Origin of the sequence: Rhodopseudomonas sp. (genome assembly GCF_013377015.1) — a bacterium.
In the GTDB taxonomy this organism is placed as follows: domain Bacteria; phylum Pseudomonadota; class Alphaproteobacteria; order Rhizobiales; family Xanthobacteraceae; genus JARJEH01.
This window is the reverse complement of the sequence record NZ_JACABA010000006.1, coordinates 1-112,855: the sequence shown is the minus strand read 5'-3', so window position 1 is coordinate 112,855 and position 112,855 is coordinate 1. Positions and strand designations below refer to the sequence as shown.

The window sequence follows — 112,855 nt, the reverse complement described above, 5'->3', positions numbered from 1 at the left end:
TCGCCTCGTCCATTCCATGGTCGTTAGTAGCAAGTTTGCGTCCTCAACCGGCCAGTCCGAAGGACATTCGCGCCGGCAGCAGCTCGGTTTACGCCGGCTGCGGTGCGGCGGCCTGCTTGAACAGGCCGACTTTCAGATCCTTGGCGCGATAGATAATGGTGTCGTCGGCGGAAAGCCACCCGTCGGCAATGCCCAATACCAGCTTCGAGCGCATCACCCGCTTGATGTCGATATTATAGACGATCTTGCGGATGCTCGGCAGCACTTGGCCGGATAACTTTAGTTCGCCAAGCCCGAGCGCGCGGCCCGGCCCTTCGCCGCCGGTCCAGCCGAGGAAGAACCCGACCATCTGCCACAGCGCGTCGAGACCGAGACAACCCGGCATTACCGGATCGCCCTTGAAGTGACAGGCAAAGAACCACAGGTCCGGATTGACGTCGAGCTCGGCGCGAATCACGCCCTTGCCGTGTTCGCCGCCGCTCTCGGAAATCTCCGTGATGCGATCGAACATCAACATCGGCGGCAGCGGCAGCTGGGCGTTGCCCGGGCCGAACAATTCGCCGCGGCCGCACGCCAGCAGGTCTTCGTAGTCGTAACTGGAGCGACGGTCCTGCATGCTGCGTTGCCTCTTATCTCAATGCGGTCAATGCTTCAGCAGGACCAGTTTCGCTTCGCCGAATGCAAGAAGCGGTCGCGCGCTCTCTATCATAGCCATGTGACCCCCGCAAAGCGGCTCCGTCACACGTCTGCTAGGCATATTGGACAACAGCGCCAGTTGCGAAAAGCTTGCATGTGGGGCGAATGCTTCCTATAGTCACTTGGTGCACTGCAAATTGGGGTGGTCCTGACGTGGACATCGGTGAGCGTACGACCTATTCGAGCGATGAGGCCGTCATGGCCGTAACTCAGAGCTCCGGATCTCAGCTGCAGCTGACCGGTTGTCCGTGGCATGACGTCAATGAAATGCTGCAATCGGTCGGTCTACGCCCGACCCGGCAGCGGATGGCGCTGGGCTGGTTGCTGTTCGGCAAGGGCGCCCGGCATCTCACCGCCGAAATGCTGTACGAGGAAGCCAGCCAGGCCAAGGTGCCGGTGTCGCTGGCGACGGTTTACAACACGCTGAACCAGCTCACCGATGCCGGCCTGTTGCGCCAGGTCAGCGTCGACGGCACCAAGACCTATTTCGACACCAACGTCACCGCGCACCAGCATTTCTATCTCGAAAGCAACCACGAGCTGATCGACATTCCCGATTCGCATGTGGCGCTGCGCTCGATCCCGGACGTCCCGGAAGGCTACGAAATCGCTCGGATCGACATGGTGGTCCGGCTGCGCAAGAAGGTCTGAGCCTTCCTGACGGGCGTGACGTCATCTCGCAAGAGCTAGGTCCGCACACAACGCCGTGGCTGTTTCCGTGGATGCCCGGGACAAGCCCGGGCAAGACACATTGATCTCGACGCGCCGCTGGGCGGCTCAATTCACCTTCTCGTCGAGATAGACCCCCCACAGCCGCTGCTGCTGGATCCAGCCGTCGAAGCCGCTGCCGCTGATCCGGCACCAGCCCGAGGCGCAGCGCTTGACCTGCGCCACCACGCCGGCTTCGAGCCGCGCCGCGACCGAACTATTCGCGTCCGCGCTGTCATACAGCGTTGCCAGATCGTCCTTCGATTTCATCGTGATCACTGCGGTGCGGCGGCCCGACAGCAGTGAATGATAGACCCAGCCCTCGGCGCCCTCGGAATCGCGCACCCGTCGCCAGTTCTCGAACTCCGCGGTGATTTCCACCGGCAGGCCGGAGCGGGTGTAGACCCAGGCGACGTCGTTGTCCTTGGTCGGACCGGCGCGGACATTCACATGATCGGATTTCAAACTGACATAGCGCGGCACCGGCAGCCCGCTGGCCGAGGTGATCACGTCCTTGGACGCGAAAGCCGGGTCACCGGCCGCGCCTACCATCGCACCTGCGAACAACGCGACGCCAAACAGATTTCTTGTCGTCATCAACACGCCTCTTCATCGCGCATTCTGCGCGCCGTCGGTTTTCCGGTGAATCCCAGGGTTCTTGTCTTGGCGCGGTCTTCTGCTAGAGAAGTCCGGAAGGCATCCGGGTAACCACAAGGAAACGAAGAGACCCGAGAAAAACCCATTGGTCGCACTGCAGCGGCAGTGTCGAACAGCCGGGTTAACGAGGACTGAACAACCTCGTCACGCTACCTTGAGAGTATTTTTATGTCGGTTAAGAAAAAGCCTCTGGTCGTCGTCACCCGCAAGCTTCCGGACTCGATCGAGACCCGGATGCGCGAACTGTTCGACGCCCGGCTTAATCTCGACGATCTGCCGTTGAGCCCCGACCAGCTCGCCGCCGCGGTCTGCACCGCCGACGTGCTGGTGCCGACCGTCACCGATGCGGTCACCGAAGAGATCCTCAAGCAGCCAGACTGCAGGCTGAAACTGATCGCCAATTTCGGCAACGGCATCGACAATATCGACGTCGCCGCGGCCCATGCCCGCGGCATCACCGTCACCAATACGCCGAAAGTCTTGACCGAAGACACCGCCGACATGACCATGGCGCTGATCCTGGCAGTGCCGCGGCGGCTGATCGAAGGCGCCATGATCCTGACCAATGGCGGCGACTGGCCCGGCTGGTCGCCGACCTGGATGCTGGGCCGGCGGCTCGGCGGCAAGCGGCTTGGCATCATCGGGATGGGCCGGATCGGCCAGGCGGTGGCGCGCCGCGCCCGCGCCTTCGGGCTGCAAATCCACTATCACAACCGCAAGCCGGTGGCGCCACGGATCGCCGACGAACTCGGCGCGACCTATTGGGACTCGCTCGACCAGATGCTGGCGCGGATGGATATCATCTCGGTGAACTGTCCGCATACGCCAGCGACGTTCCATCTGTTGTCAGCCCGGCGACTGAAACTCATTCGCAGGGATGCCTATGTGGTCAATACCGCGCGCGGCGAGGTGATCGACGAGGAGACCCTGACCAAGCTGATCGAAAGCGGCGACATCGCCGGCGCCGGGCTCGACGTGTTCGAGAACGAACCAGCGGTCAATCCGAAGCTGGTGCGGCTGGCGAAAGCCGGCAAGGTGGTGCTGCTGCCGCATATGGGCTCGGCCACCATCGAGGGCCGAGTCGAGATGGGCGAAAAGGTGATCATCAACATCCGCACCTTCCTCGACAATCACAAGCCGCCGGATCGCGTGCTGCCCGGGATGCTGTGAAGCGGCGCTTTCACGCCCTATCTGATCGCATCGCGCTTACCGACCCTCCCCTGGAGGGGAGAGTGAAGCGCCGCGCCTCGGCAATTCCCATTCACTGGTGCGAACTCAGATCCGAGATCGTCGCTGCATCGCCATTGAGCGGATTGGCCGGATCGCGGGCGTAACGCAGCGTCTCGAACCGCATCGCGCGGGCGTCGACCATCAGCAACCGCCCGACCAGCCCCTCGCCGAAGCCGACGATCTCGCGGATCGCTTCCAGCGCCATCATCGATCCCAGCACGCCGGCCAGCGCCCCCATCACCCCGGCCTCGGCGCAGGCCGGCACCGTGCCGGGCGGCGGCGCTTGCGGAAACAGGCAGCGATAGGTCGGGTTGAATTCGCCGGCCGCGTTTTTCTCGTGCGCGCGGATCGTGGTCAGCGAACCGTCGAACTGGCCGAGCGCCGCGGTGATCAGTGGCTTGCGCGCGATGAAGCAGGCATCGGAGACCAGGTAGCGGGTGGCGAAATTGTCGGAGCCGTCGAGCACCAGGTCGCAATCGCCGAGCAGTGCCATCGCGTTGGCGGCGGTCAGCCGCGTCGCATGCGGGACGAAGCGCACATGCGGATTGAGCGCGTGAATCCGCGCTGCGGCGCTGTCGACCTTGAGCTGGCCGATATCCGGCGTGGCGTGGATCACCTGACGCTGCAGATTCGACAGCGACACATGATCGTCATCGACCACCGCCAGGGTGCCGACCCCGGCCGCCGCCAGATACATCAGCACCGGCGCGCCGAGCCCGCCGGCGCCGACCACCAGCACTCGCGAGCTTTGCAGCGCCGCCTGGCCGGGGCCGCCGACCTCGCGCAGCACGATATGGCGGGCGTAGCGTTCGAGTTCGTCGGCGCTCAGCATGATGCGATAACGTCCTGCAATCTCATGGTCCTATCTCCCACGCCGCGCGCACCGGTGCTCATGACGACTGATTTCCTCTCCGCGTCATGGCCGGGCTCGTCCCGGCCATCCACGTTCACAGGCGATGCCTGTCGTCGCTTCCGTGGATGCCCGGGACAATCCCGGGCATGACAGAAATATGCCTTGCCCGATTCCGACGCTTAGCAATTTCACACTCTCAGCATGGCGAGGCGTCCCTGAACCGCCGCGCCGCTGTTGCCGACCAAGCATTTGTGGTTAGTTTCGCGAGATGCAACGCAAGGCGGGAATTGTCATGAGATCGATGCTGGCCGCAACCCTGATGATGGCGACCGCGACCGGTTTCGCCAGCGCACAGACCGCCGCGCCGGCATCGGCTGCAACCAAGCCGAAGCCGGCGGCTACCGCTCCGGCCCGGCCGGCGCTGCAGACCCCGGCCGATACCGCCAAGGCGATGGCGCTGGCGGAGCGCCAAGCGATCCAGTCCGATCTGGCCTGGACCGGCCATTACAACGGCGTCATCAACGGCGAGGTCTCCGACCGCATGGTCGCGGCGATCAAGTCGTTTCAGAAAGACCGCGGCGCCAAGCAGACCGGCGTGCTCAATCCGCAGGAACGCGAGCAACTGGCCGACGCGGCGAAGAAGTTGCAGGCCAATGTCGGCTGGAAAATGGTCACCGAAGCGGTCACCGGCGCAAGGCTCGGCCTGCCGACCAAGCTGGTGCCTAAATATGCCGGCGATCCCAACGGCGCGAAATGGAGTTCGTCGACCGGCACGATCCAGATCGAGCTGGCGCGGCGCAAGGAAGCCACCCCCTCGACCGCGAAACTCGCCGATCAGGAGAAGAAACTGCCCGACCGCAAGGTCGAATACAGTGCGGTGAAACCGGATTTCTTCGTGCTGTCGGGCACCCAGGGGCTGAAGAAATTCTACGTCCGCGGCCAGTTCAAGGATAGCGAGGTCCGCATTCTGACCATTCTGTACGATCAGGCCACCGAAGGCACCATGGAGCCGGTGGTGATCGCGATGTCGAGCGCGTTCAATCCGTTTCCGGCCGGCGCGCAGGCCGGCCCACCGCCGCGCAAAAGCGTCGAATACGCCACCGGCATCGTGGTCGACGAGGCCGGCGCGATCGTCACTGACCGAGACGCCGTCGATGGCTGCGTCAGCATCGTCGTCGCCGGCTTCGGCAATGCCGACCGCGTCGCCGAGGACAAGGACCATGGTCTGGCGCTGCTGCGCATCTACGGCGCGCGCGGGTTGAAGCCGCTCGGCATTGCCGGCGCCGCCGCGAAATCCGCGGTCGACGTGATCGGCATCGCCGATCCGCAGAATCAGGGCGGCGGCGCCGCCGCGAGCAGCGTCAAATCGACGGTCACGCCGGTCGGCAGCAACGGCGAATTGGCGCTGAACCCGGTTCCCAGCCTCGGCTTCACCGGCGCCGCGGCGCTCGACGCCGACGGCAGGTTCGCGGGCGTCGCGCAGCTTAAATCCGTCGTGGTCGCCGGGCCGCCGAACGGCGCCGCCACCACCCAGGCGATGCTGGTCGGCGCCGATAGCGTGCGCGAGTTTCTGAAGCGGAACAACGTCACACTGGCCGGAAGCCGCGCCGCCAGTGACGCGAAAGCGTCGGTGGTACGCGTGATCTGCGTGCGGAAGTAGTTCGGAACGCCCGACAGACGAGGTCGCCCGCGGCGACCCTGATCCCACGGAAGAGCGAGCGACGGTCGACTACCGCTGATACTCGAGTGCTACCTGTCAACTAATCGTAGGATTAGTTCTATCTCCAAGTAATCATACCAACTAGCCATCCACCATTCGACCGGCCATCGTTGTTGCAGTACTGATTCGGATGGCGGCGATCCTGCGTTGGGTGCGGATCGGGCCGGTACGTCCTGAGCGAGAATAGCTCGGCATCGCTGACGCGATGCCAACCTCAGTCGAAGTACCCGCAAACTCGCAACCAACGCACCGAAGGATTTCATCATGCAGACGATCGTACTGGCCACCCAAAAGGGCGGCAGCGGCAAGAGCACCCTGGCCATCGGCCTCGCGCTGGCCGCCATCCATGCCGGGCACTCGGTCCGGCTGATCGAGACCGACGCGCTCGGCACACTGTCGAACTGGCAGCGCCGCCGGATCTATGCCGAACCGCAGGTCGAGCCGGTCTACACCGCCGCAGAGATCGAGCCGCGGCTGCGGGCGCTGGCTGACGAAGGCGTGACGCTGACCATCATCGACACCGCCGGCGGCGTCTCGGCCGCCACCACCGCGGCGATCCGCCATTGCGACCTCTGTTTGATCCCGGCGCGCCCCAGCGTCGCCGACATCGAATCCACCGTCGCCACGCTGGACATCGTCCGCGCCTGGGAGAAGCCGTTCGCCTTCGTCCTCAACCAGACCCCGATCCGCGGCCAGCGCCTCAGCAACGCGGCGACCGCGCTCGGCGACGAGGCCGCGCTCGACGCTGCCGGCGTGCTGGCGCTGCCCTATATCGTGATGCGCAACGACCACCAGGACGCGCTCGGCAAGGGCCTCGCGGTCAGCGAATTCGCCCCCAGCGGCAAATCCGCCGACGAGATTCGCGATCTTTGGCAGTGGATCGAACTAAAATTGAACGGGGGCGTTGCCGTCGAGAACCCGGTCGCGCTGGACGAATATCCCGCCGCGCCCGAACTGGTGCCGGCGATGTACCTGCCAACCGTGACGGAACCCGCGCTGGTTTCCTGATCCGACCTTCACTTCCTCCCAAACTTGGCGGCCGGGCACGATGTGCCCGGCCGCTTTTTTTGCGGCAACCTCATTGCGACCCCAGCGCGTCGCTCTGCGGAAGCGAATGATCGTCCATGGCGGCTGAACGCAGCAGTGGCGGGCACTGACTTCACCTCTCCCCGCTTGCGGGGAGAGCTCGACCGGCGGAGCGCAGCGAAGCCGGGCGGGTGAGGGGGCCCCTCACCGAGTCATGCCTCGCGGCGGCGCCCCCTCACCCCGACCCTCTCCCCGCAAGCTGGGAGAGGGAGACGCGACAACAAGCGCGCTCCCCACCATGAGGCTGTTCAGTCCCGACGCGACTACACCCGATGATTCACCTCTGGCACTTCGGGCACCAGAACGTCGATCGTCCGTTCTGCACGAAGCGCTTCACGGTGCCGGTGCAGCCCTTGGTTTGGCACGGCTCGCCTTCGCGGTCGTAGACCGCGAACGAATGCTGGAAGTAGCCGAGTTCGCCCGAGGTCTGGCGGTGGTCGCGCAGCGATGAGCCGCCGGCCTTAATCGCGGCGCGCAACACGTCATGGATCGCATCGACCAGGCGCACCGCGCGATCGGTTGGCAAGCCGCTCCGGGTCGCCAGCGTCGAAGCCTGCCGCTTTGGGGAGAGATGCGCGCGAAACAGCGCTTCGCAGACATAGATGTTGCCGAGCCCCGCGACCACGCGCTGGTCGAGCAGCGCCGCCTTCAGGCTGGTCTTCTTGCCGGCGCAGGCGGTTGCCAGCATCGCGGCGTCGAAGGCGTTGCCGAGCGGTTCCGGCCCGAGCCCCTTCAGGAACGGCTCGTCGTCGATCGCGGCGCGCGGAAAGATCTTCATGAATCCGAACCGGCGCGGATCGTTGAATACGATGGTGGCGCCCGACGACATCTCGAACACCACATGGTCGTGGGTGCCGTGCTCGCCGCGCGGATGATGGAACGCCCCCGGCGTGTTCGCCTTGCCGTCCGACAGCACCCGGAACGAGCCCGACATCCCGAGATGCATCAGCAGCACGTCGCCACTCGACAGGTCGGCCAACAGATATTTCGCCCGCCGCCCGAGCCCGGTGACGGTCTGGCCGGTGAGCCGGGCGACGAAGTCGCTCTGCAGCGGAAACCGCAGGTTTTCCCGCCGCGCCAGCGCGCTTTCGATGCGGAATCCCTCCATGACCGGCTGCAGGCCGAGGCGCACGGTTTCGACTTCGGGCAGTTCAGGCATGCGTGGTCATTTCACCATAGGCCGCAGTGGTGATAGCGCCATCGGCGGCGGCGCGCTATATGGTCCGGCGAAACAGGTTGAGAGGCGGATTTCGGCGCAGCGCGCCGGTTTAGGGCCGCCCGCAGGAGATCGAAGGCATGAACCAGCCGGGCGAGACCACGCATTTCGGCTTCCGGGATGTTGCGCTGGAGGAAAAGCAGACCCTGGTCAACGACGTGTTCCACAGCGTGGCGCAGCGCTACGACCTGATGAACGACCTGATGTCGGGCGGCATGCACCGGCTGTGGAAGAGCGCGATGATCAACGCGCTGAACCCGCCGCGCGACGATTCGCCGTTCGCGCTGCTCGACGTCGCCGGCGGCACCGGCGACATTTCGTTCCGCGCGGCGAAGGCCTCAGGCCACGGCTTTCACGCCACCGTCTGCGACATCAATTCCGACATGCTGGAGGTCGGCCGGCAGCGCGCAGCGCAGCGCCATCTCGACCACCAGGTCGATTTTGTCGAAGGCAACGCCGAGACGCTGCCGTTCGCCGACCGCAGCTACGACGCCTACACCATCGCCTTCGGAATCCGCAACGTGCCGCGGATCGATCTGGCGCTGAAGGAAGCCTATCGGGTGCTGAGGCCGGGCAGCCGCTTTCTCTGTCTGGAGTTTTCCCATGTCGACGTGCCGGGGCTGGACAAGATCTACGACCTGTTCTCGTTCAACGTGATCCCGCAGATCGGCCGCGTCGTCACCGGCGACGCCGAGTCCTATCAATATCTGGTCGAATCGATCCGCAAGTTTCCCAAGCCGAACGATTTCGCCGAGATGATCCGCGCCGCCGGCTTTGCGCGGGTCAGCTACCAGTCGCTGTCCGGCGGCATCGTGGCGCTGCATTCGGGCTGGCGTTTGTGATCTCAGCACTCACTCATGCGGCGCGGCTGGCTCGCGCCGGCTACGTATTCGCGCGCGAGGGCGTGTTCGGCGTAGTCGATCCGTCGCTGGTGCCGCCGCCGGGCCAACTGGCGCTGCGGCTGGCGCGGCTGATCGAGCGTCCTGGCGTCAAATCCGGCCCCCGCGTCTCGCGGGCGCTGACCCGGCTCGGCCCGGCCTATCTCAAGCTCGGACAATTCCTGGCGACGCGGCCCGACGTGGTCGGCGTGGCGATGGCGCGCGATCTCGAAAGCCTGCAGGACCGGCTGCCGCCATTCTCGCGGGAAGAAGCCGAAGCGGTGATCGTGGCGTCGCTGGAACGCCCGGTGGCCCAGGTGTTTGTCAGCCTCGGCCCGCCGGTGGCGGCGGCCTCGATCGCCCAAGTGCATCGCGGCGAGGTCGATCGCGACGGCGTCCGCAGCCAGGTCGCCGTCAAGGTGCTGCGGCCCAACGTGGCGGCACGCTTCAACCGCGACCTCGGCGATTTCTTCTTCGTCGCCGAGAAGGCCGAGAACTACTCCGCCGAAGCGCGGCGGCTGCGGCTGGTCGAGATCATCAACACCATGTCGCGCTCGGTGGCGATGGAGATGGATCTGCGGCTGGAGGCCGCGGCACTCTCCGAAATGGCCGAGAACACGGCCAACGATCCGGATTTCCGCGTCCCCACCGTCGACTGGGACCGCACCACCCACAATGTGCTGACGATGGAGTGGATCGACGGCATCGCGCTGAACGATCACAAGCGGCTGGCCGAGGCCAATGTCGACGTCGCCGAACTCGGCCGCAAAGTGATCCAGAGTTTCCTGCGCCACGCGCTGCGCGACGGCTTCTTCCACGCCGATATGCATCCCGGCAATCTGTTCCTCGATCCGTCGGGCCGGCTGGTCGCGGTCGACTTCGGCATCATGGGGCGGCTGAGCCCGAAGGAGCGCCGCTTCCTCGCCGAGATCCTGCTCGGCTTCATCACCCGCAATTATCGCCGCGTCGCCGAGGTGCATTTCGAGGCCGGCTACGTCCCGGCGCATCATTCGGTGGAGAATTTCGCGCAGGCGATCCGCGCCATCGGCGAGCCGATCCACAACCGCACCGCCGAAGACATCTCGATGGCGAAGCTGCTGACGCTGCTGCTCGAGGTCACCGGCCTGTTCGACATGCGGACCCGGCCCGAACTGATCCTGTTGCAGAAGACCATGGTGGTGGTCGAAGGAGTCGCGCGCAGCTTCGATCCGAAACTCGACATCTGGAAAGTCGCCGATCCGGTGGTGCGCGAATGGATCGAACGCAACCTCGGCCCGATCGGCCGCATCGAAGGCGCGCTGTCCGGTGCCGGCGAACTCGGCCACATCTTCTCCGGCCTGCCGTCGATCGTGTCGCGCTCGGTGTTGGTGCTGCAGCAGCTCGAAGCGATGACCAAGGACGGCCTGGTATTGTCGCCGGAGACCATCGCGGCGATCGGCCGCTCCGAGCGGCGCAAGAATCGCGGCCGCACCATCGCGCTGTGGATCATCGCCGCGACCTTCATCGGCGTGCTGATGACGATGTCCCGGCTCTGATGATTTGATTGCAACGCAATCATTTCTTGCAGTCATTGATCGCACCGGCTAGGCTTTCCGTCCATGGCAAGCCTCACCATCCGCAAACTCGACGACGCGCTGAAGGCCGAGCTGCGACAGCGCGCGGCGAGGAACGGCCGGTCGATGGAAGACGAGGTCCGGGTCATGCTGCGCGAGGCGACGCACCGTCGCCCCGAGATTGCTGCCGGATTATCGCAAGGAATTCCTCAATCTTTTCAATCCACACCCGCCGAGGATAGCGGTCAATCCGACGCCGCCTGGATCACCCTGATCGTCGGCGGCGGCATCGCCGCCTACAAGGCGATGGACCTGATCCGGCGGCTGATGGAGCGCGGCGCCACCGTCCGCGTGGTGCTGACCCGCGCAGCCCAGCAGTTTGTGACTCCGCTGACCGCCAGCGCGCTGTCGCATCAGCGCTGCTACACCGACCTGTTCGATCCCAACAGCGAATTCGACGCCGGCCATATTCGGCTGGCCCGCGACTGCGACCTGGTGGTGGTCGCACCGGCCACCGCCGACCTGATGGCCAAGATGGCGAACGGCCACGCCGACGATCTCGCCAGCGCGATCCTGCTCGCGACCAATCGCCAGATCCTGCTGGCGCCGGCGATGAATCCGCTGATGTGGGACAACGCCGCCACCCGCCGCAACGTCGCGCAATTGCAGCGCGACGGCGTCGCGCTGATCGGCCCCAATGCCGGCGAGATGGCCGAGCGCAATGAGGCCGGCACCGGCCGGATGGCCGAGCCGATTGAAATTGCCACTGCCGCAGAGGCGTTTCTGCGCCCCCCGCAACCGCGCCCGCTGGCCGGAAAACGCGTGCTGATCACCGCCGGCCCGACTCATGAGCCGATCGATCCGGTGCGATACATCGCCAACCGCTCCTCCGGCAAGCAGGGCTACGCGATCGCCGCGGCGGCCGCGGCCGCCGGCGCCGACGTGATCCTGATTTCCGGTCCGGTCGAACTACGCGCCCCGGCCGGCGTGGCGCTGACCCGTGTGGAGTCGGCGCGCGAGATGCTGGCCGCGGTCGAGGTGGCGCTGCCGGTCGACATCGCGATCTTCGCCGCCGCGGTCGCCGACTGGCGCGTCGTCGGCGCCGGTGAACAGAAACTGAAGAAGGGCGCCGGCGGCCCGCCGCCGCTGCAACTCACCGAGAACCCGGATATTCTGGCGACGGTTTCGAAGTTGAAAGCCAATCGCCCGGCTCTGGTGATCGGCTTCGCCGCCGAGACCGAGCATCTGCTCGACAACGCCACCGCCAAGCTCGCCCGCAAGGGCTGCGACTGGATCGTCGCCAACGATGTCTCGCCCGCCACCGGGGTCATGGGCGGCGACCGTAACACCGTGCATCTCTTGATGAAAACCGACGGCGCCGCGACCATCGAAGCGTGGCCGGCGATGACCAAGGACGACGTCGCCACCGCGCTGGTGGCGCGGATCGCGCAAGCCGCAGGATCACAAATCGCATGAGCTCATCGATCGTCGTCAGCATCCAGCAACTGCCGCATGGCGAGGGCCTGGCGCTGCCGGCCTATCAGTCTGCGCATGCCGCCGGGCTCGATCTGCTCGCGGCGGTAGCGGACTCCGCGCCGATGATTCTCGCGCCCGGGTGCCATGCGCTGATTCCGACTGGGCTGACGATCGCTCTGCCTGAAGGTTTCGAGGCGCAGGTGCGGCCGCGCTCCGGTTTGGCCGCCAAGCACGGCGTCACGGTGCTGAACGCGCCCGGCACCATCGACGCCGATTATCGCGGCGAGATCGGCGTGCTGCTGATCAATCACGGCGCCGAGCCGTTCCCGATCCGGCGCGGCGAACGCGTCGCCCAGCTGGTAATCGCACCGGTGGCGCGCGCGCAGCTCGTCGCCGTCGCGGCGCTGCCGTCGACCGATCGCGGTGATGGCGGCTTCGGCTCCACCGGCCGCTAGATTTTGTGTCAAGCGAGCGCTTGAATCTTAAGACGAAATTTACTTCGCCCATTTCTCCGCTATCAACGATGCGTTCACGGTCTGGACTCTTACAGGCCGAGTCCCGATGAGGATAATGTCGCTCGATTCGGAAACGGCGCTGACCTTGGGTCGTTGCGTTGTGCGGTTTGGGGCAATCCATGTCAGGCGTGATCGCAACGATGCGTCGGACCTTGCTATCGTGTAGCGCGATGGTCCGCGTCTGTGCGGGCGTTGCCGTGCTCGCGGCGGGATCGCCGGCCTACGCCGCCAATCCGTCGCTGGTTGGTCTTGCCTCCACGTTGCGGATCGATTTCGACCGCCACGAGATGGTCGCACTGACCATCGCGCTGGCGGTGCTGAGTTTTTCCGTGGTCGCCGCGATCCTGCTGATGCGAACGCGGCTGCGCGCCGCAGCTTCCGAGGCACGGCTGCACGCCGATATCCAGGGCTTGCAGGTCGAGGCCGACCGGTTTCGCGCGCTGCTGTTCGCCGAGCCGCAGGTGCTGATCTCCTGGGCCGCTGGCGATACCAGGCCGCAGATCAGTGGCGACGCCGCGCTGGTGATGCCGCAGGATGCGCAGAATCCGCAGCCGCAGCGTATTCTTGCGTTCGGCACCTGGCTGCCGCCTGAGCCCGCGCTGCAGCTCGACCACGCGGTCGATGCGCTGCTCGAAAAGGGCGAAGGCTTCCTGCTGCATCTGGTGACATCGACCGGGCGCTCGATCGAGGCGATGGGCCGCGCCATCGGCGGACAGGCGATCGTGCGGATTCGCGAACTCAGCGGCCTGCGCCGGGAACTCGCCGAGATGACGACGCGGTTCAAGGGGCTGCAGGACGAAACCGAGGCGCTACGCGGCTTCGCCGCCGCGGCGCCGTGGCCGATCTGGATACGACGCGCCAACGGCGAACTCGGCTTCGTCAACGCCGCTTACGCGCAAGCGACCGAAGCCGGCAGCGTCGCCGACGCCGTCGGCCGCAATATGGAACTGCTCGACAGCACCGACCGCAATAATCTCACCCGCGCGCTCAACGACAATTCCGCCTTCGCGGCGCGATTGCCGATCGTGGTCCACGGCGAGCGCCGGATCTACGACGTCCATGCGCTCAAGGTCAGCGGCGGCAGCGCCGGCATGGCGATCGACGCCAGCGAAGCCGCGGCGCTCGGCGCGGCGCTGGTGCGGATGGCGGAGGCGCATCGCCGCACGCTCGACCAACTGTCCTCCGGCGTCGCGGTATTCGACGGTCAGCGCAGGCTCGCCTTCTACAACGATTCCTATCGCCGACTGTGGGATCTGGATCGCACCTTTCTCGACAGCAATCCCGACGATTCCAGCGTGCTCGATCGGCTCCGCGCCGCGCGCAAGCTGCCGGAGCAGCCGGACTTCCGCGCCTGGAAGGCCAAGCTGCACGAGGCCTATCGCGCCGTCGATCCGGAAAAGGACGTCTGGTATCTGCCCGACGGCCGCGCGCTCAGCATCGTCACCACGCCGAATCCCGAGGGCGGCGTCACCTATCTGTTCGACGACGTCACCGAAAGTCTCGAACTGGCGCGGCGGTTTGACGGCCTGATCAATGTTCAGCGCGAAACCCTGGACAACCTGGCCGAAGCGGTCGCGGTGTTCGGCAGCAATGGCTGCGCGCAATTGTTCAACCCGCCATTCGCGCGGATGTGGAACCTGTCCCCGGACGCATTGCAGCAGCAGCCGCATATCGAGACCGTCGAGGCGTGGTGCCGGCCACTGTTCGACGACGCCGCCACCTGGCAGACCTTGCGTGGCGCGATCACCGGCATCGACGACCGCAGCCCGGTGCCGCTGAAGCTCGAGCGCAAAGACGGCAGCGTGCTGGATTGCAAGACCATGCCGCTGCCCGACGGCGCCACCATGCTGACGTTCCAGGACATCACCGACACCGAGAATGTCGAGCGCGCGCTGCGCGAGCGCAACGAGGCGCTCGAGACCGCCGACCAGATGAAGATCGATTTCGTCCACCACGTCAGTTACGAATTGCGCTCGCCGCTGACCACCATCATCGGCTTCGCGCATTTCCTCAGCGATCCATCGACCGGCCCGCTGACCGAGAAGCAGGCCGAATATCTCAACTACATCACCACCTCGACCAACGCGCTGCTCGCCATCATCAACAACATCCTGGATCTGGCCACTATCGACGCCGGCGCGATGACGCTGAATCTCGGGCCGGTCGACATCCGCAAGGCGATCGATGCCGCAGCCGAAGGCATCCAGGACCGGCTCGCCCGCGATCACATGACGCTGAATATCGATGTCGGCGCCGACATCGGCGAATTCATCGGCGACGAGCGCCGGGTGATTCAGGTGCTGTACAATCTGTTGGCCAATGCGGTGGGGTTCTCGCCGCAGCACGCCACAGTGTCGCTGAGCGCCCGGCGTAGCGACCGCAACGTGACCTTCACCGTGACTGACGCCGGCCCCGGCATCCCCCCGGACGTCAAGGACAAGGTGTTCGACTGGTTTGAAAGCCACTCCAACGGATCGCGGCACCGCGGCGCCGGACTCGGCCTGTCGCTGGTGCGCTCCTTCGTTGAATTGCATGGCGGCAAGGTGAAGGTCGATTCCGTCGTCGGCACCGGCACCACGGTGACCTGCGACTTCCCGATCGACCAGGCCATCCAGCGCAACGCCGCGGAATGACCGGACGCGCGACATTCTCGGTTGCGCTCGCCGACGAGACCGCGACGGCGCGGCTGATGGCCGACCTCGCACTGCTGACCGGCCCCGGCGATGTCATCACGCTGTCGGGCGATCTCGGCGCCGGCAAGACCGCCGCGGCGCGGGCGATGATCCGCTATCTCGCGGGCGATGATGCGCTCGAAGTGCCGAGCCCGACCTTCACTCTGGTCCAGGGCTATGATCTGCCGTCGTTTCCGCTGCTGCATGCCGATTTGTACCGGGTCGAGGATCCGTCGGAACTGGAGGAGATCGGCCTGTCGCCGCTGCCCGACGGCGCGGTGGTGCTGATCGAGTGGCCGGAACGCGCGCCCGGCGCGCTGCCCGCCGACCGCGTCGACATCGCCTTCAGCCAGCGCCCGGCGCAGGGAGCTAATGCGCGCGCCGCCGAGATCACCGGCCACGGCAAATCGGCGGCGCAGGTGGCGCGGCTCGCCGCGCTGCGCGGCTTCATCGAATTGTCGGGCTACGCCGAGGCCACCCGCCGCCATATGCCGGGCGATGCCTCGACCCGGTCCTATGCGCGGCTGGAGGGCGTCGGCGACACCGTGATCCTGATGAATTCGCCGCGGCGGCCCGACGGCCCGGCGATCTATCGCGGCAAGAGCTACAGCGCGGCAGTGCATCTGGCCGAGGACGTCCGGCCGTTCGTCGCGATCGCCAACGGCCTGCGCGAGCGCGGCTTTTCGGCACCGGCCATCCATCACGCCGATCTCGAAGCCGGCTTCCTGATCACCGAGGATTTCGGCAGCGCCGGCGTCATCACCGGCGCGCCGCCGCAGCCGATTCCGGAGCGCTATCAGGCCGCGACCGACGTTCTGGCGGCGCTGCACCAGCAGACGCTGCCGGAGACGTTGCCGCTGACGCCGCAGGCGAGCTACGCGATTCCGCTCTTCGACACCGAAGCTCTGCTGATCGAAGTCGGGTTGATGCCGGAATGGTACCTGCCGGATCGCGGCACCGCGCCCGCCGCCGGCTTGCGCGAGGAATTCCTGGCGATGTGGCGCGAACTGCTCGAGCGCCACGCCGCAGAGCCGTGGACCTGGGTGCTGCGCGACTTTCATTCGCCGAATCTGATCTGGCTCGAGCAGCGCGCCGACATCGCCAAAGTCGGCATCCTCGATTTTCAAGATACCGTCCTCGGGCCTGCCGCCTACGATCTGGTGTCGCTGTTGCAGGACGCGCGCATCGACGTGCCGGAACCGCTCGAACTGGCGCTGCTCGGGCGTTACATCAAGGCGCGGCGCGCGGCCGATCCAGCGTTCGATCCGGCGGCCTTCGCCGAGCGCTACGCCTTGATGTCGGCGCAGCGCAATACAAGGCTGCTCGGCACCTTCGCCCGACTGAACCGGCGCGACGGCAAGCCGCAATATCTGCGCCATCAGCCGCGAATCTGGACCTACCTCACCCGCTCGCTGGCACATCCGGCGTTGTCCGGATTACGGACCTGGTATGACGCCCATGTTCCGCCGCCGGCGCGCTGAAATCGGTCGGCGCTTTTACCTGTTGTTAGTCGAGAGCTCGTTAATCTACCGGCACTCTCGCGTTGCACAATCGCGGGATTTGATGAGCATTTTCGGGATAATTCCATGGTGGCAGAACGCAACAAGGACGGCCGCGTCACCTTCGAGCGGGGCGTCCGCGCCCACATGATGGCGATCGACGGCACCTGGCGCCGCGCCTGCCTGATGGAGGATGTTTCCGAGGTCGGCGCAAAACTGTCCGTGGAAGGATCGGTCGAGGGCCTGCATCTCAAGGAATTCTTTCTGCTGCTGTCGTCGACCGGGCTGGCCTATCGCCGCTGCGAACTCAGCTGGGTCAATGGCGACCAAATCGGCGTCACCTTCCTGAAGCAGGACAAGAAGAAAAAGGCCGCACGCACCACTCCGCAGGCGCAGGACGCCTGAGCCTCACGACATCGCCGGCCCGCCGCGCAATGGCGGGGTTCCCGGTAAGACCGGAAGCGGCGTGTCGTATCGGCGTCACGTTCGATGATTACCCAAACCCATCGATAGACCGACCAAGGCCGCGTGATACACTCAGCCGTCGCGAATCCTGGATCCACTCCGAGCACCGTCCCAGCTATGCCCGTCAAGCCTGCCAGAGCCATGGTCCTCGCCGCCGGCCTTGGCGTTCGCATGCGTCCGCTCACCGACCATATGCCGAAGCCGCTGGTCCCTGTCGCCGGCCGGCCATTGCTCGACCACGTGCTTGACCGCCTCGCCGAGGCCGGCGTCGCCGAGGCCGTGGTCAATGTGCACTACCTGCCCGACCAGATCATCGACCACGTCGCCTCGCGCACACATCCGCGGGTGATCATTTCCGACGAACGCGACTGCGTGCTCGGCACCGGCGGCGCCGTGGTCAAGGCGCTGCCGCTACTGGGTGACGCGCCGTTCTTCCATCTCAACGCCGACACTATGTGGATCGACGGCGTGCGGTCGAATCTGGCGCGGCTGGCCGATGCGTTCGATCCGGCGCGGATGGACATTCTGCTGTTGATGGCGCCGACCGCGAGCAGCATCGGCTATCATGGCAGCGGCGACTACGCGATGGCGCCGGACGGCAGCCTGCGGCGGCGCAAGGAAAACGAAGTCGTGCCGTTCGTCTATGCTGGCGCCGCGATCATCTCGCCCGCGATCTTCGCGGATGCGCCGCGCGGCGAATTCTCGCTGACCAAAATGTTCGACCGCGCCAGCGAACAACAGCGATTGTTCGGACTGCGGCTGGAAGGCGTCTGGATGCATGTCGGAACGCCGGAGGCGGTGCACGCGGCGGAAGACGCCTATCTGGCCAGCGTCGCCTGACCTCGCACCGCTACCTCCCGTCGCACCACCGCCCATGCCATGATGCGCCCTGATCACGCGAATCAGGAAGCCCATGCGCGTTTTTAGCGTTCCGTCCTCCGCGCCGTTGCTGCGCACGACGATTGCCGCGCTGGTCGATGGCCGGCTGGTCGCCGGATTCGAGGCGAGGACGCGACCCGAACGGCTGGCCGAGGCAACGCTGTATTTGCCGACTCGCCGCGCCGGACGATTGGCGCGCGAGATCTTCCTCGACGTGCTCGGCACCGACGCCGTGCTGCTGCCGCGGATCGTGGCGCTCGGCGATATCGACGAGGACGAATTGGCGTTCGCGCAGGCGGCCTCGGGCGCTGCCGAACTAGAGACGCCGCCGGCACTGGACGGGCTGCCGCGCCGGCTGTTGCTGGCGCAGCTGATCGCCGCATGGGCGAAGAGAATCGCCCCCGAGGACAAGACTCAGTCGCCGCTGGTGGTCGGCGGCCCGGCCTCGACGCTGGCGCTGGCCGACGATCTGGCGCGGCTGATGGACGACATGGTGACCCGCGGCGTCGACTGGACCGCGCTCGACGGGTTGGTGCCGGACGCGCTCGACACCTACTGGCAGCTGACGCTGCGGTTCCTCAACATCGCCAAGGAAGTTTGGCCGCCGCTGCTCGCAGCCCATGGCCGGATCGAGCCGGCGGCGCGGCGCGATCTGCTGATCGAGGCCGAGGCCAATCGGCTGAGTGTGCATCACAACGGACCGGTGATCGCCGCCGGTTCGACCGGCTCGATGCCGGCGACCGCGAAATTCCTCGCCATCATCGCCAACCTGCCGCAAGGCGCGGTGGTACTGCCCGGGCTCGATTTGACCCTCGACGACGAAGCCTGGCAATCGATCGGCGGGCTGGGCGACGCGCCCGGCAAGTTCTCGTCGCCGCCGTCGCCGAACCATCCGCAATTCGCGATGCACGCGCTGCTGACGAATCATTTCGGCATCCAGCGTTGCGACGTCGAGTTGCTCGGCGAGCCGGCGCTGCACGGCCGCGAGACGCTGGCCTCCGAAGCGATGCGACCATCCGGCGCCACCGCGCGGTGGTATCGGCGATTGGCCGAGCCGGAGGTGGCGCAAAGGATCTCCGCCGGCATGACCGATCTCGCGGTGATCGAGGCGCCGAATTCCGAGATGGAAGCGCTGGCGATCGCGGTGGCAATGCGGCAGGCGCGCGAACTTGGCAAGACCGCCGCGCTGGTGACGCCCGACCGCGCGCTGGCGCGCCGGGTGATGGCGGCGCTGGGGCGCTGGGACTTGCAGTGCGACGACTCCGGCGGCGATCCGCTGACCGAAACGTCGGCCGGGATTTTCGCGAGACTCACCGCCGAGGCGGCATTGCGGGGCCTCGAACCGGCGACCTTGCTGGCGCTGCTCAAGCATCCGCTGCTGCGGCTCGGCCGCGCGCCGAATGGCTGGCGCGGCGCGATCGAGACGCTGGAGCTGGCGCTGCTGCGCGGGACAAGGCCGCAAGCCGGCAGTGCCGGGTTGCTCAAGGACTTTCTGCTGTTTCGCCAGGAGCTGGCCAAGCTCAGGCGCGGCGAGCCGGCGGCGCTGCATCCGTCCGAGCCGCGCGCGCGGCTCGACGACGAAAGCCTCGATCAGGCGCAATCGCTGATCACTGCGCTGCAGGCCGCGCTGGCGCCGCTGGAAGACCTCGTCGCGAAGTCGCTGGATTTTGCCGAGTTCGCGCAACGCCACCGCGCGACGCTGATCGCGCTGTCGCAAGATGAGAGCGGCGTGGCGCAGGCGTTCGAAAGCCGCGGATCGGCGCTGGCTTTGGCGTTCGATGATCTGCTCGGCCCCGGATCGCCCAGCGGATTGATGGTCGCGCCGCGCGACTACGCCGAAGTGTTCCAGACCGCGTTTGGCGATCGCATGGTGCGGCGGCCAGAACTCGCCGGCGCGACGCTGCGGATCTACGGCCCGCTGGAAGCGCGGCTGACGGAGTCCGACCGGGTGATCCTCGGCGGGCTGGTCGAAGGGGTGTGGCCGCCGGCGCCGCGGATCGATCCGTGGCTGAGCCGGCCGATGCGGCACCAATTGGGACTCGATCTGCCGGAGCGGCGAATCGGGCTGTCGGCGCATGACTTCGCGCAACTGCTCGGCGCCGACGAGGTGATGCTGAGCCACGCCGCCAAGGTCGGCGGCGCGCCCGCGGTGGCGTCGCGCTTCCTGCACCGACTCGAGGCGGTGGCCGGCGCGGAGCGCTGGAACGCGGCCAAGGTGCGCGGCCGGATTTTTCTCGACTACGCCGAGGAACTGGATCGCCCCGCCGAGGTCACGCCGATCGCGCAGCCGGCGCCGAAGCCGCCGCGCGAGGCGCGGCCCACAAGGCTTTCGGTTACCGCGATCGAGGATTGGCTGCGCGATCCCTACACGATCTATGCGAAATACATCCTCAAGCTGTCGCCGCTCGATCCGGTCGACATGCCGCTGTCGGCAGCTGACCGCGGCTCGGCGATCCACGAGGCGCTCGGTGAATTCACCCAGACCTATGCGACCGCGCTGCCGGACAATCCAGCGCAAGCCTTGCGGGACATCGGCGAGAGGCATTTTGCGCCGCTGATGGAACACCCGGAAGCACGCGCGCTGTGGTGGCCGCGCTTTGCCCGCATCGCGACCTGGTTCGCGAACTGGGAGACCGAGCGGCGGCTCAATGTCCTGCGCGTCGTCGCCGAGACTCAAGGCCAGATCGCGATCCCGCTCGACGGTGGTCGCCAGTTCATCCTCTCGGCTCGCGCCGACCGGATCGAACATCGCCGCGACCGCACCTTCGCGATCCTCGACTACAAGACCGGACAGCCGCCGACCGGCAAGCAGGTGCGGATGGGGCTGTCGCCGCAACTGACGCTGGAAGCCGCGATCCTGCGCGAGGGCGGCTTCAACGATATCGCGTCCGGCGGCTCGGTCAGCGAACTGACTTACGTCAAGCTCAGCGGCAACAACCCGCCCGGCAAGGAAAATGTTCTTGAACTGCGGCGCGACCGCAGCGAGGAGGCGCAATTCCCCGACGACGCCGCGATCGAGGCGCGCGCCAAGCTGGAGGCGCTGATCCGCAAATTCGACGACGAGGCCACCGCCTACACCTCGCTCAATCTGTCGACGTGGTCGAACCGTTACGGCCGCTACGACGACCTCGCCCGGATCAAGGAATGGTCGGCGGCCGGCGGCCTCGGAGACGACACATGAGCGCGCCGCGCAGCATTCCGCCGGAGGCCGTGGCGCGGCAAATTCTGGCCTCCGACCCCGCGGCCTCGGTGTTCGTGTCGGCCAATGCCGGCTCCGGCAAGACCCACGTGCTGGTGCAGCGGGTAATCCGGCTGCTGCTCGACGGCGTGCCGCCGGAAAAGATCCTCTGCATCACCTTCACCAAGGCGGCCGCCGCCAACATGGCCGAGCGGGTGTTTTCCACGCTCGGCCATTGGGTGTCGCTGGACGATGCGGCGCTGAGCGCAGCGGTGCGGGCGACTGGCGTGAAGAACGTCGTCCCCGCAACGCTGATGCAAGCGCGAAAGCTGTTCGCCTGCGCGCTGGAGACGCCGGGCGGGCTGAAGGTGCAGACCATCCACGCGCTGTGCACGCGGCTGCTGCAGCAATTTCCGTTCGAGGCCAACGTCCCGGCTCGCTTCACCGTGCTCGACGAGCGCGACCAGGCCGAGATGATGGAGCGCGCCAGCTTGGCGGTGCTGCTGCGGGCCGCGGCGCAACCCGACAGCGCCGAAGGCCGCGCACTGGCGATGGCGATGACCAGCGCCGCCGACGTGACGTTTCGCGACGTGGTGCGGGAAGCCTGCATGAGCCGCCACCAGTTCAAGGCCTGGACCGACCAGAGCGGCGGCGTCGACGGCGCGATGGCGCAGTTGTCGGCCGCGCTCAGTGTCGCGCCCGACGACAGCCACGAAACCGTCGACCGCGAGATCGTCGACGGGCCGAATCTGCCGCAACGCCGCTGGAACGAGGTCGCCGCAATTCTGGAAGGCGGCAGCAAGACCGATGGCGAGCAGGCCGGGCGGCTGCGCGAGGCGCTGGCGTTGACCGGAACCGCGCAGCTCGAGAAGTACCTGCAGGTGTTTCTGACCAAGGAGATGACGCCGCGCAAAAGCGTGGCGACGAAGAGGATCGCCGACGCCAGACCCGAACTCGCCGGCGCCCTGGCGCGCGAGAGTGACCGAGTTGCCGATTTGCTGCAACGCCGCCGCGCGCTGCTGATGCGCGACCGCACTTGGTCGCTGCTGGTGATCGCGACCGCGGTGGCGGCGAACATTCGCCGCGAAAAATCCGAGCGCGGTCTGCTCGACTATGACGATCTGATCGACAAGACTCTCGATATGCTGGATCGGGTGTCCTCCGGTTGGGTGCATTTCAAGCTTGACCGCGGCGTCGATCATCTCTTGATCGACGAGGCGCAGGACACCAGCCCGCGGCAATGGGACATCGTCGGCCACCTGATCGCCGAATTCACCACCGGCGCGGGCGCTCGCGACGGCGTCCGGCGCACCGTGTTCGCGGTCGGCGACGAGAAGCAATCGATCTTCTCGTTCCAGGGCGCGGTGCCGCGCGAATTCGCCGACCGCCGCGAGCTGTTCCGCCGCCGCTTCAAGGATGCCGAGCTGAAATTCGAGGCGGTCAATTTCAACTACTCGTTCCGTTCCGGCGCCGCGATCCTGCAATCGGTCGACTGGGTGTTCCGCGATCCGGCGATCTATCGCAGCATTCATGCCGACAGCGCCTACCCGATCCATCAGTCGCTGGCGGATGCCGGCCCGAGTCTGATCGATTTGTGGCCGCTTGAACTGCCCGACGAACGCCAGAATATCGAAGGCTGGCGCGCGCCGTTCGACGCCGTTTCGGAGACCAGCCCCGAGGTCCGGCTGGCGCAGCGGGTGCAGGCGGAGATCGCGTCGCTGATCGGCGGCCGCACGCTGACCGGACCGATCGGCCAGCGCCGCGCGCTGCGCTATGGCGACGTGCTGGTACTGGTGCGCCGCCGCGGCAAGGCGTTCGACGCCATTATCCAGGCGCTGAAGCGCGGCGGCATTCCGGTCGCCGGCGCCGACCGGCTGAAGCTGACCGAGCACATCGCCATCATCGACCTGTTGCATCTGGCCGACTCGCTGCTGCTGCCGCAGGACGATCTGGCGCTGGCGGTCGCGCTGAAGAGCCCGCTGTTCGGCCTCGACGACGACGATCTGTTCCGGCTGGCATGGCGGCGTAAGGGCGCGCTACGCGACGCGCTCGGCGCGCAGGCCGCGACCGATAGCAAGTTCGAAGCGGCGTTGCGTCGACTCACCGCTTGCGAAGTCCGCGCCAATGCCGAGACGCCGTTCGCATTCTATGTCTGGCTGCTCGGCGGCGACGGTGGGCGCGCCCGGATGCTGCGCCGGCTCGGGCCGGAGGCCAATGACGCGCTCGACGAATTTCTGCAGCTGGCGCTGAGCTATGAGCAGAAGGCGCCGGCCTCGCTGCAGGGCTTCGTGGCCTGGCTGCGCGCCGCCGATACCGAGGTAAAGCGCGACATGGAAATCTCGCGCGACGAAGTCCGGGTCATGACCGTGCACGGCGCCAAGGGACTCGAAGCGCCGGTGGTGTTCCTGGTCGACACCACCTCGTCGCCCGCCGACACCCAGCGGCTCAACCTGGTGCATTTGCCGCGCGGCAATGCGGCGCCGGCCGCGCCGGGCGTCGTGGTGTGGGCCGGCCGCAAGACCGACGATCCGCCCGCGGTCGCCGACGCACGCGCCGCGATGGTCGCGCAGACCGAGGACGAATACCGCCGACTGCTCTATGTCGCCATGACCCGCGCTGCCGACCGGTTGATCGTCGGCGGCGTGATGCCGGGCAACCGCAACGAGGTGCGGGCACTGTCGTGGTACGATTTGATCGCTACCGGGCTGGAGAATTCCGGGCTGCGGATGCAGGCGGTGCCGCCGCCCGACGGCAGCGTGAAGCGCTATTGCCGCGACGACGACGCCACGCCGGAGCCCGGCATCACCGAGATCGCCCCGGCAATGCCGGCGGTGATCGTTCCGCAATGGCTGCGCACGCGCGCCCCGGCCGAGCGGAGGCCGGACGAATTGCTGCGGCCATCCGATCCCGCCGATGGCAAAGGCCGCCGCATCCGCGGCGGCGAGTCCGAGGAGGCCCGCGCACGTGCCTTGCTGCGCGGCGCGCTGGTGCATCGGCTGCTGCAATCTCTGCCGGACTTGCCGGCCGAACGCCGCCCTGACGCGGCGACGCGCTATCTCATCCGCAACGCCGCGAACTGGACCGACGCCGACCGCGAAGCGGTCGCGGCCGGCGTGCTGGCGTTGATCGGCGACGCCCGGTTCGCCGCGCTGTTCGGACCCGGCAGCCGCGCCGAGGTCCCGATCGTGGGACGGATCGGCACGCCCGAACGTATCGTCTCCGGGCAGATCGACCGGCTGGTGGTGACGGCCAGCGAAGTGCTGGTCGTCGACTACAAGACCAACCACGCCCCGCCGCGAAATCCGTCGGAAACGCCGCCAACCTATCTGCGGCAGCTGGCACTGTACCGCGCCGTGCTCGCCAGTTTGTACCCCGACCGGCCGGTCCGCGCCTCTTTGGTTTGGACAGAAACCATTGAATTGATGGAGATTTCAGCCTCTGCGCTGGACGCGGAGCTGACTCCCTTCAGGTTCCCGTGACCGCGCTTGACCCGGCCCCCCCGCGTTCATAGGTTCAATCCATCATCCTGGCGCGATTCCCCCGCCGCGCCCTTCATTCGTTCAAACGAGGTACCCCATGGCCGTTGGCAAGGTTTCAGACGCCGATTTCGACACCGAAGTACTGCAGGCGACGGGGCCGGTCGTGGTGGATTTCTGGGCCGAATGGTGCGGCCCCTGCCGCATGATCGCGCCGGCGCTGGACGAGATTTCCGGCGCGATGGGCGACAAGGTCAAGATCGTCAAGCTCAATGTCGACGAGAGCCCGAAGACAGCTTCGAAATATGGCGTGATGTCGATCCCGACGCTGATGATCTTCAAGGGCGGCGAGATGGCCTCGCGCCAGGTCGGCGCCGCACCGAAGCAGAAGCTGCAGCAGTGGATCACCGCCGCGGTGTGATCTCGCGCAATTGAATCGATTACGACGGCCGGCGAGGTTTTCGCCGGCCGTTTTGTTTGGCGTTATCGCAGCCAGCCGGTCGCCAGCACACTCGCCCATTCCAGCCTACCGTTCTGCCGCGCCAGCGCGGCCATCGCCGCGTGGTCGTAGGGCACCTGACGGAACGTCACCTGCCAGCGGTTGGCGCGCTCCTCCAGGATCGCGTAGCTGGCGTCCGGCGTGCCGGTTTCCATGATGTGCGGATAGGGCACGACGTCGCGATAGCCCGGACAGCCAACGCTGCCCGGATTGACGATCATGCGGCCGTCGCGCAACCGGACCGCGCGGGGAATGTGGGTGTGGGCGCACAGGATCAGCGACTGCGCGATGCCTTGCGCCCTTTCCTCGATCTGTTCGATCGCCGCCATCTGGACGCCGCCCTCCGGCGTCACCGTTTCCAGCCAGTAAGTGTTGTCGTCGTCCGGCGTGGCGTGACAGAGATAGACGCTGTCGCGATAGACCGCGCTGAACGGCAGCGCCCGCAGCCAGTCGAGATACTTCGGCGTCAGTTGCCCGTGCGCCAAGCGGTCGGACGGATACATGTCGTCGAGCTTGAAGTCGGTGAGATAGCGGTCGTGATTGCCGCGGACGCAGGTGGCGTCGAGGCCCATCATGATCTCGACGGTGCGGCCGGCGTCGAGCGGGCCGCTCGCCATGTCGCCGAGATTGACGATGTCGTCGATGCGCTGGGCGCGAATGTCCGCCAGCACGGCCTCCAGCGCCAGGTAATTGCCGTGAACGTCGGCGATCGCCGCAAAACGCATGCCGTACTCCGGACAGTTCAGGTTGGCGGCGTGCCGTTGGCGGCCAGCACATCGCCGGCGAGATACAGCGATCCGGTGATCAGGATCCGTGGCGGGACCTCGTAAGCGAGCGCGGCGAGCTTGGCCAGCGCGACGTCGACGCAGGAAGCGAGTTCGACCCGCATGCCGAGCGCCCGCGCGGCGTCGGCGAGCTGCTCCGGCGGCATCGCATCGGCGCGGCCCGGGATCGGCACCGCGATGATGTGGCGGGTCAGGCCGGCGAAATTGCCCAAAAATCCCGCGGCGTCCTTGTTGCCGAGCATGCCGACGATCACCACCAACGGCCGCGACACCCGCTCCTCGAGATCGCCCAGCGCCGCCGCGGCGACCCGGCCGCCATCGGCATTGTGGCCGCCGTCGAGCCAGATCTCGCTGCCTGCAGGCGCCTGCGCGATCAGTCGGCCTGAGGACAGCCGCTGCATCCGCGCCGGCCATTCGGCCCCGACCACGCCGGCCTCATAGGCGGCATGGTCGATCCTGAAGCCGTCGAGCGCCCGCAGCGTCGCGATCGCCAACCCGGCATTGTCGAACTGGTGACGCCCGAACAATTTGGGCGCGGCCAGATCCATCAGCCCGCGCTCGTCCTGATAGACTAGCCGGCCGCGTTCGACGCCGACATGCCATTGCTGGCCGCTGGCATGCAGCGGCGCCCGCAGCCGCCGCGCCTGCTGCTCAATCACCGCCATCGCCTCGGCGGGCTGCTCGGCGCAGATCACCGGCGCGTCGCGCTTGATGATGCCGGCCTTCTCGGCGGCGATGGCGGCCAGCGTTGCCCCGAGAAATTCGGTGTGGTCGATGCCGATTGGCGCCAACACGCAGGCGGCGGGCCGCTCGATCACATTGGTGGCGTCGAGCCGGCCGCCGAGCCCGACCTCGAGCAGCACCAGATCGGCCGGATGTTGCGCGAACAGCCAGAACGCCGCCACTGTCTGAATCTCGAACAGCGTGATCGGCGCACCGGCATTAACCCGCTCGCAATGCGCCAGCGCGGCGATCAGTTCATCGTCGCTGGCCAGAACACCGCCGCCCGGCCGGCCGATCCGATAGCACTCGTTGAGCCGGACCAGATGCGGGGAGGTGTAGGCGTGAACCCGCAGCCCTGCAGCTTCCAGGATCGCGCGCAGATAGGCGAGCGTCGAGCCCTTGCCATTGGTGCCGGCGACGTGGATCACGCCGGGCAGCTTGCGTTCGGGATGGTCGAGCTGGGCCAGCAGCCGCTCAACCCGACCCAGCGTCAAGTCGATGCGGTTCGGATGTAGCCTCGCCAGTCGCGCCAGCAATGCGGCAAGCGGCGTCAGCGGCGGAGCGGCTCCTTCGCTCACGCCTGCGGCGCGGCGGGCGCCACCACGGTCTCGGGGGTGGGCGGGATGACCTCGACCGGCTCGACCACCGGCTCGGGAGCGGGTTCGGCCGGAGCAGCGGCAATGATCTCGGCAGCGGGCGCCTTGGTCAGAATCCGGCACAGCCGCGCCAGCGTCGCGCGAAGATCGTGGCGGTGCACCACCATGTCGATCATGCCGTGGTCTTTGAGATATTCGGCGCGCTGAAACCCTTCCGGCAATTTCTCGCGAATGGTCTGCTCGATCACGCGGGCGCCGGCGAAGCCGATCAGCGCGCCGGGTTCGGCGATCTGCACGTCGCCGAGCATCGCGTAGGAGGCGGTGACGCCGCCGGTGGTCGGATTGGTCAGTACCACGATATAGGGCTGCTTGGCCTCGCGCAGCATCTGCACGCCGACCGTAGTACGCGGCATCTGCATCAGCGACAGAATGCCCTCCTGCATCCGGGCGCCGCCGGAGGCCGCGAACATGATGAAGGGCGATTGCTTCTCCACGGCCAGTTCCAGGCCGCGGACGATCGCCTCGCCGGCCGCCATGCCGAGAGAGCCGCCCATGAAGTCGAAATCCTGCACCGCGGCGACGACGCCCGCGCCTTCGAGCTTGCCGTAGCCGACCCTGATGGCGTCATGGGCGCCGGTCTTGGTGCGGGCATCCTTGATCCGGTCGACGTAGCGGCGCTCGTCGCGGAATTTCAGCGGGTCGGCGGTGACCTCGGGCAGCGCGACATCGAACCAGGTCTCATGGTCGAACAGCGATTTCAGCCGCGCGGTCGCTCCCATCCGCATGTGATAGTTCGAGCCGGGGATCACGAACTGATTTTGCTCGACGTCCTTGTAGAACACCAATTGCCCGGTATCCGGGCATTTGATCCACAGATTCTCCGGCGTATCGCGGCGCAGGATGTTGCGGATCTTCGGCCGTACGACGTTGGTCAACCAGTTCATGACGTGCTCCGCGCCGCTGCCGAAGCGGCATTGCCGTTCAGCCGGCTCACTGTCTACCTATATGGCGGCCGGGCCGCGACCCGGCAACCGCCGCTTTCGGTCAATATCGACCCGATTTCGGGTTATTCCGCGGCCTGCTTTGCACCACGAATCCCGGCGGCCAGCGAGGCCACCAGATCGGCGACCGCGGCGACCGTTCCGGCCGTGGCGCGGTTGTCGGCGTCAAGGGATTTTTGCAGCGCATCGATCAAGGCCGAGCCGACCACCGCGCCATTGGCCTGGCCGGCGATGGCGCGCGCCGCCTCCGGGGTGCGAATGCCGAAGCCGACGCAGACCGGCAGATCGGTATGGCGCTTGATCCGGGCGACCGCGGCGCCGACCGCGGCGGCGTCGGCGCTGCCGGAGCCGGTGATGCCGGTGATCGAGACGTAATAGACAAAGCCCGAGGTGTTGGCGAGCACCGCCGGCAGCCGCTTGTCGTCGGTGGTCGGCGTCGCCAAGCGAATGAAGTTCAACCCGGCCTTCATGGCGGGGAGGCACAATTCGGTGTCTTCCTCCGGCGGCAGGTCGACGATGATCAGGCCATCGACGCCGGCGGCCTTGGCGTCGACCAGGAATCTGTCGACGCCGTAGATGTAGATCGGATTGTAGTAGCCCATCAGCACGATCGGCGTCGTGTTGTCGTCGTTGCGGAAGGTCGCGACCAGCGCCAGCGTCTTCTTCAGCGTGGTTCCGGCCTTGAGCGCGCGCAGGCCGGCGGCCTGGATCGCCGGCCCGTCCGCCATTGGATCGGTGAACGGCATGCCGATCTCGATCACGTCGGCGCCGGCCGCGGGCAGCGCCTTGATGATTTCGAGCGACGTTTTCAGGTCGGGATCGCCCGCCATCACGAAGGTGACAAAGGCGGCGCGGCCTTGCTTCTGCAACTCGGCGAAGCGGGTATCGATGCGGGTGGTCATAGCGTGCCTGTGGGGCTGCGGCAACGGGACGAGGCGCCCACGTCTAGCAGCTCGCCGTCATACGGCAAGCATCCTGTTGCGCTATTGAGTTCCAGTAGTAAATTCGATCAATTCGAATGGCCGGGGCTGCAATGGACATTGAAAAGTCGAACGAGCCGGACGCTTATCTCGCCTTCGAGCGCGAAGGTTGGGCCGCCGTGATGGCGGGCTACAAAGACGGCTTCGCGTCGGTCACGCAGCAGACCATCGCGCCGCTGCTCGACGCCGCCAATGTGCAGGCCGGGATGCGCGTCGCCGACATTTGCTGCGGGCCGGGTCTGCTCGCCGCCGCGGCGGTCGCGCGCGGCGCCAGCGCCATCGGCATCGACTTTCCCGGCGTGGTCGCGTTCGCCCGTTCGGTCGTGCCGGAAGCCGAGTTCCGGGCCGGCGACGCCACCGATCTGCCGTTTGCCGACTCCTCGTTCGACGCCATCCTGTGCGGCTACGGCATTCTCCACGTTCCCGATCCGGAGAAGACCCTGCAGGAGATGCTGCGCGTGCTGAAGCCCGGCGGGCGGGCGGCAGTCAGCGTCTGGGACAGCGAGACACCCAATAACGGTCTCGGCCTGATCTTCCGCGGTGTTCACGACCACGGCAGCCTGAACGTCACGCTGCCGCACGGCCCCAATCTGTTTCAATTCAGCACCCCCGACAAGCTGCGCGCCGCCTTGACCGGGACCGGCTTCGCATCGGTCGAGGTCAGCCTGGTGCCGCAGAACTGGCCGCTCGAATCGGGGAAGGCCCTGATCGATGCGGCGATCACCGGCACGGTCCGCGCCCGCACCATCCTGGCGGCCCAGACCCCTGAGGCGATCGACAACATCGCCGCCTTCATCGACAAAGCCGTCCCCGACGAGCGCGGCGGCGGCATCAAGGTGCCGATGCCGGCACTGGTCGGGAGTGGCGTCAAGCCGTGAGATGGCAGACGCCGGCCGGCCGCCTCTTGATCAGAACCTGCCGCCGAGAATCTCCGCCACCTGCGGGATGTCCTTGTCGCCGCGGCCGGACATGTTCACCACCATCAGGTGATCCTTTGGCAGTGAGGGTGCCAGTTCCATCACCTTGGCGATGGCATGAGCGGGCTCCAGCGCCGGGATGATGCCTTCGAGTTTCGACAGCAGTTGGAACGCCGCCAGCGCCTCGTCGTCGGTGGCGGACTGATAGGTCACGCGGCCGGTTTCGTGCAGCCAGGAATGCTCCGGTCCGATGCCGGGATAGTCCAGCCCGGCCGAGATCGAATGGCCTTCCAGGATCTGGCCGTCGTCGTCCATCAGCAGATAGGTCCGGTTGCCGTGCAGCACGCCGGGGCGGCCGCCGGCGATCGAGGCGGCGTGGAGTTGGGTCAGGCCGTGGCCCGCGGCCTCGACGCCGAAAATCTTCACCGTGGGGTCGTCGAGGAAGGGGTGAAACAATCCCATCGCGTTGGAGCCGCCGCCGATGCAGGCGATCAGCGAATCCGGCAGCCGGCCTTCGGCTTCTAGCATCTGCGCCCTGGTCTCGGTGCCGATGATCGACTGGAAGTCGCGCACCATCATCGGATAGGGGTGCGGGCCGGCGACGGTGCCGATGCAATAGAAGGTATCGCTGACATTGGTGACCCAGTCGCGCATCGCCTCGTTCATGGCGTCTTTCAGGGTGCGCGCGCCGGCCTGCACCGGCACCACCCTGGCGCCGAGCATCTCCATCCGGATCACATTAGGCTGCTGCCGCTCGACATCGACCGCGCCCATGAACACGATGCATTCGAGCCCGAACCGCGCGCACAGCGTCGCGGTGGCGACGCCGTGCTGGCCAGCGCCGGTTTCGGCGATGATGCGCTTCTTGCCCATCCGTCGCGCCACCATGATCTGGCCGAGCACGTTGTTGACCTTGTGCGAGCCGGTGTGATTGAGCTCCTCGCGCTTGAAGTAAATCTTGGCGCCGCCGAGATGCTCGGTCAGGCGTTGCGCAAAATACAGCGGCGAAGGCCGGCCGACGTAGTCCTTGAGATAGCCGTCCATCTCGGCCTGGAACGCCGGGTCGGCCTTGGCATCGGCGTAAGCCTTCTCCAGGTCGAGGATCAGCGGCATCAACGTTTCGGCGACGAAGCGGCCGCCGAAGATGCCGAAATGCCCGCGTTCGTCGGGGCCGGATCGAAACGAATTTGGCAAGACTGGATTCATCAAATCATCAATTCTTGGCTGGCGCGCGCGGCGCGGATGAAGGCGCGGATCAATTCCGGATCTTTCACCCCCGGCGCGCTTTCGACGCCAGAGGACACATCGACGCCGCCGGCGCGCGTCACCCGCAGCGCCTCGGCCACATTGCCGGCAGTGACGCCGCCCGACACCATGAACGGCAGTTGCAGATCGAGGTCGCGCAACAGCTGCCAGTCGAACACGGCGCCGAGCCCGCCCGGCCGAGTGGCGCCCTTCGGCGGCCGCGCATCGAACAGGATGCGGTCGGCGACCGCGGCATAGAGGGGCAATCCGGCGAGATCGGCCGATGTCGCCACCGCGACCGCCTTCATCACCGGCAATTGGAATTTCTGCCTGATGTCGCGGACCCGCTCGGGGCTCTCGCTGCCGTGCAATTGCAGCAGGTCGGGCTGCAGCGCCTCGATGATCTCGGCGAGCAGCGCGTCGTCGGGATCGACGGCCAACGCCACTTTGCCGGCGCGGCCGCGCGCCTGCTGGCCCAACGCCCGGGCGACCTCAAGGCCGACATGTCGCGGCGAGGCCGGGAAGAACACGAAACCCGCCATATCGGCGCCGGCCTGCAACGCCGCCTCGAGCGTGTCGCGGGTCGAGAGGCCGCATATTTTGACAACAACGGACATCGGCAACGGACACCGGCTCGCAGGACGGGGCAGCCGACGAGGCGCCGGCAAGAGGGCGGTTCTACAACGTCGCGCCGGCCTTGTCGCGCTCGCTTGCCGCGGAAGCCCGCCCCAACAGCTTCGGCAACTGCTGCGGCTCGCTCGGAGCCGGCGTGGCGATGCTGGCGCGCAGATCCGCCAGTTGCGCCCGCGCCTCCAGCGCGTCAGCCTGATGCCGCCGCGCAGCGCGGCGCCAATGCCGCTGCCTGATCCAGGTGGCGATCCCGCCCGCGAGCACGCCGACGATCGCCACCGCGATCACCAGGGCGAACAGCGGCAACGTCACGCTCCCGGAAGTGTCACCGACATTGAGCGGATCGAATGCCACGGTGACCAGATGACGGTTGGCGACCGCGAACACGATCAGGATCAATCCGAGCGGCACCAGCACCAAGGCCATGAAAAATTTATACATGTCGTTCTCGCCTTACCCAGCAAACGGGTCCCGCGCTATGCGCCAGCGTCAGAAGCGCCCTGCTCGCGGTTCAGCCGTTCGCGCATTTCCTTGCCGGTCTTGAAGAACGGCACGCTCTTCTGATCGACCGGCACATGAGCGCCGGTGCGCGGATTGCGGCCGGCGCGCGCGGGCCGGTGCTTCACCGAGAACGCTCCGAAGCCGCGAAGCTCGACCCGGTCGCCCCGCGCCAGCGCCGCGACGATCTCGTCGAGAATCGCGTTGACGATATTCTCGACGTCCCGCTGATACAGGTGCGGGTTGTGCTCGGCGATGCGCTGAACAAGTTCTGATTTGATCATCGAGTGATAAGCCCGTGCGTGCGGACCGCCATTTCCGTGAAAATGCTGTGATCTGTCAAGACGCTAAATGAATTGAGGTGCGCGGGAAATGAGCTGACAGGCGCGCCGAGGTCAGGTTGCGCTGCGGCCTCCGGCACCACGAGCGACGTCCGATAGCGCACCTTGCGGTATCAATTGGAGGCTTCGGGCCGCCACAGCGCGAGCATACCGTCCAGACCGAGCCGTTCGACCGATTGTACGGCGCCGGCCTGCTCGATCTGCCGCGCGGCCGCACTCAGACCGAGCGCGTCGAATGCGATCGACGCGGCGGCGCGCAGGAACGTCAGGTCGCCGAAACGCGGCGTCAGCTTGAAATCGCGCACCGGCAGATCGCTTTTGACCTTCTTCTCCGCGACCAGCCACGCCACCGCAGTCTTCTCGTCGCCAAGCTGATCGATCAGCTTCAGAGCGAGCGCCTGGCGACCGGTAAACACCCTTCCGTCGGCGACAACGTTGAGCTGCGCGTCGTCCATGCCGCGGCGGTCCTGCACCAGGCCGCGGAACCAAGCGTAGGAATCTTTCACCAGCGATTCCAGCGCGGCACGGGCCTCGGGACTGGTCGGTTCGAAACCGTTGGGAGCAGCTTTCAGCGGCGATGACTTCACTTCCTCGACCTTAACGCCGACGGTTTTCATCAGCTCAGAGAAATTCGGAAACTGAAACAGCACACCGATCGAGCCGACCAGCGAGCTCTGTTGCGCAACAATATAATCGGACGCCAGCGCCGCGATATAGCCGCCCGACGCCGCCAGCCCCTCGACCACGACCACCAACGGCTTCTTCGCCTTCAGCCGAACCAGAGCGTCATAGAGCTGCTCGGAGCCCGCGGTGGTGCCGCCGGGCGAGTTGATGTGCACGATCACCGCCGCCGCCGAGGATTTTTCCAGCCGCTCCAGCGCCTCCACTCGATCGGCATCGCTGCGAATCAATCCGTCGATGTGAATCCGCGCGATCGAGCCGGAGGTGGTGAGCGCGCTGCGTCCCGCCGGGGACAACGCCGCGCCGATCGCGACCAAGGCGGCGATCGCGACCAGCACCGCGGTGACGCGCCAGAACGTCAGCTTGCGGCGCATCCGGCGACGGTCGACGATCACATCGGAATCAAACGACATTGGAATTCTCCCGGGCAGTCCTGATCGGTCGCACGGTTTTGCAGCAACAGCGTTGCGACCGAGTTTCCCACTTACATCAATTGCGAAGCAAAATGAAGAAAACAAGGTGCGGGTCCGTCGTCGCCCCTCCGAGGCGCCGCGGCAAACGAAAAGAGCCCCGGTTTCCCGGGGCCCCAATTCGTCGTAACAGCAACCTTCAGGCTTACTTGTCGCGCTGCTTCAGCGCGGTGCCGAGAATGTCGCCCAAGGTCGCCCCCGAATCGGAGGAGCCGTATTGCGCGATGGCTTCCTTCTCTTCAGCGACTTCGAGCGCCTTGATCGACACCTGGACCTTGCGGGCCTTCTTGTCGAACTGGATCACCCGCGCATCGACCTTTTCGCCGACGGCGAAACGCTCGGCGCGCTGGTCGGAACGCTCGCGCGCCAGTTCGGATCGCTTGATGAAGGTCGAGAAGTCGGTGCCGACGATCTGCACGTCGATTCCGCTTTCCTTCACGTCCATCACTTCGCAGGTCACGATCGCGCCCTTCTTGACGTCGCCCGGCTCGGCGAAGGGGTCGCCTTCGAGCTGCTTGACGCCAAGCGAAATGCGCTCCTTCTCGACATCAACGTCGAGGACGATGGCCTTGACCATGTCGCCCTTCTTGAAGTTGTCGATTACCTGCTCGCCCGGAAGCTTCCAGTCGAGATCGGACAGATGCACCATGCCGTCGACATCGCCCTCGAGCCCGAGGAACAGACCGAACTCGGTCTTGTTCTTGACCTCGCCCTCGACAGTGGAGCCGACCGGGAACTTCTCGACGAACACTTCCCACGGATTGCGCATAGTCTGCTTGAGACCAAGTGAAATCCGGCGCTTGACGCTGTCGACTTCCAACACCTGCACTTCGACTTCCTGCGAGGTCGAGACGATCTTGCCGGGGTGCATGTTCTTCTTGGTCCACGACATCTCCGAGACGTGGATCAGGCCTTCGATGCCCGGCTCCAGTTCGACGAAAGCGCCGTAGTCGGTGATGTTGGTGACGCGGCCGGTGAAGCGCGAGTTCAGCGGATACTTCGCCTCGATGCCCTGCCACGGATCGTCCAGCAACTGCTTCATGCCGAGCGAAATGCGGTGGGTCTCGTGGTTGATCTTGATGATCTTGACCTTGACGGTCTGGCCGATGGTCAGCACCTCGGTCGGGTGATTGACCCGGCGCCAGGCGATATCGGTGACGTGCAGCAGGCCATCGATGCCGCCGAGGTCGACGAACGCACCGTAATCGGTGATGTTCTTGACCACGCCGTCGATGACCTGACCTTCTTCGAGGTTCTGCACCAGTTCCTGGCGCTGCTCGGCGCGGGTCTCTTCGAGAACCGTGCGGCGCGACACCACGATGTTGCCGCGGCGGCGATCCATCTTGAGAATCTGGAACGGCTGCGAATTGTTCATCAGCGGCGCAACGTCGCGGATCGGGCGGATATCGACCTGGGAGCGCGGCAGGAACGCCACCGCGCCGTCGAGATCGACGGTGAAGCCGCCCTTGACCTGGTTGAAGATGACGCCGTGGACCTTCTCGTTATTGTTGAAGGCCTTCTCGAGCTTGCCCCAGCTTTCCTCGCGGCGCGCCTTGTCGCGCGACAGCACGGCTTCGCCGAGCGCATTCTCGATCCGGTCGAGAAACACCTCGACCTCGTCGCCGACCTTGAGTTCGCTCTCGCGGCCGGGCCCTGCGAATTCGCGCAGCGCCACGCGGCCTTCGGTCTTCAGGCCGACGTCGATGACGGCCATGTCCTTTTCAATCGCAACAACAATGCCCTTGATGACAGAGCTTTCCTGCAGATTGCCGCCGGCGAAGGATTCGTCGAGCATCGCGGCGAAATCGTCGCGGGAAGGATTATAGGAAGCAGTCGAAGCCATTTGTTCTCCAGATGCGGGTATCGCCGGCCATTCGGGTTATTGGGCGTATCGCGCGCGCAGTGTCAGGGTTCCGCGAACCTGACGACCGGCCTGCAAATGATTGCAACACCGGGCCGGCAGCATGCCTGCACGATCGATACGGTTATTCGAGTAAGTTGTTATTCCAGCAGTTGTCCGGTTGCCTGAACGCGACGATCGGCCTCGAAAACCGGGGCCGGAGACCATCTTCGTTCATCACCATCTCTGCACAGACCTGGAGCGGGCTTTCCTCCAATGACGGCAGCGGTTTCGCTTGAGCGCACTCAAACCCGCTGCCGGCCCGCTCGAACAGCCTCGACAATGTCGATAGCGGCCCGGACGCCGCTCTCTATATCCAAATGCGAGTTGTCGAGCAAGTGCGCATCCGGCGCCGCTTTCAGCGGCGCCGCGGCGCGATTGCGGTCGCGTTCGTCGCGACGCAGGATGTCGGCCAGCACCTGGGCCTCGTCGGCATCTTCGCCGCGCGCCCGCGCCTCCAGCGTCCGGCGCCGGGCCCGAATCTGCGGATCGGCGACCACGAAGATCTTCACATCGGCGTCAGGGCAGATCACGGTTCCAATGTCGCGGCCGTCCAGCACCGCGCCCGGCGGATCGGCTGCGAATTGCCGCTGGAACGAGACCAGCACCTCCCGCACCCGCGGGATTGCCGAAATCACCGAGGCGGCATCGCCGACGGCCTGGGATTTCAGCGCTGGATGGCCGAATTTCTCCGGATCGAGCTCCATCGCTACACTCACCGCGCGGGCCTCGTCGGCCAGATCGGCGCCGAGATCCAGCATCGCCTTGGCGACCGCGCGATAAATCACGCCGGTATCAAGGTGACGATAGCCGTAATGAGCCGCGAGCCGCTTGCCGAGCGTGCCCTTGCCCGAGGCGGCCGGTCCGTCGATAGCGATGATCATGCTGTTCCTGCTTTGCCGCTGGCCCATGGTGCGCCACGACGATCCGGCGCGGTGACGGGGCGGCCCCCTTCAACACCGCCGATCGCAAATTTTCAAGCTGGCCGCTGGTTGCAAGCGCCCGGCCCGCTCTGTAAACCGCCCGGTTCCTAAGGTGCACGGGCAGCTGCGGCGTTGCTGCGCGCGCTCAGCTGCATTCGGCCTGGTGATCGTTCTCGATGGCTACACCCGCTTTCGTCAAAAGCGTCCTGCGCTCGGATGCGTTCCAGAAAATCGCCAGCATTCCGCTGGCGCTGTATTTTCAGATTGTGACCTGGACCGCGCGGATCGAGCGGCCCCAACCGCCGATTCCCGGGCCCTTCATCATGGCGATGTGGCATGGCCGGCTGATCATGCTGCCGATGTTGCGGGTGGCCGAGAAGCCACTGGTCGCGCTGATCAGCGGCCATCGCGACGGCCGTATCGTCAGCAAGGTCGCGGCGATCTTCGGGATCGAAACCGTCACCGGATCGAGCTCGCGCGGCGGCATGCGCGCGGTCCGCGAATTGATGCGGTTCGCCAGCGCCGGGCATTGCCTGTTCGTCACCCCGGACGGCCCGCGCGGACCGCGGATGCACATCAATGACGGCATCCTCGATCTCGCCCGGCTGACCGGGCTGCCTATCCTGCCGGTCAGCGTCAGCGCGCACCGCGCCGTCGTGTTCAACAGCTGGGACCGGCTGGTGCTGCCGTTGCCATTCTCGAAGGTGGTGATCCGCTGGGGCGAGCCGATCGAGATCGGGGCCGACGACGACCGCGCCGCAGCCAGCGCGAGGCTCGGGGCCGCGCTGTCGGCGGTGCAGCGCGACACCGACCTGCTGACCGGCAGAGTCCCGGTCGAACCAGTCTAACAGTCGACGAGCTCGGCGCCGAGTCGCCGCATCATCGGGATGAAATCCGGAAAGCTGGTGGCGATGAAGGCGGTGTCGTCGACTGTCACCGGCTGCTGCGACGCCAGACCCATCACCAGCGCCGACATTGCGATGCGATGATCCATGTGAGTGGCGACCAGGCCGCCGCCGGCGACATGCCCCTTGCCCTCGACGATCAGGTCGTCGCCGTCAATCTCGACCGCGACGCCATTGACCCGCAGCATCGCCGCGGTGGCCTCCAGCCGGTCGGATTCCTTGACCCGCAACTCCTTCAGCCCGCGCATCCGCGTGGTGCCTTCGGCGAAGGCGGCCGCGACCGCCAGCACCAGATATTCGTCGATCATCGACGGCGCACGCTCCGGCGGCACGTCGATGCCGCGCAGCTGCGAGGCTCGGACCCGAAACTGCGCCATCGGCTCGCCGGCGTCGCCGCGCAGCTCGCTCTCCTCGATCGAGGCACCCATCTCGCGGAGGGTCTTGAACAGGCCGGTGCGCAGCGGATTGGTCATCACCTCGGCCAACACGACGTCGGAGCCGGGCACGATTAGCGCCGCCACGATCGGAAACGCCGCCGAGGACGGGTCGGCCGGCACCACCACCGGCGCGCCGCGCAATTCCGGCTGGCCGGTCAGCGAGATCCTGCGGCCATGGGCGCCCTCCGGCTCGGACACCAGCTCGGCGCCGAAGTGGCGCAGCATCAGCTCGGTATGGTCGCGGCTGGCTTCGGTTTCGATCACCGTGGTGACGCCGGGCGCCGACAGTCCGGCCAGCAGCACCGCCGACTTGATCTGCGCCGAGGCCACCGGCGTCTGGTAGCGAATCGGCAACGGATCGCGCGCGCCCGCCAGCGTCAGCGGCAGCCGGCCGCCGTCGCGGCAGTCAACGACGCGGGCACCCATCAGCTCCAGCGGGTCGACAATGCGGCGCATCGGCCGGCCGCGCAGCGAAGCGTCGCCGTCGAATGTCGCCACAATCGGACAGCCCGCGACGGCGCCCATCACCAGTCGGCAGCCGGTGCCGGAATTGCCGAAATCCAGCGCCGCATCCGGCTGGGCGAAGCCGGCGACGCCGACGCCTGATACCTTCCAGGCGAACTCCCCCGTCCGCTCGACCTGCGCGCCCAGCGCCCGCATCGCCTTGGCGGTGTTGAGAACATCCTCGCCCTCGAGCAGCCCGGAGATCGAGGTTTCACCGACCGCCAGCGCGCCGAGGATCAACGCGCGGTGCGAAATCGACTTGTCGCCGGGAACACGGGCGCTGCCGCGGAGGGCCGCGCTCCGGCGCGCTTGCAGCGGCGTGGGGTGGTCTGAATGAGTCAAGATTGTGTTCCTGTGCGCGCTCGCGCGGGATCGCCAAGGGCCGCGCGCATCACGCTGCAGGCCGTCACGCGCAAAGCGCTATTGACAGCAGCGTGGCAACTAGCCAAGTGAAGCACCGTTTTTCTAGAATTCCCAGGATTACACAAGTGGCCAAATCGGATCTCGGAACCAAACGTATTTGCCCGACCACGGGCAAAAAATTCTATGATCTGAACAAAAACCCGGTGATCTCTCCCTATACTGGCGAAGTGGTGCCGATTGCGCCAATTCCGCCGCCGCGGACCCGCGCCGATGCCGCTTCGCGCGCAGCCGCGGCATCCGCGGCCGCAGCCGCCGAGACGCCGGAAGCCGCCGAAGCCGAGGAATTGGTGCCGTTGGAAGAGGCCGATGCCGAAGAGAATACCGGCAAGGTCAAGGCTGTCGTGCCTGAGTCGGAGGACGATATCGAGATCGACGAGACCATTGAGGACGATGACGACGACGATTCGACCTTCATTGCCGACGAGGAAGAGGGCGACGAGGACGTCACCGACATCATTGGTGACGTTTCCGGCGACGAGGAGACTTGAGATCGGCCCTGAACTGTGTTCAGGGTCTTGCCCGCGCGGCAAAGTGATTTGCCGACGCGCCTAGGTTACGGGGCCATAGCTCAGCTGGGAGAGCGCTTGCATGGCATGCAAGAGGTCGGCGGTTCGATCCCGCCTGGCTCCACCACGCTTCGCCTTCGGCTACGCGTGGCGCAGCCGCGCTAGCCGAAGGCGAAGCGTGGTGTCCGGCGTAGCCCGAAGGGCGAAGACGGACTGCCTAAGTCCAACCAACCCGCCGCATCCGCCGTCTGCCTGAAACGGCTGGGCTGTTTTCGATGTGGTACGTCTACATCATCCGCAGCATCCGATTTCCCAACCAGATTTACATCGGCGCCACGTCCGACCTGAAACGGCGGATGGTCGCCCACAACGCTGGCAAATCCTCGCATACCGCCAAGTTTACTCCTTGGGATTTGTGCTGGTATTGTGCCTTTCCAGACAAGTTCAGGGCCTTGGAGTTCGAGCGGTACCTGAAATCGCATTCCGGCAGAGCCTTTGCCAACAAGCGACTCTGCGCTGCCCCGCCGAAAACCAAGCTTCACCAAGAAAGCACCAATGACCTCTGAAAATCCTCCCGGCGCGATGGCCGGCCTTCGCGTCATCGATCTGACCCGCGTGCTCGGCGGCCCGTACTGCACCCAAATTCTCGCCGATCACGGTGCCGACGTCATCAAGGTCGAACCGCCGGCCGGCGACGAGGTGCGCGACTGGGGGCCTCCGTTCCACGGCGACGACGCGGCGTATTTCATCGGCATCAACCGCAACAAGCGCTCGATCGGGCTCGACCTCGCGTCGGAAGGCGGCCGAACCGTGCTGCTCAAGATGCTGGAGACCGCCGACGTCCTGATCGAGAATTTCAAACCCGGCACGCTCGACAAATGGGGCCTCGGCAACGACGTGGTGCGGGAGAAATTTCCCCGCCTGGTGCATTGCCGGATCTCCGGCTTCGGCGGCGACGGCCCGCGCGGCGGCAATCCCGGCTATGACGCCATCATCCAGGCGATGACCGGCATGATCGCAGCGACCGGCTCGCAGGACAGCGGCCCGACCCGAATCGGGGTGCCGCTGGTCGACATCACCACCGGACTCTACGCCGCGATCGGCATCCTGATGGCGCTGGCCGAACGGCAGAAATCCGGCAAGGGGCAGTTTCTCGAAACCACGCTTTACGAGACTGGCCTCGCCATTATGCACCCGCACGCGGCGAATTACTTCCTGCACGGCAAGCCGCCGGCGCTGACCGGAAACGAGCATCCCAATCTGGTGCCTTACGCGATCTTCCCGACCCGGACCGACAACATCTTCATCGGCGTCGGCAACGACGGCACCTTCCGCAAGCTGGCGAAGGAAATCGGCAAACCCGAACTCGGCACAGACCCGCGCTTCGCCCGCAACAAGGACCGCATCGCCAACCGCGAGGCGCTACGCGCCGAGCTCGCTGCGGTATTCAGCCAGCACGACGCCGAACCGCTGTGCGACCGGCTGCTCGCCGCCGGCCTGCCGGCCGGGCCGGTGCAGACGATCGATAAGGCGCTGACCAACGCCCACACGGTCTACCGCGGCGATGTGATCGAACAGGATCGGTACAAGGGCGTCGCCTCGCCGATCCGGTTCGAGCGCACCAAGGCGTCATTGCGCAGCCTGCCGCCAAAATTCAGCGAGCACGCCAGCACGGTGCTGGCGGAATTCGGCTATTCGGACACCGACATCGAGGCGCTGGTCGCCGAGGGCATCGTCAGCGGGCCGGAGCGGCAACGCTGACCGTCGATCGACGCGCGGCGGCGCTCTCCCCGGCAAATTTCTTTCGTCAAACGGCGGGCTGTGGCAGCTTGGCGATCCAATTTGACAGCCGTCAGGCGAGCCCATGCCGACTCTCTCACTGAACCGGATGATCGGCCCGATCGCCGCAGTCGCCGCCGGCCTGCTCCTGGCCTTGTTGGCGACCGCCGCAGTCGCCGACTCGGGAAACCGCGTGGCGCTGGTGTTCGGCAACTCCGCCTACAGCCAGGTGCCGCGACTGCCCAATCCCGCAACCGACGCCGCAGCCATCGCCGCGATGCTGAAGAAAGCCGGCTTCGATGTGATGGCCAAGCAGGATGCGTCCGCTTCCGAGATGCGAAAAATGCTGCGTGACTTCTCGGACAAGATGCGGAATGCGGACGTGGCGGTGGTGTTTTATGCCGGCCATGGCATCGAGGTCGACGGCACCAATTATGTCCTGCCGGTCGACGCCAAACTCGAACGCGATATCGACGTCGAGGACGAAGCCGTTTCGCTCGACCGTATCGTGAGGATTCTCGAGCCGGCGAAAAGGCTCCGCCTGGTGATTCTGGATGCCTGTCGCGACAACCCGTTTGCCAATACCATGAAGCGCAGCCTGTCACGCGGCGTCGAGCGCGGTCTTGCCAAGGTCGAGCCGACCAGCCCGAACACGTTGATCGCCTACGCCGCCAAGGCCGGCTCGACCGCTTCCGATGGTGACGGACCTGATAGCCCCTTTACCACCGCGCTGCTGAAGCAGCTGCCGGTGCCCGGACAGGACCTGCGCAAGTCGCTCGGCTATGTCCGCGATGAAGTGATGAAGACCACCGGCAACAAGCAAGAGCCTTATGTCTATGGCTCGCTCGGCGGTGACGACGTGGTCCTTGTCCCGGGCCATGCGACGCCGGCCGCCGTCCCGGCGACGATCACGGCTTTGGATCCGAATTCCCCGCTGCGACGAGACTACGAGCTCGCCGCCCAGATCAATACCAGGGCCGGTTGGGATGCGTTCCTCAAGACCTATTCAACCGGCTTCTATGCCGACCTGGCGCGCGCGGCGCGCGGCAAGCTCGATGCGGCGGCGCCGCAGCCGGTCGCCTCGGCGGCTCCCGCGGATTCGCGTAACCTGTCGGGCGCCGATGCGCACGACACGGCGACCGCGCCCGGCGCGGGCTTCGACAAATTCGTCGGGCGCTCTTTCAAACTGACTTTCGTTTTCGCTCAAGATGAGGTGTCGCCGCGGCCCGGGATCAAACGCGGCAATCGCGAGCTCGTCGTGTTCGTCAAATCGGCCAGCGAAATATCGACCCGGCTGACCTCGGTCTATGATGATTCCAGCAAGAACCAATCGCATTTCGGCTTCGGTGCGCTGGGCGAGGTGAAGAAGGGCATTCAGGTGACGTTTGCGGACCGAAAGCTGTGGCCGATCGTGACCATCAGCAATTTTCGCCTGAAATCGACCATCGCGCTGGACGGCAATACGTGTCGGGGCACTGTGGATTTCGAGCTCAGCCCTGGCAGCGATCACTTCGAATTGCACCGGCTCGGGACCGGCGAAACCATGAATGTCAGGGCGGTGACCGCGGAACGGCTGAGTTGCTGGGTCAGCAATGGCGACGCCGTCGGGCAGCCGCCCGCTACCACGGCGAAGCCGAAATAAGGCAGCCCGCACAGAGCCGCGTTCCTCCACCTTTTTTATCGCTTCCCACAGCCCGCGCTTCCCCGTTAGCATTGCGTCGCTTATACGGTCATTTGCATGTCATCCCGCGCTGCTAACGCGCGCCAAAGATGGTGACGGCCCAACCGGGAGGTTTTTGATGGCTCTTCGACATTTCGGCCTTGCTGCGACTCTGGCGACAACGCTGGCGCTCGCCTCCCCCGCGCATGCGGTGACCGAGCTGAACTGGTGGCACGCCATGACCGGCGGCAACAACGACATCGTCAATAAGCTGGCCGACGAATTCAACGCCTCGCAGAGCGAGTACAAGGTCGTCCCGTCGTTCAAGGGCGGCTATGCCGACACCATGAATGCCGGCATCGCGGCGTTCCGCGCCGGCAATGCGCCGCACATCATCCAGGTGTTCGAAGTCGGTACCGCGACCATGATGAGCGCCACCGGCGCGATCAAGCCGGTCTACAAGCTGATGGCGGACGCCGGCGAGAAGTTCGATCCGAAGGCCTATCTCCCGGCGATCACCGGCTATTATTCGACCTCGAAGGGAGAGATGCTGTCGTTTCCCTTCAACTCCTCGTCGATGGTGATGTGGATCAACAAGGACGAGTTGAAGAAGGCCGGGGTCACCGACATTCCGAAGACCTGGCCGGAGGTGTTCGACGCCGCCAAGAAGCTGAAGGCGGCGGGCCACGACACCTGCGGCTTCTCGAATGCCTGGGCCACCTGGGCGCATATCGAGCAGTTCTCGGCCTGGCACAACGTGGCGATCGGCACCAAGGGCAACGGCCTCGACGGCTTCGACACCGAGCTGAAGTTCAACTCGCCGCTGCACGTCAAGCATCTGCAGAACCTGATCGACCTGCAGAAGGACAAGACCTACGACTATGGCGGTCGCGCCAACGCGGGCGAAGCCCGCTTCGGCTCCGGCGAATGCGCGATCTTCCTGACCTCGTCGGGCTACTACGGCACCGCCAAGGGCACCGCGAAGTTCGATTTCACCTCGGCGCCGATGCCGTATTACCCGGACGTCGCCGGCGCTCCGCAGAACTCGATCATCGGCGGCGCTTCGCTGTGGGTGATGGGCGGCAAGAAGCCCGAGGAATACAAGGGCGTCGCCAAATTCTTCACCTTCCTGTCCGACACTAACCGGCAGGCCAAGCTGCACCAGGAATCCGGCTATCTGCCGATCACCAAGGCGGCGTACGAGAAAACCAAAGCTGACGGTTTCTATGAAAAGAACCCGGTACTGCAGACGCCGCTGAAGGAGCTGACCAACAAGGAACCGACCGAAAATTCGCGCGGCCTGCGGTTCGGCAACATGGTGCAGATGCGCGACCTGTGGGCTGAAGAAATCGAAGCGGCGCTGGCCGGCAAGAAGACCGCCAAGGAGGCGCTCGACGCCGCCGTGGCGCGCGGCGACGCCATTTTGCGGGCCTTCGAGAAGACCGCGAAATAGTTCATCGGGCCCCCTCTCCCGACGGAGAGGGGGCCGTTGTTGCATCCCGCGGAACATCATGACGCCCTGAATGGAAAAATCCGCGTACTTCAAAGGCAGGCTGCTTCCCTATCTGCTGCTGGTGCCGCAGCTCGTCATTACGTTCCTGTTCTTCTACTGGCCGGCCAGCCAGGCGCTGTGGCAGTCGTTCCTGCGCGAGGACGCGTTCGGGCTGTCGTCCGATTTCATCGGCCTGGAAAACTACCAGACGCTGTTCGCGCAGCCGGAATACTACAAGTCGATGCTGACGACCGCGGTATTCTCATCGCTGGTCGCGGTGTTGTCGCTCTCCATCGCGCTGTTGTTCGCGACCCAGGCCGACAAGAACCTGAAGGCCGCGCCGGCGTTCAAGACTTTCATGATCTGGCCCTATGCGGTGGCGCCCGCGGTAGCCGGCGTGCTGTGGATCTTCATGTTCCATCCGTCGCTGGGCACGCTGGCGCGGCCGCTGCGCGCGATGGGCTTTGACTGGAACCCGCTGCTCAACGGCGACCACGCCATGGCGCTGGTGGTGATGGCCGCGGTCTGGAAGCAGATCTCCTACAATTTCCTGTTCTTTCTCGCCGGGCTGCAGGCGATCCCGAAGAGCGTGATCGAGGCCGGCGCGATCGACGGCGCCGGTCCAATGCGACGATTCTGGACCATCGTGTTTCCGCTGCTGTCTCCGACCACCTTCTTCCTGCTGGTCGTTAACGTCGTCTATGTGTTCTTCGACACTTTCGGCATCATCGACGCGGTAAGCGGAGGCGGCCCGGCCGGGGCGACCACGACCATGGTGTACAAGGTATATGCCGACGGCCGGCTCGGCGGCGATCTCGGCGGCTCGGCGGCGCAATCGGTCGTGCTGATGGTGATCGTGATCGCGATGACGGCGATCCAGTTCCGCTATGTCGAGCGCAGGGTGCAGTACTGATGGTCGAGCATCGCCCCTGGAACGACATCATCGCCTACGCCATCCTCACCTTCGGCGTGTTCATCGTCGCGTTTCCGGTCTACCTCGCTGTCATCGCGTCCACGCACGACGCCGCCACCGTGGTCAACGGCAACATGCCGCTGCTGCCCGGCGGTCACGCGCTGGAGAACTACTACCGCGCGGTGTTCGTCGGCGGCTCCCGCACCAGCCGCGAGCCGGTCGGCCACATGCTGATGAATTCGCTGATCTCCGCCACCGGAATCGCGGTCGGCAAGATCTTCATTTCGATTCTTTCCGCCTATGCGGTGGTGTATTTTCGCTTTCCGTTCCGGATGACGGCATTCTGGATCATCTTCGTCACCCTGATGCTGCCGGTCGAGGTCCGGATCTATCCGACCTACAAGGTGATGGCCGACCTGCACATGCTCGACACCTACGCCGGGCTGATCCTGCCGCTGATCGCCTCGGCCACCGGCACGCTGCTGTTCCGGCAGTTCTTCATGACGGTGCCGGACGAATTGCTGGAAGCCTCCCGGATCGACGGCGCCGGCCCGATCCGGTTCTTCATCGATACGCTGCTGCCGCTGTCGGTCACCACCATCGCGGCGCTGTTCGTGATCCAGTTCATCTATGGCTGGAATCAGTATCTATGGCCGCTGCTGATCACCACCCAGGATTCGATGCAGACCATCGTCACCGGGATCAAGAAGATGCTGACCACCACCGATGAATTGGCGGAGTGGCAGCTGGCGATGGCCACCGCGGTGCTGGCGATGCTGCCGCCGATCGCCGTTGTGGTGTTCATGCAGCGGCTGTTCGTGCGCGGTCTGGTGGAAACGGAAAAGTAGATGGCCAACGTCGTTCTTCGCAACGTCCGCAAGACCTATCCCGGCGGCTTCGAAGCCATCAAGGGCATCGATTTCGAGGTCGGCGACGGCCAATTCTGCGTGCTGGTCGGCCCTTCCGGCTGCGGCAAGTCCACGCTGCTGCGGATGGTCGCCGGGCTGGAAACCATCACCTCGGGCGAAATCGACATCGGTGGGCGCATCGTCAACCAGATCGAGCCGGCCGAGCGCGACATCGCGATGGTGTTCCAGAACTACGCGCTGTATCCACACATGACCGTGTACAACAACATGGCCTATGGCCTTCGTAATCGCGGCATGGCGAAGCCCGAGATCGAGACCCGGGTCCAGGAAGCCGCGCGGATTCTCGAGATCGGGCCGATGCTGGATCGCAAGCCCCGGCAATTGTCCGGCGGCCAGCGCCAACGTGTCGCGATGGGCCGCGCCATCGTCCGGCAGCCGAAGGTGTTTCTGTTCGACGAGCCGCTGTCGAATCTGGACGCCAAGCTGCGGATCGCGATGCGGGTCGAGATCCGCAAATTGCAGCGCCGGCTCGCCACCACGGCGATCTACGTTACCCACGACCAGCTCGAGGCGATGACGCTGGCCGATATTCTGGTGGTGATGAATGGCGGCATCGTCGAGCAGATCGGCAATCCGCTCGAAATCTACCAGAAGCCCGCCACCACCTTCGTCGCCTCCTTCATCGGCGCGCCGCCGATGAACCTGATCCCGCTCGATGGCGCCGAGCTGCATGCCCAGTTCGCCGGCGACAGCCGCAGCGAAACCGAGGCCGGTATCCTGGGAATCCGGCCGGAAGACCTGTCGATCCTGCCCGCCTCCGAGACCGTCGGCGGCTTCGCGCTCGAACTGATGGTCGATGCGATCGAGCGGGTCGGCCCGGAAACCTTCATCTACGGGGCGCGCGCCCACCGCGACGGCAAGCCGGCGATCAGCCGCAAGCCGGGCGAATTGCCGCCGGGCGAGGTGATCGTCCGCGTCCCCGGCCAGATTGCGCCCGCAATCGGCGAGCGGATCGTCGCCACCGCGCCGCGCGACAAATTGCACCTGTTCAGCGCCGACGGCCGTCGCCGGATCGACCTGTGAGAGCCTTGGCTGCGGCCCCGGGATAGGCTTCTTGCCTTCTTGAACCCCCGCCGGTTGATGCCCATATTGGTTGTTGACCGACGGGCGCAGTGTTCGCCGATCACCATGGGGCGCCGTAAGGGCCCCTCAAAGTCGCTTCGAGAGGACTTTGGTATGTCTCGTGTTCCTTCGTTGTCCAGTCCGTTCCTGTTGGGATTCGACGAAATCGAGCGTGCGCTCGATCGCGTCGTCAAAGGTGCCGACGGCTATCCTCCCTACAACATCGAGCGCTGCGACCGTAACAACGGCCAGCCCGAACGGTTGCGCATCACGCTCGCAGTGGCGGGCTTCACTCGCGATCAACTCGATGTAACGATTGAGGAAAATCAGCTCGTCATCCGCGGTCGCCAGCAAGACGACAAGACCCGGCAATACATCCATCGCGGCATCGCCGCGCGCCACTTCCAGCGCACTTTCGTGCTGGCGGAGGGGATGCTGGTGCTGGGTGCGGATCTGAAGAACGGGTTGTTGTCGATCGATCTGGCCCGGCCGGAGCCGGAAAGGATCGTTAAGACAATCGCTATCAATGAGCACGAATAATGGAACGAGTAGCGGACTCGACCGCTTAATCTGACAGAGGAGTCGAGACCATGACTGACGCAGGTACCAACTACGAGAATGCCAGCCTGACCACCGAGGCGCTGGCGCATCTGGGCGAGGGCCATATCGCCTACGTGAAGCAGATTCGCTCCGAAGACGTGCCGGGGCTGTTTCCCCAGGCGCCGCATATCGCGCCGGGCCTGAAGCTGTTCGCGCTGCACTCCGCCGACGGCACGCCGATCATGCTGACCGACAGCCGGGAAGCCGCGATCGCCAACGCTTGGAGCCAGGAATTGCAGACCGTCAGCGTTCACTGAACGCAGAGCAGGCGGCACGAGTTACGAGGCGCGGGACGCTCAGATTGAGGCGGCCCGCGTTTTTGTTGAGGATGGTAAGAGCAACCGCCAGCAAGGCCGAAGACCATCCGAACTCAATCGAATTGGGATGAACGCCTACGCCGCGGTGGCCGGCGGCAGCGCCAGGACCGAATAGATCGCCTGGGCGTCGCGCGAGGCGCGCAGCTTCTTGGCGACGTCCTGATCGCGCAGCAATCGGGCGATCCGGGCCAGCGCCTTCAGGTGATCGGCGCCGGCGCCCTCGGGCGCCAGCAGCAGAAATACCAAGTCGACCGGCTGGCCATCCATCGCCTCGAAATCGATCGGGCGTTCTAGCCGGGCGAACAGACCGAACAGCTTTTCCAGCTTCGGCAGCTTGCCATGGGGAATCGCGACGCCGTAGCCGACCGCGGTGGTGCCGAGCTTCTCGCGCTGCAGCAAAACCTCGAAAATCGAACGCTCGTTCTGGCCCGTCAGCGCGGATGCACGCGCGGCCAGTTCCTGCAGCGCCTGCTTCTTGCTGATAACTTTCAACGCCGGGATTATCGCCTCGGGCGCGACCAGATCAGTAATCGTCATGAGGCGTTCCGAGGATGAAGAGTGCCGTCAGGGGGTGACATAGGGTCGGGGCGGTCGGCGTCAAGCGTTGGATCAGGAAGAACGAAAACTATACCGGCGAACCGGCCGAAAACAGTCCTGAAATCATCGGCCTGGCGCATTCTAGCACGGTACCCGCGGCGGCAAAATCGGGCCTCATGGCACCCGGCGACGAAGGCGGCGGACCATAGGCAGAGCCCCGCGAGGGCGTCAATGGCGATCTCGCGGGACCGGCCGGAGCGCCCAGCCTAGGACGCCGCGTTGACCGTCGGCGGATCGATCCACCCGACATTGCCATCGGCCCGCCGGTAGATGATGTTGACCCGGCCGGAGCCACCATGGAGGAACACGATCACCGGAGCGCCGGTCAGATCCAGCTCCATCACTGCCTCGCTGACCGAAAGCCTCTTCAGCGAGGTCGTCGCCTCGGCGATGATGACGGCGTTGTAACCGTCCTCCTCGTGCTCCTCGTCGCCGGCGGGGGCCTCGATCACGTAGCTCGGTGCGTCCAGCGTCGGCGCCGTCAGCTCGGCCATCGCCACCGCTTCGGCGTGAGACTTGCGGGCGGAGCGATCCTTCAGCCGGCTCTTATAGCGGCGCAGCCGCTTTTCGATCTGCAGCAGCGCCTGATCGGCGCTGGCATAGGCGTCCGCCGCGTTCGATTCGGCTTCCAGCGTGATCCCGGAATCAAGGTGCAGCGCACAGTCGGTGCGGAAGCCGAACCCATCCTTGCTGAGGGTGATGTGGCCGGAATAATTGCCGTCGAAATATTTGCGCAGCACCTCTTCTGTGCGCTCGCTAACGCGACCGCGCAATGCTTCGCCGACGCTGATGCTTTTGCCGGAGACCCGGATGGTCATGGGATGCCTCGATTCGTCTTGGGGAGGTCACACTGTTCAGAGGGAAGGGTCGGAATCAAGCCGGAGCGGTGTCGCGGGACCGGTCTTGAGCCGTGGCCGGCGCCGTAAGGGCATTACCGAGCATACTCTGTTTGTCGCGGCGACGCTGCACCGACGACGGGATTCGCATCGCTTCGCGATATTTCGCGACGGTCCGACGCGCAATATCAATCCCGGCCTCGCGCAATCGTTCCACGATGGTGTCGTCGGACAGAATGATCGCCGGATTCTCGTTCTCGATCAATTGCCTGATGTGATGCCGGACGGCTTCGGCCGAATGCGCTTCGCCGCCATCGGCGGAGGCGATCGATGCGGTAAAGAAATACTTTAGCTCGAAGGTGCCGCGGTTGGTCGCCATGTATTTGTTCGCGGTAACCCGCGACACTGTCGATTCGTGCATCTGGATCGCATCCGCGACCGCTTTCAGATTCAGCGGCCGCAGGTGCGAGACGCCCTGGGTGAAGAAGCCGTCCTGCTGCCGCACGATCTCGGTAGCGACCTTCAGGATGGTGCGGGCGCGCTGATCCAGCGCGCGAACCAGCCAGGTCGCATTCTGCAGGCAGTCGGTGAAATACGACTTGTCGCCATCCTTGCGGATCGTCTTCGAAAGTTCGGAGTAATAGACTTGATTGACCAGCACCTTCGGCAAGGTGTCGCTGTTCAGCTCGACCTGCCAGCCGCCGTCCTGCCCGGGCCGGACATAGACGTCCGGCACCACGGTCTGCACCCGGGTCGATCCGAATTTCAGCCCGGGCTTCGGATCGAGATGGCGGATTTCGCCGATCATATCGGCGAGATCCTCGTCGTCGACGCCGCAGATCTTGCGTAGATTGCCGATGTCGCGCTTGGCCAGAAGGTCGAGATGCTCGACCAGCGCCTGCATCGCTGGATCGTAGCGGTCGCGGTCACGCAACTGGATCGCGAGGCATTCGCTCAACGATCGCGCACAGACCCCGGGCGGGTCGAATTTCTGCAGCACGGCGACCACCGCCTCGACCTCTTCCGGAGAGGCGCCGAGCCGCTCGGCGGCGTCGCCCATGTCGGCCGGCAGATAGCCGGCGTCGTCGACCAGATCGATCAGATACTGCCCGATCATGCGCTGCGCCGGCGCGGTGAAAGCCACCGCCAGCTGTTCGGCCAGGTGATCGCCCAGCGTGGTCTCCGCGGCGACAAAGGCCTCGAGGTTGTAGCCCTCGTCATTGGAAGCGCCGCCGCCCCATTCCGTATAGGCGGTCGGTGCCGCGTCCTGCGCGGTGCGTGCGGCGGCCTCCGCTGGCTCCTCCGGGAACACGTTCTCCATCCCTGTGTCCAGCGTCTGCTCGATCTCGCTGCGGCTGCCGAGGTCGCGGTGCATCCATTCCTCGGTGCCGGGCTCGAATGCCTCCGCGCCGCCCGGCTCAGAGAAATCCGAGCGGTCGCCGCCGTCCTCGCCAACCCCTGCCGAAAAATCGTCGCGGTCGGAAAATTCGGTGCGCTCCGGAGAAGCCTCGCCGGCGACCGGCGGCTCGCCGTTCTCGTTGGCGCGGTCCAGCAGCGGGTTCTTCTCTAGCTCGTCCTCGACGAAGGCCGCGAGGTCGAGATTCGACAACTGCAGCAGCTTGATCGCCTGCATCAGCTGCGGCGTCATCACCAGTGACTGGGACTGGCGGAATTCGAGGCGTTGAGTCAGTGCCATGAACGCAAGAACCGATCCAAGTTGGTCCGATTCTTGCTTACCTCTTTCCTGAGGCGATGTACACGGCTTGACGAAATGGAAATTAGGAGTAGAGGGCCTTTTCGGCGCCGCCGGATCCGGCTCTTGCGCATTTCGGGCTGAAAACCCTCGCCCGGACGGGGCTCGCGGATTTTGTTAGCGTCCGCCCCCCTCTCCTCACTGAAATCATGCCGCAATGCGGCGCAAACTTCAATCACCTCACAGGCGAAATTCCTCGCCAAGGTAAAGCCGCCGGACATCGGGGTTATTGACGATCTCCTCCGGGCTGCCCTCGGTCAGAATCTCACCCGCATAGACGATATAGGCGCGGTCGGTGAGACCCAGCGTCTCCCGCACATTGTGGTCGGTGATCAGCACGCCGATGCCGCGATTGGTCAGATGCCGGACCAGATCCTGGATGTCCCCCACCGCAATCGGATCGATGCCGGCGAACGGTTCGTCGAGCAGCATGTAGTTGGGGCGGCTGGCCAGCGCGCGCGCAATTTCGACCCGGCGGCGTTCGCCGCCCGACAGCGCGATCGACGGCGATTTGCGTAGCCGCTCAATATTGAATTCCTTCAACAGATTATCGAGTTCTGCCTCGCGCTTGCGGCGGTCGGGTTCGACCGCCTCGAGCACGGCCAGGATATTCTGTTCGACGCTGAGGCCGCGAAAGATCGAGGCTTCCTGCGGCAGGTAGCCGATCCCGAGCCGCGCCCGCTGGTACATCGGAAGCTTGGTGACGTCGTGACCGTCGAGCTCGATGGCGCCGCTATCGGCCTTGATCAGACCGGTGATCATGTAGAACACCGTGGTCTTACCGGCGCCGTTCGGACCGAGCAAACCCACCGCCTCACCGCGACGAAGATAGATGCTGACGCCGCGTACGATCTTGCGGTTACCGAAGCTCTTTTCGACGGCGTGGACCGCCAGATAGCCGGCGCGGCCGATCAGGCGGGGCGCCGCGGCGGCCTGGCGCGGGCGGCGAGTCCCCGCCGGTGGCTTTGGCGGCGCGTCGACCGCAGCAGCACGCGCGATCGGCGGCGCATCACGGACCGGGGTCGTCAGCAGGTCGCCGACGCTGCCGCCGAGCGCCTCGATGTCCATCCCAATCTGCGAGCGCGCGAATCCGGAACGTTTCGGAGTTCGCCGACGGAATATGCCAAGTAAGTCTACCATTCCGGTATCGATCTGGCCTTCCCGCAATCCGAGCAACGTCGCGATCGAATCGCACGCTTCAACATGACCCAACAGCGCGATTCTGCACAGCAGTCGCGACACCGGGGGTCGACGGTATCATCAAGACCTTGCCGGAGCCGTGTTACAGGCTTGCCGCGCCGGGTTCAACCTGAGCCCCGGTTATATCTTCGTAACCTGCTGCGATCATTTGGGTTTAGAGGAACCTGGCGACCCGAATGGACCCGGTGCACCTGGACCTGATTGGAACAGGCCCTGCACCCGACCGCTGTCGGACTCCACCCGCGAAACGCCTGTCGTCATATCCACCAACAGGCGATCGCCGCGCACGACGTTCTTACCCTGGCTCAGAACCACCTTGCCCAGCATGGTGACCAGATTAGTCTTGGTGTCGAACACTGCCTTGTCGCCAGTCACCACCTGGTCCTTCTGCGTCACCACGACATTCCCCTTGGCTTCCAGGCGGCGGATCGACGAACTGCCACCTGGACCAGGGGCCGCCGCAGGGATCGGGGCCTTCGACTTCGACTTCGACTTCGCTGAGTTGGCCGGCGCCTGCTGGGGATCCTGATCGTAAAACACCACCAGGCTCTGGGAGGTCATTGTGGTGTCGCCCTGGACCACCTTGACGTCGCCGGTGAAGGTGGCCTCCTTGTTCTTGTCACGCACTTCCAGCGTCGCCGACTCGATCTGGATCGGCTGGCCGCGGTTCTGCGAAAAGCCCTGCATCGCATTGGGGATGCCCTGCATCGTGCTCTGCGCGGCAGCCTCGCGATAGCCGACCCCTGCAATTGCAACGAAGATAACGCAGGCGATTCCCGCAATTCGGCGGATCGGGCGGTTGCGGTCGAAAGCGATCATGCTTGGCTTCTTATTTCGAGTTGAGGCGATTGCCGGAGGGCGAGGGCACCTGCGACTTGCGCGGGGCCTTGTCCGGTTCGACGGAATCGGTTTTCAAAGTCGGGTCGGCGACGGGCGCCGCCAGGCCGGCGTTATCCAGGTTCACGACGACGCCGCCTTCGAATCTGATCAATTCACCTTTTCCGGTGATCCGAAGCCGCTGTCCGCGCAGCGTGCCACCTGCCCATCTGACGTCGACGGGCTGCTCCGACGACACCGTGCCTTTACCCATATCGACATCGGCCTGCGTCATCCAAGCCTCATTGCCGGTCGAGCTTCGCAGGTAGACATCCTTCTGAAGATTGAGCAACTGCGCCTTGGTGTCGAACAGCCCATTGCGCGCATCGATGGTGATCGTGCTCTGGTCTTCCATCACCATTTTCGCCCGCAGGGTCTGCAATTCGACACGGTCGGGGCTGGTGAGATCCTGGGTTGCGGATCTGGCCCATAATTCATAGAGCCGACCGTCCTGCGTAAAGCCTGACAGATGCGGGGACTCCATCGTGATCTTGGTGCCCGATACCACCAGATCGCCCATGTCGATCGGCAATTTCGCCAGATAGCGGAACGGGTTGAAAATCGAAATCGCAATGATCGCTGACATCGACAGAACCACCGCCAGCGGGACCGCAATGCGCAGGATGCGCACGAGCCGGCTGTGGCGCGCGGCGACCGCGAAGCGCGCATTCATCCCAGCCTGATAGGAGGCCATACTAACCGAAGCCACCGCTGCTCCCCGCATCGAGACCGAATGTCGGAACGCGCCGCCGAGTGTCGAATGCGCGCACGTCGCCCGCCCGATGATAGCTGAAATACCCCGACCGGACGAAGTTCTTAACTCCCATCCTCACCAGAACGCCGAGTGTGACCGAAACGGGGCAAAAGCCCATGGCGGCGACCGGGCCTGATCGTCACACACCAGCAGATTCTGCGTGCGCGGTCACGAATGCGCAAAAATATCCTCGTTGTTCCAGCCGTCGAGATCCAGCATGGCGCGGGTCGGTAGGAACTGGAAACAGGCCTGCGCCAGCGCGGTGCGGCCCTCGCGGGCCAGCACGGCATCGAGTCGTTCGCGCAGGCCGTGCAGGTGCAGGACATCGGAAGCGGCGTAGGCGAGTTGCGCATCGCTCAGGCTTTGCGAGCCCCAGTCGCTGGACTGCTGCTGCTTCGACAGGTCGATGTTGAGCAACTCGCGGACCAGATCCTTCAAGCCGTGACGGTCGGTATAGGTCCGGGTCAGCCGCGAGGCGATCTTGGTGCAATAGACCGGCGCCGGCATCACGCCGAGGCCGTTGTACAATGCGGCCAGGTCGAATCTGGCGAAATGAAAAATCTTCAGAACGCTCGGATCGCCAAGCAGCTTTTTCAGATTCGGCGCGTCGCTGTGCCCCAGCGGAATTTGAACCACGTCGGCGCTGCCATCGCCGTTCGACAATTGCACCACGCAAAGCCGGTCGCGATGCGGATTGAGCCCCATGGTCTCGGTGTCGATCGCCACCGAGCTGGTATAGCGGGCGAGATCCGGCAAATCGCCGCGATGCAGGCGGATGGTCATGATCGGGCAAACCCTCGGACAAAATACCCGGGCGGGCGGATTGCCGGTCCGAATCGTCGGTGCAACCTACCGCCCAAACGGCGAAGAGGCGAGCCGGATCGCACCCCGAATCGACCTGTCGCACGGCGTAGGTCGGTCGAATGCGTGCTCTGCGGCGACAATCCGCGGCGCCCGATCAGCCGGTCGGGATAATCAAACGGCATCCGGACGTCTCGCCCGCGATGAACGAGGGTGATGGCGGGGCGCGCCTCTGTCGTCAGATCTCTGTCGTCAGATCATCGCCGTTCGCACCGCACCGATCGCTCGACAGACGCCCACTATACTCAAAAACCGCCCATAAAGCGGGGCGTCCTGCATTCGCTGGTACGAACATTTCCGCTGTGAATGCCCAAAGATTAACCAACGGCTCATCGCACCTACGTATCATTGCTAACAAGCGCGGCTGACGGTCAGTCCGTTTTCAGGCTCCGAAAGACCCCTCATGGCTGGCTTTCACTTCCGCTTGTCTCACAAGATCGCGGCGATCGGGGCCGTCGGCCTGATTGGTCTCCTGGCATTCGGGGCGATCCAACAGATCGGCACCCGGGCACAGGACGCGTCGCGCGCCATCGCCGACAGCGCCAGCAGGATTTCAGACCTGAATGACCGCCTGCTGGTGGACATGCTGGAAGCACGGCGAGCCGAAAAGGACTTTCTGCTGCGCCGGGATGAGAGCTATGCCAAACGACACGCCGATCTGTCCGCATCGATCGGCAGCGACTTCGAAAGATTGAATGGCCTGCTAGCGGCAAGCAAGAGCGACCAGCTTCTCGGCAAGGCCGCCGCGGCCCGGAATGGCTATGCCGCCTATGCGGGTGAATTCGGCGCGACGGTTCGAGCCGAGTTGAAGATCGGACTGAACGAAAAGATCGGACTGTCAGGATCGCTGCGGTCCGCGGTTCACGCCATCGAAGCGAAGCTGAACCAGATCGACAATCCGAAGCTCAGCAACGGGATGTTGATGATGCGCCGGCATGAGAAAGACTTCATGTTGCGGCGCGATCCCAAATACGTCGGTGAATTGAAGAAAACCGCCACGGAATTCGCAACGGCAGTGGCGGCCGCGGACATCGCTCCGGCGACCAGGGCCGAGATCGTTCAGAATCTCGACGCCTATCAACGGGAATTCCTGGCCTGGGTCGACGGATCCTTGGAGGCTGCGAAACGAAGCGCTGCGATGTCCAAGACGTTTCGCGAGATCGAGCCTGTGATCGCCGAGGTCCGCCACGACGTCGAACAAATGCACCGCGGCGCCATCGCAACGGAGAATGGCCTGCGGGAATCGACAAAGCTGTGGCTTCTGATCGCGCTGGGTTTGACGACCGTTCTGGTCGGCACGATTTCGACGCTGATGGGTCGCTCGATCTCCAGGGCGCTGTCGCGAATGGTGGGCGCGATGACGGCGCTCGCCGGCGGCAATTCCGCGGTCGCTATTCCGGGCGTCGATCGTCATGACGAGATCGGCGAAATGGCCGCCGCGGTAGGGGTGTTCAAGAACAACATGATCGAGGCCGACCGGTTGCGCGCCGAACGGGCGGACATTGAAGCGCGCCAGTCCGCCCAGCGCAGGAACGACATGTGCCGGCTGGCCGACGATTTCGAGGGCGCAGTCGGCGAGATCGTCGAGACCGTGTCCTCGGCCTCGACCGAACTCGAAATGTCGGCGGCCTCGTTGACCTCGACCGCCGAGCGGTCGCAGCAACTCGCCACGGTAGTGGCTGCGGCTTCGGAAGAAGCCTCGACCAATGTTCAATCGGTGGCGTCGGCGACCGAAGAAATGTCGTCGTCGGTGAATGAGATCAGTCGCCAGGTTCAGGAATCGTCGCGCATCGCCAGCGAGGCGGTGGATCAGGCCCGTAAGACCAACGACAGCGTCGGCGAATTGTCCCAGGCGGCCGCCCGGATCGGAGATGTGGTGGAACTGATCAATACCATCGCCGGCCAGACCAACCTCTTGGCGCTGAACGCCACGATCGAGGCGGCGCGCGCTGGTGAGGCCGGCCGCGGCTTTGCCGTGGTCGCCTCCGAGGTCAAGTTGCTGGCCGAACAGACCGCGAAAGCGACCGGCGAGATCAGCCAGCAGATCAATGGCATCCAGACCGCAACCCAAGGCTCGGTGGCGGCAATCAGGGAAATCAGCGCCACCATCGGCCGGATGTCTGAAATTTCAGCCACCATTGCCTCGGCGGTGGAGCATCAGGGGGCGGCAACGCAGGAGATTTCCCGCAACGTGCAGCAGGCGGCGCAAGGCACCGAGCAGGTGAGTTCGAACATCTCCGAAGTGCAGCGCGGCGCCAGCGAGACCGGCACGGCGTCGGCACAGGTACTGTCGGCCGCGCAGACCCTGTCGCGCGACAGCAGCCGGCTGAAGGTGGAAGTCGGCAAATTCCTGAATTCGGTCCGCGCCGCCTGACGGGCGCATCTGCCGCGGCCGCCGATCCCGCAAGAGCGGTCTGGCTAGGTTGATCCACCCAGGTGGTCAGACGCTGTGTCGTTGGGGCATGGGCAATGGTGCCCAGGAAAGGACTCGAACCTTCACGGCCGTTAAGCCACTGGCACCTGAAGCCAGCGCGTCTACCAATTCCGCCACCTGGGCCCGGGCGGGTTAGTACGGATCGGCCGGGCGCTTGTCAAATCGGTGACACCGAAGCCTGATCGGCTATACACCGTTTGGTTGACGGCGGATCGCGAAACCGCCAAAACTCGATCCTCTCCTCGATTTCGACCCGATCAGGACGCAGCCCATGGCCTCGAATTTGGACACCCTCGTCACGGTATTCGGCGGCTCAGGCTTTCTCGGCCGGCATGTCGTCGGCGCGCTGGCGCGGCGCGATTTCCGAATCAGGGTCGCGGTGCGGCGGCCGGACCTCGCGGGGCATCTGCAGCCGCTCGGCAAGGTTGGGCAGATCCACGCGGTGCAGGCCAATCTGCGCTATCCCGATTCTGTGCAGGCGGCGATGCGGGAGTCCCACGTCGCCATCAATCTGGTCGGGATCCTGGCCGAGGGCGGCGCGCAGAAATTCGACGTGGTGCAAGCCAAGGGCGCCGCTGCGATCGCCACCGCGGCAGCCAGCATCGGCGCGCGGATAGTGCACGTCTCGGCGATCGGCGCCGATGAAAATTCGGCCTCGGGCTATGCGCGCTCCAAGGCCGCCGGCGAACGGGCGGTGCTGGCCGCGGTGCCGGACGCCGTGATTTTCCGGCCTTCGGTGGTGTTCGGCCCGGAAGATGCGTTCACCAACCGCTTCGCGGCGCTGGCGCGGGTGTCTCCGGTGGTGCCGCTGGTTGGCGCCGACACAAAGTTGCAGCCGGTCTATGTCGGCGACGTCGCCACCGCGATCGCCGAGGCGGTCGAGGGCCGCGCCAAGGCCGGGGCGACCTACGAACTGGGTGGTCCAGAAGTTCTGACCATGCGCGAGATCATCGAGCTGATCCTGGTGACGATCGATCGGCGGCGCCTGCTGGTGCCGCTGCCGTCCGCGCTGGCGAGCCTGCAGGCGATGCTGCTGCAATTCGCTCCTGGTGGCCTGAAACTGACGCCCGATCAGGTGGCGCTGCTGCGGGTCGACAATGTGGTGTCCGATGCCGCCAAGGCGGCCGGGCTGACGCTGCAAGGTCTCGGGATTACCCCGGAATCGCTCCAGGCGATCGTGCCCTCATATCTTTGGCGGTTCCGCAAGACCGGCCAGTTCGCGCGCAAGAGCGCGTAAGGCTGCGCCGGCGTTTCGCCGGGCCCGCCGAAGCCCTACCTTCCCAACGCCAGCGCGATCAGGCCGAGGGTGCCGACGATCACGCGCCACCACGCGAACAGCACGAAGCCGTGCCGCGTGACGTAATCCAGGAAGGTCTTGACCACGATCGCGGCGGTGACGAACGACACCGCGAAGCCGATCGCCACGAGCACCGAGTGATCCATCGTCATCTCGCCGCGATTCTTATAGAGATCGTAAACGAACGCGCCAACCATGGTGGGGATCGCGAGAAAGAACGAAAATTCAGCCGCCGAGCGCTTGTCGGCACCGAGCAGCATCGCCGCGACGATGCTGGCGCCGGAACGCGACACGCCGGGGATCATCGCCAGGCACTGCGCGCAACCGATGTAGAAATACATCGGCAGCGGGAAGATCGTGGCGTCGTGTTCGTGCGGATGCAGATCGAGCTGGTCGACCCACAGCAGGATGGCGCCGCCGACGATCAGCGAAAAGCACACCACCCAAGGGTTGAACAGGTACATCTTGATGTAGCTGCCGGCCACAGCGCCGATCAGCGCCGCGGGCAGGAACGCCACCAGCACCCCGATCACGAACCGCCGCGAGTCCGGGTCGGAAGGCAAGCTCAGCGCGATCCGCCACAATTTCATGAAATAGATCGACAGGATGGCGAGAATCGCGCCGAGCTGGATCAGCACCGCGAAGCTTTTCCAGAAATGATCCTCGCCGAGGTCGAAAATGCGCTCCATCAGCAACAGATGGCCGGTCGAAGAGACCGGGAGAAACTCCGTGACGCCTTCGACGACGCCGAGGATCACGGCCCTGAGTGTATCGGAAATCATGAAAAGGTCCGCGATGAGGGCGCAGGCTGGCCAAAGCCGCGCCGTTCTCGCTTATTCGCCCGCGCGCCGCAACGGCAAAAGCACGGAATTGTGGCCTTGCCTCACCGGCGCGCGCGGCTAGTGTCCCGAATCCGGACTTCGCCAGGCGCTGCGGCATGTTCCTGTTGCGAGTGCCGGATTCGATCGGAGCTCGCATTCGATGATTCTGGCGTTATTTTGCTTCGGAAGTCGGCTTGAACAACGCGGCGCGATGGTGAAGACAGGGTCTGAGCCACCACACTCGGATAGCGCCGCTGCGAGCCCGGGCCACACCGATTCAGCGACGATTTGTTAAGCCCTTCGAAACTATCAAGGTCGCCATGTACACCCTGTTCCATCACCCGTTCTGCCCGCAGTCGCGGTTCGTCCGCCTCGCGCTCGGCGAACATGGCCTCGATCTGAGGTTGGTGGAGGAGCGCGCCTGGGAGCGCCGCGCCGCGTTCCTGACGCTGAATCCGGCCGGGACCACGCCAGTGCTGGTCACCGAGGGCCGCCCGGCGATTCCCGGCGCCGGCATTATCGGCGAGTTCCTCGACGAGACCCATGGCGCCGCGCTCGGCGAACGCCGGCTGCTGCCGCAATCGATGGGCGACCGGATCGAGGTGCGGCGGCTGATGTCGTGGTTCAACGACAAGTTCTTCGAGGAGGCCAGCGGCCCGCTGGTGACCGAGCGGATCTACAAGCGCTTCATGAGCGAGGAAGACGGCGGCGGCCCGCCGGCGATGGACGTGATTCGCGCCGCTACCGCCAATGTGCGCTATCATCTGGCTTATATCGGCTGGCTGGCGCGGACCCGGAATTTCCTCGCCGGCGACCGCCTGAGCTACGCCGATCTCGCCGCCGCGGCGCATCTGTCGGCGATCGATTATCTGGGCGACGTGCCATGGAGCGAGGACGAGGCGGCAAAGGCCTGGTACGCGCGGATCAAGTCCCGCCCGTCGTTCCGCCCGCTGCTGAGCGAATGGCTGGCCGGCGTTCCGGCATCGCGGACCTATGTCGATCTGGATTTCTGAGGTCGCGCGGTATTGATCGCGCTGCGCCTACTACAATGGCAGCGCACCCCCTCTCCCGTGGGGAGAGGGTTGGGGTGAGGGGGTACGCCCTCTCGTTCGGCGAAAACCCCTCACCCGGATCGCTTTGCGATCCGACCTCTCCCTATGGGAGAGGTGAAGCTCGCGGCGCGCGTGTGCAAATTTCATGAGCGAGCGTTTGAAGCACGCCCTGATCGCGCAGGCCCGTGCGCTCGGCTTCGATTCGCTCGGCATTGCAGCGCCGGATTCAATCGCCGGCGCCGGCGAGCGGTTTCGCGACTTCGTCGCATCAGGCATGCATGGCGAGATGGAATGGCTTGCAGCCCATCCCGAGCGCCGCGCCGACCCGCGCGCGATGTGGGGCGAGGTTCGCTCGGTGATCATGCTCGGCATGAACTACGCGCCCGACGCCGATCCGCTCGCGCTGCTGCGGCAGCGCGACCGCGGCGCGATCTCGGTCTACGCGCAAGGCGACGATTATCACGACCTGATCAAGCCGCGGCTGAAGCAGCTGGCGCGCTGGCTAATCGGGTCCGCCGGCGGCGACGTCAAAGTGTTCGTCGACACCGCGGCGGTGATGGAAAAGCCGTTGGCGCAGGCCGCGGGTCTCGGCTGGCAGGGCAAGCACACCAATCTGGTGTCGCGCGAGTTCGGCTCCTGGCTGTTTCTCGGCGCGATCTTCACCACGCTGGATCTGCCGCGCGACCCACCCGATGCCGACCATTGCGGCTCGTGCCGGGCCTGCCTCGACGCCTGCCCGACCGACGCGTTTCCGGCGCCGTACCGGCTCGATGCGCGGCGCTGCATCTCGTATCTGACCATTGAGCTGAAGGGGCCGATCCCGCAGGAGTTTCGCAAGGCCATCGGCAACCGAATCTATGGCTGCGACGACTGTCTCGCGGTCTGCCCCTGGAACAAATTCGCCCAGGCCGGCCACGAGACCAAGCTCGCCGCGCGCGCGGCGCTGCGCGCGCCGTCGCTAGCGGAACTATCGCGATTGGACGATCAGGCCTTTCGCGCGCTGTTCGCCAAATCGCCGGTGAAGCGCATCGGCCGCGACCGCTTCATCCGCAACGTTCTAATCGCCATCGGCAATTCGGGCGATGCGGGGCTGACGGACGAGGCCGCGCGGTTGCTCGACGATTCCAACCCACTGGTACGCGGCGCAGCGATCTGGGCACTGGCGCAATTGCTGTCGGCGGCAGATTTCGCGGCGCAGGCGTCCGCGTGCCAGGCAAGTGAATCCGATGCAAGCGTTCGCAGCGAATGGCAGCCTTCAAGTTCGTCATGGCCGGGCTTGTCCCGGCCATCCACGGAAACAGGCACTGCGCTCATGGCCGTGGATGCCCGGGACAAGCCCGGGCAAGATGACCTCTAACGATCATGCGCGGGGCTCAGCAAAACTCCGTTACTGCCGCGATGACCCTCGCGAGGTCCTGCGGGCGCGACAGCCGGTGATCGCCGTCCTGTATCAGGGTCAGCACCACGTCGTCGCTCGGCAGCCGGTCGGCGAGCGCGAAGGCATGCCGCCATGGCACGTCGGGGTCCTGCGCGCCCTGCAGGATGCGAACCGGGCAGCCTAGCTCGATGGCACTGCCGAGCACGAGGTGGTTGCGGCCGTCCTCTATCAAGGCTCGCGTAATCGGATAGGGCTCGCCATAATCCGAGGGGCGCAGCCAGACTCCGGTGGTCTCGATCTCCGCGCGGATCTCCGGTGGAAATGCCTTCCACATCAGCTCCTCGGTAAAATCCGGCGCCGGCGCGATCAGCACCAAAGCGGCCAGGCTGGCCCGCCCGGCGGCGCGTCGCGCCAGTTCGCGCGCCAGCAGCAGCGCGATCCAGCCGCCCATCGAGGATCCGACCACGATCTGCGGGCCGGCGCAGCAGGCGTCGAACACCGCCAGGCTCTCTTCCAGCCAGCGCCCGATAGTGCCGTCGGCGAATGCGCCGCCCGACTCGCCATGGCCCGAATAGTCGAACCGGACCATGGCGCGGCCCTGCCCGGCCGCCCACTCGTCCAGCGCCACCGCTTTGGTGCCCTTCATGTCGGAATTGAAGCCGCAGAGCCACAGCAGGCCAGGCGCCGACCCCGACCGGGCCCGCACCGCTATCAGGCGCTGATCGGAACCGCTGCCGACCGCGATGAAGGTCGGGTTCTGTCCGGTGGGGCTGGATAGACTGGTCATCGACGAACCTCGCTGCAGAGGGCTGTTTGCGTCAGACCCTCATTCACCGTCAACAGCACCAAGCATCCGCGTACGACCTTGAACCGCCGGTTTGGCTCCCGGACAGCCAATCAGCGGTCGCGGCATCCAAATCCTTCCCCAACTGACTAAAATGCCACGTCACGGTTGGTTTTTCCGGCGTTAGGCGGAAGTCTGCTTGCCGGTTCGGGCTTATTCCTTCACACTGATCTGCGATCAGCAAAAGCATGGCCTCGGATTTGTCCCGGGGACGACTTCGGTTTTGCGTCAAGTCGCGCTCTGACCTATATGGAGCGCATGATCTGATCGCTTAAGCCGACGCTTTGACGGATCATTCGCCGCCGACATTCACAATATTGGAGAGCCACCCATTCGCCGTCCCAACAGAGCCCCGCCCGCCGCAACCAAAGACGGGCCGCGCACCAATGATGAAATCCGCAACGCACAGGTTCAGCTGATCGATCAGACAGGCCTCAATCACGGCACTGTCGAAACGGCGACCGCTGTGAAAATGGCGATGGAAGCCGGCATGGATCTGGTCGAGATTTCGCCCAACACCAGTCCTCCCGTTTGCAAGATCATGGATTACGGGAAGTTCAAGTATTCGGCCCAGAAAAAGGCCGCGGAAGCCCGCAAGAAGCAGAAGATCGTCGAGATCAAGGAGATCAAGCTGCGGCCGATGATCGACGATCACGACTACGAAGTGAAGATGCGGGCGATGCAGCGGTTCTTCGAGGAAGGCGACAAGGTCAAGATCACCTTGCGCTATCGCGGCCGCGAAATGGCGCATCAGGAAATCGGCACCAAGCTGCTGGACAAGGTCAAGGCCGACGTCGCCGAATACGCCAAGGTCGAGCAGGACGCGCGCTTCGAAGGCCGCCAGGTCGTCATGGTGCTGGCGCCGCGCTGATCGCACCCTCCGCCGTTTTGAGTTTTGGCCCGTCAGATCAAGCGATCTGGCGGGCCATTTTCTTTGCGAAGCTGGATCGCAGCAATGCCCGGCCCGGCGAAGCGGCGTTTGGTGGCTACCCCCGCGACGCTTGCCACCGCCCGCTGCAGTTGCCGCTGGACAGCCGCGCCGACCAGCGCCCGCCACCGGAAACCCCGCCGAGCCGGCCGGTGCCTGTGGCGACCGAGCCACCCGCCGAGATCCGCACCGCAACGCCGCCGCCGCGCCCGACGCTGCCGGAGACGTCCGCCGCGCCTGCCGACGAGATCCGGCCGCCCTCGACCCGGAACGGGTAGCTGTAGGCGGGATCGCAACTGCCGGCCTGGGTGATGATCAGCACATTCCAGATCCCGTCATACCCGCCGCCGCTGGCCCTGCGGGCATTGGCGACATCTGGCGTGGTAACGGCCCCGGCCAGCAGCGCGGTGACCAAAAGACCCCAGCACAGCGCGCGGGTCGGCCTGAATGGGGTCAAAAAGGCGTTCAGACGAGTGAAAAACATCCTCGGGCTCCCTGAAAGTGGGGCCAATCGACCAATGATGAGGCGACCGGCCTCGGCAATACGGTTCCGCGTTAAACATTGCCAATCTGATGCGGCTCTGCCATAAGCGCAACCTTCATCGCCCGGCTGATCAAGGGCTGCCGTGTCGATGCCCGTGCCGATCCTGTCCGTCAGGACAAAAATCGAGCACTTTCAACGCTCTAACGAGCATTTTAGCCGGCCATGCCGCCTTCCGGGGCGGTTTTGCGTGCGGCCACAGGAGAGCCAAATGCCCAAGCTGAAGACCAAATCGGGCGCTAAGAAGCGCTTCAAAGTCACCGGGACCGGCAAAGTGATGTCGGCCCACGCCGGCAAGCGCCACGGTATGATCAAGCGGACGAAGAAGCAGATTCGTCAGCTGCGCGGCACCCGCGTGCTGTTCAAGACCGACGGCGACAACATCAAGAAGTATTTCTTGCCGAACGCCTGACCGTTCACGCCGCATCCAGCGGCAACCTCATCGGGTCGCGTTCGCGCGACCGTCTCAGCAAATCCAGATGAAGGAGATCAGTCATGGCTCGCGTAAAACGCGGTGTGACGGCTCACGCCAAGCATAAGAAGGTCTACAAGCTCGCCAAGGGTTTCCGCGGCCGGCGCAAGAACACCATCCGCACCGCCAAGGCGGCGGTCGAGAAGGCGGCGCAATACGCATTCCGCGACCGCAAGCGCAAGAAGCGCACCTTCCGCGCACTGTGGATCCAGCGCATCAACGCCGCGGTCCGTCCGCTCGGCATGACCTACAGCGTGTTCATCAACGGCCTCGCCAAGTCCGGCGTGATGGTTGATCGCAAGGTGCTGTCGGATCTGGCGATCGCCGAACCCGCGGTGTTCCAGGCGATTGCCGAGAAGGCCAAGGCCGCGCTGGCGGCCTGAGGCCGATACCCACTGCGGACAGCGTCCGCATCGTGGTTCGGTAAACCTCTGAAGTCGTCATGGCCGGGCAAAAGCGCGAAGCGCGTCTTCGCTAAATCGCCCCGGCCATTCACGTCTTCTGATTCACCAATGCTGTAAGACGTGGATGCCCGGGACAAGCCCGGGCATGACGGACTAGGGGCACCCGGTTCAGCATCCTAGTCAAAAGGATCGCCATGACCGACCTCTCTCAACTGCAATCCCAAATCCTCACCGATATCGCCGCCGCCGACGACGAGGCTGCGCTCGAAGCGGTGCGGGTCGGCGCGCTCGGCAAGAAGGGTTCGATCTCGGCGCTACTATCGACGCTGGGCAAGATGTCGCCGGAACAGCGCAAGACCGAAGGCGCGGCGATCAACCTCGCCAAGGACGCGGTGACGCAGGCGCTCACCGCGCGCCGGGACATTCTGAAGGCCGCAGCGCTCGATGCGCGGCTGGCATCGGAGACCATCGACGTCACCCTGCCGCTGCGCGACACCCCGGCCGAGCAGGGCCGGATTCATCCGCTCAGCCAGGTGATGGACGAACTCACCACCATCTTCGCCGACATGGGCTTCGCGATCGCCGAAGGCCCGGACGTCGAGACCGACGACTACAACTTCACCAAGCTGAATTTCCCCGAAGGCCATCCGGCCCGGGAGATGCACGACACCTTTTACTTCAATCCGAAGCCGGACGGCTCGCGGCTGCTGCTGCGCACCCATACCTCGCCGGTGCAGGTCCGCACCATGCTGACCCAGGCGCCGCCGATCCGGGTGATCTGTCCCGGGCGCACCTATCGCAGCGATTCCGATCAGACTCACACGCCGATGTTTCATCAGGTCGAGGGCCTCGTCATCGACAAGGGCTCGCATCTCGGCCATCTGAAATGGATCCTGCACGAATTCTGCAAGGCGTTCTTCGAGGTCGATAACATCAACATGCGGTTCCGGCCGTCGTTCTTCCCGTTCACCGAACCGTCGCTGGAAGTCGACATCCAGTGCCGCCGCGACAAGGGCGAGATCCGGTTCGGTGAGGGCGAGGACTGGCTGGAGATTCTCGGCTGCGGCATGGTGCATCCGAACGTGCTGACCGCCTGCGGCATTGATCCGGACGTCTATCAGGGCTTCGCCTGGGGCATGGGCATCGACCGCATCGCTATGCTGAAATACGGCATGAGCGACCTGCGGCAATTGTTCGAGGGCGACGGGCGCTGGCTCAATCACTACGGCTTCAAGCCGCTCGACGTCCCGACGCTGGCGGGAGGTCTGAGCTCGTGACGGCGCCAAGCTTGTTCGCTTCGGTTCGCTGCTCCGCCCCTCCCCAACCCTCCCCCACAAGGGGAGAGGGAGTCGCAAAGCAATTCCATTTTTTGGCAATTGATGGTCACATTGGCCAAATCGAGCGGGATTCTGTTCCCTCCCCCCTTGTGGGGGAGGGTCAGGGAGGGGGGTGGCTGCAGATGCCCCACGCCAAAGTCAGCCAACGTCAACGCGACAGAGCCAAACAGCTACGGCAGGCAATGACACCAGCCGAGACCCTGCTCTGGCGTTATCTCAAAGCCCATCGCATCGATGGATTGGGCTTTCGCCGTCAAATGCCGTTCAATAATTACATCGCTGATTTCGTCTGCCTTGCAGCGAAGCTTATCGTCGAGTTGGACGGCGAATCCCATAACTTCCAATCTCAGATGCAGGCCGACGTCGCTCGCGACGCATTCTTTGCGAACGAGGGCTTTGCAGTCCTGCGCTTCACTAACGATCAGGTGATGTCGAATCTGGAAGGCGTGGTGGAGGTCATTCGGCAAACAGCCGGCGCACGCATGCGCGGCTTACCCCCCTCCCTAACCCTCCCCCACAAGGGGGGAGGGAACCGTGGACTGAAACGCAGTGCGCGTTCAGACGGAAGTAACCTGTCATGAAATTCTCGCTCTCCTGGCTGAAAGATCATCTCGACACCGACGCGCCGTTGGAAGCGCTGGCCGAGCGGCTGACCATGATCGGGCTCGAGGTCGAGCATATCGAGGACAAGGCGAAGGCGCTGAAGCCGTTCACCATCGCGCGGGTGATCTCGGCCGAGCAGCATCCCAATGCGGATCGGCTGCGGGTCTGCATGGTCGATACCGGCCATGGCGCCGAGCCGGTGCAGGTGGTGTGCGGGGCGCCGAATGCGCGCGCCGGCCTCGTCAGCGTGTTCTCGCCGCCCGGCACCTATATTCCGGCGAAGAACATCACGCTCAGCATCGGCAGCATTCGCGGCGTCGAGAGCCGCGGCATGTTGTGCTCGGCCGCCGAACTGGGAATCTCCGAGGACCATGACGGCATCATGGAACTGCCGGTCGGCGCGCCGATCGGCGCCGGCTATGCCGAATGGGCCGGGCTCGGCGATCCGGTGCTGGAAATCAACCTGACGCCAAACCGGCAGGATTGCACCGGCGTGCACGGCATCGCCCGCGATCTCGCCGCCGCCGACATCGGCAAGTTGAAGGACCCGGCGATCAAGCCGATCAAGGGCGAATTCCCCTGCCCGGTGATGGTGATGGTCGAGGACCAGACGCTGTGTCCGGGCTTCGCGCTGCGGCTGGTACGCGGCGTGAAAAACGGCCCGTCGCCGGAATGGCTGCAAAAGCGCCTGGTCTCGATCGGGCTGCGGCCGATCAATGCGCTGGTCGACATCACCAATTTCATGACCTTCGACCGCGGCCGGCCGCTTCATGTGTTCGACGCCGCCAAGGTGAAGGGCAACCTCACAGTGCGCCGCGCCCATGACGGCGAGACGCTGCTGGCGCTCGACGGCCGCACCTACACGCTCGACGGCAAGGTCTGCGTCATCGCCGACGACCACGGCGTCGAGTCGCTGGCCGGCATCATGGGCGGCGAAGCCTCCGGCTGTTCGGAACAGACCACCGACGTGCTGATCGAATCGGCGCTGTGGAACGAGATCAACATCGCGCAGACCGGCCGCAGGCTCGGGATCAATTCGGACGCGCGCTATCGCTTCGAGCGCGGCGTCGATCCCGCCTTCATGGTGCCGGGACTCGAAATGGCGACCCGACTGGTGCTCGAAATGTGCGGCGGCACGCCGTCGGAGGTCGTCAAGGTCGGCAATGCGTTCGGCGACGATCGGGTGATCGATTTCCCGCTCGCCGAGGTCAAGCGCCTCGCCGGCATCGACGTGCCGCTGGTCGAGATGCGGATGATCCTGACCCGGCTCGGCTTCACTCTCGCCGGCAATGGCCCGGTGATGAAGGTCGCTATCCCGTCATGGCGCAGCGACGTCCATGGCAAGGCCGACATCGTCGAGGAAATCGTTCGCATTTTCGGCGTCGACAAGGTGCCGATGACGCCATTCGAGCGTGGCGATGCGCCGCGCAAGCCGGTGCTGACCCAGATCCAGTTGCGCACCCGCCGCGCCAAGCGCGCGCTCGCCGCGCGCGGGCTGGTCGAGGCGGTGACCTGGTCGTTCATCTCCAAGCCCCACGCCGAAGCGTTCGGCGGCGGCGCACCCGAGCTGGCGCTGGCCAATCCGATCGCTGCCGACCTCTCCGACATGCGCCCGAGCCTGTTGCCGAGCCTGATAGCCGCCGCGCAGGCCAACGCTGATCGTGGCGTCTCCGATCTGGCGCTGTTCGAGGTCGGCCAGATCTTCAAGGGCGACCGGCCGCAGGACCAGTTCGTCGCCGCCAGCGGCATCCGCCGCGGCTTCGCGTCGTCGAACGGACTCGGCCGGCACTGGTCCGGCTCGGCCATCGCCGACGCGCTCGACGCCAAGGCCGATGCGTTCGCCGTGCTGGCCGCCGCCGGCGCGCCGATGCAGGCGCTGCAGGTGACGCCGGGCGGCGCCAGCTGGCTGCATCCGGGCCGCTCCGGCACCATCCAGATCGGGCCGCAGAATATCCTCGGCTATTTCGGCGAGTTGCATCCGCGCACGCTGGAAGCGCTCGGCGCCGACGGCCCGCTGATCGCCTTTGAGATGATCCTCGACAAGATTCCCGACGCCAAGCAGAAGCCGACCCGCGCCAAGCCAGTGCTGGAGCTGTCGGCATTCCAGCCGGTGTCGCGCGACTTCGCCTTCATCGTCGATCGCGGCGTCCGCGCCTGCGACATCGTCCGCGCCGCGCAGGGCGTCGACAAGAAGCTGATCACCGCGGTCAGCGTGTTCGACGTCTATGAGGGCAAGGGCATCGACGACGGCAAGAAATCGGTCGCCATCGCGGTGACGATCCAGCCGCGCGAAAAGACGCTGACCGATCAGGAGATTGATGCGGTCGGCGCCAAGATCGTCGCCGAGGTGACGAAGAAGACCGGCGGCGCGCTGCGCGGGTGATGGCTTGGCGCTCAAGGCGACGGCGGCATCCGGGTCGGAACCGGAGGCGGCTCGCGCCAGGCGCCGGCGTTGCGCCCGGCGATCATCCAGTAGATCACCCCGCCGAGAATTCCGGCCCCGGTCATGATTTCGAGGTGACGGCGAATGATGCCGTCGAACCGCATCGTCGCCGGATCGAACGGGATCAGCCCCAGATAGCAGGCGAGCCCGACCGCGGCGCCTCCGAGCGCATAGGCCAATGCGCTGCGGATGTAGAACGCCTCGGTGACCACCACGACGATCAGCGCCGGCAACAACGCGAAGCCGCTGACGAAAATGAAGCCGAAGCCAAGCAGGATATTGAGCGCATCCTGATCGACCGGTCCGGCGCTGATCTCGCTGAACTCCGGATACAGCACCGCGCCGACCACAACGATCCCGGCCGCCATCGAGGCGATGATGAATCCGAACGCGATCACGAACAGCCGGCCGATCAGGGACATGGGCGATCCAATTGCGAAGTGGCAATTGCTGACGGCTCACAACACGCAAAGCCCCTCATCCTGAGGAGCCCGGCGCAGCCCTCAGGGCGAAGTCGGGCGTCTCGAAGGATGAGGATGTTCAGCTCATGGTTCGAGACGCGCGCCCAGGGCGCGCTCCTCACCATGAGGGCTGGATTGCGCGGCGCGCGCATCAATCCGTCATCGCCATCGCGCGCAGCGCGTCGCGTTCGCGCACCGACAGTTTCTCGGTCTCGGATTTCAGCTGGCCGCAGGCGGCCAGGATGTCGCGGCCGCGCGGGGTGCGTACCGGCGAGGAGTAGCCGGCGTTGAAGATGTATTCCGAGAATTTCTCGATCTGGGCCCAGTCCGAACATTCGTATTTGGTGCCCGGCCACGGATTGAACGGGATCAGGTTGATCTTGGCCGGGATGCCTTTCAGCATCTTCACCAGCAGCTTGGCGTCGTCGAGCGAATCGTTGACGCCCTTCAGCATCACATATTCGAAGGTGATGCGCCGCGCGTTCGAGGCGCCGGGATAGTCGCGGCAGGCCTGCAGCAATTCCGCCAGCGGATATTTCTTGTTCAGCGGCACCAGTTCGTCGCGCAATTCGTCGCGCACCGCGTGCAGCGAGATCGCCAGCATCACGCCGATTTCGTCACCGGTGCGGATGATGTTCGGCACCACCCCGGAGGTCGACAGCGTGACGCGGCGGCGCGAGATGCCGATGCCTTCATTGTCGGAAACGATCAGCAGTGCGTCGCGCACCGCCTCGAAATTGTACAGCGGCTCGCCCATCCCCATCATCACCACATTGGTGACGAGGCGGTTGCCATTCGGGGTCTCGCGGTCGGCCCAATCGTTGAGGCGATCCCGCGCCACCATCACCTGGCCGACGATCTCGCCGGCGGTGAGGTTGCGCACCAGCCGCTGGGTGCCGGTGTGGCAGAACGAGCAATTCAGCGTGCAGCCGACCTGGCTGGAGACGCACAGCGTGCCGCGATCGGTTTCCGGGATATAGACGCATTCGACTTCGTGGGCTTTTTCAACCGAGTCCCCGCTGGGCAGCCGCAGCAGCCATTTGCGGGTGCCGTCATTGGAGATCTGTTCGGCCACCACTTCGGGCCGCGCCACCGTGAAATGCTGCGCGAGCTCGCCGCGCATCTCCTTGGAGATGCTGGTCATCTCGTCAAACGCCTGGGCGCCGCGGACATAGATCCAGTGCCATAGCTGCTGCGCCCGCATCTTGCGCTGGGCGGGCTGCACCCCGATGCGGCCGAGCTGCTCGGCCAGTTCCAGGCGCGACAATCCGATCAGCGACGGCTTGGCCGGCGCCACATAGGTTTCCAGCGCGGTCTTTTCGAGCGTGGCGCTTTCCGAGAGCATCGTCATTCACGGTCCAGGATCAGGGGAACTGCATTGCGCCGGCATTTCCGGCCATTTGGCCCCGCCGCCAGCTAGAACGTGGATGGCCGGGACGGGCCCGGCCATGACGACGAGAGTGATGCCCTATATAGCAACCAAGGCGGGGAATTGCGACCGGCTTAGCGCCGGCAATCCTGCGCCAGCCGGTCCAGCGCCTGGGACAGGCCCTTCAGCGAGAACGTGTCGGTGGTGGTGGTGCCTTTGGCGGAGACGCCGGTGACGGTGACGTCCGCCGCCTTGCGCATGGCTTCGACCAGTCGCTCCTCCTCGGCGGCGTTCTTGATCCAGATGCCGTCGCCCTGAGTGTACATCGCATAGCTGCCGCCGCCGACTTCCAAGGTGGATTCGGAACCCGGCTTGAGCGCGTAGCCGATCATCACCGAAACTTCGTTGAATACTTTTTCGGCCGGCCGTGTCGAGACGAACGCATAAGCGGGGTCGCGCGGGCGATTCGGCGGGTTGGTTTTCGACGATGACGGCTTGGCGAGCGCGAAACACACCTTCTTGCCGTTCGGTGTCGCCGTATAGGCGCCCCAGGTGCCGAACTGACCGATCAAGGTCGGCTCCGCGCCGCCGCCCGCTGTGCTCGCGACAGGCGCCGCCGCCGCTGGTTTGGCGGGCTTGCGCTTCGACGACTCGGCTTGCGCCGGCGCGACGCCGCACACCAACGTACCGACTGTAACAATACTCAATATTCGCCGCACGATCATGAGTACGTCTCGTCTCTCATCAATGTGACTGCAAGATGGCCCCACATCCGCGGTCGCGCTGATCTGCAATAGCCGGGAAAGCCTGATTTGGAAAGCCGACCGGCCGGTCGCGTCATCATCGAGCCGCTCCGTCGAATCAGATTGTAGCCTGCCGGCAAATCCGGCAAGAAGCAGGCAACTGTCTCGAGCCGAAGGTCAGGTGAAGCCAATGAAAGCCATTCTCTGCCAGCAATATTGCGGCCCCGACGATCTCGTGCTTGCGGACCTGCCCGATCCGGTCGCCGGTCCCGGCGAAGCGGTGATTGCGATCAAGGCCGCGGCGCTGAACTTCTTTGACCTGCTGATGATCCAGGGCAAGTACCAGATCAAGCCGCCATTCCCGTTCTCTCCGGCCGCCGAAGTCGCCGGCGTGATCGAAAGCATCGGCGCCGGCGTCACCGAACTGAAAGTCGGCGACCGCGTGGTGGCGTCCTGCGGCCATAACGGCGCGCGCGAAAAGATCGCGCTGCCCGCCGCATCGATCGTCAAGATTCCCGACAATCTGGATTTCGACCGCGCCGCCGGCATCATCATCATCTACGGCACCGCGCTGCATGCGCTGGAGGACCGCGCCAGCCCGAAGCCGGGCGAGACGCTCGCGGTGCTGGGCGCCGCCGGCGGCACCGGGCTGGCCGCCTGCGAACTCGGTAGACTGATGGGGCTGAAAGTCATTGCCTGCGCATCGTCCGACGAGAAGCTGGAATTCGCCAAACAGCACGGCGCCGAACTGACGCTGAACTACGCCAAGGAAGACCTCAAGGACGGTTTGAAGCGGCTGACCGGCGGCAAGGGCGCCGACATCATCTTCGATCCGGTCGGCGGCAGCTACGCCGAGGCCGCATTGCGGGCGATCGCCTGGGAAGGCCGCTTCCTGGTGATCGGTTTCGCCGCCGGCGAGATTCCCAAAATGCCGCTCAACCTCGCGCTGCTGAAAGGCTGCGACATCCGCGGCGTGTTCTGGGGCGCCTGGACCAAGCTCAACCCGCAGAAGAACATCGCCAATCTGAAGAAACTGGTGCAGTGGACCGCCGAGGGCAAAATCTCATCCCACGTCGACCGCACCTTCCCGCTGGCGCAGACCGCCGATGCGCTGAAAGTGCTCGCCGGCCGCCAGGCGATGGGCAAGGTGATCCTGCATCCGTGAAGATGCGGCAGTTCGCAGGGTAGGCTGAGCGAAACGAGCCCATCTTGGTTCACCGCGCGACAACTGATCAGGTGGGCACGGAGCAAGCGTGCCTTCGCCCACCTGACGTTCGGTCTCACGCCGCGGCGGATATCACGCGCGGCGGGCGTTGCTTTTCAGCAAGCAGCCCCGGCACCAGCGCCTCGGCCGCGTTGGCACCCGAAATCAGCACCGCCTCGACCCCGGCGCCGGCATTGCCGCCGCCGGCGATCACCAGATTGCGCAGCGGCGACTTCGAGCCCTTGAGCCGGCCCTCGCGCGCAATCCCGTAGATCGAGCCGGCGCTGGCCCAATCATAACGCGCGTAAGTCACCGGACTCGCATCGGTGCGATAGACGATGTGCTGCGACAGACCCGGAATGATGGTCTCGACCGCGGCGATCATGCGGTCGCCGTATTCGGTCTTGCGCTGTTGGTAATCGTCGGAATGCCGCCAGTCTTTCCAGTCGTCGCCGCCGTTTTCCGGGAACCAGTTTTGCGCTTCGGCGAATGGCACCAGCGAAATCAGCGTCAGGGTGGCGTGACCGGCCGGCGCCGCCGACGGGTCGAGCTTCGACATCATCGCGATGCCGACCTTCATCGGCGCGTGAAGATGGGTTGCCGGCCTGATGTCCGGCACGAAGTCGACGCCGAGGTGCACGCTGAAGGCGGAATTTGCCGGTTCGGCGGCGGTAAGCCGACTGCGGAAATCCGCTGGCAGCGCATTGGGCTCGACCAGTTCGAGCAACGTCCGCTTGATGTCGGCATTCGACACCACGGCGCGAGCACGAACGGTCCGCCCGTCGCCGAGCACGACGCCCGCGGCGCGGCCGTCCTCGACCAGGATGCGCTGCACCGAGGTCTTCAGTCGCACCTCGCCGCCGCGCGCCTTGATCGCATCGACCATTACGTCGGCGAAGCGCCCGGAGCCGCCGAGCGGATAGTAGCCGCCCTTGAAGTAGTAGCCGAAGATCGGCACCATTTGCCCGCAGGTCAGTTGCTCGGTTCCATCGTTCAGATAGCCGGACAGCGCGTTGAGATAGCGGCCCACCGCGGGGTCGCTGACATAGGTCGCGACCAGCTCCGCGAACGGCCTTTTCATCCACTCAAAGGCGTGCGGATGCAGGCGCGGAAAGCCGAGCAGTTGATCAACGCTCGCCGGCATGCCGGGGATTCCTCCGCGAGCTGCGCCGGTGGAATACATGTCGTCGAAAATCGCATGGACCTTGTCGAACAGCGCCGCAATCCCGCTCGCGCTGCCGGGGAATCTTTCGCCGAGCAGCCGCACATAGTCGCGCCAGTCCGATGGGACATCGATGCCGCCGCCGTCGGTCCGGAAGCTGTGATTGACCCGCTGCCATTGCAGCCGGTCGGCAACGCCGAGCCGCTCCAATACGCTGGCGACCGGACCGCCGGGCCAGACTCCGGAGAAATCGTGCGGGCCGGCGTCGAATCGGTATAGCACCGGCTTGTTGTCGTGATGCGCCTTGCGCAGGTAAGTGTGGCAATAGCCGCCGGCAACGACATGGTGTTCGAACACCACGACCTTGAGCCCCGAGTCGGCCAGCAACGCCGCCGCGGTCAGGCCGCCGATGCCGGCGCCGATCACCGCGACATCGCAATCGGTGCCGGCGTTTGACGCAAACGACGGCGCCGGCCAGCGGAAGGTTTCCTGCGCGGCGGCCAGCCGCTTCAGCACGAAACCGATCGCCAGTTTCGGGCCGAAGATCGAGATCAGCGCGCCCGCGACCACGATTGCGGTTACGATCCAGGGCGAAGCGTTGAAATAGCGGCAGGCGGCGATGGCCAGGAACAGCACGCCCCACAGCCAGGTGATCGCGGCATTGATGACGAAGAACTGTGGCGTGCCAGCATTGTCAGGATAGGCGGCGCGGGCGTAGTCGGCGGTCCAGGGCCGGCCGATGAGGACACTGAGCAGGCTGATGGCGCCGAGCCCCGTGAAGGACAGCCACAACGCGTTGGCCGCCGTCGATTTGGGCGAGACCAGCTCGGCATTGCCAAGTAGCACGAACAGCGCCAGCCCGCCGGCCTCAAGTAGGAACAGCTCGCGTCGCGCCACGCGCCATGCGGTGCCGGCCAGCGACAGCGCCAGGCCCGACCAGATTGCCCAATCGGGGTGATGCGCGGCGAGCAACGCCCAGAACAGCGCGAATGGAACCAACACCAGTTTCACGGTCAGGAAGGTCTTCATCGCAGCCTCCAATTGACGCCGTCTCGGAATACGGTACTACTCGGTACCGACACCTATAACATACTCGGTACCGATTGGTACCGTTTTCTTGAAGATCGCGGGGCCAGTGGAAAAAACTAACAAAAAACAAGATGTTGATAGCGCAAGCGGGCGCCGGGAGGCGATCATGAAGGCGGCCTTCGAGGTGTTCGTCGAGAAGGGATACGCAGCCGCCACAACGCTGGATATCGTCCGCCGCGCCAAGATTTCAAAACGAACGCTGTACGAGATCTTCGACAGCAAGCAGGCGATTCTCGCCGCGCTGGTCCGCTACGGCAGCCAGCGGATGCAGGCGCCTCCGGATTTGCCGGTGCCGAACAGCCGCGCCGAGTTCATCGCCACGCTGGAAAGTTTTGGCCGAACGTTCCTCGCGGAATTCTTGCACCCCGACCGAATGGCGATGTATCGGCTGGCGATCGCCGGACGCGGCGAAGGCGCGGTGGCGCGCGAACTCACTGCCAGCGGACAGGTTCCGGTGACCCAGTCTCTCGTGCGCTATTTCGACCAGGCCGCTGCGCGCGGGTTGTTTCCGCGCGACCAGATGGCATCGCTGATCCACGTGTTCTTTTCGGTGCTGATCGGGTTTTCGCCGCTGCAATTGTTGCTTGGCAACGAGCCACCGATGAACGCGGCGACGATCGACGCCAGGGCGACATTGGCGGCAAGCACACTGCGACGGCTTCTGCCGGCGGAGTGACCAGGCGGCCGGTCACTCCGGGGGCGCTTCTTCCTGGTCCAGTCCCCGCGCCATCGCGGCGCGCGCCGCCGCGCGATGCGCCGGGGTGATGTGGGTGGCGACCATCCGCAGCGCGGTGGCGAGGATCGCCGCGTCGTCGGTGAAGCCGAGGATCGGAAGCATGTCGGGGATGAAATCGAACGGCAGCACGAAATAGGCGATGGCGCCGAGCAGCGCCATTTGGACATGGCGCGGGGTCTGGCGGTCGAATGCGCAGTAATAGGCGGCCAGCAGATCCTCGACGAATGGCAGCTTCACCGCCAGCCGCTTCAGCTTGATCCAGAACCGCTTGCGCAGCCCCTCGGGGTCCTGTGCGAGCCGATCGGCGGGCTCGAATCCCACGCTGTGTTCCGATGCCATTGTGGCCCACTCCCGGACGCCGGCGATCACCGGCGGTCGTCCCGTGCAATTGGGGATTTCGGCCGGCAACCGCAAGATTGCCGGTGCCTCAGTGGGCGCCGATCTGGTGCGCGATGACGTTCATCGCGGTTGCTAAATCGATATCGCGCGCGGTGACGCCACCGCCATCGTGGGTCGTCAGTACCACCTCGACTGTCTTATAGATGTTGCGCCATTCCGGATGATGATCGGCTTTCTCGGCGACCAGCGCGGCGCGGGTCATGAACCCGAACGCTTCATTGAAGTCCTTGAAGACAAAGGTCCGGGCGATCGCCTCGCGGCCAGCCACCTCGGCCCAGCCGGGCAATGCCTGCAGCGCCGAATGCCGCGCCTGTGCCGATAGACGTTCCGCCATGAACTCCTCCCGCGTTACCCCGCCACATGACGCGACGAGCCGATCCACATCCCACCAGCACCGACACAATGCGGCCAAAGCCTGCGACTATCCTGCCGCTGTTGGAGCTCCCTAGCTGTCTGGATATTGATATACATGGTTGATTCTGATTGAGAATAAATTTCGGCTTCAGACGATCGCTTTCCCGAGCGATCAGCGATGGCCCGACGGGGTGTGATCGATGACGCAACCGTCCCAGCAATCCGCAACGCGGAGGATGACCTTTGTCGCCCTCGCGGCAACGCTCGCCTTGGTCGGGACGCTGAGCGGCGCCTATTACTTCGCAATGCGCCCAGTGAACTTGAAGATCGCAGTCGGCCCGCAGAACGGCGACGATGCCAAGGTCATTCAGGCGCTGGACCAGGCTTTCATCCGCGACCATGACTACGTTCGCCTGCGTCCGGTTCTGACCAGCGATCCGCTCGCCAGCGCCGCCGCGTTTTCGGCTCACAAGGTCGACCTTGCGGTGATCCGCGGCGATCTGGCGGTGCCGAAAGATGCCCAGAGCGTCGCGGTACTGCACAAGGATGTTGCCGTGCTCTGGGTTCCGGCCAAACCAAAGGCCGAGGGCGAGACCCCCGAAGCTGCGATCACCAAGATCACCCAGCTTGCCGACCGCCGCGTTGGCGTCATCGGACACACCAAGGCCAATGTCGATCTGCTGAAGGCGATCCTGCAGCAATATTCGATCGATCCCGCCAGGGTCGAGATCGCCCTGCTTCCGATCAGCGACGTTGCCGAAGCCGTCAGGAACCGCAAGGTCGATGCGTTCATCGCCGCCGGGCCCCCCAACAGCAAAATCATCAGCGAGGCGATCGCCGCATCGGTGCGCGACGCACTCGAACCGACCTTCCTGGCGATCGACGCAGCCGACGCGATCGCCACCAATTATCCGACCTATGAAGCGTCGGCGATTCCCGCCGGCGCTTTCGGCGGCGCGCCGGCCCGGCCGGAAAACGACGTCAAGACGATCAGCTATTCGCATCACATCGTTGCGCGGGCGGGAATGTCCGACACCACCATCTCCGCATTCACCCGGCAGCTGTTCGCCGCGCGCCAGAGCGTGATCGCAGACCTCCCGCAAGCGGCGAAGATCGAAACCCCGGACACCGACAAGGACGCCACCATTCCGGTGCATCCCGGCGCCGCTGCCTATGTGGACGGCGAGGAACGTAGCTTCCTCGACCGCTACAGCGACTACATCTGGTTCAGCCTGATCGGTCTGTCCGCGCTCGGCTCGATCGGCGCCTGGTTCGCAAGCTACCTGAAGAAGGACGAGCGAATTGCCAACACTTCGCAGCGCGACCGGCTGCTCGACATGATCGCAGTGGCGCGCGGCAGCGATTCCTTCGAAGAACTCGATGCTATGCAGAGCGAGGCCGACGACATCCTGCGCAATACCCTGAACAGCTTCGAAAACGGCGCGATCGAGGAAGCCGCCCTGACCGCCTTCAGCATCGCGCTGGAGCAGTTCCATAGCGCCGTGGCGGACCGCAAGGCGCTGCTGGCGAGGATTCCGGCTCCAGCGGTCCGAAATTCGCGCCCGCAGGCGGTCTGAAATCCCAAGACTGCGAAATCCTCGCATCCTGTCATTGTTTTTTCGCGATTTTTGGTTATATTGCGTCGCAACGCGTTTGAGTGCCCGGCCCCGGTTTGGCCGGGCTTGCTTTTTAAGGTCCGCCCCTGGGGGCATCCTTGCGCGTTTCAGGCAAAGGCAGACTCCGGCGCGCGGTTTGGCGCTTCACCGGAAATTGCCGGAAATCGCGCTGATTTTGGGCATTCGGCCCGCACAACCTTAAAGAAGAGCCATGAACCTTCGCAATATCGCTATCATCGCCCACGTTGACCACGGCAAGACCACCCTGGTCGACAAGCTGCTGCAGCAGTCCGGTACCTACCGCGACAACCAGCGCCAGGTTGAGCGCGCGATGGATTCCAACGACATCGAAAAAGAGCGCGGCATCACCATCCTGGCCAAATGCACCTCGGTGGTCTGGGGAGACGTTCGCATCAACATCGTCGACACCCCCGGCCATGCCGATTTCGGCGGCGAGGTCGAACGCATTCTGTCGATGGTCGACGGCGTGATCGTGCTGGTCGACGCCGCCGAAGGTCCGATGCCGCAGACCAAATTCGTGGTCGGCAAGGCGCTGAAGCTGGGCCTGCGCCCGATCGTCGCCATCAACAAGGTCGATCGACAGGACGCCCGCATCACCGAAGTAGTCAACGAGGTGTTCGACCTGTTCGCCGCGCTGGATGCCACCGACGATCAGCTCGACTTCCCGATCCTCTACGGGTCCGGCCGCAACGGCTGGATGGCCGACACTCCGGACGCGTCGCACGACGTCGGCATGAAGCCGCTGTTCGACCTGGTGATCAAGCATGTGCCAGCGCCGGTCGTCGAAGAAGGCCCGTTCCGGATGCTCGGCACCATCCTGGAAGCCAACCCCTATCTGGGCCGCATCATCACCGGCCGGATCTCGTCCGGTTCGGTGAAGCCGAACCAGGCGGTCAAGGTGCTGTCGCGCGACGGCAAGACCGTCGAATCCGGCCGCATCACCAAGATCCTGGCGTTCCGCGGTCTCGAGCGTCAGCCGGTCGACATCGCCGAAGCCGGCGACATCGTTGCCATTGCGGGACTGCCGAAAGGTACTGTCGCCGACACCTTCTGCGATCCCTCGGTTGAAATTCCGATCCAGGCCCAGGCGATCGATCCGCCGACCGTGTCGATGTCGTTCATCGTCAACAACTCGCCGCTGGCCGGCACCGAGGGCGACAAGGTCACTAGCCGCCTGATCCGTGACCGCCTGCTGCGCGAGGCCGAAGGCAACGTCGCGCTGAAGGTGGTCGAGTCCGCCGACCGCGACGCGATGGAAGTGTCGGGCCGCGGCGAATTGCAGCTCGCGATCCTGATCGAGAACATGCGCCGCGAAGGCTTCGAGCTCAGCGTGTCGCGCCCGCGCGTCGTCCTGACCAAGGACGAGGACGGCAACGTGCTCGAGCCGGTCGAGGAAGTCGTGATCGACGTCGACGAGGAATTCTCCGGAGTCGTCGTTCAGAAGATGAGCGAACGCAAGGCCGAGATGATCGAGATGCGCCCGTCCGGCGGCCATCGCCTCCGTCTGGTGTTCTACGCGCCGACTCGCGGCCTGATCGGCTATCAGGGCGAGTTGATGACCGATACCAAGGGCACGGCGATCATGAACCGCCTGTTCCACAACTACCTGCCCTACAAGGGCGAGATCGCCGGCCGCCGTAACGGCGTGCTGATCTCCAACGACGCTGGCGAGGCCGTGGCCTATGCGATGTTCAAGCTGGAAGATCGCGGCCCGATGATGATCGAGCCGGGCTGGAAGGTCTACAAGGGCATGATCATCGGCGAGCACACCCGCGAGAACGACCTTGAACTCAACGTTCTCAAGGGCAAGCAGCTCAGCAACATCCGCACCACCTCGAAGGATGAAGCCGTGCGCCTGACGCCGCCGATCCGGATGACGCTGGAAAAGGCGCTGGCCTATATCGAGAGCGACGAGCTGGTCGAGATCACCCCGAAGTCGATCCGGCTGCGCAAGAAGTTTCTCGACGCCAACGACCGCAAGCGCGCCGAAAAGAGCAAGGAAGCGGTCGCCTAACAGCCTCTGCTGGATCGAAAATTCGAACCCAATGCCCGGCCTCGCGCCGGGCATTGTCGTTTCTGCCATGGCTGGGGCCCGAGGCCGTCGCCCCGTCAGCGCGATGACATCGAACCGCCACGGGGAATGTGGTACAGAGCCGCTGCAATGCCGCTGCAAAACCTCACCACCGACGTCGATGTCGCGATTATCGGCGCTGGCGCCGCCGGCCTTGGCGCCGCCCACGCGCTCCTCAATTCGGGCCTGTCGCTGGTCGTGCTGGAAGCCCGTGACCGGCTCGGCGGCCGCGGTCACACCATCATGGCGGCTCCCGGCATTGAGTTCGACGTCGGCTGCGGCTGGCTGCATTCCGCCGACCGGAACTCGTTTGTCGGAATCGCCAAACATCTCGGCTTCGAAATCGACAGGTCGCACCCGCCGTGGGGCGACACCAGTTTCGGCGACTCGTTTCCGCCGAAGGAGCGCGACGAATTCGCCGACGCGCTCGAAGAATTTTACAAGCGCGCCGACGACGCGGCGATGCGCAAGATCGACCGACCCGCCGCTGACTATCTGGAGCCGCGCAACCGTTGGAACCCGATGATCGGCGCGGTTTCGACCTACGTCAACGGCGCGGAGCTCGACCGGATCTCGACCCTGGATACCCACGCCTATGAGGACACCGGCGTCAACTGGCGGATGCGCCGCGGCTATGGCGCGCTGATCGCGGCCTATGGCGCGCCGTGCCCGGTGGCGCTCGATTGCAATGTCAGCCTGATTGATCATTCCGGCGCGCGGATCCGGATCGAGACCTCGCGCGGCACGCTGAGCGCCGCCAAGGTGATCGTCACCGTGCCAACCAATCTGATCGCCGACGAGGCGATCCGGTTCCATCCCGCGCTGCCGGCGAAAGTCGAAGCCGCGCGCCAACTGCCGCTCGGCTTGGCCGACAAGGTGATGCTGGCGCTGGACGAGCCGAACCTCCTGCCGACCGACGGCAATCTCCGCGTCGCCACCATGCGCACCGCGATGGGCAGCTATCACCTGCGGCCATTCGGACTGAACTGTATTGAAGGATTTTTCGGCGGCCGCTTCGCGCGCGAACTGGAAGATGCGGGCGACGGCGCGCTGGCGGCGCAGAGCATCGACGAAATCGTCGCGGTGCTCGGCAATGACTATCGCCGCAAGCTGAAGCCGCTGGCGGAATCGCGCTGGGCGCATGATCCGTTCGCGCGCGGCTCCTACTCGCACGCGCTGCCGGGTCACGCCTCCGCCCGCGCGGCGCTGGCTACGCCGGTCGACAACCGCTTGTTCTTCGCCGGCGAAGCGACCTCGCCGCATTTCTTCTCCACCGCCCACGGCGCCCGCGACAGCGGACAACGCGCGGCGGGCCAGACGATGGGTAGCAAGCACTGAGCGCGAATGACGCGCGAGTTATCTCCGATCCAATCCGATTCGAGGCTGGCGCCGATCCAACATCATCGGCCAAACCCAAACCGAGTCGCGTGCAGCGTCGCCGATTCAAAACGCTGGCGCGAAGGCCGGGTGATTCCCAGCTCCCGCGCCAGACAAAATGTCCGATTTCGGCACACTCCCGGGCCGGGTGATGCAAAAAATCCACATGTTAACCGATAATTAACGATGGACCTTGAAGCCGGGGCCGCGACTTGCTTTGATCAGGTCATGAGCACAACCCTGATCGAGGTTCGGCCGGCCAAAGCCGCGGATGCATCCGCGGTCGCAGCCACCCATGACGAAGCCTGGCGTTCGGCCTATCAGGGAATCATTCCCGGCGCCGAGCTTGAGAAGCTGATCAACCGCCGCGGCCCGAACTGGTGGGACTCGGCGATCCGCAAAGGCAGCCGCGTCAGCGTGCTGTGTTTCGGAGACCGGGTTGCTGGCTACGCCAATTACGGCCGCAACCGCGCCCGCAGCCTGCATTTCGAAGGCGAGATCTACGAGCTCTATCTGCGCCCGGAATTCCAGGGCCTCGGCTTTGGCCGGAGGCTGTTCGCTTCGGCCAAGCGCGATCTTGTGCAGAGCGGGCTGAAGAGCATGGTGATCTGGGCGCTGTCGGACAACGAACCGGCGACCGAATTCTATCGCGCGCTTGGCGGCCGGATGGTCGCTCGCTCGTCGGAACGATTCGGACCGAAGTCGCTCGACAAGGTGGCGTTCGCCTGGACCACCTAAGTCGCCGGTGCAGCCGAAGCACTGGACCGCTCGGATCATCGGGCGTATTGACGCCGGGCAAATCCGTTTTCCCTTCCCATCCAATCCAGCGCGGAGTTTCCGATGCGCATCGACGCAATTTCGATCGGCGTCAACCCGCCGCATGAGGTCAATGTCATTGTCGAAGTGCCGGTCGGCGGCGAGCCGATCAAGTACGAGATGGATAAGGCCGCCGGTACGCTGGTGGTTGACCGGTTCCTTTATACCTCCATGCGCTACCCCGGCAATTACGGTTTCATCCCGCACACGCTGTCGAATGACGGCGATCCTTGCGACGTGCTGGTCGCCAATACGCGCGCCATCGTACCTGGCGCCATCATCAGCGTGCGGCCGGTCGGCGTGCTGCTGATGGAAGATGAGGCCGGCGGCGACGAAAAGATTATCGCGGTGCCGTCATCGAAGCTGACCCAGCGCTACGACAAGGTGAAGACCTACAGCGACCTGCCCGAGATCACGCTGCAGCAGATCCAGCACTTCTTCGAGCACTACAAGGATCTGGAGCCCGGCAAATGGGTCAAGGTGCTGCGCTGGGGCGGCGCCGAGGATGCGCACCGGCTGATCATCGAGGGCATCGAGCGGGCCAAGGCAGAGAAAGCCTAACTCCTTCAGGCACCGCACCGCCGCAAGATCCAGGGAGACCGCGATGCGCAGGCTGCTCAGATTGATCCGCAATATCGTGGCGCTGACCGTGCTGGCGCTGATCGTGCTGGCCGGCGTGCTCGCCACCAACACTGTCCGTCACGGCTCCAAGCAATTGCAGGTCGCCGCAGTGCCGCCGGTCGAAGTCGACGAACAGGGCAGCGCGAAGCGGCTGTCCGAGGCGATCCAGTTCCAGACCATTTCGAATTTCCTCAATCCCGAGCAGGACGCCGAGGCGCTGCGCGGCTTGCGAGCGCATATCGAAACCAGCTTCCCGGCTTTCCACGCCGCGGCGAAGCGCGAGATCGTCGGTGGTCACAGCCTGCTCTACACTTGGGAGGGGTCCGATCCGAAGGCGCAGTCGATCGGGCTGCTGGCGCATCAGGACGTGGTGCCGATCGCCCCAAAGACCGAACCGGACTGGCAGCAAAAGCCGTTCAGCGGCGCGATCGCCGATGGCTTCATCTGGGGCCGCGGCTCCTGGGACGACAAGGGTAATCTCTATGCGATGCTCGAAGCCGCCGAGCAGATGGCCAAACAGGGCTTCCGCCCGAAGCGGACGATCTATTTCGCCTTCGGGCATGACGAGGAAGTCTCGGGGCTGCGTGGCGCCGGCGCCATCGCCAAGCTGCTGAAGTCGCGCGGGGTGCGGCTGGAATTCGTGCTCGACGAGGGCCTGCTGATCACCGAGGGGATCATGAAGGGCCTACCCAAGCCGGCGGCGCTGATCGGCGTCGCCGAGAAGGGCTATGCGACGCTGGTGCTGACGGTGCGCGCCACGCCCGGCCATTCCTCGATGCCGCCGCGCGACACCGCGATCGGGATGATGAGCGCCGCGCTGGCGCATCTCGAGGACAATCGGTTGCCGATGCATGTCCGCGGCGCGGTGTCGGAAATGTTCGACACGCTGGCGCCCGAGATGAGTGGTTTCAACCGCGTGGTGCTGTCGAATCTATGGCTGTTCAAACCGCTGCTGCTGCGCGAGTTCGAGAAGAGCGGCACCACCGAGGCGATGGTCCGCACCACCACGGCGCTGACGATCTTCAATGCCGGCGAGAAGGACAACGTGCTGCCCGGCAACGCCGAGGCCAGCGTGAATTTCCGACTGCTTCCGGGCGACACCCAGGCCAGCGTCTCCGATCATGTCCGCGACAGCGTCCGCAACGACCGGATTTCGATCGGCACTTTTGACGGCAATTTCGATCCGCCGCCGGTCACCGGCACCGGCAGTGCGTCGTATCGCAAGCTCAACCAGACTATCCGCGAGATCTTTCCGGACGTCGTGGTCGCGCCCGGCCTGATGATCGCCGCGACCGATTCGCGGCATTATTCGGAGGTCGCCGACAACATTCTGCGCTTCTCGCCGGTGCGGGCGAATTCCGACGATCTGAAGCGCTTCCACGGCACCAATGAGCGGATCAGCATCAAGAATTACGGCGACATGATCCGGTTCTATATCCGGCTGATGCAGAACACCGCGGGGTAGTCAGGTCGCGTGCCTTGGATCAGGCACACCAAATAGCTGCAACAATTACTGTCATCACCCGCGAAAGCGGGTGACCCAGTACGCCGGGACATCTCGATAGACCATCGGCACTCTGGATACTGGGTCGCCCGGTCAAGCCGGGTGATGACAGCTGGAGATTCAGCAGCGCGAGCTACACCGCCGGCGCCGGCAATCCGTGAATCGCGCTGGCGGCGCGGACGGTGTTGACCAGCAGGCACGCCACCGTCATCAGCCCGACGCCGCCCGGCACCGGGGTGATCGCACCGGCGATCTCCCTGGCCTCCGCGAAGGCGACGTCGCCGACGAGCTTGTCCTTGCCGCCATCCGGCGACGGCGTGCGATTGATGCCGACGTCGATTACGGTGGCGCCCGGCTTGATCCAGTCGCCACGGATCATCTCCGGCTTGCCGACCGCGGCGAACACCAGATCGGCCTGCCGGCACAAAGCCGGCAGATCGCGCGAGCGCGAATGCGCGATCGTCACCGTGGCGTTCTCGTTGAGCAGCAACTGCACCAGCGGCTTGCCGACCAGATTGGAGCGGCCGACCACGATCGCATTCATGCCCTCCAGCGAGGCGTGGACCTGCTTGGCCATGATGATGCAACCGAGCGGCGTGCACGGCGTCAGCGCGAACAACCCGCTCGCGAGGCGGCCGGCATTGACCGGGTTGAGGCCGTCGACATCCTTGGCCGGATCGATCGCGGCGATCACCGCATTGCTGTCGAGCCCCTTCGGCAGCGGCAATTGCACCAGGATGCCGTGCACCGCCGGATCGCGGTTGAGCTTAGCGATCAGCGCCAGCAACTCGGCCTGCGCCACATCGGCCGGCAGCCGGTGCTCGAACGACGCCATGCCGGCTTCCTGGGTCTGCTTGTGCTTGGATCGGACATAGACCTCGGAGGCCGGGTCGCTGCCCACCAGGACCACCGCGAGCCCCGGCGTGATGCCGTGATCGGCCTTGATCCGCGTCACCTCCGCGGCAACGCGGCCGCGCAGCTCGGCCGAAATGATCTTTCCATCGATTATCCGGGCAGTCATGTCGTCCTCTGGGGTTGCATCATTCGGGCTTCGCCGCGGTCAGTTGCCGCAGCGTGTCGCCGAGCTGGGTGGGGTCGCCGTCAACAGCGATCTGCTTGAGTCGCGAGGTGGTGCCCGACAGCACCCGGACATTGCGCTTCGGCACGCCGAGCGATTTGGCGAGCAGCTCGGTCACCGCGCGATTGGCCTCGCCACCCTCGGCGATAGCGCGGACTCGCACCTTCACCACGCAGCGGCCGTCGGACAGTGTCTCGAGCCCATCGATGTCGTCGCGCCCGCCGCGCGGCGTGACCCGGACCGCCACACTGATGCCCTGAGCCGAGTACCGCCAAGCCTGGTCGTTGATCCCGATCAGAACACCGCAGGGTAGATGTAATAAGTGATCACCCGCTGCAGGAACATGATGATCAGGATCAGGATGATCGGCGAGATATCGAGCCCGCCGAGCGCCGGCATGAAGTTGCGGATCGGCGCCAGCAGCGGCTCCGTGATCCGGTACAGGAACTCCGACACCGAGGCCACAAACTGATTGCGCGTGTTCACGACGTTGAACGCGATCAGCCATGACAGGATCGCCGAGGCGATCAACAGCCAGATGTACAGGTCGAGAATGATCAGAACGATGTCGAGAATGGCTCGCATGGCGGGGGTGGCTCGCGGGGTTCGGTCGCGGATTCGACTAGCCCGTAAATATCGACTCAACCGCGCGCAAACAAGGGAAGTTCCCGGCAAATAGGGCCCGCAAATCGCGATTTCGGTCGTTCTTGACTTGGCCTTGGTGGGGACTGTAAATGACGCCGATTGCTGGCCGGAATCGCCTATAAAGCGAGCCGATCACGCAGGGGCCATAGCTCAGCTGGGAGAGCGCGTCGTTCGCAATGACGAGGTCGGCGGTTCGATCCCGCCTGGCTCCACCACGCTTCGCCTTCGGCTACGCGTGGCGCAGCCGCGCTAGCCCGAAGCGAAGCGTGTCCGGCGAAGCCCGCAGGGCGAAGACGGGCTTCTGAAGCACTCTCCCATATGTCCCCTCACCCACCCTTAAACCGTGGCGGCCGCTTTTCCATGAAGCTGGCGACGCCTTCCTTGAAATCCGCGCCGCCCAGCGCCCGCACCATTTCGCGGTTGGCGTCGATGGTGGCCTCGGCGAGGCTCTGGAACGGTACGTCATAAAGCTGCCGTTTGATCACCGCCATCGCCGTCGGCGACACGAATTCCGCCAGATCGCGGGCATACGCATAGGTTTGTTCGCGCAATTGATCTGGGGGATAGAGCCGGTTGATCAGGCCGATCCGCAACGCTTCGTCGCTCGAAACCCTGCGCGCCGACAGCAGCAAGTCGAGCGCGTTGGCGTGGCCGACGATCCGCGGCAGCATCCAGCTGATGCCGTGCTCGGCGATCAGCCCGCGCCGCGCGAACGAGGTGGTGAACACGGTGTTGTCGGCGGCAAAGCGGATGTCGCAATACAGCGCGTGAACCAGGCCGATGCCGGCGGTGGCGCCGTTCAGCATGCCGATGATCGGCTTGGCGATCGAGGGGTAGTACGAATAGCGCGCCTGCCAGTCCGGGCGCCGGTTCATGTCGAACGGCGGCAAGCTCTCGGCCTTGCGGATGTCGTCGGGGTCGATCTGCTGCAGCACCTCCATGTCGGCGCCGGCGCAGAATGCCCGCCCGGCGCCGGTCAGCACGATGACGCGGACGCCGTCGTCCTGCGCGGCGGCCTGCATCGCCCCGCGCACCTCGCGCTCCATGATCGGCGTCCAGGCGTTCATCCGGTCCGGCCGGTTCAACGTGAGGGTCGCGATGTTCTGCTCCACCGCGTAGAGAATATGTTGATAGCTCACCCGTGGTCTCTCCCTGTGCTGCCGTCGCTTGGGCGACGATCGTTGTTTGTGGCGTCTATGATTGTCCGGCGCCCGAGCCCTTCGGCCGGGCCAGATAGGCGATGGTTTCCGGCCGCTCCTTGAGCCAGCCGCTCCAGCGCTGGAACACCTTGCCCATCCGCTCCGGCGCGACGCCGAGCTGCTGCATCGCCACCCCGCCATTGACCGATTCGCGGTATTCGGCGATCAGGCCGTCGCGCAAGACAAAGCGGCTCATGCCGTCGATCACCACCTGCTGGCCTTCGAACTGCGGAATTTTCGAGGTGAAGCTCGACAGCGACCATGCGTAGCCGGTGGCGCCATCGCAGACCGGGTCGAACATCTCCCAGCGATAGTCGGCGGCGTCGCGATGAAACATGTCCTGCATCATATGCGCGATCTCGGCGCGGCCGGTATGCGGGCCGTAGATGTAGTCGTAATAAATCGCGTCCTCGGTGAAATGCGCCGCGAAGCGGGCGCCATCGCCGGATTCGGCGGAGCGGGTGAACTGCTCCAGCAGCCGCGCGAATTCCTCGGTCTTCATGTCGCCTCCCCTGCGGGCCGATCGCAACGCCGGCGCCAGGGCGACTCTATTCACCGCATCGGGAAAAAGGAAAGCCAGCTTTCGGGAAGCCTAAATCTGCGCAAAGTCTATTCGGCGGCTTCCCGCAGCGCCAATTCGGGGGCCGGCAGCGGCATCCGCGCCAACCAGTTGTCGAGAAAATCCCGCAGCCAGACCCGCTCGGCGACATCGTGCACTGCGCGGTCGGCAAAATGGTCGCGGCGCGGCCGCGCACCCGGCAATTCCAACCGGGCATGGCCGCGGGTGGTCCAGCGATGCATCATCGCGGTAGTGACGTCGGGGTGAAACTGGACGCCGAACGAGTGTCCGGCGCGAAACGCCTGGACCGGGAAATCGCCGCCTTCGGCGAGCAATTCGCTCCCCGACGGCAGATCGAACCCCTCGCCGTGCCAGTGATAGACCTGCTCCGGCCATTGCGTGCAGATCGCCCGCCCCGCCGCGGTCGGCCGGATGTCGTAATAGCCGATTTCGGCGCGGCCATGCGGATGCGGCGCCACGCGGGCGCCGAGCTGAACCGCCAGCATCTGCGCGCCGAGGCAGATGCCGAGAAATGGCCGGTCTTCCTTCAGCGGCACCGCGATCCAGTCGATCTCGCGGCGAACGTAGTCGTCGGGATCGTTGGCGCTCATCGGACCGCCGAAAATCACCGCGCCGGCGTGGCCGTCGAGCGTTTCCGGCAGCGGATCGCCGAATCGCGGCCGCCTGATATCGAGCGGATGCCCGAGCAGCCGCAGCGCGTTGCCGACCCGTCCCGGGGTCGAGGTTTCCTGGTGCAGCACGATCAGGACCGGCCGGATATCCTGGGTTTTCGGCAATGGTTGAAGAACCGCAGCGAGCGGGGCCAGCGCGGCGGGCCGGCAGCTTGGTTCGACCTCAATCAGTTTGGGCATCGATTCTTTTTGTTCACGCCGGGTCCGTGAAGTTGGGGCGGCGTCATTGTCAAATGGCTCACAGGCCTGAACGTCTCATCAGTTGAGCTGACCTGCATGATTTCAGCCAACTTATAAGCAAGGCCCGGGCCAGAATTATGGCCCCTGCGATCCGACCGGGTGAATTCAGCGCTTGCGCTGCAACCGGCCCACCGCGCCAAGCACGAACCCGCGCGGGAAAAACCTTAGCAGGAACGGCACCATCTTGATCCCGAGGCCGGGCAGCACCAGGCGTTTATTGGCCATCAGCCCCTCGTATCCCTGGCGCGCCACCGCGGCCGGGAGCACATTCAGAATCGTCGAATCGAGCCCCGGCTTGAAGCCGGCGCGGATCTGAAACTCGGTCGGCACCGGACCCGGGCAAAGCGCGGTCACGCGAACGCCGCGCGGTCCGAGCTCATTGTGCAGCGCCTCGGAAAACGACAGCACGAACGCCTTGGAGGCGTAATAGACCGCCATCCCCGGCCCCGGCAGGAAGCCGGCGATCGAAGCCACGTTCAGGATCCCGCCGCGGTGCCGGGTCACGCTCTCGGCGAATCGCAGCGACAGGTCGGTCAGCGCTCGAATATTGACATCGACAATGCCGAGCTGGTCGTCCCGGTCGAGCTCGGCCGCCCGGCCGAACAGGCCGTAGCCGGCATTGTTGACCAGGTATTCGACTTCGACGCCGGCGGCATCCAGCGCCGCGACGATCTGATCGGCGGCCCCGGGCAGCGCGAGATCGCAGGGGATGATGATCGGAGCAGTGCCGCCCGCGGCGACAATTTCCGCGGCCAGCGTCGTGAGGCGGTCGCCCCGACGGGCCACCAAGGCCACCTTATGGGCATTTGCAGCAAAAATTCTCGCCAGGTCCGAACCAATTCCCGCCGAGGCACCTGTGATCAACGTTACGCGTTCAGTCACGATTGAATGCTCTTGAAATACATGATGGGCAAGCGGCCTCAACAACACAGTATAGGCCATATGCGGGATGCAAGCAGGGTGCAAGGCCAATGGAAATGTTGCGGGGTCGCCATGACGAATTGATAGTCGGGCGCAACTGCGGACGCAGCAGATTCCGTGGAACATTAAGGTTTCTTAATGTGCGGCGGACGACGGCAACCGCTCACATCCAGGCGGAATCGTCGGCAATTTGCCGGCGTCAAAGCGTGCGCAAGACCTCACTTCACTGCGTCGGACTCAGCCTGGCTCGCCGCGACCCCGCGCTTGAGATTGATGCGGTCACGCGAGGACACCGCGAGCAGATCCGCGGCGCGCCAAACCACATTTTCCTCGAACTCGGTGACGTTGCCGTCGGCGTAGACCATCTGCCACATCATTTCGATAATGCGAAGTCTGCCCTTCTCGTCCACCGTGCGCATGATGACGCTGGTGAATTGGTACAGATCGACCGCATCGCCCTCGATCAGGGTGGCCGACGCGATCAACCGGTCGGTGCTTCCCGGATCAAGTCCGAACCGGCTTTCCAGCAGCATGTGCAGTTTACGCTTCTCGACCTCAGATGGCTCGCCATCGAGCGAGATCACATGGATCAGCAGCGCGGTGGCCGCCAATCGGTAGCCGCTGTCGTCGAAGGTCAGCGCCTGTTGCTCGGCAGGGGTAATGACATCGGCAATGAACTGGCGGAGTTTGGCAAGCATTGGTCTGAACCGTTGGCTGATCTGGCTGGCCGCGACTTGCGGCATTTTATCGCGTGAAAATTCAACGCGTGCAATCCGGGGCTGTTCCGCCGCGAAACAAAACGGTTTGGTAATCTGCTACGTCACGGGATCTCGTAAACCAGAATCTTGTCGGCGATCCCGCGCAGCGCTGCGTGCTTCTCGATCGGCGTGATCGATTCCCTGGCCAGAATCGCGGTGACGGCGGGCGCATCGATCACCGGTCCGGTGATGTGGATCGCCTGCGAGGCCGACAGCCCCTGCACCCGGGCCGCGATGTTGACGGTCTGGCCAAAATAGTCCTGCCGCTCGTTCAGCATCACCGCGAGACATGGTCCCTCGTGGATGCCGATCTTGACCACCAGATCCTTGGTGCCGCGCTCGGCATTTAGCGTGTCCATCGCCGCGCGCATCCGCAACCCCGCGGCCAGCGCGTGTTCCGGCCGCACGAAGGTCGCCATCACCGCGTCGCCGATGGTTTTCACCACTGCGCCTTTCTCCGACGCGATGATTTCCACCAGCGCGTGGAAATGCGCGCGGACCAGATCGAACGCGTGCAGGTCGCCTACTCGCTCGTACAGCGCGGTCGAACCCTTGAGGTCGGTGAACAGGAAAGTCAGCGAGGTGATCTTCAAGCGCTGATCGATGTTCAAATTGTCCGCCTTGAAGATGTCGCGGAAGGTCTGGTTGGTCAGCATCCGCTTGGCGGTGAGGAACGGCTTCCGCTTGCCGATCAGGTGATGCAGCGCATCGGCGGCGATGAACACCGACGGCAGTACCCGGACGTCGGTCTGGTTGTCGAGCGCGAGCCGCAGCGGGCCCGGGCGCAACGTCATCGTCCCGGTCGGCGGATGGGTCTTGTTGTAGATCAGCGACAGATGCTGGCGCTCCTTGGTCGGCTCGCCCTGCACGTCGATGAATTGCGCCGCATGCGTCACCGGCTCGAACACGATGATGAATTGCGCCGGCAATTGCAGCGACATCACCGCCTTCTCGCGCGCCGGCAATTCCATCGCGTCGAGCACCACCTCTTCGGACAGCGACGTGAACGAACCCTCGTCCAGGTCGATGCCCGAACTCCAGAACACCTGCTTGAAATATTCCCACAACGGCAGCGTGTGCGGATCGTGCGCGGCAATCCGCCGGACCCGCGGACTGACCGTGAAGGCGACCTCGACCTGCTCGTCGACCGACGCCTCATAGCCGCAGGCGCACAGCCCGCAATGATAGTCCTCGTGGCGCAGCGATTTCAGGGTGTCGTGGGCGTCGAGCACGCCGCCGCAGCCGGGGCACAGCACGTTCCAGGTCAGGTCGAACAGGCCGATCCGGGACGCGTGCAGAAAGCCGGAGATGACCTTCTCCTCGTCGAGCCCAGTGCGGGCCGCAAAGTCCAGCACATTGATGCGATTCAGCGCGTGGTCCGCGCCGGAGACGATCACTCGTTCAATGGCGTTGGCCACCGCCGGATCGGCGGCCTGGCGGAGCGCGGCGAACTGGGCCTGGGAATCGTTCATGGCGCCTCACGTGTGTTCCGGGTGCGAACTTCGCAAGCCCGCGGAACGCGGGATTGTTGCACATCCCTGCCCAGCAAGCAGGCAGCCGGCTCAGCGCCGCGTGATCCGGAACGGCGGCGAACGATCCGGCTGGGTGGTGACGATGCCGATCGGCAGCACCGGTTCGGTATCTATCAGTTCGACCCGGAACGTGCCGATCAGCTTGGCCAGCGCCAGCGTCGCCTCCACCAGCGCGAAATGCGCGCCGATGCAGATCCGCGGTCCGACGCCGAACGGCAGATAGGCAAAGCGATCCGGCGGCGGCGCACCGGGCAGGAAGCGGGCTGGGATGAACGCGTTCGGCTCTCGCCATAGTTTCTCGTGCCGGTGCAGCAACCACGGCGCGACCAGGATGACATCCTTAGCTGCAACCGGCATGCCGGCCACCGTGTCCGGCCCCGCCGCCGCTCGTGCGATCAGAAACGCCGGCGGATACAGCCGCAAGGTTTCGTCGAGCACGGCGCGGGTGAAAGGCAGCCGTTCGATCTCCGGCGCCCCGTTCGCCTGCACGGCGCGGGCTTCCGCAGCGAGTTCTTCCTGGGTCTGCGGATCAAGCGCCAGCAGATACAGCGCCCAGAACAGCGCCGTCGCGGTGGTCTCGTGACCGGCCAGGATCATGGTCGCGACCTGATCGCCGAGCTGATCGTCGGAAAATGCCTCGCCGGTTTCGGGATCGCGCGCCGCACCCATCAGGTCGAACAGGTCGCGCGGCGGCGCACCCTCGGTCTTGCCGGCCGCCCGGCGCTCCGCCATCAGCATGGCGACGAACTTTGTCCAGCGCTTGCGGAAGAATGCGCGGGACACATCCTGCGGAGTGGGCCAGCCCAGCGGCAGCAGCAGGTCGAGAAAATGCGGCCGCGCCAGCTTCGCGCCATATTCGATCACGAAGTCGCGCAGCGCAGGGCCGTGCAGGCCCATCTCGAAGGAGAACATCGTCCGCCCGGCAATCTCCAGCGCCATCCGCTGCATCGCCTCGCGCAGATCGACCGGCTGATCCCGTCGTTGATCGAGTTCGGCAATAGTCTCGTCGGTGGCCGAGATCATATGCGGCACCAAAGTGCCGACTGCGCGCGGCGTGAACGCCGGCGCCAGAGTGCGGCGCTGATGCTTCCAGGCGCGGCCTTCGGCGAGCAGCAGGCCGTCGCCGAGCATCGGCCGCAGCACGCGAATTCCGGCCGGAGTTCGGGTGTAGTTCTCGTAATTGTCGATCAGCACATGCCGGATCGCATCCGCCGTATTGAGAATGAAGCTGGCGTGTCCGAAGAACCGGCCCTTGATGACGTCTTCTTCATAGGCGCGCTGACCCCAGGTTCCGATCGCACTTTTGCGCATCGCCGCAAGTCGGCCAAGCGCGGTCATGGTTTGCGGCGCGCGCGGCGGGCTCGGCGGCACCAGCGCGGCATGCCGGACCGGCGGATCGTAGGCTTCGGCTATGCTCACTGTTGGCCTCGCAATGGGTCGCGGACGCCGGTTGGCGGCTGGTATTGATATCAGGTCAAATCCCGGCGCGTTCAAGGCGGGGCGGTCGCGCTGCAGCCCTAGAAAGTCAGCTCCGCCACCGAGATCCGATTCTCCGACGCCGGCCAGGCCCGCGCCACGATCCGCTCCTGATTGAACAGCGCAACCACCGGCCGTCCGATATCTGACGCGGGCAACCGCGCAGTCGTGACGGAATCGGTCGGCACGCCCGCCTTGACGTCGGCGGGCTCCTTGCCGTCGAACACCACGACGTCGCGTGGCAACCCGAAATAGCCGCGCGGACGCGACATTAGAACAATTGCGCCGGCACCGGCGTCGGCCGCCCCAAGCGGCCGCGCCGCGCGCAAATGCACCACATCCGAGGACCGCGGGAACGGCGAGCGATAGAAGTGCGTGGTGGTCGATCCAACGGACGTCAGCACGATTTCGAGCGGCCAGGATGGCTGCACCACCGCCGGCCCCCAGCGGCCATCGGCGGCGGTCTTCGCGGTCAGTATCGCGCCGCCGATCCGCTCACCACTGTCGAGCGAGACCCTGAACACCTCAACGGAAGCATCGGCGACCGGACGATTGGTCGGCACCCCGCCGGGCGTGCCGGTGACGCGGCCGCTGAGCTTGACCTCAGCTTCCGGCACGATCTCGACCCGGGCGGGCTCCCGTCCGGCGATGAACTTGTAGATCTCGCGAAACGCGCGCGGATGAAACCCGGTCTCGCGATGGTCGAGCGTCCCGAGCACCAGGTTGGTGGCGCCGCGCAGCGCCGGTCCGTCGACAGTGACCCCGGTCGGCGTGGCCGGCTTGCCGACGAAACGGCCGTCGGGCTGAGCGTATTTGTCCATGCCGTCGCTGCGCAGGGTGAGAAAGGCGGTGCCGGGCACGACTTCGGTCTCGCCCTCATTCAAATGACTCAGGAACGGCCCGCGGCCGTTGAATTCATTGCCCAGACCCGCTTCCCAATCATAGACGCCGTGATTCGGCGTGCCGCACAGCACGGCGTGGCTGACATCGCCGCCGCCATTCTTGATGTAATTGCGCACCGCGTTGCCGCCGCGCGAATTGGCCACCAGCGCTACCTTCGCCACGCCGGTACGGCGCTTCAGTTCCGCGATCGCCTCGCCCAGTTCGCGGCGCTGATCCTCGGTGGAGGAGCGGTCCGGCTGCGCCACCGCGTCGTCGTTGCGCGCCAGCGGGTCGGTGAAGTCGATCGCGAACATCCGGTTCCGCGCGATGCCGTTGGATTCCATCCGCCACAGCGTGGTGATCCAGAGTGCGGCATGATCGCCATTGCCGTGGACGAACAAGATCGGCGGGATCTCCTGAACCGGGGCAGACGCAGCGCTCTGCGCCGCCGCCTGGAACCCGAAGCCGTTGACTGCGAAGGGCAGCGTACCGAGCCCTTGCAATAGCGCCCGCCGTGACGTCTTCATGGTGCGACCTCCCGCATTTTTGCCAAGCCTATCAGCCCCGAAGCTGCCCTGATAGCGCCGTAACCACTGGACAGCGAAGTGGCTTCGCGGGCATCACTGCAGTCGATATGCCGAGAATCAAACCGGCCCGGCCGGCGGCACGATCCACAATAGCGACAACGGGCGGGGGGCATGATGACGGAAGCGTCAGGGCGAACGATGTTTTCCGCCGACGGCGTCGCCGCGCCGCTGCGCCATGCGCTGTTTCGCCGGATCTGGCTGGCCAGCCTGCTGTCTAATTTCGGCTTGATGATTCAAAGCGTCGGCGCCGCCTGGGCGATGACGCAGATGACCTCGTCCGCCGACAAGGTGGCGCTGGTGCAGACCGCCCTGATGCTGCCGATCATGCTGATCTCGATGCCGGCCGGCGCGATCGCCGACATGTACGATCGACGCGTCGTATCGCTGATGGCGCTGATGATCGCGCTGACCGGCGCCACCGCGCTGACGGTGCTGGCCAGGTTCGGCCTGGTGACACCGGAAATCCTGCTGGCGTTCTGCTTCGTCATCGGCAGCGGCATGGCGCTGTTCGGGCCGGCCTGGCAGGCTTCGGTCAGCGAACAGGTGCCGGCCGAGACGCTGCCCTCGGCGGTGGCGCTGAACGGCATCAGCTACAATATCGCGCGCAGCTTCGGCCCCGCGATCGGCGGCATCGTGGTGGCGACCGCCGGCGCGGTCGCCGCCTTCGCGGCCAATGCGGTGCTGTATCTGCCGCTGCTGATCGTACTGTTCCTGTGGCGTCGGCAGAGCGAGCCGTCGCGGCTGCCGCGCGAGCGGCTGAACCGGGCGATCGTATCCGGGGTGCGCTACATCGCCAACTCGCCCTCGATCCGGATCGTGCTGGCACGGACGCTGGCGACCGGGATCGCCGGCGGCTCGGTGTCGGCGTTGATGCCGCTGGTGGCGCGCGACCTGCTGCATGGCGGCGCGCAGACCTACGGCATCATGCTGGGCGCGTTCGGGATGGGCGCGGTGATCGGCGCGCTCAATATCGGCATGGCGCGCAAGCGGCTCAGCGCCGAGGCCTCGGTGCGCGGCTGCGCGCTGATCATGGGGGTCGCAATTGCGGTGATCGCCATCAGCAATTCGCCGGTCATCACCGCCGCGGCGCTGGTGCTCGCTGGCTCGGTCTGGATGCTGGCGGTGGCTTTGTTCAATATCGGCGTGCAGCTGTCGGCGCCGCGCTGGGTCGCGGGTCGTTCACTGGCGGCATTTCAGGCCGCGATCGCCGGCGGCATCGCGATCGGCAGTTGGGGCTGGGGCCACATCACCGACCAGGTCGGCGTTGAATCGGCCCTGCTGATTTCCGCCGCGGCGATGTTCGCTTCGCCGCTGCTCGGGCTGTGGCTGAAGATGCCGCCGGTCGGCTCGCGCACCGAGGACGCCGACGTGCTCGCCGACCCGGAAGTCCAGCTGCTGCTGACCGGACGCAGCGGCCCGCTGGTGGTCGAGATCGAGTACCGGGTCGATCAGGAACAAGCCCGCGCCTTCCACAATGTGATGCAGGACGTTCAGCTCAGCCGCCAGCGCAACGGCGCCTATGGCTGGTCAATTGCCCGCGACATCGCCGATCCGGAACTATGGACCGAGCGCTATCACTGTCCGACCTGGCTGGATTATCTGCGGCAGCGCAATCGCTCGACCCAAGCCGAACGCGCACTGCATCAACGCGCGATGGATTTCCATCTCGGGCCTGACCCGATCCGGGTCCGCCGCATGCTGGAGCGACCGTTCGGCTCGGTGCGCTGGAAGGACGACACCCCCGACCGCGCCGGCGCCGAGGTGGTGCCGGTCTCCAGCGTCGGCGGCAGCACCACCTGACCGGACGCGCTACTGGCCGTGGTCGACCAGAACCTTGGCGCAGGTCTTGCTCAGCTTGGCGCGGTTCTGCTGCAGACAGCCGAGAATCACCATGTCGCCTTGATCCATCAGCGCGCGGCAGAACCGCGAGACGTCGCGCGCGCAGCCCGGGTCTTGGCGTTGCTGCGCCGAGGCGGCCGACGCGATCAGCAGCAGGACCGCAACCCCAATAACTCTCTTCATCATTTCGATCTTCTTGCCAGTGCGAATTCGGTTCGGCATCGAATCTATCGAGCGCCGCGCGCCACGATCATTCGCGGGGAATGATGACGGTGGGCTTGGTCATTTCGACGACATCCTTGGCCTGATCGGTCAGGACCCGGAACTGGGCCTGGAGAAACTCCGTCTGGATCCGGACGACATCCTGAAAGTCCTTGGCGTGCAGCATCTTTTCCGAAAAATCGAAGGTCGCCGCGACGTTGCGGTCGACATAGCCTTTCAACGTATTGGCCTGGCTGCTGGCGCCCATCGGGGAAACCGACAGGCTCTTTTCGATGAATTGCAGATAGTTGGTCATCGCGCCACGCGCCTGTTCGAGGTTCTTGCTCATTATCTTCAGAATGACCTCGGAAGAGTCGTTGTCTGCCATCATGATCTCCTGCGGGCTATTCTGTGCGGCATCGCGTGACGGTGCCGCACAGAACAACCCAATGCCAACGCTGCCGCATCCCGGAGCGCTTCCATTGATGCTTCATCCTATTCAACGCCAAACCGGGCGCCACAGTCCAGCTCGGTCAGTACCCGATGGGCTGCCGAACGGGTTCTGACCGACACCGGATGCGGCCGCGGCCGGACAAGGAGCCCGCGGGGGCCGAGTGGTCACGCTCCCGGTCAGTTGAACCGGGCGCTGTCCATATTGTCCGTGATCCTCTGCGCCCGGTAGATTTCGGAGACGTACCAGATCGCAACCAGCACGGCGCCGATGCGCACAAGGGCGGGCGGCAGCATCAGCCCCAGCGCGATCAGCCCGACCGCGACGGTCGCGGCCTTCACCAGCTTCGCCTGATCTTCCAGGAGCGGAATGAAATAGTGCTGGTTTTCGCGATTCCACAATGGCGGCTTGAGGCGCTGAAGGCCAAACCTTCCCCACGCCGCCTTGAACCCGAGTTCATGGGCCCATAGCAGAAACAGCGTGATCCAGAACGCCAGGAAGGCGACGATCGGGGCCATCGGCCCCGCGGCGACGGCGGTGATGAACAGCAGTGCGACTGCGAACGTGATGATCCAGTTTTGCATCGGAATACCCTTTACTCTGAATTCGGGGACCGCCTCACTCGGTCTGACGATGCGAGACGTCCACAACTGATACTTGCGGTGTTACTTGCGGATGCAGGACACGACAATATTGGTCGAGGTCGGGCCGCAGGTGGCTGTGATCTGGCCGCTCTCCATCGTTAGAGTGTCGCTGAATTTGGCGCTGGTGGGACCAATACAGATTGCGGAGACCAGCACCTCGTCGGATGAGCAAGCGGTAGGGCATCCGTCCGCGGAGCATGTCGCGGACGTCACGGTTCGGAAAGTGCTGGGCGGAGCAACAGGTGTCGCCGCGGCCGCCGGCTCGATCAGGCCGGCCTGTGAGCCGCCGTTGTGGTCAGCCACAGCGAGAACTGCGACAATAACTGCGGCGCATAGTACCACCAGGGTCGATGAGCGCATACTACCTCCATACCTTTCTGAGATTGCACGATACCAGCTGTAGTTTTCACATCGTAGCAGCGCCGGAGAAATCCAATAGGGCCAAGTTGCAATTAGGCTTAAGTGATGGCGACGTGGTGATCGAGTACCATCGGGCAAACCCGGCAGCAGGCGTTGAAGCGGCTTGCGCCAAAGAATTCGCGCCGCACGTTCCAAATCAAGCGATGAAACATTCGAAAGAACTTTGGCAACAAGCCGGCGGACCAGCCAACGACGCTTTCGGGGACGGAGTACTGGGCGGCGCTATTATTGAGCCGCGAGAATAATTCCGCCGAAGTCGTCCGTAGCGACCCGCGGATTGTCTTTGCCGGCGACATTGAAATGGCGGCCACCCAGCCGCGATCCCGCGCCGACGCCGCCGCAGATCAGCGCTGCGGAACCTGGATCCGCCGTGACCGGCACGAATTTTCAGAAGTCGGTGGGGGTCAATGGTGCCGCAAGCAGGACTCGAACCTGCGACCCCGTCATTACGAATGACGTGCTCTACCAGCTGAGCTATTGCGGCAAACCATCGGCGCGGTCGGCAACAGCCAAGACGCGTGGCCTCTGATATCGGGCAACGCGCGAATTGGCAAGAACCCGCGCCGGCAAATCTGGTCCACCAAGCCTCTCCCGCCCGGGAGCCGGAACGGTCCGCACGCGGCAACCGGTCCGATCAATTGTCGCGCCGGGGCCGGTAACCGCGCCAGCCGCTGGGCTGGCCGGGCGGCGGAGAGTTGCGCTCGGTGAATTCGTTGCCGGTCGCTTCTTCGTCGATTCCCGGATCGTCGGGGGCGCGGACGATCGGAATCACCGGCGGCGGACCGGACGACGCCGGCGACTGCCGCCGGTGAAAGATCGGCGGCGCGGGTGGCGGAAGCGGGATCGCGGTCGCGGCTGTCGCAGTTCCGGCATCGCCGTCAGGCGCGACCGACGCCGCGGCCGGCTCCGCCGGCGCAACCATCGCGGGCTCGGCGACGGGCTCGATCGTGACCGTCACCGGCTCCTCCGCCGTGGCGGCTGGCCGCGCCTCCTCAGGCCCCGTGATCATGGTGTCGTCGAAATCATCGTCGAGGACGATGGCCTTGTTCGAGGGCAGCGCGGCGAGCGGCGCTTGCCATTGAAAGGCGTCGAGCCGACCGGTGACCGGCGAAACCGGACGCCAGCGGTCAGAGACATAACCGTCCGCGGTCCACACCGGGTCGTGCAGAGCGCGGACCGCACGCAGCGTCCAGGCCCGGGCGCGGCTGCTGTCGCCGCGTTCGCCATGCTCAATTTCGGCCATCAGCATCGCCACGCGCTGGGTCGGCGTATCGACGAACGGCTCCAGCGCCGTACGCGCACGCTTGAATTCGCCGGCTTCGATCGCCGCGCGCGCCACCGCGAGCCCGCTCTCGAGATGGCCGGGATTCTTCGCCACCAGGGCTTCGACCCGCGCCAGCCGCACATTGGCCGGATCGCCGGGTTTGACATGCGCATAGGCTTCGGCGAGGTCGGGGTGCGGATGCGACAGCCACGCCGTCTCGATAATCTTCATCGCCCGGCGAACCTGACGCGCCTCGCTCATATATTTGCTCGCCAGCACGGCGGCCGGCACCAGCGTCGGCGCCAGCTTGATGGCTTCCAGCACGCTGTCGCGCGACAGGCTCTCGTCGCTGTCTGCGACATCGAGCGCTCGCGCCGTCAGCAACACCCCGCGCTGCCGCCGATAGGCCTTCTTGTCGATCAGGCCGGAGGCGAGATTGTTGTCGAGAATATCCAGCGCGCCGCTCCAGTCGGCCCTGGCGCAGCGAAATCCCAGCACCGCATGCGACGCCCAGGACGAATTGGGCGCCATCCGCAGCGCCTCTTCGGCGATCGCCAACGCGGCATAGGGGTCTTCGGCGCGCTGGGCTTCGATGAACAGCCCGCGCATGCCGAGCGATTTGGTGTCGTCGCGCCCGGCCATCGCCAGAAAGGCGCGGCGCGCGGCGTCGCGGTCGCCTTCAAGCTGCGCCGATTGCGCCTGCAGCAGCAGCGCCAGCGGATCGTTCGGCGCATGACGCCTGGCGGCGCTGGCGTGACCGCGCGCGGTGGCGCTGTCGCCATGGCCGACCGCCAGCAAGCCCTGGGTGATGGCGTGGCGACCGCGCGCGTTACGGCGCTCGCGCCGGCTGCGCCGTACCCGGCCGGGCGCTCCCAGCAGCCCGGTCAGAATCACCCAGCCGAGCACGATCGCCACGATGGTCGAGCCGAGTGCCAGCACGAACACCGGCAGCGTCATCTGGGCTCGCCAGCTGTTCCACGACAGCACGACTTCGCCTGGCTGTTCGGCGACCCAGGCGGCGCCGGCTGCCGCCAGCGCAATCACGACGAGAAACAGGATGATGCGGAGCATGGGAATCCTATGGCGACGTTTTCGGGAGCGCGGCGAGCGCAGCGGCGGCGAATTGACGTGAGGCGGCGAGCGCACGATCGCGCGCCTCGACCTTGTCGATCCAGGATTGAACCGGCTTCCGGTCGGCCGGCGCAAGCGCATTCAACTCATCCCGCGCCGCGGCGAGGTCGTTGCGTTGCGCCGCGGCGGCGGTGCGGCTGACGATCGCGGTGCGATCGATCCCGGCGATGGCATCGGCACGCTGGATCTTGACCAGCCGCTCCGCATTCGCCTGCAGCCGGTCGACGAAATTGGCCGCGGAACCCGGGGTCTGTGCGGGCGGCAACAAATTCGGCAACAGCGGTACCAATTCGCGGCTCAGCGCGGCGGCGCTCGGCACCCCCGACGCCGCGAAAGCATTGAGCGACGCCAGCGCCGCCGCATCGGCCGCCAGCGGCTTCGCGGATTCCAGTATCGCCGCATAGGGCTCGCCATTGCGCACGGCGAGATCGAGCAGCGTCGCGGCGACTACGCGGCGCAGCGGCACGTCGTCGACCGGCGCCGCCACGGGCGCAGGTTCGGGTGTCTTCTCGACGGGCTTTTCCGCTGTTTCTTTGGCTGCGCTGGCGGCGCGCTCGAGCTGATCGAGCCGCCCGTTGATCGCCGCGAGGTCGGAGCCACGATCGGTCGGCGGCGCGGCGGGCGCAGCTGATGTGGTTTCGGCAGTCGCCAGCTTGAGTGCGCCGATCGCACTGGCGAATTGTTCGGACTGGCCGCGCGCTGCGGTCAGATCGTCGCGCAGCGATGCGATGGCCTTTTCCAGCGATTCGACCCGCAAGGCCAGCCCCGGATCGGACGTTGCCGTCGCGACGGCCGCAGCAGTCGGCAGCGACGCAGACGCCGGCCGGGATTCAATGGTCGCGACCCGGGTCGCGAGTGCATTGAGCGCGGCGCTCTCGCTTAGCGGCGCTGTGGCTACCGATGGCGGCATCAGTCCTGGGATCATTCCGTTGAACGCCGCACCGGCCACCAGCACGGCGGCGACCGCGCCGGTGATTGCCGGCAGCAGGATCGTAGAGACCTTGGATACCGGCGGCGGCTGATAGGCGCGCTCAGCGTCGTAATCCGCCTCGGCGGCGGTGGACGATTTTCCGGGCTGCTCGATCACCGACTGCTCCGTCGCTTGCTCCGGCTCCGGTGCTGCCTGAAACGTTTCGGCAGCCTCCGTTGCGGCTATGGTTTCGGCATCCGGCTGCGCCGTGGAACTCTGTTGCAACGAGGCCATCTCCGATGCGAGACGATCAGCAGCGAAGTCTTGCTGCTTCATCGGCACCTCTTGGTCCGTCGTCACTTCTCCATCGACCGCCGCCGGAGATTCCGGCCGGTCCATCTTCCTTGGGGCCTCAAAATGTCCGGGCCTTCGCTTGACCATCCGAAAGTTTCCTCACCCTGCACAGCCGAATCCGATCTCGATTCGGACTGCCTTCTTACCGCGATAGCGGGCTCAGCGCACGATCCAGTGCTTCGAACAACGCAGATTCGTCCGGCGTGCGCGCAACTGTGACCTGAGTAGCGCCCGCTTCCCGCACCACGTCGGATACCGCTTCGGACAGACAATATTGCGGAATCGCCAGCGCCGAGATCTCGATACCGGAGGCTCGCGTCGCGTCGACGAAGGAGCGCGCGCTGCGTCGCGAATAATGCAGCACCGCCTCGATCCCGTTGGCCGCAAACGCTTCGCACACCTCGGAAGGCAGGTTCGGCACGGGTATCATTTTATAGGTCGTCTGCATCACGACGTTGAAACCATCTTCCCGCAATTCGCCGGCCAGATCGCGCGACAGATCGGCGCCCGCAAGATACAATAGTGTGCCGGCTTTTTTCAGTTTCCTGTCGCGCACGGTCGCGACCACCTTGTCGCGCAGCGCCGCGGCGTCGCCATTGGCAACGATCACCTTGCTGAAACCGGCGTCCCGCGCCACCTGCGCGGTATGCTTGCCGACCGCGAACAACGGCAGCTTGAGCAGCCTCGCCATGCCCGGCTGGGCTTCGATTGCCCGTAACGCATTGGCGCTGGTGACGATGACGCCGCCATAGTTCGCCTCGGGATCGTCCTGGAATGGAACCGGCTCGAAGCGCAGCATCGGCGCCAGCAACACCTCATAGCCTCTGGCGCGCAGCGTCGCCGCCGTCACGTCACCGTCAGGTTGCGGTCGGGTGACGAGCATGGCCACGCGCTACCTCCTCGTCAGAGGCCGCGACACGTTGATCACCGAAATGACCTGCCGCATCGGCCGAGCCGCGGAGTGCAAACCGGATGATTGCATTCTCAGACCCCGCAATGCTACGCCGAGCAAGGAAAACGCCGCTTTGGCGGTAAACGCAAGGGCTCAATTTGGCTAGTGATCAAGCCTTGCTGGTGCTGGGGATCGAGACCACCTGCGACGAAACCGCCGCTGCCGTGGTCGAGCGCCAGAGCGATGGCCGCGGTCGCATTCTGTCGAACATCGTCCGGTCGCAGACCGAGGAACATGCGCCCTTCGGTGGCGTGGTACCGGAGATCGCGGCGCGCGCTCATGTCGAGATGCTCGACGGAATTGTCGCATCGGCGATGCAGCAGGCCGGCATCGGCTTTGCGCAACTCTCCGGCGTCGCCGCGGCGGCCGGTCCCGGCCTGATCGGCGGCGTGATCGTCGGTCTCACCACCGCGAAGGCGATTGCGCTGGTGCACGACACGCCGCTGATCGCGATCAACCATCTCGAAGCCCACGCCTTGACGCCGCGGCTGACCGACGCGCTGGAATTCCCCTATTGCCTGTTCCTGGCCTCAGGCGGCCACACCCAGATCGTCGCGGTGCTCGGCGTCGGCAACTATGTGCGACTCGGCACCACGGTCGATGACGCGATGGGCGAAGCGTTCGACAAGATCGCCAAGATGCTGGGGTTGCCCTATCCGGGCGGACCGCAGGTCGAGCGCGCCGCCGCTGCCGGCGATCCGGCGCGCTTTGCGTTTCCGCGGCCGATGCTCGGCCGCGCCGACGCCAACTTCTCGCTTTCGGGTTTGAAGACCGCGGTGCGCAACGAGGCCAGCCGGCTGACGCCGCTGCAGCCGCAGGACATCAACGACCTCTGCGCCGGATTTCAGGCCGCCGTTCTGGACTCCACCGCGGACCGGCTCGGTGTGGGGCTGCGGCTGTTTCACGAACGCTTCGGCGCGCCGCGCGCGCTGGTCGCCGCCGGCGGCGTCGCCGCCAATCAGGCGATCCGCGGCGCGTTGCGCGAGGTCGCCGCCAAGGCGCGGACCACGCTGATGATTCCGCCGCCGGCGCTGTGCACCGACAATGGCGCGATGATCGCATGGGCCGGCGCCGAACGGCTGGCATTGGGGCTGACCGACACCATGGAGTTCGCACCCCGCGCGCGCTGGCTGCTCGACGCCAACATCACCACGCCGGACAAATTCGCCAACACCCGCGCGGGATTTTGACGATCGAGCGATGGCGCAGATGATCTTTCAATTACAGCGAGGCTAGTCCGATGGCGTCGTTTAACTCGATAGCGGTGCTCGGTGGCGGCGCCTGGGGCACCGCGTTGGCGCAGACCTGCGCCCGCGCCGGCCGCGACGTGGTGCTGTGGGAGCATGACGCCGGCAATGCGCAGCAGCTCGAGATTGCACGCGAAAGTCTCTACCTGCCGGGCGTCAAGCTGGAGCGTGTGATCAAAGTGACACGCGCGTTGGCCGAAGCCGCAGAGGCGCAAGCCATCCTGCTGGTGGTGCCAGCGCAGGTGCTGCGTCAGGTGGTGACGCAGCTTGCGCCGCTGGTCGCCGACCGCACGCCGCTGGTCGCCTGCGCCAAAGGCATCGAGCATGGCACGCATAAATTCATGACCGAGATTATCGTCGAGGCCGCGCCGAACGCAGTGCCGGCGATCCTGTCCGGGCCGAGCTTCGCCGCCGACGTGGCGCGCGGATTGCCGACCGCGGTGACCATCGCGGCGCCCGACGCCGGCGTTGCGCAGGCGCTAGCTGAGGCGATGAACAGCGGCAGCTTCCGGCCGTATCATTCGACCGACGTGCGCGGCGTCGAACTTGGAGGCTCCGTCAAGAATGTACTGGCGATCGCCGCCGGCATCGTCGAAGGCCGCAAGCTCGGCGCCTCGGCATTGGCGGCGATGACGACGCGCGGATTCACCGAGATGGTGCGGCTAGGCAAGGCCTGCGGCGCCCGGACCGAAACCATGATGGGGCTGTCCGGCCTTGGCGACCTGGTGCTGACCTGCGGCACGCCGCAGTCGCGTAACTTTTCGTTCGGCGTCGCGCTCGGCCGCGGCGAGAGCGCCGCCACCGCCGCCCATGGCAAACTTGCGGAAGGCGCCTTCACCGCACCGGTGCTGCTGGAAATGGCGCGGATCAAGAACGTCGAGATGCCGATCTCGGCCGCCGTCGCCGCTATCCTCGCAGGCCAGATCAGCGTCGACACCGCGATCGAAGGGCTGCTGACGCGGCCGTTGAAAGCAGAGGAATAGCGATGGCGCATTGGCTGGTGAAATCCGAGCCGTCGACCTGGTCATGGGATCAGCAAGTGGCGAAGGGCGGCAACGGTGAGGCGTGGACCGGGGTGCGCAATCACAGCGCCAAACTGTTCATGATGAAAATGAAGAAGGGCGAGCGTGCCTTCTTCTATCATTCCAACGAGGGCAAGGAGATCGTCGGCATCGTCGAGATCATCCGCGAGGCCTATCCCGATCCCACAGACGAAAGCGGCAAGTTCGTCTGCGTCGACATCAAGGCGGTGAAGCCGCTGAAAACCCCGGTGACGCTGGCGGCGGTCAAGGCGGAGACATCGCTCGCCGAGATGGCGCTGCTGAAGCAATCGCGACTGTCGGTGCAGCCGGTGACGGACGATGAATGGAAGATCGTCTGCAAGATGGGCGGAGTGTAGGCCGCTGCGCCGCTCCACATCCTAACCGTCATCCCCCGCGAAAGCGGGGGACCCAGTATTCCAGAGTGCCCATGCTCAACTGCACGCGCTCTGCAATACTGGATCGCCCGGTCAAGCCGGGCGATGACGGTTGCGCGCAAGAGCGATACAGCGGGCAAGCAGCAACTCTTCGCACGGCAAATTCCTACCCCGCCGCCGCGACCACCTGCGCCAGCAGCTGCTCGCGCTTCGACTGCGAGCGATAGCCCTTCATGGTCGCGGCGAAGCGCTCCAAAATGCCGTCCTCGAAGGCGGTGACGATGGTGTCGTGGACATAGCTCTTGCGGCAGATCGCCGGGGTGTTCGACAATTCATCGGCGGCGGCGCGCACCGCGTCCAACACCTGTTTGCGGCGGCCGCGTTCGCTGGCGGCCGGCGTGATCCGCGACAGCGACTCCAGCACCACGGCGGAGGCCATCAGGGTGCGGAAATCCTTCAGCGAAATCTTGATCCCGGCGATCTCGCGCAGGAACGCATTGACCTGCGTGGTGGAGACGCCGCGGACATTGCCGCCGGCATCGCGGAACTGGAACATCCGCTTGCCCGGCACGCTCAGCAAAATGCCCAGCGCCCGCACCAACTTGGCGGCATCGCATTCCTTGCGCACCGCCTTGCCGCCCTTGGCCTTGAAGGTCAGCACGACGCTGTCGTCCTCGATCGCGACGTTGGATTTGTGCAGCGTGGTGGCGCCGCGGGTGCCGTTAAGCCGCGCATAGGATTCATTGCCCGGGCGGATCGCCGTGCGGGCGATCAGTTCGATCACCGCCGACAGCGCGAATTCGCGGGTCGGCTCGTCGCCGGCCAGATGCATCGACACCGCGCGGCGGATCTTCGGCAGCGCGCCCACCAAGGTGGCGAGGCGATGCGCCTTGCGGGTCTCGCGGACCTTTTCCCAATCGGAATGATAGCGGTATTGCAGTCGCCCGGCAGCATCGACGCCGACTGCCTGCAGGTGCGAGGCCGGATCGGCGGCGTAGCGCACCTTGGCGTAGGCCGGCGGCACCGCCATCGCATGCAGCCGCTTGATGGTGCCGCTGTGCTTGATCGGCGTGCCGTTGGCGCGGACGAAGGAATAGCTCTTGCCGCGCTTAATGCGGCGGATGGTCAACTGGTCCTGAGCGCCCAGCCTGAGGCCGAGACCCTTGGCGAGAAATTCCACGCTGTGACGGTGCACGGCGCCGCGCACGACCCCGGACTCTGCGGAAACCGGCCCGGACGGCTCGAAATTCTGCTGATCCATCATGGTATTTTACGCCTCACCGGCCGTTCAGTGTGCGGTAATGTCAGCTACCGATGTTGGTTCCGGTCGCCGAGCCCGCGCTCGCCGGGGGCATTTAGGGGCTTTCGCAGCGCCGCACCAGCCTGTCTTGGGCGGTAAAAGGTTACTGGATACCTTCGCAACTGGCGGAGCGCCGCGCCGAACCGGCCGAAACGCGATCGTGATCGGCTGCGACGCGATCCGGACGGAGATTTCCGGCTGGCCCATGCCGAGCCGACAAAAGTCCAATGCGTTACGGCTTGTCGCCGGCCCGCACGTCGACGCATACTCGGCGCAACAACAAAGCCGGACGGTGTGGTGGTTTCGAAGTCTCTTCGCCGCCGACGAGATCCTTTTCAACAATTCCGGAATGTCCCTGAGTTTGCTTTGGGCCGATTTCGGTGTTGTCTGACGGGAAGCCGCGGCGCGACGCTCATTCGAACACTGACGGCAAGTACGCGGCAAAGGCCGCAAAGGTGGAGGAAAGTGATGTCCGAGAAGATTTATGACGTGCCGCCGGAGTGGGCGTCGCGCGCCTTCATCGATGACGCGAAATACAAGGAAATGTATGCGCGCTCGGTGAACGATCCGAACGGATTTTGGGGCGAGCAGGGCAAGCGGATCGACTGGATCAAGCCGTTTACCAAGGTCGAGAACGCCTCGTTCGAGCCTGGCCACGTCTCGATCAAATGGTTCGAGGACGGCATCCTCAACGTCGCCTATAATTGCATCGATCGCCATCTCCATACCCGCGGCGACCAGACCGCGATTATCTGGGAGGGCGACAGTCCTTCCGAGTCGCGCCACATCACCTATCGCGAGCTGCACGACGAAGTCTGCAAGTTCGCCAACATCCTGCGCAACCGCAACGTCAAGAAGGGCGACCGCGTCACCATCTATCTGCCGATGATTCCCGAAGCGGCGTTCGCGATGCTGGCCTGCGCCCGGATCGGCGCGATCCACTCGGTGGTGTTCGCCGGGTTCTCGCCGGACAGCCTCGCCCAGCGCATCACCGACTGCCAGTCCAAGGTGGTGATCACCGCCGACGAAGGCCTGCGCGGCGGCAAAAAGGTGCCGTTGAAGGCCAATGTCGACGCGGCGCTGGCCAAATGCAGCGGCGTCGACTGGGTGATCGTGGTCAAGCGCACCGGCGCTGCGGTCGAAATGGATGACGTCCGCGACTTCTGGTATCACGAGGCCTCAGAGGTGGTGACGACGGAATGCCCCTGCGAGCATATGCACGCCGAGGACCCGCTGTTCATTCTCTATACGTCGGGATCGACCGGTCAGCCCAAAGGCGTGCTGCACACTTCGGGCGGCTATCTGGTGTTCGCGTCGATGACGCATCAATACGTGTTCGACTACCATGACGGCGACATCTATTGGTGTACCGCCGACGTCGGCTGGGTCACCGGCCACAGCTACATCCTCTATGGACCGCTCGCCAACGGCGCCACCACGCTGATGTTCGAGGGCGTGCCGAATTACCCGACCAACTCCCGGTTCTGGGAGGTGATCGACAAGCACAAGGTCAACATCTTCTACACCGCGCCGACCGCGATCCGCGCGCTGATGCAGGGCGGCGATGAGCCGGTGAAGAAGACCTCGCGCAAGAGCCTGCGGCTGCTCGGCTCGGTCGGCGAGCCGATTAACCCGGAAGCCTGGGAGTGGTATCACCGCGTCGTCGGCGACGATCGCTGCCCGATCGTCGATACCTGGTGGCAGACCGAGACCGGCGGTATCTTGATCACGCCGCTGCCCGGCGCCACCAAGCTGAAACCCGGCTCGGCGACGCGGCCGTTCTTCGGCGTGGTGCCGGAAATCCTCGATCCCGACGGCAAGGTGCTGGAAGGCGAATGCACCGGCAACCTCTGCCTCGCCAAATCCTGGCCGGGGCAGATGCGCACGGTCTATGGCGACCACGCCCGGTTCGAGCAGACCTACTTCTCGGCCTACAAGGGCAAGTACTTCACCGGTGACGGCTGCCGCCGCGACGCCGACGGCTATTACTGGATCACCGGCCGCGTCGATGACGTCATCAACGTCTCCGGCCATCGCATGGGCACCGCCGAGGTGGAATCCTCGCTGGTGGCGCACGCCAAGGTGTCCGAGGCCGCCGTGGTCGGCTATCCGCACGACATCAAGGGCCAGGGCATCTATGCCTATGTGACGCTGATGACCGGGATCGAACCGTCCGAAGAACTGCGCAAGGAGCTGGTGGCCTGGGTCCGCAAGGACATCGGCCCGATCGCCTCGCCCGACCTGATCCAGTTCGCGCCCGGCCTGCCGAAGACCCGCTCCGGCAAGATCATGCGCCGGATCCTGCGCAAGATCGCCGAGGACGAACCGTCGACGCTCGGCGACACTTCGACGCTGGCCGATCCCGCCGTGGTCGACGACCTGGTCGAGCACCGCCAGAACAAGCACTGAAGCCGATAACGGCGCGCGCTGGGCTCCATCGTTCAGCGCGCGTCATCCTGTTTGAACAAGATGATTCTGGCCGATTGAGGCGCTTCGGGCAAAGCCCGATGGCAGCGGGCTCGCGACGCCCCCCTCGAAACAACTCTTCACGCCAACGACCGATCAAGAAGATTTGTGGGGCCCAATCCGGCGCATCGGTCGTTTTCCCGGCCGGTGTTGTTTTCTTGGCATTTACTTTGTTTGCAGGATTTTCTTTGTTTGCCCGCGCTGGAGCCTTCCCGGGCTACCTGCGAACACCGGTTGGTTAACGCACGAGGTTAGGATTGCGTGACCCGACTGGTCGGGGACCCGGATTTGCCGTGTCCTGACGCGATGGCGACGACAAATTGGAGAGACTTATGTTCCTGGGAACGCGATTGGCGAGGATTGCATTGGCTGCCGCGACGTTGATCGGCGCCGGATCGCTGGCGGCACCGCGCGCGGAAGCGCGACCGGATCTGGTGACGTTCCGCGGTGACTTTTCGCCCGGCACCATCGTGGTCAAGACCAATGAGCGCCGGCTCTATCTGGTGGTCGAGCCCGGCCAGGCCGTCCGCTACCCGGTCGGCGTCGGCAAGGCCGGCAAGCAATGGGCGGGTGTCACCCGGATCGACGGCAAGTATCGCAATCCAGCCTGGTCGCCGCCGCGCGAAGTGAAGCGGGACGTCCCCTCGATCCCGGATGTGATCCCGGGCGGCTCGCCGTCCAATCCGATGGGCGTCGCCGCGATGACGCTGGCCGGCGGCGAATATGCCATCCATGGCACCAACCGGCCGGGCTCGGTCGGCGGCTTCGTCTCCTATGGCTGCATCCGGATGTTGAACGCCGATATCACCGACCTCTATCAGCGCGTTTCGGTCGGGACCACCGTGGTGGTCTCGCGCTGATCCGGATCTGATATCTGATCAACCGGCAGCAAAAAGCCCCGTTTGCAACGGGGCTTTTTCTTTTTTGATGCGAGCGTCGATCAGCGCCGCGGCACGATGCCCGGCGGCGGCGGCGGCAGCGAGGCCGCTCCGCCGTTCAGCAGTGGCGTGATGTTGCGGATGGTGACGCGGCGGTTCTGGCGTTCCGGACCGTCGGTCGCAATTTTCAGATACTGCGCGCCATAACCCTGCGACGTCAGGTTTTCCGCCGGCACCTGGAATTGCTCGGTGAGCAATTGCGCCGCGGCCTCGGCGCGGCGATCGGACAGCGACAGATTGTCGATGTCGTTGCCGGTGGCGTCGGTGTGGCCTTCGATCAGGAACACCAGCCGCGGATTGCGCGAGATCGCCCGGTTCAGACCGTCCGCGATCACCTGCAGCTTCGAAGCCTGGTCGGGGGGAATTTCCCACGACCCCAGTTCGAAGGTGATGGTGTCGAGATCGATCGACGGCATGCGCTGGCGCACCGCGGGGCTGTAGCGGATCTCATCCAGCGAGTAGCGCCGCGCGATCCGCTCCACCGGCGGCGCCAGCAGCGTGTCGTAGATCAAATCAGCGGACGCGCCTTCGGCATCGACGATGTAGCGATCGCGCGGAATCCGCAGCACCGGCGGCGGCAGATCGACATAGAATCCGGCGGGCCTATTGGCATAGCGCGGCGCGCGATAGTCGTTGTCGATGATGACGATCTCGCGACCGTCGCCGCCGCGCCGGATCCGGCGCAGCAGGCGGCCGTCACGGTCGTTGACCGTGATGATCTCGGTGCCGTCGGGCCGCACCACGATGGTGCGGATATCGGCGCCGACCTGCTGGGTGCGGACATCGGCGGCGCCGTAACGGAAGCGGTCGACCTCATTGTGGCGCACGAACGAACGTCCGCTGGGATCACGCACAATGATACGCCCCGGCTCGGTGATGACGGTGCGGCCATCCTGCACCGTCTCGCGCCGATCACCACGGAAGTCGTCCATCCGACTCCCCCCGGGTTGCGGCGTTCCCCGAGCGATCGGGGCCGTGCCTTGCGGCGCCGGCGCCGGCGGAATCGGTGCGGTCGCCATCGGCGGGACGCGGCCTGCACCCGCCGCTCCGAGCGGCAAGCCGTTCTGACCGGGGATATTTTGCCGTCCGTCCGAACGGCTTCCCGGAGCGGGCGGCAGCGGCGTGGTGGCTGCCGGCGGTAGCGGCGCCGGAGCTATCTGCGCCGGCGACGCGCCGAGCGGACGGGCACCCAGCGGCGGCGCGGATTTGTCTGGGGGCGGAGCGGTAACCGGCGGCGGCGCGGCTGGAGCTGTCTGCGCCGGCGAGCCGAGCGGGCGAGCGGGCGGCGGCGTTGCCGGCGCAGCT

At 65.1% G+C, this 112,855-nt stretch carries 104 protein-coding genes and 4 tRNA genes; 55 read left to right on the top strand and 53 right to left on the bottom strand.

All coding sequences use genetic code 11. The annotated features are described in order from the left end of the window. Positions 1-88: 88 nt before the first annotated feature. Complete coding sequence (gene fabA / locus HXX15_RS20540) at positions 89-616, bottom strand: 3-hydroxyacyl-[acyl-carrier-protein] dehydratase FabA (protein WP_296518412.1); 528 nt, start codon at positions 614-616, stop codon at positions 89-91. 278 nt (positions 617-894) lie between these two features. Here fabA and irrA point away from each other — a divergent pair, with 278 nt between their 5' ends. After that, entirely contained in the window at positions 895-1,347 is a 453-nt protein-coding gene (irrA, locus tag HXX15_RS20535) for an iron response transcriptional regulator IrrA (RefSeq protein WP_296518411.1), read from the top strand. Positions 1,348-1,473: 126 nt separating this feature from the next. On the opposite strand, the gene HXX15_RS20530 is transcribed toward irrA, so the two are convergent. After that, a complete protein-coding gene (locus tag HXX15_RS20530; protein ID WP_296518664.1) occupies positions 1,474-1,956 on the bottom strand; it encodes an SH3 domain-containing protein in 483 nt (160 codons plus the stop codon). A 273-nt stretch (positions 1,957-2,229) separates the two neighbouring features. Between HXX15_RS20530 and HXX15_RS20525 the strand changes: the two genes are divergently transcribed. Next, positions 2,230-3,231, top strand: coding sequence for a D-glycerate dehydrogenase (locus tag HXX15_RS20525; protein WP_296518409.1), 1,002 nt, complete (start codon positions 2,230-2,232; stop codon positions 3,229-3,231). 91 nt (positions 3,232-3,322) lie between these two features. On the opposite strand, the gene moeB is transcribed toward HXX15_RS20525, so the two are convergent. Continuing rightward, on the bottom strand, positions 3,323-4,123 hold the full coding sequence (gene moeB / locus HXX15_RS20520) for a molybdopterin-synthase adenylyltransferase MoeB (RefSeq protein WP_296518407.1): 801 nt from the start codon (positions 4,121-4,123) through the stop codon (positions 3,323-3,325). A gap of 313 nt (positions 4,124-4,436) precedes the next feature. On the opposite strand from moeB, the gene HXX15_RS20515 reads away from it, so the two are divergent. Beyond that, on the top strand, positions 4,437-5,804 hold the full coding sequence (locus tag HXX15_RS20515) for a serine protease (protein WP_296518405.1): 1,368 nt from the start codon (positions 4,437-4,439) through the stop codon (positions 5,802-5,804). Positions 5,805-6,128: 324 nt separating this feature from the next. Beyond that, the gene (locus HXX15_RS20510) at positions 6,129-6,872 is read left to right on the top strand and encodes a ParA family protein (protein WP_296518403.1); all 744 of its coding nucleotides are present in this window, start codon (positions 6,129-6,131) and stop codon (positions 6,870-6,872) included. A 355-nt stretch (positions 6,873-7,227) separates the two neighbouring features. Here the strand turns inward: HXX15_RS20510 and mutM are convergent, their stop codons facing one another. Continuing rightward, positions 7,228-8,109, bottom strand: a complete 882-nt coding sequence (gene mutM, locus HXX15_RS20505; RefSeq protein ID WP_296518401.1) for a bifunctional DNA-formamidopyrimidine glycosylase/DNA-(apurinic or apyrimidinic site) lyase — start codon at positions 8,107-8,109, stop codon at positions 7,228-7,230. A gap of 137 nt (positions 8,110-8,246) precedes the next feature. Between mutM and ubiE the strand changes: the two genes are divergently transcribed. The 11 genes from ubiE to trxA all read left to right on the top strand — a co-directional run bounded on the left by ubiE (position 8,247) and on the right by trxA (position 25,178). Next, positions 8,247-9,008 carry a bifunctional demethylmenaquinone methyltransferase/2-methoxy-6-polyprenyl-1,4-benzoquinol methylase UbiE gene (gene ubiE / locus HXX15_RS20500; protein WP_296518399.1) on the top strand — a complete coding sequence of 254 codons (762 nt, stop codon included), beginning with the start codon at positions 8,247-8,249 and terminating at the stop codon, positions 9,006-9,008. Beyond that, positions 9,005-10,579 carry a 2-polyprenylphenol 6-hydroxylase gene (ubiB, locus tag HXX15_RS20495; RefSeq protein ID WP_296518397.1) on the top strand — a complete coding sequence of 525 codons (1,575 nt, stop codon included), beginning with the start codon at positions 9,005-9,007 and terminating at the stop codon, positions 10,577-10,579. Before ubiE ends, ubiB begins: the two co-directional genes overlap by 4 nt. Before the next feature lie 63 nt (positions 10,580-10,642). After that, positions 10,643-12,073 (top strand): bifunctional phosphopantothenoylcysteine decarboxylase/phosphopantothenate--cysteine ligase CoaBC, encoded by a 1,431-nt coding sequence (gene coaBC, locus HXX15_RS20490; RefSeq protein WP_296518395.1) that lies wholly within the window; start codon positions 10,643-10,645, stop codon positions 12,071-12,073. Then, positions 12,070-12,528, top strand: coding sequence for a dUTP diphosphatase (dut, locus tag HXX15_RS20485; RefSeq protein WP_296518394.1), 459 nt, complete (start codon positions 12,070-12,072; stop codon positions 12,526-12,528). Before coaBC ends, dut begins: the two co-directional genes overlap by 4 nt. Positions 12,529-12,707: 179 nt before the next feature. Further along, positions 12,708-15,221: a PAS domain-containing sensor histidine kinase gene (locus HXX15_RS20480; protein WP_296518393.1), complete on the top strand. Its 2,514-nt coding sequence runs from the start codon at positions 12,708-12,710 to the stop codon at positions 15,219-15,221. Continuing rightward, positions 15,218-16,741 (top strand): tRNA (adenosine(37)-N6)-threonylcarbamoyltransferase complex ATPase subunit type 1 TsaE, encoded by a 1,524-nt coding sequence (gene tsaE, locus HXX15_RS20475; RefSeq protein WP_296518391.1) that lies wholly within the window; start codon positions 15,218-15,220, stop codon positions 16,739-16,741. Before HXX15_RS20480 ends, tsaE begins: the two co-directional genes overlap by 4 nt. Positions 16,742-16,846: 105 nt before the next feature. Beyond that, complete coding sequence (locus tag HXX15_RS20470) at positions 16,847-17,164, top strand: PilZ domain-containing protein (RefSeq protein WP_296518389.1); 318 nt, start codon at positions 16,847-16,849, stop codon at positions 17,162-17,164. Between the two features lie 177 nt (positions 17,165-17,341). After that, complete coding sequence (locus tag HXX15_RS20465; RefSeq protein ID WP_296518387.1) at positions 17,342-18,064, top strand: nucleotidyltransferase family protein; 723 nt, start codon at positions 17,342-17,344, stop codon at positions 18,062-18,064. Positions 18,065-18,137: 73 nt separating this feature from the next. After that, entirely contained in the window at positions 18,138-21,284 is a 3,147-nt protein-coding gene (addB, locus tag HXX15_RS20460; protein WP_296518385.1) for a double-strand break repair protein AddB, read from the top strand. Further along, complete coding sequence (addA, locus tag HXX15_RS20455) at positions 21,281-24,760, top strand: double-strand break repair helicase AddA (RefSeq protein WP_296518383.1); 3,480 nt, start codon at positions 21,281-21,283, stop codon at positions 24,758-24,760. Before addB ends, addA begins: the two co-directional genes overlap by 4 nt. A 97-nt stretch (positions 24,761-24,857) precedes the next feature. After that, a complete protein-coding gene (gene trxA, locus HXX15_RS20450; RefSeq protein ID WP_296518382.1) occupies positions 24,858-25,178 on the top strand; it encodes a thioredoxin in 321 nt (106 codons plus the stop codon). Between the two features lie 62 nt (positions 25,179-25,240). Here trxA and HXX15_RS20445 read toward each other — a convergent pair whose 3' ends face one another. The 4 genes from HXX15_RS20445 to trpA all read right to left on the bottom strand — a co-directional run bounded on the left by HXX15_RS20445 (position 25,241) and on the right by trpA (position 29,263). Continuing rightward, positions 25,241-25,981 (bottom strand): metallophosphoesterase family protein, encoded by a 741-nt coding sequence (locus tag HXX15_RS20445; protein ID WP_296518380.1) that lies wholly within the window; start codon positions 25,979-25,981, stop codon positions 25,241-25,243. Between the two features lie 17 nt (positions 25,982-25,998). Further along, positions 25,999-27,342, bottom strand: coding sequence for a folylpolyglutamate synthase/dihydrofolate synthase family protein (locus tag HXX15_RS20440; RefSeq protein ID WP_296518378.1), 1,344 nt, complete (start codon positions 27,340-27,342; stop codon positions 25,999-26,001). Beyond that, positions 27,339-28,304: an acetyl-CoA carboxylase, carboxyltransferase subunit beta gene (accD, locus tag HXX15_RS20435; protein WP_296518376.1), complete on the bottom strand. Its 966-nt coding sequence runs from the start codon at positions 28,302-28,304 to the stop codon at positions 27,339-27,341. The genes HXX15_RS20440 and accD overlap by 4 nt, the downstream gene beginning before the upstream one ends. Positions 28,305-28,426: 122 nt before the next feature. Then, positions 28,427-29,263, bottom strand: coding sequence for a tryptophan synthase subunit alpha (gene trpA, locus HXX15_RS20430; protein WP_296518374.1), 837 nt, complete (start codon positions 29,261-29,263; stop codon positions 28,427-28,429). A 131-nt stretch (positions 29,264-29,394) separates the two neighbouring features. Between trpA and HXX15_RS20425 the strand changes: the two genes are divergently transcribed. Continuing rightward, the gene (locus HXX15_RS20425; RefSeq protein WP_296518372.1) at positions 29,395-30,219 is read left to right on the top strand and encodes a methyltransferase domain-containing protein; all 825 of its coding nucleotides are present in this window, start codon (positions 29,395-29,397) and stop codon (positions 30,217-30,219) included. Between the two features lie 30 nt (positions 30,220-30,249). On the opposite strand, the gene trpB is transcribed toward HXX15_RS20425, so the two are convergent. The 7 genes from trpB to cmk all read right to left on the bottom strand — a co-directional run bounded on the left by trpB (position 30,250) and on the right by cmk (position 36,907). Beyond that, on the bottom strand, positions 30,250-31,464 hold the full coding sequence (trpB, locus tag HXX15_RS20420) for a tryptophan synthase subunit beta (protein WP_296518370.1): 1,215 nt from the start codon (positions 31,462-31,464) through the stop codon (positions 30,250-30,252). Next, positions 31,464-32,120: a phosphoribosylanthranilate isomerase gene (locus HXX15_RS20415; protein WP_296518369.1), complete on the bottom strand. Its 657-nt coding sequence runs from the start codon at positions 32,118-32,120 to the stop codon at positions 31,464-31,466. The genes trpB and HXX15_RS20415 overlap by 1 nt, the downstream gene beginning before the upstream one ends. Positions 32,121-32,181: 61 nt before the next feature. Further along, positions 32,182-32,574 carry a lipopolysaccharide assembly protein LapA domain-containing protein gene (locus HXX15_RS20410; RefSeq protein WP_296518367.1) on the bottom strand — a complete coding sequence of 131 codons (393 nt, stop codon included), beginning with the start codon at positions 32,572-32,574 and terminating at the stop codon, positions 32,182-32,184. Between the two features lie 35 nt (positions 32,575-32,609). Continuing rightward, positions 32,610-32,915, bottom strand: coding sequence for an integration host factor subunit beta (locus HXX15_RS20405; RefSeq protein WP_296518365.1), 306 nt, complete (start codon positions 32,913-32,915; stop codon positions 32,610-32,612). A 170-nt stretch (positions 32,916-33,085) separates the two neighbouring features. Continuing rightward, positions 33,086-34,066, bottom strand: coding sequence for a signal peptide peptidase SppA (gene sppA / locus HXX15_RS20400; RefSeq protein WP_296518362.1), 981 nt, complete (start codon positions 34,064-34,066; stop codon positions 33,086-33,088). 202 nt (positions 34,067-34,268) lie between these two features. After that, complete coding sequence (gene rpsA, locus HXX15_RS20395) at positions 34,269-35,966, bottom strand: 30S ribosomal protein S1 (protein WP_296518361.1); 1,698 nt, start codon at positions 35,964-35,966, stop codon at positions 34,269-34,271. Between the two features lie 302 nt (positions 35,967-36,268). Next, a complete protein-coding gene (gene cmk / locus HXX15_RS20390; RefSeq protein WP_296518359.1) occupies positions 36,269-36,907 on the bottom strand; it encodes a (d)CMP kinase in 639 nt (212 codons plus the stop codon). Positions 36,908-37,122: 215 nt separating this feature from the next. Between cmk and HXX15_RS20385 the strand changes: the two genes are divergently transcribed. Continuing rightward, complete coding sequence (locus tag HXX15_RS20385; protein WP_296518357.1) at positions 37,123-37,794, top strand: lysophospholipid acyltransferase family protein; 672 nt, start codon at positions 37,123-37,125, stop codon at positions 37,792-37,794. Here HXX15_RS20385 and aroA read toward each other — a convergent pair. Then, positions 37,791-39,134 carry a 3-phosphoshikimate 1-carboxyvinyltransferase gene (gene aroA, locus HXX15_RS20380; RefSeq protein ID WP_296518355.1) on the bottom strand — a complete coding sequence of 448 codons (1,344 nt, stop codon included), beginning with the start codon at positions 39,132-39,134 and terminating at the stop codon, positions 37,791-37,793. The two genes, HXX15_RS20385 and aroA, sit on opposite strands and share 4 nt — an antisense overlap. Positions 39,135-39,280: 146 nt before the next feature. Between aroA and HXX15_RS20375 the strand changes: the two genes are divergently transcribed. The 11 genes from HXX15_RS20375 to HXX15_RS20325 all read left to right on the top strand — a co-directional run bounded on the left by HXX15_RS20375 (position 39,281) and on the right by HXX15_RS20325 (position 48,413). After that, positions 39,281-39,703, top strand: a complete 423-nt coding sequence (locus HXX15_RS20375) for a TIGR02300 family protein (RefSeq protein WP_296518353.1) — start codon at positions 39,281-39,283, stop codon at positions 39,701-39,703. A 69-nt stretch (positions 39,704-39,772) separates the two neighbouring features. Next, positions 39,773-39,848: transfer RNA gene (locus HXX15_RS20370), tRNA-Ala, on the top strand. 148 nt (positions 39,849-39,996) lie between these two features. Next, complete coding sequence (locus HXX15_RS20365; RefSeq protein ID WP_296518352.1) at positions 39,997-40,287, top strand: GIY-YIG nuclease family protein; 291 nt, start codon at positions 39,997-39,999, stop codon at positions 40,285-40,287. Further along, a complete protein-coding gene (locus HXX15_RS20360) occupies positions 40,277-41,482 on the top strand; it encodes a CaiB/BaiF CoA-transferase family protein (protein ID WP_296518350.1) in 1,206 nt (401 codons plus the stop codon). Before HXX15_RS20365 ends, HXX15_RS20360 begins: the two co-directional genes overlap by 11 nt. Before the next feature lie 103 nt (positions 41,483-41,585). Then, entirely contained in the window at positions 41,586-43,142 is a 1,557-nt protein-coding gene (locus HXX15_RS20355) for a caspase family protein (RefSeq protein WP_296518349.1), read from the top strand. Between the two features lie 157 nt (positions 43,143-43,299). Further along, a complete protein-coding gene (gene ugpB / locus HXX15_RS20350; RefSeq protein WP_296518347.1) occupies positions 43,300-44,613 on the top strand; it encodes a sn-glycerol-3-phosphate ABC transporter substrate-binding protein UgpB in 1,314 nt (437 codons plus the stop codon). Positions 44,614-44,683: 70 nt separating this feature from the next. Continuing rightward, positions 44,684-45,565, top strand: coding sequence for a sn-glycerol-3-phosphate ABC transporter permease UgpA (ugpA, locus tag HXX15_RS20345; protein ID WP_296518344.1), 882 nt, complete (start codon positions 44,684-44,686; stop codon positions 45,563-45,565). After that, entirely contained in the window at positions 45,565-46,413 is an 849-nt protein-coding gene (gene ugpE / locus HXX15_RS20340; protein ID WP_296518342.1) for a sn-glycerol-3-phosphate ABC transporter permease UgpE, read from the top strand. Before ugpA ends, ugpE begins: the two co-directional genes overlap by 1 nt. After that, positions 46,414-47,517: a sn-glycerol-3-phosphate import ATP-binding protein UgpC gene (locus tag HXX15_RS20335; protein WP_296518339.1), complete on the top strand. Its 1,104-nt coding sequence runs from the start codon at positions 46,414-46,416 to the stop codon at positions 47,515-47,517. A 153-nt stretch (positions 47,518-47,670) separates the two neighbouring features. Next, complete coding sequence (locus HXX15_RS20330; RefSeq protein ID WP_296518662.1) at positions 47,671-48,096, top strand: Hsp20 family protein; 426 nt, start codon at positions 47,671-47,673, stop codon at positions 48,094-48,096. A 50-nt stretch (positions 48,097-48,146) separates the two neighbouring features. Beyond that, entirely contained in the window at positions 48,147-48,413 is a 267-nt protein-coding gene (locus HXX15_RS20325; protein ID WP_296518337.1) for a DUF1150 domain-containing protein, read from the top strand. A gap of 135 nt (positions 48,414-48,548) precedes the next feature. On the opposite strand, the gene ptsN is transcribed toward HXX15_RS20325, so the two are convergent. The 7 genes from ptsN to HXX15_RS20290 form a co-directional block, all read right to left on the bottom strand. Continuing rightward, entirely contained in the window at positions 48,549-49,010 is a 462-nt protein-coding gene (ptsN, locus tag HXX15_RS20320; RefSeq protein WP_296518336.1) for a PTS IIA-like nitrogen regulatory protein PtsN, read from the bottom strand. A gap of 266 nt (positions 49,011-49,276) precedes the next feature. Continuing rightward, complete coding sequence (gene raiA / locus HXX15_RS20315) at positions 49,277-49,888, bottom strand: ribosome-associated translation inhibitor RaiA (protein ID WP_296518334.1); 612 nt, start codon at positions 49,886-49,888, stop codon at positions 49,277-49,279. 55 nt (positions 49,889-49,943) lie between these two features. After that, on the bottom strand, positions 49,944-51,602 hold the full coding sequence (gene rpoN / locus HXX15_RS20310; RefSeq protein ID WP_296518332.1) for an RNA polymerase factor sigma-54: 1,659 nt from the start codon (positions 51,600-51,602) through the stop codon (positions 49,944-49,946). Between the two features lie 237 nt (positions 51,603-51,839). Continuing rightward, complete coding sequence (gene lptB, locus HXX15_RS20305) at positions 51,840-52,799, bottom strand: LPS export ABC transporter ATP-binding protein (RefSeq protein ID WP_296518330.1); 960 nt, start codon at positions 52,797-52,799, stop codon at positions 51,840-51,842. A gap of 204 nt (positions 52,800-53,003) precedes the next feature. Next, positions 53,004-53,678: an LptA/OstA family protein gene (locus HXX15_RS20300; RefSeq protein ID WP_296518328.1), complete on the bottom strand. Its 675-nt coding sequence runs from the start codon at positions 53,676-53,678 to the stop codon at positions 53,004-53,006. 10 nt (positions 53,679-53,688) lie between these two features. Beyond that, positions 53,689-54,429, bottom strand: a complete 741-nt coding sequence (lptC, locus tag HXX15_RS20295; protein ID WP_296518327.1) for an LPS export ABC transporter periplasmic protein LptC — start codon at positions 54,427-54,429, stop codon at positions 53,689-53,691. A 228-nt stretch (positions 54,430-54,657) separates the two neighbouring features. After that, complete coding sequence (locus HXX15_RS20290; RefSeq protein ID WP_296518325.1) at positions 54,658-55,272, bottom strand: ribonuclease D; 615 nt, start codon at positions 55,270-55,272, stop codon at positions 54,658-54,660. A gap of 481 nt (positions 55,273-55,753) precedes the next feature. Between HXX15_RS20290 and HXX15_RS20285 the strand changes: the two genes are divergently transcribed. Next, entirely contained in the window at positions 55,754-57,724 is a 1,971-nt protein-coding gene (locus HXX15_RS20285; protein WP_296518323.1) for a HAMP domain-containing methyl-accepting chemotaxis protein, read from the top strand. Positions 57,725-57,820: 96 nt separating this feature from the next. On the opposite strand, the gene HXX15_RS20280 is transcribed toward HXX15_RS20285, so the two are convergent. Continuing rightward, positions 57,821-57,907: transfer RNA gene (locus HXX15_RS20280), tRNA-Leu, on the bottom strand. A 148-nt stretch (positions 57,908-58,055) separates the two neighbouring features. Between HXX15_RS20280 and HXX15_RS20275 the strand changes: the two genes are divergently transcribed. Beyond that, on the top strand, positions 58,056-59,021 hold the full coding sequence (locus HXX15_RS20275) for a complex I NDUFA9 subunit family protein (protein ID WP_296518321.1): 966 nt from the start codon (positions 58,056-58,058) through the stop codon (positions 59,019-59,021). A gap of 35 nt (positions 59,022-59,056) precedes the next feature. Here HXX15_RS20275 and HXX15_RS20270 read toward each other — a convergent pair whose 3' ends face one another. Continuing rightward, positions 59,057-59,863: an undecaprenyl-diphosphate phosphatase gene (locus HXX15_RS20270; RefSeq protein ID WP_296518320.1), complete on the bottom strand. Its 807-nt coding sequence runs from the start codon at positions 59,861-59,863 to the stop codon at positions 59,057-59,059. A 359-nt stretch (positions 59,864-60,222) separates the two neighbouring features. Between HXX15_RS20270 and HXX15_RS20265 the strand changes: the two genes are divergently transcribed. Together HXX15_RS20265 and queG are read left to right on the top strand one after the other, a co-directional pair. Then, positions 60,223-60,915, top strand: a complete 693-nt coding sequence (locus HXX15_RS20265; RefSeq protein WP_296518318.1) for a glutathione S-transferase family protein — start codon at positions 60,223-60,225, stop codon at positions 60,913-60,915. Positions 60,916-61,099: 184 nt separating this feature from the next. Then, on the top strand, positions 61,100-62,311 hold the full coding sequence (gene queG, locus HXX15_RS20260) for a tRNA epoxyqueuosine(34) reductase QueG (protein WP_296518316.1): 1,212 nt from the start codon (positions 61,100-61,102) through the stop codon (positions 62,309-62,311). A gap of 16 nt (positions 62,312-62,327) precedes the next feature. On the opposite strand, the gene HXX15_RS20255 is transcribed toward queG, so the two are convergent. After that, complete coding sequence (locus HXX15_RS20255) at positions 62,328-63,119, bottom strand: alpha/beta hydrolase (protein ID WP_296518315.1); 792 nt, start codon at positions 63,117-63,119, stop codon at positions 62,328-62,330. A 388-nt stretch (positions 63,120-63,507) separates the two neighbouring features. On the opposite strand from HXX15_RS20255, the gene infC reads away from it, so the two are divergent. Then, entirely contained in the window at positions 63,508-64,047 is a 540-nt protein-coding gene (gene infC / locus HXX15_RS20250; protein WP_265083902.1) for a translation initiation factor IF-3, read from the top strand. A gap of 115 nt (positions 64,048-64,162) precedes the next feature. On the opposite strand, the gene HXX15_RS20245 is transcribed toward infC, so the two are convergent. Next, complete coding sequence (locus HXX15_RS20245) at positions 64,163-64,588, bottom strand: hypothetical protein (RefSeq protein ID WP_296518313.1); 426 nt, start codon at positions 64,586-64,588, stop codon at positions 64,163-64,165. 268 nt (positions 64,589-64,856) lie between these two features. On the opposite strand from HXX15_RS20245, the gene rpmI reads away from it, so the two are divergent. From rpmI to pheT, 5 genes are all read left to right on the top strand, one after another. Then, positions 64,857-65,057 carry a 50S ribosomal protein L35 gene (gene rpmI / locus HXX15_RS20240; RefSeq protein ID WP_044405954.1) on the top strand — a complete coding sequence of 67 codons (201 nt, stop codon included), beginning with the start codon at positions 64,857-64,859 and terminating at the stop codon, positions 65,055-65,057. Positions 65,058-65,140: 83 nt separating this feature from the next. After that, the gene (gene rplT, locus HXX15_RS20235) at positions 65,141-65,500 is read left to right on the top strand and encodes a 50S ribosomal protein L20 (RefSeq protein ID WP_296518311.1); all 360 of its coding nucleotides are present in this window, start codon (positions 65,141-65,143) and stop codon (positions 65,498-65,500) included. Between the two features lie 215 nt (positions 65,501-65,715). After that, positions 65,716-66,798 carry a phenylalanine--tRNA ligase subunit alpha gene (gene pheS / locus HXX15_RS20230; RefSeq protein WP_296518310.1) on the top strand — a complete coding sequence of 361 codons (1,083 nt, stop codon included), beginning with the start codon at positions 65,716-65,718 and terminating at the stop codon, positions 66,796-66,798. A 182-nt stretch (positions 66,799-66,980) separates the two neighbouring features. Beyond that, the gene (locus HXX15_RS20225; protein WP_296518308.1) at positions 66,981-67,439 is read left to right on the top strand and encodes an endonuclease domain-containing protein; all 459 of its coding nucleotides are present in this window, start codon (positions 66,981-66,983) and stop codon (positions 67,437-67,439) included. Continuing rightward, positions 67,436-69,844 carry a phenylalanine--tRNA ligase subunit beta gene (gene pheT, locus HXX15_RS20220; protein WP_296518306.1) on the top strand — a complete coding sequence of 803 codons (2,409 nt, stop codon included), beginning with the start codon at positions 67,436-67,438 and terminating at the stop codon, positions 69,842-69,844. The genes HXX15_RS20225 and pheT overlap by 4 nt, the downstream gene beginning before the upstream one ends. 11 nt (positions 69,845-69,855) lie before the next feature. Here the strand turns inward: pheT and HXX15_RS20215 are convergent, their stop codons facing one another. From HXX15_RS20215 to HXX15_RS20205, 3 genes are all read right to left on the bottom strand, one after another. Next, entirely contained in the window at positions 69,856-70,326 is a 471-nt protein-coding gene (locus HXX15_RS20215; protein WP_296518304.1) for a hypothetical protein, read from the bottom strand. A gap of 190 nt (positions 70,327-70,516) precedes the next feature. Then, positions 70,517-71,716: a 23S rRNA (adenine(2503)-C(2))-methyltransferase RlmN gene (gene rlmN / locus HXX15_RS20210; protein ID WP_296518302.1), complete on the bottom strand. Its 1,200-nt coding sequence runs from the start codon at positions 71,714-71,716 to the stop codon at positions 70,517-70,519. Positions 71,717-71,868: 152 nt separating this feature from the next. Continuing rightward, entirely contained in the window at positions 71,869-72,459 is a 591-nt protein-coding gene (locus HXX15_RS20205; protein WP_296518658.1) for an invasion associated locus B family protein, read from the bottom strand. 208 nt (positions 72,460-72,667) lie between these two features. Between HXX15_RS20205 and HXX15_RS20200 the strand changes: the two genes are divergently transcribed. After that, entirely contained in the window at positions 72,668-73,642 is a 975-nt protein-coding gene (locus tag HXX15_RS20200; protein WP_296518299.1) for an NADPH:quinone oxidoreductase family protein, read from the top strand. Positions 73,643-73,757: 115 nt separating this feature from the next. Here HXX15_RS20200 and HXX15_RS20195 read toward each other — a convergent pair whose 3' ends face one another. Further along, the gene (locus HXX15_RS20195; protein WP_296518297.1) at positions 73,758-75,872 is read right to left on the bottom strand and encodes an NAD(P)/FAD-dependent oxidoreductase; all 2,115 of its coding nucleotides are present in this window, start codon (positions 75,870-75,872) and stop codon (positions 73,758-73,760) included. Between the two features lie 166 nt (positions 75,873-76,038). On the opposite strand from HXX15_RS20195, the gene HXX15_RS20190 reads away from it, so the two are divergent. Next, positions 76,039-76,608, top strand: coding sequence for a TetR/AcrR family transcriptional regulator (locus tag HXX15_RS20190; RefSeq protein ID WP_296518295.1), 570 nt, complete (start codon positions 76,039-76,041; stop codon positions 76,606-76,608). Between the two features lie 12 nt (positions 76,609-76,620). Here HXX15_RS20190 and HXX15_RS20185 read toward each other — a convergent pair whose 3' ends face one another. Then, positions 76,621-77,007 carry a YkvA family protein gene (locus tag HXX15_RS20185; RefSeq protein WP_296518294.1) on the bottom strand — a complete coding sequence of 129 codons (387 nt, stop codon included), beginning with the start codon at positions 77,005-77,007 and terminating at the stop codon, positions 76,621-76,623. Positions 77,008-77,095: 88 nt separating this feature from the next. After that, positions 77,096-77,401, bottom strand: a complete 306-nt coding sequence (locus HXX15_RS20180) for a 4a-hydroxytetrahydrobiopterin dehydratase (protein ID WP_296518293.1) — start codon at positions 77,399-77,401, stop codon at positions 77,096-77,098. Between the two features lie 220 nt (positions 77,402-77,621). Here HXX15_RS20180 and HXX15_RS20175 point away from each other — a divergent pair, with 220 nt between their 5' ends. The 6 genes from HXX15_RS20175 (at position 77,622) to HXX15_RS20150 (ending at position 85,408) form a co-directional block, all read left to right on the top strand. Beyond that, entirely contained in the window at positions 77,622-78,998 is a 1,377-nt protein-coding gene (locus tag HXX15_RS20175; protein WP_296518291.1) for a TAXI family TRAP transporter solute-binding subunit, read from the top strand. 250 nt (positions 78,999-79,248) lie between these two features. Further along, positions 79,249-81,072: a translational GTPase TypA gene (typA, locus tag HXX15_RS20170; RefSeq protein WP_296518289.1), complete on the top strand. Its 1,824-nt coding sequence runs from the start codon at positions 79,249-79,251 to the stop codon at positions 81,070-81,072. A 147-nt stretch (positions 81,073-81,219) separates the two neighbouring features. Beyond that, positions 81,220-82,467, top strand: coding sequence for an NAD(P)/FAD-dependent oxidoreductase (locus HXX15_RS20165; protein WP_296518288.1), 1,248 nt, complete (start codon positions 81,220-81,222; stop codon positions 82,465-82,467). Between the two features lie 267 nt (positions 82,468-82,734). Next, positions 82,735-83,244 (top strand): GNAT family N-acetyltransferase, encoded by a 510-nt coding sequence (locus tag HXX15_RS20160; RefSeq protein ID WP_296518286.1) that lies wholly within the window; start codon positions 82,735-82,737, stop codon positions 83,242-83,244. 102 nt (positions 83,245-83,346) lie between these two features. Further along, positions 83,347-83,883 (top strand): inorganic diphosphatase, encoded by a 537-nt coding sequence (gene ppa, locus HXX15_RS20155; protein WP_296518284.1) that lies wholly within the window; start codon positions 83,347-83,349, stop codon positions 83,881-83,883. A gap of 43 nt (positions 83,884-83,926) precedes the next feature. Then, a complete protein-coding gene (locus HXX15_RS20150) occupies positions 83,927-85,408 on the top strand; it encodes a M20 family peptidase (RefSeq protein WP_296518283.1) in 1,482 nt (493 codons plus the stop codon). A gap of 172 nt (positions 85,409-85,580) precedes the next feature. On the opposite strand, the gene folD is transcribed toward HXX15_RS20150, so the two are convergent. Genes folD through HXX15_RS20135 form a run of 3 tightly spaced genes read right to left on the bottom strand, consistent with a single transcriptional unit; the run spans position 85,581 to position 87,110 of the window. Continuing rightward, positions 85,581-86,468, bottom strand: a complete 888-nt coding sequence (gene folD / locus HXX15_RS20145; protein WP_296518281.1) for a bifunctional methylenetetrahydrofolate dehydrogenase/methenyltetrahydrofolate cyclohydrolase FolD — start codon at positions 86,466-86,468, stop codon at positions 85,581-85,583. A 19-nt stretch (positions 86,469-86,487) separates the two neighbouring features. After that, positions 86,488-86,814, bottom strand: coding sequence for a DUF167 domain-containing protein (locus HXX15_RS20140; RefSeq protein WP_296518656.1), 327 nt, complete (start codon positions 86,812-86,814; stop codon positions 86,488-86,490). A 5-nt stretch (positions 86,815-86,819) separates the two neighbouring features. Beyond that, entirely contained in the window at positions 86,820-87,110 is a 291-nt protein-coding gene (locus HXX15_RS20135) for a YggT family protein (protein ID WP_044412831.1), read from the bottom strand. A gap of 199 nt (positions 87,111-87,309) precedes the next feature. On the opposite strand from HXX15_RS20135, the gene HXX15_RS20130 reads away from it, so the two are divergent. Then, a tRNA-Ala gene (locus HXX15_RS20130) sits at positions 87,310-87,385 on the top strand. 111 nt (positions 87,386-87,496) lie between these two features. Here the strand turns inward: HXX15_RS20130 and HXX15_RS20125 are convergent. From HXX15_RS20125 to HXX15_RS20090, 8 genes are all read right to left on the bottom strand, one after another. Further along, the gene (locus HXX15_RS20125; RefSeq protein WP_296518276.1) at positions 87,497-88,309 is read right to left on the bottom strand and encodes an enoyl-CoA hydratase; all 813 of its coding nucleotides are present in this window, start codon (positions 88,307-88,309) and stop codon (positions 87,497-87,499) included. Positions 88,310-88,364: 55 nt separating this feature from the next. Beyond that, entirely contained in the window at positions 88,365-88,871 is a 507-nt protein-coding gene (locus tag HXX15_RS20120; RefSeq protein WP_296518275.1) for a nuclear transport factor 2 family protein, read from the bottom strand. A 107-nt stretch (positions 88,872-88,978) separates the two neighbouring features. Beyond that, positions 88,979-89,800 carry a glutamine amidotransferase gene (locus HXX15_RS20115; protein ID WP_296518273.1) on the bottom strand — a complete coding sequence of 274 codons (822 nt, stop codon included), beginning with the start codon at positions 89,798-89,800 and terminating at the stop codon, positions 88,979-88,981. A 165-nt stretch (positions 89,801-89,965) separates the two neighbouring features. Beyond that, positions 89,966-90,742 (bottom strand): SDR family oxidoreductase, encoded by a 777-nt coding sequence (locus HXX15_RS20110; protein ID WP_296518654.1) that lies wholly within the window; start codon positions 90,740-90,742, stop codon positions 89,966-89,968. Positions 90,743-90,999: 257 nt separating this feature from the next. Beyond that, the gene (locus HXX15_RS20105; protein ID WP_296518271.1) at positions 91,000-91,479 is read right to left on the bottom strand and encodes a TerB family tellurite resistance protein; all 480 of its coding nucleotides are present in this window, start codon (positions 91,477-91,479) and stop codon (positions 91,000-91,002) included. Positions 91,480-91,601: 122 nt separating this feature from the next. Continuing rightward, entirely contained in the window at positions 91,602-93,011 is a 1,410-nt protein-coding gene (locus HXX15_RS20100) for an adenylate/guanylate cyclase domain-containing protein (protein WP_296518268.1), read from the bottom strand. A 90-nt stretch (positions 93,012-93,101) separates the two neighbouring features. Beyond that, entirely contained in the window at positions 93,102-94,490 is a 1,389-nt protein-coding gene (locus tag HXX15_RS20095) for a cytochrome P450 (RefSeq protein WP_296518266.1), read from the bottom strand. A gap of 98 nt (positions 94,491-94,588) precedes the next feature. Further along, a complete protein-coding gene (locus HXX15_RS20090) occupies positions 94,589-95,956 on the bottom strand; it encodes a hydrolase (RefSeq protein ID WP_296518265.1) in 1,368 nt (455 codons plus the stop codon). Between the two features lie 174 nt (positions 95,957-96,130). Between HXX15_RS20090 and HXX15_RS20085 the strand changes: the two genes are divergently transcribed. Beyond that, positions 96,131-97,816: an MFS transporter gene (locus HXX15_RS20085; RefSeq protein ID WP_296518263.1), complete on the top strand. Its 1,686-nt coding sequence runs from the start codon at positions 96,131-96,133 to the stop codon at positions 97,814-97,816. Positions 97,817-97,825: 9 nt separating this feature from the next. Here the strand turns inward: HXX15_RS20085 and HXX15_RS20080 are convergent, their stop codons facing one another. From HXX15_RS20080 to HXX15_RS20070, 3 genes are all read right to left on the bottom strand, one after another. Continuing rightward, entirely contained in the window at positions 97,826-98,041 is a 216-nt protein-coding gene (locus HXX15_RS20080; protein WP_296518653.1) for a hypothetical protein, read from the bottom strand. Between the two features lie 64 nt (positions 98,042-98,105). Further along, positions 98,106-98,444, bottom strand: coding sequence for a phasin family protein (locus tag HXX15_RS20075; protein ID WP_296518261.1), 339 nt, complete (start codon positions 98,442-98,444; stop codon positions 98,106-98,108). A 242-nt stretch (positions 98,445-98,686) separates the two neighbouring features. Next, positions 98,687-99,091, bottom strand: coding sequence for a hypothetical protein (locus tag HXX15_RS20070; RefSeq protein ID WP_296518260.1), 405 nt, complete (start codon positions 99,089-99,091; stop codon positions 98,687-98,689). 410 nt (positions 99,092-99,501) lie between these two features. Between HXX15_RS20070 and HXX15_RS20065 the strand changes: the two genes are divergently transcribed. Further along, positions 99,502-99,816: a hypothetical protein gene (locus tag HXX15_RS20065; RefSeq protein ID WP_296518258.1), complete on the top strand. Its 315-nt coding sequence runs from the start codon at positions 99,502-99,504 to the stop codon at positions 99,814-99,816. Between the two features lie 163 nt (positions 99,817-99,979). On the opposite strand, the gene HXX15_RS20060 is transcribed toward HXX15_RS20065, so the two are convergent. The 4 genes from HXX15_RS20060 to HXX15_RS20045 all read right to left on the bottom strand — a co-directional run bounded on the left by HXX15_RS20060 (position 99,980) and on the right by HXX15_RS20045 (position 104,119). Continuing rightward, positions 99,980-100,055, bottom strand: a tRNA-Thr gene (locus tag HXX15_RS20060). 150 nt (positions 100,056-100,205) lie between these two features. Continuing rightward, positions 100,206-101,906 (bottom strand): heme biosynthesis HemY N-terminal domain-containing protein, encoded by a 1,701-nt coding sequence (locus tag HXX15_RS20055; protein ID WP_296518256.1) that lies wholly within the window; start codon positions 101,904-101,906, stop codon positions 100,206-100,208. Between the two features lie 7 nt (positions 101,907-101,913). Continuing rightward, the gene (locus tag HXX15_RS20050) at positions 101,914-103,212 is read right to left on the bottom strand and encodes a hypothetical protein (protein WP_296518255.1); all 1,299 of its coding nucleotides are present in this window, start codon (positions 103,210-103,212) and stop codon (positions 101,914-101,916) included. A gap of 160 nt (positions 103,213-103,372) precedes the next feature. Then, positions 103,373-104,119: a uroporphyrinogen-III synthase gene (locus HXX15_RS20045; RefSeq protein WP_296518253.1), complete on the bottom strand. Its 747-nt coding sequence runs from the start codon at positions 104,117-104,119 to the stop codon at positions 103,373-103,375. A 179-nt stretch (positions 104,120-104,298) separates the two neighbouring features. Here HXX15_RS20045 and tsaD point away from each other — a divergent pair, with 179 nt between their 5' ends. Genes tsaD through HXX15_RS20030 form a run of 3 tightly spaced genes read left to right on the top strand, consistent with a single transcriptional unit; the run spans position 104,299 to position 106,828 of the window. Further along, positions 104,299-105,372 (top strand): tRNA (adenosine(37)-N6)-threonylcarbamoyltransferase complex transferase subunit TsaD, encoded by a 1,074-nt coding sequence (gene tsaD, locus HXX15_RS20040; protein WP_296518651.1) that lies wholly within the window; start codon positions 104,299-104,301, stop codon positions 105,370-105,372. Positions 105,373-105,422: 50 nt separating this feature from the next. After that, positions 105,423-106,412: an NAD(P)H-dependent glycerol-3-phosphate dehydrogenase gene (locus HXX15_RS20035; RefSeq protein WP_296518251.1), complete on the top strand. Its 990-nt coding sequence runs from the start codon at positions 105,423-105,425 to the stop codon at positions 106,410-106,412. A gap of 2 nt (positions 106,413-106,414) precedes the next feature. Further along, positions 106,415-106,828: an EVE domain-containing protein gene (locus HXX15_RS20030; protein WP_296518250.1), complete on the top strand. Its 414-nt coding sequence runs from the start codon at positions 106,415-106,417 to the stop codon at positions 106,826-106,828. 184 nt (positions 106,829-107,012) lie between these two features. On the opposite strand, the gene HXX15_RS20025 is transcribed toward HXX15_RS20030, so the two are convergent. Then, a complete protein-coding gene (locus tag HXX15_RS20025) occupies positions 107,013-108,110 on the bottom strand; it encodes a DNA topoisomerase IB (protein WP_296518248.1) in 1,098 nt (365 codons plus the stop codon). Between the two features lie 196 nt (positions 108,111-108,306). Here HXX15_RS20025 and HXX15_RS20020 point away from each other — a divergent pair, with 196 nt between their 5' ends. From HXX15_RS20020 to HXX15_RS20010, 3 genes are all read left to right on the top strand, one after another. Further along, positions 108,307-108,537, top strand: a complete 231-nt coding sequence (locus tag HXX15_RS20020) for a hypothetical protein (protein ID WP_296518246.1) — start codon at positions 108,307-108,309, stop codon at positions 108,535-108,537. A gap of 77 nt (positions 108,538-108,614) precedes the next feature. Continuing rightward, positions 108,615-110,555, top strand: a complete 1,941-nt coding sequence (acs, locus tag HXX15_RS20015; protein ID WP_296518243.1) for an acetate--CoA ligase — start codon at positions 108,615-108,617, stop codon at positions 110,553-110,555. 389 nt (positions 110,556-110,944) lie between these two features. Beyond that, positions 110,945-111,472 (top strand): L,D-transpeptidase, encoded by a 528-nt coding sequence (locus HXX15_RS20010; protein ID WP_296518241.1) that lies wholly within the window; start codon positions 110,945-110,947, stop codon positions 111,470-111,472. 80 nt (positions 111,473-111,552) lie between these two features. Here the strand turns inward: HXX15_RS20010 and HXX15_RS20005 are convergent, their stop codons facing one another. Then, a complete protein-coding gene (locus tag HXX15_RS20005; RefSeq protein WP_366558600.1) occupies positions 111,553-112,482 on the bottom strand; it encodes an OmpA family protein in 930 nt (309 codons plus the stop codon). Positions 112,483-112,855: the final 373 nt, after the last annotated feature.

Excerpts from the sequence above, each read along its gene's own strand:
- HXX15_RS20080 (WP_296518653.1), bottom strand. The coding sequence starts at position 98,041 with ATGATGAAGAGAGTTATTGGGGTTGCGGTCCTGCTGCTGATCGCGTCG.
- HXX15_RS20330 (WP_296518662.1), top strand. The coding sequence starts at position 47,671 with ATGTCTCGTGTTCCTTCGTTGTCCAGTCCGTTCCTGTTGGGATTCGAC.
- ugpE (WP_296518342.1), top strand. The coding sequence starts at position 45,565 with ATGGTCGAGCATCGCCCCTGGAACGACATCATCGCCTACGCCATCCTC.
- HXX15_RS20090 (WP_296518265.1), bottom strand. The coding sequence starts at position 95,956 with ATGAAGACGTCACGGCGGGCGCTATTGCAAGGGCTCGGTACGCTGCCC.
- HXX15_RS20190 (WP_296518295.1), top strand. The coding sequence starts at position 76,039 with ATGAAGGCGGCCTTCGAGGTGTTCGTCGAGAAGGGATACGCAGCCGCC.
- HXX15_RS20275 (WP_296518321.1), top strand. The coding sequence starts at position 58,056 with ATGGCCTCGAATTTGGACACCCTCGTCACGGTATTCGGCGGCTCAGGC.
- HXX15_RS20335 (WP_296518339.1), top strand. The coding sequence starts at position 46,414 with ATGGCCAACGTCGTTCTTCGCAACGTCCGCAAGACCTATCCCGGCGGC.
- acs (WP_296518243.1), top strand. The coding sequence starts at position 108,615 with ATGTCCGAGAAGATTTATGACGTGCCGCCGGAGTGGGCGTCGCGCGCC.
- rplT (WP_296518311.1), top strand. The coding sequence starts at position 65,141 with ATGGCTCGCGTAAAACGCGGTGTGACGGCTCACGCCAAGCATAAGAAG.
- HXX15_RS20005 (WP_366558600.1), bottom strand. The coding sequence starts at position 112,482 with ATGGACGACTTCCGTGGTGATCGGCGCGAGACGGTGCAGGATGGCCGC.
- HXX15_RS20205 (WP_296518658.1), bottom strand. The coding sequence starts at position 72,459 with ATGATCGTGCGGCGAATATTGAGTATTGTTACAGTCGGTACGTTGGTG.
- pheS (WP_296518310.1), top strand. The coding sequence starts at position 65,716 with ATGACCGACCTCTCTCAACTGCAATCCCAAATCCTCACCGATATCGCC.
- sppA (WP_296518362.1), bottom strand. The coding sequence starts at position 34,066 with ATGTCGTTTGATTCCGATGTGATCGTCGACCGTCGCCGGATGCGCCGC.
- HXX15_RS20270 (WP_296518320.1), bottom strand. The coding sequence starts at position 59,863 with ATGATTTCCGATACACTCAGGGCCGTGATCCTCGGCGTCGTCGAAGGC.
- HXX15_RS20470 (WP_296518389.1), top strand. The coding sequence starts at position 16,847 with ATGGTGGCAGAACGCAACAAGGACGGCCGCGTCACCTTCGAGCGGGGC.
- HXX15_RS20480 (WP_296518393.1), top strand. The coding sequence starts at position 12,708 with ATGTCAGGCGTGATCGCAACGATGCGTCGGACCTTGCTATCGTGTAGC.
- HXX15_RS20285 (WP_296518323.1), top strand. The coding sequence starts at position 55,754 with ATGGCTGGCTTTCACTTCCGCTTGTCTCACAAGATCGCGGCGATCGGG.
- queG (WP_296518316.1), top strand. The coding sequence starts at position 61,100 with ATGAGCGAGCGTTTGAAGCACGCCCTGATCGCGCAGGCCCGTGCGCTC.
- HXX15_RS20360 (WP_296518350.1), top strand. The coding sequence starts at position 40,277 with ATGACCTCTGAAAATCCTCCCGGCGCGATGGCCGGCCTTCGCGTCATC.
- HXX15_RS20100 (WP_296518268.1), bottom strand. The coding sequence starts at position 93,011 with ATGAACGATTCCCAGGCCCAGTTCGCCGCGCTCCGCCAGGCCGCCGAT.
- HXX15_RS20355 (WP_296518349.1), top strand. The coding sequence starts at position 41,586 with ATGCCGACTCTCTCACTGAACCGGATGATCGGCCCGATCGCCGCAGTC.
- rpmI (WP_044405954.1), top strand. The coding sequence starts at position 64,857 with ATGCCCAAGCTGAAGACCAAATCGGGCGCTAAGAAGCGCTTCAAAGTC.
- HXX15_RS20065 (WP_296518258.1), top strand. The coding sequence starts at position 99,502 with ATGAGCGCATACTACCTCCATACCTTTCTGAGATTGCACGATACCAGC.
- HXX15_RS20465 (WP_296518387.1), top strand. The coding sequence starts at position 17,342 with ATGCCCGTCAAGCCTGCCAGAGCCATGGTCCTCGCCGCCGGCCTTGGC.
- HXX15_RS20290 (WP_296518325.1), bottom strand. The coding sequence starts at position 55,272 with ATGACCATCCGCCTGCATCGCGGCGATTTGCCGGATCTCGCCCGCTAT.
- HXX15_RS20385 (WP_296518357.1), top strand. The coding sequence starts at position 37,123 with ATGGCTACACCCGCTTTCGTCAAAAGCGTCCTGCGCTCGGATGCGTTC.
- HXX15_RS20160 (WP_296518286.1), top strand. The coding sequence starts at position 82,735 with ATGAGCACAACCCTGATCGAGGTTCGGCCGGCCAAAGCCGCGGATGCA.
- HXX15_RS20530 (WP_296518664.1), bottom strand. The coding sequence starts at position 1,956 with ATGGTAGGCGCGGCCGGTGACCCGGCTTTCGCGTCCAAGGACGTGATC.
- HXX15_RS20215 (WP_296518304.1), bottom strand. The coding sequence starts at position 70,326 with ATGTCCCTGATCGGCCGGCTGTTCGTGATCGCGTTCGGATTCATCATC.
- accD (WP_296518376.1), bottom strand. The coding sequence starts at position 28,304 with ATGAACTGGTTGACCAACGTCGTACGGCCGAAGATCCGCAACATCCTG.
- HXX15_RS20050 (WP_296518255.1), bottom strand. The coding sequence starts at position 103,212 with ATGAAGCAGCAAGACTTCGCTGCTGATCGTCTCGCATCGGAGATGGCC.
- HXX15_RS20035 (WP_296518251.1), top strand. The coding sequence starts at position 105,423 with ATGGCGTCGTTTAACTCGATAGCGGTGCTCGGTGGCGGCGCCTGGGGC.
- addA (WP_296518383.1), top strand. The coding sequence starts at position 21,281 with ATGAGCGCGCCGCGCAGCATTCCGCCGGAGGCCGTGGCGCGGCAAATT.
- mutM (WP_296518401.1), bottom strand. The coding sequence starts at position 8,109 with ATGCCTGAACTGCCCGAAGTCGAAACCGTGCGCCTCGGCCTGCAGCCG.
- HXX15_RS20255 (WP_296518315.1), bottom strand. The coding sequence starts at position 63,119 with ATGACCAGTCTATCCAGCCCCACCGGACAGAACCCGACCTTCATCGCG.
- HXX15_RS20075 (WP_296518261.1), bottom strand. The coding sequence starts at position 98,444 with ATGGCAGACAACGACTCTTCCGAGGTCATTCTGAAGATAATGAGCAAG.
- fabA (WP_296518412.1), bottom strand. The coding sequence starts at position 616 with ATGCAGGACCGTCGCTCCAGTTACGACTACGAAGACCTGCTGGCGTGC.
- HXX15_RS20115 (WP_296518273.1), bottom strand. The coding sequence starts at position 89,800 with ATGCCCAAACTGATTGAGGTCGAACCAAGCTGCCGGCCCGCCGCGCTG.
- rlmN (WP_296518302.1), bottom strand. The coding sequence starts at position 71,716 with ATGACGATGCTCTCGGAAAGCGCCACGCTCGAAAAGACCGCGCTGGAA.
- HXX15_RS20180 (WP_296518293.1), bottom strand. The coding sequence starts at position 77,401 with ATGGCGGAACGTCTATCGGCACAGGCGCGGCATTCGGCGCTGCAGGCA.
- rpsA (WP_296518361.1), bottom strand. The coding sequence starts at position 35,966 with ATGGCTTCGACTGCTTCCTATAATCCTTCCCGCGACGATTTCGCCGCG.
- trpB (WP_296518370.1), bottom strand. The coding sequence starts at position 31,464 with ATGAATCCAGTCTTGCCAAATTCGTTTCGATCCGGCCCCGACGAACGC.
- addB (WP_296518385.1), top strand. The coding sequence starts at position 18,138 with ATGCGCGTTTTTAGCGTTCCGTCCTCCGCGCCGTTGCTGCGCACGACG.
- ugpA (WP_296518344.1), top strand. The coding sequence starts at position 44,684 with ATGGAAAAATCCGCGTACTTCAAAGGCAGGCTGCTTCCCTATCTGCTG.
- HXX15_RS20055 (WP_296518256.1), bottom strand. The coding sequence starts at position 101,906 with ATGCTCCGCATCATCCTGTTTCTCGTCGTGATTGCGCTGGCGGCAGCC.
- ptsN (WP_296518336.1), bottom strand. The coding sequence starts at position 49,010 with ATGACGATTACTGATCTGGTCGCGCCCGAGGCGATAATCCCGGCGTTG.
- HXX15_RS20325 (WP_296518337.1), top strand. The coding sequence starts at position 48,147 with ATGACTGACGCAGGTACCAACTACGAGAATGCCAGCCTGACCACCGAG.
- HXX15_RS20150 (WP_296518283.1), top strand. The coding sequence starts at position 83,927 with ATGCGCAGGCTGCTCAGATTGATCCGCAATATCGTGGCGCTGACCGTG.
- HXX15_RS20025 (WP_296518248.1), bottom strand. The coding sequence starts at position 108,110 with ATGATGGATCAGCAGAATTTCGAGCCGTCCGGGCCGGTTTCCGCAGAG.
- trxA (WP_296518382.1), top strand. The coding sequence starts at position 24,858 with ATGGCCGTTGGCAAGGTTTCAGACGCCGATTTCGACACCGAAGTACTG.
- HXX15_RS20265 (WP_296518318.1), top strand. The coding sequence starts at position 60,223 with ATGTACACCCTGTTCCATCACCCGTTCTGCCCGCAGTCGCGGTTCGTC.
- cmk (WP_296518359.1), bottom strand. The coding sequence starts at position 36,907 with ATGATCATCGCTATCGACGGACCGGCCGCCTCGGGCAAGGGCACGCTC.
- HXX15_RS20105 (WP_296518271.1), bottom strand. The coding sequence starts at position 91,479 with ATGCTTGCCAAACTCCGCCAGTTCATTGCCGATGTCATTACCCCTGCC.
- HXX15_RS20135 (WP_044412831.1), bottom strand. The coding sequence starts at position 87,110 with ATGCGAGCCATTCTCGACATCGTTCTGATCATTCTCGACCTGTACATC.
- HXX15_RS20225 (WP_296518308.1), top strand. The coding sequence starts at position 66,981 with ATGCCCCACGCCAAAGTCAGCCAACGTCAACGCGACAGAGCCAAACAG.
- HXX15_RS20070 (WP_296518260.1), bottom strand. The coding sequence starts at position 99,091 with ATGCAAAACTGGATCATCACGTTCGCAGTCGCACTGCTGTTCATCACC.
- dut (WP_296518394.1), top strand. The coding sequence starts at position 12,070 with ATGAGCTCATCGATCGTCGTCAGCATCCAGCAACTGCCGCATGGCGAG.
- HXX15_RS20200 (WP_296518299.1), top strand. The coding sequence starts at position 72,668 with ATGAAAGCCATTCTCTGCCAGCAATATTGCGGCCCCGACGATCTCGTG.
- HXX15_RS20365 (WP_296518352.1), top strand. The coding sequence starts at position 39,997 with ATGTGGTACGTCTACATCATCCGCAGCATCCGATTTCCCAACCAGATT.
- HXX15_RS20165 (WP_296518288.1), top strand. The coding sequence starts at position 81,220 with ATGCCGCTGCAAAACCTCACCACCGACGTCGATGTCGCGATTATCGGC.
- HXX15_RS20510 (WP_296518403.1), top strand. The coding sequence starts at position 6,129 with ATGCAGACGATCGTACTGGCCACCCAAAAGGGCGGCAGCGGCAAGAGC.
- HXX15_RS20185 (WP_296518294.1), bottom strand. The coding sequence starts at position 77,007 with ATGGCATCGGAACACAGCGTGGGATTCGAGCCCGCCGATCGGCTCGCA.
- HXX15_RS20445 (WP_296518380.1), bottom strand. The coding sequence starts at position 25,981 with ATGCGTTTTGCGGCGATCGCCGACGTTCACGGCAATTACCTGGCGCTG.
- ugpB (WP_296518347.1), top strand. The coding sequence starts at position 43,300 with ATGGCTCTTCGACATTTCGGCCTTGCTGCGACTCTGGCGACAACGCTG.
- HXX15_RS20245 (WP_296518313.1), bottom strand. The coding sequence starts at position 64,588 with ATGTTTTTCACTCGTCTGAACGCCTTTTTGACCCCATTCAGGCCGACC.
- irrA (WP_296518411.1), top strand. The coding sequence starts at position 895 with ATGGCCGTAACTCAGAGCTCCGGATCTCAGCTGCAGCTGACCGGTTGT.
- HXX15_RS20300 (WP_296518328.1), bottom strand. The coding sequence starts at position 53,678 with ATGATCGCTTTCGACCGCAACCGCCCGATCCGCCGAATTGCGGGAATC.
- typA (WP_296518289.1), top strand. The coding sequence starts at position 79,249 with ATGAACCTTCGCAATATCGCTATCATCGCCCACGTTGACCACGGCAAG.
- HXX15_RS20195 (WP_296518297.1), bottom strand. The coding sequence starts at position 75,872 with ATGAAGACCTTCCTGACCGTGAAACTGGTGTTGGTTCCATTCGCGCTG.
- tsaE (WP_296518391.1), top strand. The coding sequence starts at position 15,218 with ATGACCGGACGCGCGACATTCTCGGTTGCGCTCGCCGACGAGACCGCG.
- trpA (WP_296518374.1), bottom strand. The coding sequence starts at position 29,263 with ATGACCACCCGCATCGATACCCGCTTCGCCGAGTTGCAGAAGCAAGGC.
- HXX15_RS20175 (WP_296518291.1), top strand. The coding sequence starts at position 77,622 with ATGACGCAACCGTCCCAGCAATCCGCAACGCGGAGGATGACCTTTGTC.
- HXX15_RS20525 (WP_296518409.1), top strand. The coding sequence starts at position 2,230 with ATGTCGGTTAAGAAAAAGCCTCTGGTCGTCGTCACCCGCAAGCTTCCG.
- lptC (WP_296518327.1), bottom strand. The coding sequence starts at position 54,429 with ATGGCCTCCTATCAGGCTGGGATGAATGCGCGCTTCGCGGTCGCCGCG.
- HXX15_RS20010 (WP_296518241.1), top strand. The coding sequence starts at position 110,945 with ATGTTCCTGGGAACGCGATTGGCGAGGATTGCATTGGCTGCCGCGACG.
- HXX15_RS20415 (WP_296518369.1), bottom strand. The coding sequence starts at position 32,120 with ATGTCCGTTGTTGTCAAAATATGCGGCCTCTCGACCCGCGACACGCTC.
- HXX15_RS20120 (WP_296518275.1), bottom strand. The coding sequence starts at position 88,871 with ATGAAGACCGAGGAATTCGCGCGGCTGCTGGAGCAGTTCACCCGCTCC.
- folD (WP_296518281.1), bottom strand. The coding sequence starts at position 86,468 with ATGACTGCCCGGATAATCGATGGAAAGATCATTTCGGCCGAGCTGCGC.
- HXX15_RS20410 (WP_296518367.1), bottom strand. The coding sequence starts at position 32,574 with ATGTATAAATTTTTCATGGCCTTGGTGCTGGTGCCGCTCGGATTGATC.
- HXX15_RS20030 (WP_296518250.1), top strand. The coding sequence starts at position 106,415 with ATGGCGCATTGGCTGGTGAAATCCGAGCCGTCGACCTGGTCATGGGAT.
- moeB (WP_296518407.1), bottom strand. The coding sequence starts at position 4,123 with ATGCTGAGCGCCGACGAACTCGAACGCTACGCCCGCCATATCGTGCTG.
- coaBC (WP_296518395.1), top strand. The coding sequence starts at position 10,643 with ATGGCAAGCCTCACCATCCGCAAACTCGACGACGCGCTGAAGGCCGAG.
- HXX15_RS20085 (WP_296518263.1), top strand. The coding sequence starts at position 96,131 with ATGACGGAAGCGTCAGGGCGAACGATGTTTTCCGCCGACGGCGTCGCC.
- ppa (WP_296518284.1), top strand. The coding sequence starts at position 83,347 with ATGCGCATCGACGCAATTTCGATCGGCGTCAACCCGCCGCATGAGGTC.
- rpoN (WP_296518332.1), bottom strand. The coding sequence starts at position 51,602 with ATGGCACTGACTCAACGCCTCGAATTCCGCCAGTCCCAGTCACTGGTG.
- HXX15_RS20515 (WP_296518405.1), top strand. The coding sequence starts at position 4,437 with ATGAGATCGATGCTGGCCGCAACCCTGATGATGGCGACCGCGACCGGT.
- HXX15_RS20425 (WP_296518372.1), top strand. The coding sequence starts at position 29,395 with ATGGACATTGAAAAGTCGAACGAGCCGGACGCTTATCTCGCCTTCGAG.
- lptB (WP_296518330.1), bottom strand. The coding sequence starts at position 52,799 with ATGGTAGACTTACTTGGCATATTCCGTCGGCGAACTCCGAAACGTTCC.
- raiA (WP_296518334.1), bottom strand. The coding sequence starts at position 49,888 with ATGACCATCCGGGTCTCCGGCAAAAGCATCAGCGTCGGCGAAGCATTG.
- HXX15_RS20405 (WP_296518365.1), bottom strand. The coding sequence starts at position 32,915 with ATGATCAAATCAGAACTTGTTCAGCGCATCGCCGAGCACAACCCGCAC.
- ubiE (WP_296518399.1), top strand. The coding sequence starts at position 8,247 with ATGAACCAGCCGGGCGAGACCACGCATTTCGGCTTCCGGGATGTTGCG.
- pheT (WP_296518306.1), top strand. The coding sequence starts at position 67,436 with ATGAAATTCTCGCTCTCCTGGCTGAAAGATCATCTCGACACCGACGCG.